The sequence below is a fragment of the Mycobacterium sp. SMC-17 genome (assembly GCF_045310915.1).
Lineage (GTDB): Bacteria > Actinomycetota > Actinomycetes > Mycobacteriales > Mycobacteriaceae > Mycobacterium.
Genome location: NZ_JBJIAK010000004.1, coordinates 56288 through 168985 on the forward strand (window position 1 = coordinate 56288; position 112698 = coordinate 168985).

General features: G+C 68.6%; 113 protein-coding genes and 1 riboswitch (2 of these 114 only partly in view). Of the genes, 57 read left to right on the forward strand and 56 right to left on the reverse strand.

What is annotated here, in order from left to right; genetic code table 11:
- On the forward strand, window positions 1–430 hold the 3' portion of the coding sequence (locus ACJH7A_RS04075) for an FKBP-type peptidyl-prolyl cis-trans isomerase (RefSeq protein ID WP_406774631.1). 212 nt of this gene lie to the left of the window's left edge; the window shows 430 of its 642 coding nt (coding positions 213–642); its start codon lies off the left edge, out of view; the stop codon is at window positions 428–430.
- A 196-nt stretch (window positions 431–626) separates the two neighbouring features.
- Window positions 627–1310 carry a sensor domain-containing protein gene (locus tag ACJH7A_RS04080; RefSeq protein WP_406774632.1) on the forward strand — a complete coding sequence of 228 codons (684 nt, stop codon included), beginning with the start codon at window positions 627–629 and terminating at the stop codon, window positions 1308–1310.
- A gap of 9 nt (window positions 1311–1319) precedes the next feature.
- Here ACJH7A_RS04080 and ACJH7A_RS04085 read toward each other — a convergent pair whose 3' ends face one another.
- The 5 genes from ACJH7A_RS04085 to ACJH7A_RS04105 form a co-directional block, all read right to left on the reverse strand.
- Complete coding sequence (locus ACJH7A_RS04085; protein ID WP_174557662.1) at window positions 1320–1595, reverse strand: hypothetical protein; 276 nt, start codon at window positions 1593–1595, stop codon at window positions 1320–1322.
- Window positions 1596–1657: 62 nt separating this feature from the next.
- Window positions 1658–2248, reverse strand: coding sequence for a hypothetical protein (locus ACJH7A_RS04090; protein WP_244872535.1), 591 nt, complete (start codon window positions 2246–2248; stop codon window positions 1658–1660).
- A 64-nt stretch (window positions 2249–2312) separates the two neighbouring features.
- Window positions 2313–2780, reverse strand: a complete 468-nt coding sequence (locus ACJH7A_RS04095; protein ID WP_212814804.1) for a hypothetical protein — start codon at window positions 2778–2780, stop codon at window positions 2313–2315.
- A gap of 42 nt (window positions 2781–2822) precedes the next feature.
- Window positions 2823–3980, reverse strand: coding sequence for an acyltransferase (locus tag ACJH7A_RS04100; RefSeq protein ID WP_212811368.1), 1158 nt, complete (start codon window positions 3978–3980; stop codon window positions 2823–2825).
- A gap of 26 nt (window positions 3981–4006) precedes the next feature.
- Window positions 4007–6544 carry a DEAD/DEAH box helicase gene (locus ACJH7A_RS04105; RefSeq protein WP_406774633.1) on the reverse strand — a complete coding sequence of 846 codons (2538 nt, stop codon included), beginning with the start codon at window positions 6542–6544 and terminating at the stop codon, window positions 4007–4009.
- A gap of 74 nt (window positions 6545–6618) precedes the next feature.
- Here ACJH7A_RS04105 and ACJH7A_RS04110 point away from each other — a divergent pair, with 74 nt between their 5' ends.
- The 3 genes from ACJH7A_RS04110 (at window position 6619) to aceA (ending at window position 10772) form a co-directional block, all read left to right on the forward strand.
- Window positions 6619–7998, forward strand: coding sequence for a glutaminyl-peptide cyclotransferase (locus ACJH7A_RS04110; RefSeq protein ID WP_406774634.1), 1380 nt, complete (start codon window positions 6619–6621; stop codon window positions 7996–7998).
- 27 nt (window positions 7999–8025) lie between these two features.
- A complete protein-coding gene (locus tag ACJH7A_RS04115; RefSeq protein WP_406774635.1) occupies window positions 8026–8421 on the forward strand; it encodes a tautomerase family protein in 396 nt (131 codons plus the stop codon).
- Window positions 8422–8495: 74 nt separating this feature from the next.
- Window positions 8496–10772, forward strand: a complete 2277-nt coding sequence (gene aceA / locus ACJH7A_RS04120; protein WP_406774636.1) for an isocitrate lyase ICL2 — start codon at window positions 8496–8498, stop codon at window positions 10770–10772.
- A 20-nt stretch (window positions 10773–10792) separates the two neighbouring features.
- Here the strand turns inward: aceA and ACJH7A_RS04125 are convergent, their stop codons facing one another.
- Window positions 10793–11659 carry a hypothetical protein gene (locus ACJH7A_RS04125; protein ID WP_212811363.1) on the reverse strand — a complete coding sequence of 289 codons (867 nt, stop codon included), beginning with the start codon at window positions 11657–11659 and terminating at the stop codon, window positions 10793–10795.
- A 195-nt stretch (window positions 11660–11854) separates the two neighbouring features.
- Between ACJH7A_RS04125 and ACJH7A_RS04130 the strand changes: the two genes are divergently transcribed.
- Both ACJH7A_RS04130 and ACJH7A_RS04135 read left to right on the forward strand, forming a co-directional pair.
- Window positions 11855–12145, forward strand: coding sequence for a hypothetical protein (locus ACJH7A_RS04130; protein WP_406801462.1), 291 nt, complete (start codon window positions 11855–11857; stop codon window positions 12143–12145).
- A gap of 173 nt (window positions 12146–12318) precedes the next feature.
- Window positions 12319–12561: a hypothetical protein gene (locus ACJH7A_RS04135; RefSeq protein ID WP_318984992.1), complete on the forward strand. Its 243-nt coding sequence runs from the start codon at window positions 12319–12321 to the stop codon at window positions 12559–12561.
- 1 nt (window position 12562) lies between these two features.
- Here the strand turns inward: ACJH7A_RS04135 and ACJH7A_RS04140 are convergent, their stop codons facing one another.
- Both ACJH7A_RS04140 and tpx read right to left on the reverse strand, forming a co-directional pair.
- Complete coding sequence (locus tag ACJH7A_RS04140; protein ID WP_318984991.1) at window positions 12563–13909, reverse strand: HAMP domain-containing sensor histidine kinase; 1347 nt, start codon at window positions 13907–13909, stop codon at window positions 12563–12565.
- A 78-nt stretch (window positions 13910–13987) separates the two neighbouring features.
- Window positions 13988–14482, reverse strand: coding sequence for a thiol peroxidase (gene tpx / locus ACJH7A_RS04145; RefSeq protein WP_212811359.1), 495 nt, complete (start codon window positions 14480–14482; stop codon window positions 13988–13990).
- Between the two features lie 83 nt (window positions 14483–14565).
- Between tpx and ACJH7A_RS04150 the strand changes: the two genes are divergently transcribed.
- Window positions 14566–15615, forward strand: a complete 1050-nt coding sequence (locus ACJH7A_RS04150; RefSeq protein ID WP_371824545.1) for a type IV toxin-antitoxin system AbiEi family antitoxin domain-containing protein — start codon at window positions 14566–14568, stop codon at window positions 15613–15615.
- A 78-nt stretch (window positions 15616–15693) separates the two neighbouring features.
- Here ACJH7A_RS04150 and ripD read toward each other — a convergent pair whose 3' ends face one another.
- Complete coding sequence (ripD, locus tag ACJH7A_RS04155) at window positions 15694–16374, reverse strand: NlpC/P60 family peptidoglycan-binding protein RipD (RefSeq protein WP_212811358.1); 681 nt, start codon at window positions 16372–16374, stop codon at window positions 15694–15696.
- A gap of 267 nt (window positions 16375–16641) precedes the next feature.
- Between ripD and ACJH7A_RS04160 the strand changes: the two genes are divergently transcribed.
- Window positions 16642–17304: an MOSC domain-containing protein gene (locus tag ACJH7A_RS04160; protein WP_212811357.1), complete on the forward strand. Its 663-nt coding sequence runs from the start codon at window positions 16642–16644 to the stop codon at window positions 17302–17304.
- On the opposite strand, the gene ACJH7A_RS04165 is transcribed toward ACJH7A_RS04160, so the two are convergent.
- The 4 genes from ACJH7A_RS04165 to ACJH7A_RS04180 all read right to left on the reverse strand — a co-directional run bounded on the left by ACJH7A_RS04165 (window position 17301) and on the right by ACJH7A_RS04180 (window position 22186).
- On the reverse strand, window positions 17301–18500 hold the full coding sequence (locus tag ACJH7A_RS04165; RefSeq protein WP_212811356.1) for an MFS transporter: 1200 nt from the start codon (window positions 18498–18500) through the stop codon (window positions 17301–17303). The genes ACJH7A_RS04160 and ACJH7A_RS04165 overlap by 4 nt on opposite strands.
- Before the next feature lie 56 nt (window positions 18501–18556).
- A complete protein-coding gene (locus tag ACJH7A_RS04170) occupies window positions 18557–19450 on the reverse strand; it encodes a LysR family transcriptional regulator (protein WP_212811355.1) in 894 nt (297 codons plus the stop codon).
- Between the two features lie 57 nt (window positions 19451–19507).
- Entirely contained in the window at window positions 19508–21634 is a 2127-nt protein-coding gene (gene katG / locus ACJH7A_RS04175; protein WP_244872533.1) for a catalase/peroxidase HPI, read from the reverse strand.
- A 102-nt stretch (window positions 21635–21736) separates the two neighbouring features.
- Complete coding sequence (locus tag ACJH7A_RS04180; protein WP_212811353.1) at window positions 21737–22186, reverse strand: Fur family transcriptional regulator; 450 nt, start codon at window positions 22184–22186, stop codon at window positions 21737–21739.
- Between the two features lie 351 nt (window positions 22187–22537).
- Between ACJH7A_RS04180 and ACJH7A_RS04185 the strand changes: the two genes are divergently transcribed.
- On the forward strand, window positions 22538–23617 hold the full coding sequence (locus ACJH7A_RS04185; protein WP_212811352.1) for a GGDEF domain-containing protein: 1080 nt from the start codon (window positions 22538–22540) through the stop codon (window positions 23615–23617).
- On the opposite strand, the gene ACJH7A_RS04190 is transcribed toward ACJH7A_RS04185, so the two are convergent.
- Both ACJH7A_RS04190 and ACJH7A_RS04195 read right to left on the reverse strand, forming a co-directional pair.
- Complete coding sequence (locus ACJH7A_RS04190; protein WP_212811351.1) at window positions 23607–24293, reverse strand: Rv0518 family GDSL lipase; 687 nt, start codon at window positions 24291–24293, stop codon at window positions 23607–23609. The two genes, ACJH7A_RS04185 and ACJH7A_RS04190, sit on opposite strands and share 11 nt — an antisense overlap.
- A gap of 39 nt (window positions 24294–24332) precedes the next feature.
- Window positions 24333–25550 carry an acyltransferase gene (locus ACJH7A_RS04195; RefSeq protein ID WP_212811350.1) on the reverse strand — a complete coding sequence of 406 codons (1218 nt, stop codon included), beginning with the start codon at window positions 25548–25550 and terminating at the stop codon, window positions 24333–24335.
- A 205-nt stretch (window positions 25551–25755) separates the two neighbouring features.
- Between ACJH7A_RS04195 and ACJH7A_RS04200 the strand changes: the two genes are divergently transcribed.
- Both ACJH7A_RS04200 and ACJH7A_RS04205 read left to right on the forward strand, forming a co-directional pair.
- Entirely contained in the window at window positions 25756–26052 is a 297-nt protein-coding gene (locus ACJH7A_RS04200; RefSeq protein WP_212811349.1) for a hypothetical protein, read from the forward strand.
- A gap of 139 nt (window positions 26053–26191) precedes the next feature.
- A complete protein-coding gene (locus tag ACJH7A_RS04205) occupies window positions 26192–27343 on the forward strand; it encodes an alkaline phosphatase family protein (protein WP_406801463.1) in 1152 nt (383 codons plus the stop codon).
- Window positions 27344–27349: 6 nt separating this feature from the next.
- On the opposite strand, the gene ACJH7A_RS04210 is transcribed toward ACJH7A_RS04205, so the two are convergent.
- On the reverse strand, window positions 27350–27571 hold the full coding sequence (locus ACJH7A_RS04210; RefSeq protein WP_244872532.1) for a hypothetical protein: 222 nt from the start codon (window positions 27569–27571) through the stop codon (window positions 27350–27352).
- Window positions 27572–27752: 181 nt separating this feature from the next.
- Here ACJH7A_RS04210 and yaaA point away from each other — a divergent pair, with 181 nt between their 5' ends.
- The 4 genes from yaaA (at window position 27753) to ACJH7A_RS04230 (ending at window position 32083) form a co-directional block, all read left to right on the forward strand.
- Window positions 27753–28499, forward strand: coding sequence for a peroxide stress protein YaaA (gene yaaA, locus ACJH7A_RS04215; RefSeq protein ID WP_406801464.1), 747 nt, complete (start codon window positions 27753–27755; stop codon window positions 28497–28499).
- A 165-nt stretch (window positions 28500–28664) separates the two neighbouring features.
- Window positions 28665–29642, forward strand: a complete 978-nt coding sequence (locus ACJH7A_RS04220) for a TerC family protein (protein WP_212811346.1) — start codon at window positions 28665–28667, stop codon at window positions 29640–29642.
- Between the two features lie 54 nt (window positions 29643–29696).
- Window positions 29697–31130 (forward strand): amidase, encoded by a 1434-nt coding sequence (locus ACJH7A_RS04225; RefSeq protein WP_406801465.1) that lies wholly within the window; start codon window positions 29697–29699, stop codon window positions 31128–31130.
- A gap of 32 nt (window positions 31131–31162) precedes the next feature.
- Complete coding sequence (locus ACJH7A_RS04230) at window positions 31163–32083, forward strand: alpha/beta fold hydrolase (RefSeq protein WP_406801466.1); 921 nt, start codon at window positions 31163–31165, stop codon at window positions 32081–32083.
- 6 nt (window positions 32084–32089) lie between these two features.
- On the opposite strand, the gene ACJH7A_RS04235 is transcribed toward ACJH7A_RS04230, so the two are convergent.
- The 4 genes from ACJH7A_RS04235 to ACJH7A_RS04250 all read right to left on the reverse strand — a co-directional run bounded on the left by ACJH7A_RS04235 (window position 32090) and on the right by ACJH7A_RS04250 (window position 37425).
- A complete protein-coding gene (locus ACJH7A_RS04235; RefSeq protein ID WP_212814801.1) occupies window positions 32090–33388 on the reverse strand; it encodes a competence/damage-inducible protein A in 1299 nt (432 codons plus the stop codon).
- A 24-nt stretch (window positions 33389–33412) separates the two neighbouring features.
- Window positions 33413–33631, reverse strand: a complete 219-nt coding sequence (locus ACJH7A_RS04240; RefSeq protein WP_036420352.1) for a hypothetical protein — start codon at window positions 33629–33631, stop codon at window positions 33413–33415.
- Window positions 33632–33665: 34 nt separating this feature from the next.
- On the reverse strand, window positions 33666–36533 hold the full coding sequence (locus ACJH7A_RS04245) for a glycosyl hydrolase 2 galactose-binding domain-containing protein (RefSeq protein ID WP_406801467.1): 2868 nt from the start codon (window positions 36531–36533) through the stop codon (window positions 33666–33668).
- A gap of 154 nt (window positions 36534–36687) precedes the next feature.
- The gene (locus tag ACJH7A_RS04250; RefSeq protein WP_212811343.1) at window positions 36688–37425 is read right to left on the reverse strand and encodes a glucose 1-dehydrogenase; all 738 of its coding nucleotides are present in this window, start codon (window positions 37423–37425) and stop codon (window positions 36688–36690) included.
- 59 nt (window positions 37426–37484) lie between these two features.
- On the opposite strand from ACJH7A_RS04250, the gene ACJH7A_RS04255 reads away from it, so the two are divergent.
- The 4 genes from ACJH7A_RS04255 to ACJH7A_RS04270 all read left to right on the forward strand — a co-directional run bounded on the left by ACJH7A_RS04255 (window position 37485) and on the right by ACJH7A_RS04270 (window position 42507).
- Window positions 37485–38264 (forward strand): HAD family hydrolase, encoded by a 780-nt coding sequence (locus ACJH7A_RS04255; RefSeq protein WP_406801468.1) that lies wholly within the window; start codon window positions 37485–37487, stop codon window positions 38262–38264.
- A gap of 136 nt (window positions 38265–38400) precedes the next feature.
- A complete protein-coding gene (locus tag ACJH7A_RS04260) occupies window positions 38401–39534 on the forward strand; it encodes a nitronate monooxygenase (protein WP_212811342.1) in 1134 nt (377 codons plus the stop codon).
- Window positions 39535–39700: 166 nt separating this feature from the next.
- Window positions 39701–40273, forward strand: a complete 573-nt coding sequence (locus ACJH7A_RS04265) for a TetR/AcrR family transcriptional regulator (protein WP_406801469.1) — start codon at window positions 39701–39703, stop codon at window positions 40271–40273.
- On the forward strand, window positions 40270–42507 hold the full coding sequence (locus tag ACJH7A_RS04270) for a molybdopterin-dependent oxidoreductase (RefSeq protein ID WP_212811340.1): 2238 nt from the start codon (window positions 40270–40272) through the stop codon (window positions 42505–42507). The genes ACJH7A_RS04265 and ACJH7A_RS04270 overlap by 4 nt, the downstream gene beginning before the upstream one ends.
- Here ACJH7A_RS04270 and ACJH7A_RS04275 read toward each other — a convergent pair whose 3' ends face one another.
- Window positions 42508–43182, reverse strand: a complete 675-nt coding sequence (locus tag ACJH7A_RS04275) for a PAS and ANTAR domain-containing protein (RefSeq protein WP_244872529.1) — start codon at window positions 43180–43182, stop codon at window positions 42508–42510.
- Window positions 43183–43344: 162 nt separating this feature from the next.
- Here ACJH7A_RS04275 and ACJH7A_RS04280 point away from each other — a divergent pair, with 162 nt between their 5' ends.
- Window positions 43345–44073 (forward strand): Crp/Fnr family transcriptional regulator, encoded by a 729-nt coding sequence (locus tag ACJH7A_RS04280; RefSeq protein ID WP_212811339.1) that lies wholly within the window; start codon window positions 43345–43347, stop codon window positions 44071–44073.
- Here the strand turns inward: ACJH7A_RS04280 and ACJH7A_RS04285 are convergent.
- Window positions 44070–44531 (reverse strand): hypothetical protein, encoded by a 462-nt coding sequence (locus tag ACJH7A_RS04285; protein WP_212811338.1) that lies wholly within the window; start codon window positions 44529–44531, stop codon window positions 44070–44072. The two genes, ACJH7A_RS04280 and ACJH7A_RS04285, sit on opposite strands and share 4 nt — an antisense overlap.
- A gap of 282 nt (window positions 44532–44813) precedes the next feature.
- Between ACJH7A_RS04285 and ACJH7A_RS04290 the strand changes: the two genes are divergently transcribed.
- A complete protein-coding gene (locus ACJH7A_RS04290; protein ID WP_061001221.1) occupies window positions 44814–46073 on the forward strand; it encodes a cytochrome P450 in 1260 nt (419 codons plus the stop codon).
- Here the strand turns inward: ACJH7A_RS04290 and ACJH7A_RS04295 are convergent.
- Complete coding sequence (locus tag ACJH7A_RS04295; protein ID WP_061001222.1) at window positions 46045–46386, reverse strand: hypothetical protein; 342 nt, start codon at window positions 46384–46386, stop codon at window positions 46045–46047. The genes ACJH7A_RS04290 and ACJH7A_RS04295 overlap by 29 nt on opposite strands.
- Window positions 46387–46525: 139 nt before the next feature.
- Here ACJH7A_RS04295 and ACJH7A_RS04300 point away from each other — a divergent pair, with 139 nt between their 5' ends.
- Window positions 46526–47263 carry a helix-turn-helix domain-containing protein gene (locus ACJH7A_RS04300; RefSeq protein ID WP_406801491.1) on the forward strand — a complete coding sequence of 246 codons (738 nt, stop codon included), beginning with the start codon at window positions 46526–46528 and terminating at the stop codon, window positions 47261–47263.
- On the opposite strand, the gene ACJH7A_RS04305 is transcribed toward ACJH7A_RS04300, so the two are convergent.
- Together ACJH7A_RS04305 and ACJH7A_RS04310 are read right to left on the reverse strand one after the other, a co-directional pair.
- Window positions 47253–48017 (reverse strand): L,D-transpeptidase family protein, encoded by a 765-nt coding sequence (locus ACJH7A_RS04305; RefSeq protein WP_061001223.1) that lies wholly within the window; start codon window positions 48015–48017, stop codon window positions 47253–47255. The two genes, ACJH7A_RS04300 and ACJH7A_RS04305, sit on opposite strands and share 11 nt — an antisense overlap.
- 103 nt (window positions 48018–48120) lie before the next feature.
- Window positions 48121–49422: a hypothetical protein gene (locus tag ACJH7A_RS04310; protein WP_061001224.1), complete on the reverse strand. Its 1302-nt coding sequence runs from the start codon at window positions 49420–49422 to the stop codon at window positions 48121–48123.
- Between the two features lie 381 nt (window positions 49423–49803).
- Between ACJH7A_RS04310 and ACJH7A_RS04315 the strand changes: the two genes are divergently transcribed.
- On the forward strand, window positions 49804–50010 hold the full coding sequence (locus tag ACJH7A_RS04315; RefSeq protein WP_061001225.1) for a hypothetical protein: 207 nt from the start codon (window positions 49804–49806) through the stop codon (window positions 50008–50010).
- A 3-nt stretch (window positions 50011–50013) separates the two neighbouring features.
- Here the strand turns inward: ACJH7A_RS04315 and ACJH7A_RS04320 are convergent, their stop codons facing one another.
- The 3 genes from ACJH7A_RS04320 to ACJH7A_RS04330 form a co-directional block, all read right to left on the reverse strand.
- The gene (locus ACJH7A_RS04320) at window positions 50014–50871 is read right to left on the reverse strand and encodes a cytochrome c biogenesis CcdA family protein (RefSeq protein ID WP_082762027.1); all 858 of its coding nucleotides are present in this window, start codon (window positions 50869–50871) and stop codon (window positions 50014–50016) included.
- Window positions 50868–51347 carry a redoxin domain-containing protein gene (locus tag ACJH7A_RS04325; protein ID WP_204158302.1) on the reverse strand — a complete coding sequence of 160 codons (480 nt, stop codon included), beginning with the start codon at window positions 51345–51347 and terminating at the stop codon, window positions 50868–50870. Before ACJH7A_RS04325 ends, ACJH7A_RS04320 begins: the two co-directional genes overlap by 4 nt.
- Before the next feature lie 169 nt (window positions 51348–51516).
- Window positions 51517–53445 carry a flavin-containing monooxygenase gene (locus tag ACJH7A_RS04330; RefSeq protein ID WP_406801470.1) on the reverse strand — a complete coding sequence of 643 codons (1929 nt, stop codon included), beginning with the start codon at window positions 53443–53445 and terminating at the stop codon, window positions 51517–51519.
- Between the two features lie 81 nt (window positions 53446–53526).
- Between ACJH7A_RS04330 and ACJH7A_RS04335 the strand changes: the two genes are divergently transcribed.
- Window positions 53527–54810 (forward strand): cytochrome P450, encoded by a 1284-nt coding sequence (locus ACJH7A_RS04335; protein ID WP_406801471.1) that lies wholly within the window; start codon window positions 53527–53529, stop codon window positions 54808–54810.
- A gap of 4 nt (window positions 54811–54814) precedes the next feature.
- Here the strand turns inward: ACJH7A_RS04335 and ACJH7A_RS04340 are convergent, their stop codons facing one another.
- Window positions 54815–55195 carry a cupredoxin domain-containing protein gene (locus ACJH7A_RS04340; RefSeq protein WP_061001227.1) on the reverse strand — a complete coding sequence of 127 codons (381 nt, stop codon included), beginning with the start codon at window positions 55193–55195 and terminating at the stop codon, window positions 54815–54817.
- Window positions 55192–56100, reverse strand: a complete 909-nt coding sequence (locus ACJH7A_RS04345) for a dienelactone hydrolase family protein (protein WP_406801472.1) — start codon at window positions 56098–56100, stop codon at window positions 55192–55194. Before ACJH7A_RS04345 ends, ACJH7A_RS04340 begins: the two co-directional genes overlap by 4 nt.
- Window positions 56101–56224: 124 nt before the next feature.
- Between ACJH7A_RS04345 and ACJH7A_RS04350 the strand changes: the two genes are divergently transcribed.
- Both ACJH7A_RS04350 and ACJH7A_RS04355 read left to right on the forward strand, forming a co-directional pair.
- A complete protein-coding gene (locus ACJH7A_RS04350; RefSeq protein WP_212811328.1) occupies window positions 56225–58024 on the forward strand; it encodes an amidohydrolase family protein in 1800 nt (599 codons plus the stop codon).
- Window positions 58014–58457 carry a nuclear transport factor 2 family protein gene (locus ACJH7A_RS04355; protein WP_020100212.1) on the forward strand — a complete coding sequence of 148 codons (444 nt, stop codon included), beginning with the start codon at window positions 58014–58016 and terminating at the stop codon, window positions 58455–58457. Before ACJH7A_RS04350 ends, ACJH7A_RS04355 begins: the two co-directional genes overlap by 11 nt.
- 7 nt (window positions 58458–58464) lie before the next feature.
- Here the strand turns inward: ACJH7A_RS04355 and ACJH7A_RS04360 are convergent, their stop codons facing one another.
- Window positions 58465–58947, reverse strand: coding sequence for a carboxymuconolactone decarboxylase family protein (locus ACJH7A_RS04360; RefSeq protein WP_212811327.1), 483 nt, complete (start codon window positions 58945–58947; stop codon window positions 58465–58467).
- 113 nt (window positions 58948–59060) lie between these two features.
- Window positions 59061–59540, reverse strand: coding sequence for a bacterioferritin (gene bfr, locus ACJH7A_RS04365; protein WP_212811326.1), 480 nt, complete (start codon window positions 59538–59540; stop codon window positions 59061–59063).
- Between the two features lie 273 nt (window positions 59541–59813).
- Here bfr and ACJH7A_RS04370 point away from each other — a divergent pair, with 273 nt between their 5' ends.
- Together ACJH7A_RS04370 and ACJH7A_RS04375 are read left to right on the forward strand one after the other, a co-directional pair.
- On the forward strand, window positions 59814–60449 hold the full coding sequence (locus ACJH7A_RS04370; protein ID WP_212811325.1) for a fatty-acid--CoA ligase: 636 nt from the start codon (window positions 59814–59816) through the stop codon (window positions 60447–60449).
- The gene (locus ACJH7A_RS04375) at window positions 60449–60637 is read left to right on the forward strand and encodes a bacterioferritin-associated ferredoxin (RefSeq protein WP_020100208.1); all 189 of its coding nucleotides are present in this window, start codon (window positions 60449–60451) and stop codon (window positions 60635–60637) included. The genes ACJH7A_RS04370 and ACJH7A_RS04375 overlap by 1 nt, the downstream gene beginning before the upstream one ends.
- Before the next feature lie 2 nt (window positions 60638–60639).
- Here the strand turns inward: ACJH7A_RS04375 and ACJH7A_RS04380 are convergent, their stop codons facing one another.
- From ACJH7A_RS04380 to ACJH7A_RS04390, 3 genes are read right to left on the reverse strand one after another with little or no spacing between them, the layout of a single operon-like run.
- Complete coding sequence (locus ACJH7A_RS04380) at window positions 60640–61410, reverse strand: enoyl-CoA hydratase/isomerase family protein (RefSeq protein ID WP_212811324.1); 771 nt, start codon at window positions 61408–61410, stop codon at window positions 60640–60642.
- Window positions 61407–62114 carry an EthD domain-containing protein gene (locus ACJH7A_RS04385; protein ID WP_212811323.1) on the reverse strand — a complete coding sequence of 236 codons (708 nt, stop codon included), beginning with the start codon at window positions 62112–62114 and terminating at the stop codon, window positions 61407–61409. The genes ACJH7A_RS04380 and ACJH7A_RS04385 overlap by 4 nt, the downstream gene beginning before the upstream one ends.
- Window positions 62115–62126: 12 nt before the next feature.
- Window positions 62127–62735, reverse strand: coding sequence for a PaaI family thioesterase (locus ACJH7A_RS04390; protein ID WP_371824572.1), 609 nt, complete (start codon window positions 62733–62735; stop codon window positions 62127–62129).
- Window positions 62736–63186: 451 nt separating this feature from the next.
- On the opposite strand from ACJH7A_RS04390, the gene ACJH7A_RS04395 reads away from it, so the two are divergent.
- The 4 genes from ACJH7A_RS04395 to lon all read left to right on the forward strand — a co-directional run bounded on the left by ACJH7A_RS04395 (window position 63187) and on the right by lon (window position 67583).
- Window positions 63187–63867, forward strand: a complete 681-nt coding sequence (locus ACJH7A_RS04395) for a LuxR C-terminal-related transcriptional regulator (RefSeq protein ID WP_212811321.1) — start codon at window positions 63187–63189, stop codon at window positions 63865–63867.
- Window positions 63868–63885: 18 nt separating this feature from the next.
- Window positions 63886–64365: a nucleoside deaminase gene (locus tag ACJH7A_RS04400; RefSeq protein ID WP_212811320.1), complete on the forward strand. Its 480-nt coding sequence runs from the start codon at window positions 63886–63888 to the stop codon at window positions 64363–64365.
- Window positions 64366–64539: 174 nt separating this feature from the next.
- Window positions 64540–65196: a VC0807 family protein gene (locus ACJH7A_RS04405; protein ID WP_244872527.1), complete on the forward strand. Its 657-nt coding sequence runs from the start codon at window positions 64540–64542 to the stop codon at window positions 65194–65196.
- Window positions 65197–65225: 29 nt separating this feature from the next.
- Window positions 65226–67583 carry an endopeptidase La gene (lon, locus tag ACJH7A_RS04410; RefSeq protein ID WP_406801473.1) on the forward strand — a complete coding sequence of 786 codons (2358 nt, stop codon included), beginning with the start codon at window positions 65226–65228 and terminating at the stop codon, window positions 67581–67583.
- An 87-nt stretch (window positions 67584–67670) separates the two neighbouring features.
- Here lon and ACJH7A_RS04415 read toward each other — a convergent pair whose 3' ends face one another.
- Both ACJH7A_RS04415 and ACJH7A_RS04420 read right to left on the reverse strand, forming a co-directional pair.
- Window positions 67671–68687: an ATP-binding cassette domain-containing protein gene (locus tag ACJH7A_RS04415; RefSeq protein WP_212811318.1), complete on the reverse strand. Its 1017-nt coding sequence runs from the start codon at window positions 68685–68687 to the stop codon at window positions 67671–67673.
- Window positions 68688–68690: 3 nt separating this feature from the next.
- Window positions 68691–69740: an ABC transporter permease gene (locus tag ACJH7A_RS04420; protein ID WP_212811317.1), complete on the reverse strand. Its 1050-nt coding sequence runs from the start codon at window positions 69738–69740 to the stop codon at window positions 68691–68693.
- A 79-nt stretch (window positions 69741–69819) separates the two neighbouring features.
- On the opposite strand from ACJH7A_RS04420, the gene ACJH7A_RS04425 reads away from it, so the two are divergent.
- The 10 genes from ACJH7A_RS04425 (at window position 69820) to ACJH7A_RS04470 (ending at window position 76797) form a co-directional block, all read left to right on the forward strand.
- Window positions 69820–70152, forward strand: coding sequence for a TfoX/Sxy family protein (locus ACJH7A_RS04425; RefSeq protein ID WP_212811316.1), 333 nt, complete (start codon window positions 69820–69822; stop codon window positions 70150–70152).
- A gap of 36 nt (window positions 70153–70188) precedes the next feature.
- A complete protein-coding gene (locus tag ACJH7A_RS04430; RefSeq protein WP_212811315.1) occupies window positions 70189–70824 on the forward strand; it encodes an endonuclease in 636 nt (211 codons plus the stop codon).
- Window positions 70825–70854: 30 nt separating this feature from the next.
- Window positions 70855–72087: an NAD(P)/FAD-dependent oxidoreductase gene (locus ACJH7A_RS04435; protein ID WP_212814435.1), complete on the forward strand. Its 1233-nt coding sequence runs from the start codon at window positions 70855–70857 to the stop codon at window positions 72085–72087.
- Window positions 72088–72129: 42 nt separating this feature from the next.
- The gene (locus ACJH7A_RS04440) at window positions 72130–73386 is read left to right on the forward strand and encodes an HNH endonuclease signature motif containing protein (protein ID WP_212814433.1); all 1257 of its coding nucleotides are present in this window, start codon (window positions 72130–72132) and stop codon (window positions 73384–73386) included.
- Between the two features lie 83 nt (window positions 73387–73469).
- Window positions 73470–73994 (forward strand): RNA polymerase sigma factor, encoded by a 525-nt coding sequence (locus tag ACJH7A_RS04445; RefSeq protein ID WP_212814794.1) that lies wholly within the window; start codon window positions 73470–73472, stop codon window positions 73992–73994.
- 31 nt (window positions 73995–74025) lie between these two features.
- Entirely contained in the window at window positions 74026–74601 is a 576-nt protein-coding gene (locus tag ACJH7A_RS04450; RefSeq protein ID WP_212814793.1) for a methylated-DNA--[protein]-cysteine S-methyltransferase, read from the forward strand.
- The gene (locus ACJH7A_RS04455) at window positions 74598–75308 is read left to right on the forward strand and encodes a 2OG-Fe(II) oxygenase (protein ID WP_212814431.1); all 711 of its coding nucleotides are present in this window, start codon (window positions 74598–74600) and stop codon (window positions 75306–75308) included. The genes ACJH7A_RS04450 and ACJH7A_RS04455 overlap by 4 nt, the downstream gene beginning before the upstream one ends.
- A gap of 2 nt (window positions 75309–75310) precedes the next feature.
- The gene (locus tag ACJH7A_RS04460) at window positions 75311–75559 is read left to right on the forward strand and encodes an Ada metal-binding domain-containing protein (RefSeq protein ID WP_406801474.1); all 249 of its coding nucleotides are present in this window, start codon (window positions 75311–75313) and stop codon (window positions 75557–75559) included.
- Window positions 75560–75646: 87 nt separating this feature from the next.
- Window positions 75647–76405 (forward strand): CPBP family intramembrane glutamic endopeptidase, encoded by a 759-nt coding sequence (locus ACJH7A_RS04465; protein WP_212814427.1) that lies wholly within the window; start codon window positions 75647–75649, stop codon window positions 76403–76405.
- A gap of 119 nt (window positions 76406–76524) precedes the next feature.
- Entirely contained in the window at window positions 76525–76797 is a 273-nt protein-coding gene (locus tag ACJH7A_RS04470) for a GlsB/YeaQ/YmgE family stress response membrane protein (RefSeq protein ID WP_020100188.1), read from the forward strand.
- A 63-nt stretch (window positions 76798–76860) separates the two neighbouring features.
- On the opposite strand, the gene ACJH7A_RS04475 is transcribed toward ACJH7A_RS04470, so the two are convergent.
- The 4 genes from ACJH7A_RS04475 to modA all read right to left on the reverse strand — a co-directional run bounded on the left by ACJH7A_RS04475 (window position 76861) and on the right by modA (window position 80700).
- On the reverse strand, window positions 76861–77883 hold the full coding sequence (locus ACJH7A_RS04475) for an APA family fibronectin-binding glycoprotein (RefSeq protein WP_213020320.1): 1023 nt from the start codon (window positions 77881–77883) through the stop codon (window positions 76861–76863).
- Window positions 77884–78050: 167 nt separating this feature from the next.
- Window positions 78051–79139 (reverse strand): sulfate/molybdate ABC transporter ATP-binding protein, encoded by a 1089-nt coding sequence (locus ACJH7A_RS04480; RefSeq protein ID WP_212814425.1) that lies wholly within the window; start codon window positions 79137–79139, stop codon window positions 78051–78053.
- Window positions 79136–79939 carry an ABC transporter permease gene (locus ACJH7A_RS04485; RefSeq protein ID WP_212814423.1) on the reverse strand — a complete coding sequence of 268 codons (804 nt, stop codon included), beginning with the start codon at window positions 79937–79939 and terminating at the stop codon, window positions 79136–79138. The genes ACJH7A_RS04480 and ACJH7A_RS04485 overlap by 4 nt, the downstream gene beginning before the upstream one ends.
- Window positions 79936–80700: a molybdate ABC transporter substrate-binding protein gene (modA, locus tag ACJH7A_RS04490; protein WP_212814792.1), complete on the reverse strand. Its 765-nt coding sequence runs from the start codon at window positions 80698–80700 to the stop codon at window positions 79936–79938. Before modA ends, ACJH7A_RS04485 begins: the two co-directional genes overlap by 4 nt.
- A gap of 119 nt (window positions 80701–80819) precedes the next feature.
- Here modA and ACJH7A_RS04495 point away from each other — a divergent pair, with 119 nt between their 5' ends.
- The 3 genes from ACJH7A_RS04495 to ACJH7A_RS04505 all read left to right on the forward strand — a co-directional run bounded on the left by ACJH7A_RS04495 (window position 80820) and on the right by ACJH7A_RS04505 (window position 84008).
- Window positions 80820–81491: an SDR family oxidoreductase gene (locus tag ACJH7A_RS04495; protein WP_212814791.1), complete on the forward strand. Its 672-nt coding sequence runs from the start codon at window positions 80820–80822 to the stop codon at window positions 81489–81491.
- An 84-nt stretch (window positions 81492–81575) separates the two neighbouring features.
- Window positions 81576–82505, forward strand: a complete 930-nt coding sequence (locus tag ACJH7A_RS04500) for an LLM class F420-dependent oxidoreductase (RefSeq protein ID WP_212814421.1) — start codon at window positions 81576–81578, stop codon at window positions 82503–82505.
- Between the two features lie 99 nt (window positions 82506–82604).
- A complete protein-coding gene (locus ACJH7A_RS04505; RefSeq protein WP_212814419.1) occupies window positions 82605–84008 on the forward strand; it encodes an NAD(P)/FAD-dependent oxidoreductase in 1404 nt (467 codons plus the stop codon).
- A gap of 1 nt (window position 84009) precedes the next feature.
- Here ACJH7A_RS04505 and ACJH7A_RS04510 read toward each other — a convergent pair whose 3' ends face one another.
- The 8 genes from ACJH7A_RS04510 to ACJH7A_RS04545 all read right to left on the reverse strand — a co-directional run bounded on the left by ACJH7A_RS04510 (window position 84010) and on the right by ACJH7A_RS04545 (window position 89886).
- Window positions 84010–84669, reverse strand: coding sequence for an urease accessory protein UreD (locus ACJH7A_RS04510; RefSeq protein WP_212814417.1), 660 nt, complete (start codon window positions 84667–84669; stop codon window positions 84010–84012).
- A gap of 3 nt (window positions 84670–84672) precedes the next feature.
- The gene (gene ureG / locus ACJH7A_RS04515) at window positions 84673–85359 is read right to left on the reverse strand and encodes an urease accessory protein UreG (protein ID WP_212814415.1); all 687 of its coding nucleotides are present in this window, start codon (window positions 85357–85359) and stop codon (window positions 84673–84675) included.
- Window positions 85360–85374: 15 nt separating this feature from the next.
- Window positions 85375–86010 carry an urease accessory protein UreF gene (locus ACJH7A_RS04520; RefSeq protein WP_212814413.1) on the reverse strand — a complete coding sequence of 212 codons (636 nt, stop codon included), beginning with the start codon at window positions 86008–86010 and terminating at the stop codon, window positions 85375–85377.
- Between the two features lie 18 nt (window positions 86011–86028).
- Entirely contained in the window at window positions 86029–87762 is a 1734-nt protein-coding gene (locus ACJH7A_RS04525; protein ID WP_406801475.1) for an urease subunit alpha, read from the reverse strand.
- 31 nt (window positions 87763–87793) lie between these two features.
- On the reverse strand, window positions 87794–88105 hold the full coding sequence (locus ACJH7A_RS04530) for an urease subunit beta (protein WP_212814790.1): 312 nt from the start codon (window positions 88103–88105) through the stop codon (window positions 87794–87796).
- Between the two features lie 42 nt (window positions 88106–88147).
- Entirely contained in the window at window positions 88148–88450 is a 303-nt protein-coding gene (locus ACJH7A_RS04535) for an urease subunit gamma (RefSeq protein WP_212814411.1), read from the reverse strand.
- A gap of 77 nt (window positions 88451–88527) precedes the next feature.
- Window positions 88528–88929: a PaaI family thioesterase gene (locus ACJH7A_RS04540; RefSeq protein ID WP_212814409.1), complete on the reverse strand. Its 402-nt coding sequence runs from the start codon at window positions 88927–88929 to the stop codon at window positions 88528–88530.
- A 186-nt stretch (window positions 88930–89115) separates the two neighbouring features.
- Window positions 89116–89886, reverse strand: coding sequence for an iron reductase (locus ACJH7A_RS04545; protein WP_212814407.1), 771 nt, complete (start codon window positions 89884–89886; stop codon window positions 89116–89118).
- Between the two features lie 211 nt (window positions 89887–90097).
- On the opposite strand from ACJH7A_RS04545, the gene ACJH7A_RS04550 reads away from it, so the two are divergent.
- The 11 genes from ACJH7A_RS04550 (at window position 90098) to ACJH7A_RS04600 (ending at window position 105423) form a co-directional block, all read left to right on the forward strand.
- The gene (locus ACJH7A_RS04550; protein ID WP_029104910.1) at window positions 90098–90514 is read left to right on the forward strand and encodes a BlaI/MecI/CopY family transcriptional regulator; all 417 of its coding nucleotides are present in this window, start codon (window positions 90098–90100) and stop codon (window positions 90512–90514) included.
- A gap of 14 nt (window positions 90515–90528) precedes the next feature.
- Window positions 90529–91485 (forward strand): M56 family metallopeptidase, encoded by a 957-nt coding sequence (locus tag ACJH7A_RS04555; protein WP_406801476.1) that lies wholly within the window; start codon window positions 90529–90531, stop codon window positions 91483–91485.
- 71 nt (window positions 91486–91556) lie between these two features.
- Entirely contained in the window at window positions 91557–93056 is a 1500-nt protein-coding gene (gene gndA, locus ACJH7A_RS04560; protein ID WP_371824547.1) for an NADP-dependent phosphogluconate dehydrogenase, read from the forward strand.
- A 92-nt stretch (window positions 93057–93148) separates the two neighbouring features.
- Window positions 93149–94597 (forward strand): GuaB1 family IMP dehydrogenase-related protein, encoded by a 1449-nt coding sequence (locus ACJH7A_RS04565; RefSeq protein WP_212814401.1) that lies wholly within the window; start codon window positions 93149–93151, stop codon window positions 94595–94597.
- Between the two features lie 256 nt (window positions 94598–94853).
- Entirely contained in the window at window positions 94854–96215 is a 1362-nt protein-coding gene (locus ACJH7A_RS04570) for a hemolysin family protein (RefSeq protein WP_212814399.1), read from the forward strand.
- A complete protein-coding gene (locus tag ACJH7A_RS04575; RefSeq protein ID WP_212814396.1) occupies window positions 96208–97257 on the forward strand; it encodes a hemolysin family protein in 1050 nt (349 codons plus the stop codon). The genes ACJH7A_RS04570 and ACJH7A_RS04575 overlap by 8 nt, the downstream gene beginning before the upstream one ends.
- Window positions 97250–98152: a 3-methyladenine DNA glycosylase gene (locus tag ACJH7A_RS04580; RefSeq protein WP_244872887.1), complete on the forward strand. Its 903-nt coding sequence runs from the start codon at window positions 97250–97252 to the stop codon at window positions 98150–98152. The genes ACJH7A_RS04575 and ACJH7A_RS04580 overlap by 8 nt, the downstream gene beginning before the upstream one ends.
- A complete protein-coding gene (locus tag ACJH7A_RS04585) occupies window positions 98149–99516 on the forward strand; it encodes a lipase family protein (RefSeq protein WP_133427530.1) in 1368 nt (455 codons plus the stop codon). Before ACJH7A_RS04580 ends, ACJH7A_RS04585 begins: the two co-directional genes overlap by 4 nt.
- On the forward strand, window positions 99513–100868 hold the full coding sequence (locus ACJH7A_RS04590; RefSeq protein ID WP_212814391.1) for an alpha/beta hydrolase family protein: 1356 nt from the start codon (window positions 99513–99515) through the stop codon (window positions 100866–100868). Before ACJH7A_RS04585 ends, ACJH7A_RS04590 begins: the two co-directional genes overlap by 4 nt.
- Window positions 100869–100969: 101 nt before the next feature.
- Entirely contained in the window at window positions 100970–103216 is a 2247-nt protein-coding gene (locus ACJH7A_RS04595; RefSeq protein ID WP_406801477.1) for a malate synthase G, read from the forward strand.
- A gap of 98 nt (window positions 103217–103314) precedes the next feature.
- On the forward strand, window positions 103315–105423 hold the full coding sequence (locus tag ACJH7A_RS04600) for a substrate-binding domain-containing protein (RefSeq protein WP_212814389.1): 2109 nt from the start codon (window positions 103315–103317) through the stop codon (window positions 105421–105423).
- Between the two features lie 111 nt (window positions 105424–105534).
- Here the strand turns inward: ACJH7A_RS04600 and gcvP are convergent, their stop codons facing one another.
- The 7 genes from gcvP to ACJH7A_RS04635 form a co-directional block, all read right to left on the reverse strand.
- The gene (gene gcvP / locus ACJH7A_RS04605; RefSeq protein ID WP_212814387.1) at window positions 105535–108405 is read right to left on the reverse strand and encodes an aminomethyl-transferring glycine dehydrogenase; all 2871 of its coding nucleotides are present in this window, start codon (window positions 108403–108405) and stop codon (window positions 105535–105537) included.
- Between the two features lie 161 nt (window positions 108406–108566).
- A riboswitch (glycine riboswitch) is annotated at window positions 108567–108664 on the reverse strand.
- A gap of 106 nt (window positions 108665–108770) precedes the next feature.
- Window positions 108771–109397, reverse strand: coding sequence for a MerR family transcriptional regulator (locus ACJH7A_RS04610; RefSeq protein WP_020100160.1), 627 nt, complete (start codon window positions 109395–109397; stop codon window positions 108771–108773).
- A gap of 243 nt (window positions 109398–109640) precedes the next feature.
- On the reverse strand, window positions 109641–110135 hold the full coding sequence (locus ACJH7A_RS04615; RefSeq protein WP_020100159.1) for a bifunctional nuclease family protein: 495 nt from the start codon (window positions 110133–110135) through the stop codon (window positions 109641–109643).
- 52 nt (window positions 110136–110187) lie between these two features.
- Window positions 110188–110922: a MerR family transcriptional regulator gene (locus ACJH7A_RS04620; RefSeq protein WP_212814385.1), complete on the reverse strand. Its 735-nt coding sequence runs from the start codon at window positions 110920–110922 to the stop codon at window positions 110188–110190.
- Window positions 110923–110937: 15 nt separating this feature from the next.
- Window positions 110938–111414, reverse strand: a complete 477-nt coding sequence (gene garA / locus ACJH7A_RS04625) for a glycogen accumulation regulator GarA (protein ID WP_020100157.1) — start codon at window positions 111412–111414, stop codon at window positions 110938–110940.
- A 201-nt stretch (window positions 111415–111615) separates the two neighbouring features.
- Window positions 111616–112011, reverse strand: coding sequence for a glycine cleavage system protein GcvH (gcvH, locus tag ACJH7A_RS04630; RefSeq protein ID WP_212814383.1), 396 nt, complete (start codon window positions 112009–112011; stop codon window positions 111616–111618).
- Between the two features lie 72 nt (window positions 112012–112083).
- A protein-coding gene (locus tag ACJH7A_RS04635; RefSeq protein WP_212814381.1) for a DUF881 domain-containing protein crosses the window boundary here: on the reverse strand, window positions 112084–112698 show its 3' portion. It continues 174 nt past the right edge of the window; only the last 615 of its 789 coding nucleotides appear in the window; the start codon falls outside the window, past its right edge — the gene reads right to left on this strand; the stop codon is at window positions 112084–112086.

The window sequence follows — 112698 nt, forward strand, 5'->3', positions numbered from 1 at the left end:
CGGCTCGCCCGAGTGGACGCTGAGCGGCGCCACCGGCAGCGTTGCCGTCACCGGATCCACGGACACCGCGGCTCCGGTCGTCAGCGTCAAGGGCCCGTTCAGCGTGAACCAGACCCAGGTGCAGACGCTCAAGGCCGGCACCGGACCCGTCGTCCCCGACACCGCGACGGTCTCGGTCTGCTACGCGGGCTTCAACGGGCGTGACGGATCGAAGTTCGACAGCGCCTATGACCGCGGCGCCCCGGCCACCTTCTCCCTCCTGCGCGTCGTGCCCGGTTTCCAGAAGGCCATCGCGGGACAGAAGGTCGGCTCCACCGTCGCCGTCGCGATGACGTCGGCCGACGGCTACCCCGACGGCCAGCCGAGCGCGGGCATCGAGAAGGGTGACTCGCTGGTCTTCGCGATCAAGATCCTCGACGTGTCGAACTGACCGTCATGCTGCGGCGGTGCGGCGAACCTGTTATCAAGAACTTGGTTCATCGTTACCGCGAAACACCGTCGAGCAAAGGTGGCCCCGACCTCAACTGACGCCACAATAGAAGTGTTGGAGTGCCGCGCTGGGGAGGACAGCGCAGCACGACAGCGCAGCATGTCAGTAGGTCGCCGCTGCCGCGACGGGAGGATATATGCGCAGCTCTGCCGGCACCGTCACCGTCGTCATGGTCGCGGTTCTGACCGCCGGATGTGGTAGCACCGCCGGTACCCCCGTGCCGGTGACCACGCCGCCGATGGTGGCCCGGCCCCTCGTCGAACGCGAACTGGACGGTCTGCTGCTCAACCCCGACCAGGTCAACGCGACCATGGGGTCGGCCGCCATGACGGTGCTCAGCGCTCAGTCCACGATGTCGGACAACAGCGCCACGATGGCACCGCCGGAGTGCCTCGTCATCGACGGCGCCGCGGAAGCCGCGGTGTACGCGGGCAGCGGCTTCTGGGCCGAGCGCGAGCAGAGCATGAACGACGGGGACAAGTTCACCCACTACCTCAAGCAGGCTGTCGTCCTGTTTCCGACGCAGGACAAGGCGCAGGAGTTCTTCAACACGCAAGCGCAGCTATGGCCGGCGTGCAAGCAGTACACGCACACGCAGAGTCAGTCGCAGTGGTCGGTCGGGCCGATCACCAACGCGCACGACACCCTCAGCGTCGTCGCGACAGAACAAGACGCGGCCGCACCCGGATGGGCATGCGGCCGCGCCTTGGCACACAAGAACAACGTCATCATCGACATCAACACGTGCAGTCCCAATCCGGCGGACACGGCGGTCCAGATCGCCACCCAGATCGGCACCAACGTCGCGGCACGATGGTGACCGCGGTGGTTACCCGCCGTTGGTGACCGGGTTCGACGTCAGCGGGATGAACCCGTCGTTGATCCAGACGCCCCACCGGCCGCCCCAGGCCGAGGTCCACACGACGGGCTGACCGTCCCACACCTCAGCCGGCTTCTTCGGGGCCCACGGCGGAACCTCCTCGCCCAGCCCGGGCGCCGGTGGCGGCGGCTGCGCAGCAGCCAGCGGCATACCGAAGCCGAGCGCGGCCGCGGCGAGCGAACCCGCGACGGCGGCGGCGGACAAGGTCTTCTTGATCGAGGTCATGCACACGCTCCCCTGCGTAGACTGCGATTACTTAGCGTATGTAATCACATTACGCCGTCGAGTCAGTGCGATGGGGTCGGCGCGAATCCGGCAGCCGGCGGCGGCGCGCCGGGACCACCCGGCGCCGGCGTGGCCGGCGCCGCACCCGGGGCGTCGTAGTACCCGGGCGGCGGTGGGCCGTTCAGCGGGTAGTAGCCCGGAGGCAGCGCCGGTCCACCGGTCTTGGGCCCGGTGTCGACGATCGGGTTCGACGACGCCGGATCGGTCAGTGAAATGAACCCTGGTGGCAGCTTGGGCGCCGGCCCCGCACCGGGCGGTGGTCCGGGTGCCTCCTCGGGCGGCATGGTGAGCGCCTCGATCGGGTTGCCGCTGTGGAACGTGTGCCAGATGTCCCGGAGATAGCCGAGCTGACCCGGCGTACTACCGGCGCCGTACTGCGGGTTCTCGATCTCGGGGACCGTCGGAGCGCCGATCGGAGGCGCGGCCACCGGGCCGCTGGGACCGCTCGCAGGCTCCACGACGGGCTGGCCGGGTGCGGGTGTCGTCGGTGTGGCCGGGTCCGCCGCAGCCGGACCGGCCGCCGCGAGCGCACCGGCCAGCAGCACACCGCCGACTATCACCGGCGCGTGGAAACGCTGTCGCTCGGTCTTCAAATGCTCGTCCGTCCTTTCAACCGGCGTCCGTAACGGGTCAGGCTATCGCGTGTACCGGCCTCCGTCATCTCGTTCGGGCCTGAAAAGCCCGGTACGCCGACCTGATTTCCGCGACCCGCGCCGCAGCGATCCCCCACGGTTTGTCGACCCCGACGCGTTCGTCGAGGTCCCACAGCACACAGTCCTCATCCGGTCCGGCGACTTTTTCCCACGCGATGACCGTCCGCCGGAGTTGCTCGTGCATCGGCTCCGACACGGCGCCGGCGGGCGCCCCGCCTTCGGGATGATGGTGCAGGAACCGGCCGTAGGCCGTGTCACAGAAGGCCGAATACCTTGCGGTACAGAGGATCAGCCCGTGCCAGGCCTCGTCGACGGCGTGCGACGGCATGCCGATCACCTGACCGTCGCGCATGGCCACCCCGCAACACCGCAACCACTGCCGCAGGCCCTCCGTCACGAGATCCCGTGGCTGCCAAGGGCACGTCTTGTACACCGCGTCCGGCAACTCGAGCTCTGCCACCGCGGCGTTCATCCGGTCCAGCGGCCCCTGACGCGTGAATCGCACCCTGCAACTCTATGTCGCGGTCGGCAAGTCGAGATCGGCCATCGCGGCCCGTCGCCGCGCTTCCCAGCGCCGCAGCGCCACCCGGCACGGCTCCTCCAGCAGCGCGTAACTCACCGCGGCCACCGCGAAGCCGAACGTCGTCGTCAGGACCATCACGACCGGCAGCGCACCGGGGAACGTCGTCTGCCCGATCATGGCGAGCACCATGTCGAGGGCGGCGAGGTGCCAGAGAAACAGACCGTACGACCAGCGGCCGAGCGTCACCATCGGGGCGCTGGCCAGCACCCGGTGCGGGCTGTCCGGGGTGTCCAGGACCAGCGGCGCCAGCAGCGCGCCGGCAATGACCGCCCCCAGTGCCGTCCGCACGATGAACTGGCCGAGGGTCGCGTGCTGGTGCCCGGCCGGCATCGCCAACGGTGAGGCCGCCACCACGAATGCGACGACCGCCACCGCCATCAGGGTCGAGCGTTGCCGGGCCAACCGGTGCGCCCAGCCGTACGGCCGGAACATCCACTCCGCCAACAACATCCCCACGGCGAACCACGAGGCGTAGGCCGGTAGCCAGTTGAGCGGATTGGCGCCGTGATACGCCGGGATCGGCAGATAACCCCAGCCGAAACTCAGCAGCGCCACTCCGGTGATGACCGGAATTCGCAGCCGCAGCGACAGTTTCGCGACCAGGAGCGCCAACAGGGGCACCACGAGATAGAAGGCCATCTCGACCGACAGGCTCCACATCTGCGTGAGCCCGGCGATCAGCGTCTTGGGGACGAAGACCTGCGTCAGGGTCAGATTCGCGATCCAGACCGCCCGGTCCGCGCCGTGCGCGTCGGGCAACAGGGTCAGCACCGCGACCACCGTCAGCAGATACGCCGGCATGATCCGGACCAGCCGGGAGCGGTAGTACGGCGCCACCTCGGGTTCGGCCCGCAGCCCGTGCGCCGCGGCGGCGTGCGGGCGCCACAGCAGGAAGCCCGACAACGCGAAGAACACGGCCACCGACAGGTCGAAGCGGGCCAGCAACCGGCCGACGACACCGTCGGTGTATCCCGTCTGCAATGCCACGTGCGTGAGCACGACCCCCAGTGCCGCGGCCGCCCGCAGGCCCTCGACCGCAGGCAGGAACCCGCGAGTGCCGCTGACGGGCTCGGGGGCCGGGGTGGTCATGCGCCCAGTGTGCCCGAGAAGTTCGCTCAGCTACCGAAAAGGCCCGCATCGACGACCCGGATGACCGGTGCGCCGTCCTCGTCGGAGGCGGCCAGGTCGACCTCCACGTCGATTCCCCAGTCATGGTCGTGCGCCGGATCGTCCAGGATCTGCCGGACACGCCACACGTCGGGCGCACGGTCGAAGATCAACATGGACGGCCCGCGGGCATCCGCCCCGGTGCCGATGTCGTCGTGCTCGGCAAAGTACTGCTCCCCCACGGCCTCCCACCGCGGTGCCGTCCACCCGGATGCGGCGTCGAGGGCTCCCAGCTCGTCCCAGCGCCGGCGCGCCCACAGCTCCACCCGCCGGAACAGGGCATTACGGACCATCGCGGTGAAGGCCCGCTCGTTGCCGGTCAGCGGCCGCACGGGCGCCATCACCGCCACCTCGTCGACCTGGTCGGCGCTGGTCAGTTGCTCCCATTCGTCGAGCAGGCTCGAATCGACTTGGCGCACAAGCTCGCCCAACCACTCCACGATGTCGGTGAGCTCATCGGTGCGAGCAGCCGCCGGCACCCCGGAGCGCAGCGCCTTGAAGGCGTCGGACAGATAGCGCAGCACCGCGCCCTCGGTGCGGGTCAGCCCGTAGGCACTGACGTACTCCTTGAACGTCAGGCCCTGCTCCCACATCTCGCGCACGACGGACTTCGGCGCAGGGTGCCCGTCGGCCGCCCACGGGTTGGTTCGGCAGTACACCTCGAAGCAGTGCGTCAGCAGCTCGTCGAGCGGCCGGGGGTAGGTGATGTCGTCGAGCAGTTCGATGCGCTCGTCATATTCGATGCCTTCGGCCTTCATCGCCGCGACGGCCTCACCCCGGGCCTTCTTCTGCTGCGCCGCGAGGATTTGGCGTGGGTCCTCGAGCGTCGCCTCGATCACCGAAACCACATCGCGCGCAAACGTTTCCGAGTCCGGGTCGAGCAGCTCGACGGCCGCGAGCGCGAACGTCGACAACGGCTGGTTCAGCGCGAAATCCGGCGGCAGGTCCACCGTGAGGCGGTACCGGCGCCCGTCCAGTTCCGGCTCGGCCAGGCGTTCCAGTACCCCGGCCTGCAGCAGCGAACGGGCGATGCCGACCGCCTCGCGGATGTGTCGCAGCTGCCTCTTGCGCGGCTCATGGTTCTCACTGAGCAACCGGCGCATGGCCAGGCAGGGATCACCGGGACGGTCGACGACGTCGAGGATCATCGCCGTGGACACCCGCATGTTGCTCGTGAGCGCCTCCGGCGCCGCCTCGACGAGGCGCGTCATGGTGTTCTCACCCCAGGGGACCATGCCCTCGGGTGCCTTGCGGCGCACCAGCTTTCGGCGCTTTTTCGGGTCGTCGGCGACCTTGGCGAACTGCTTGAGGTTCTCGACCTCGTGCTCGGGCGCCTGCACGACGACGGTGCCCGCGGTGTCGTAGCCGGCCCGCCCGGCACGGCCGGCGATCTGGTGGAACTCGCGGGCATTGAGCAGCCGAGTACGGGTGCCGTCGTACTTCGACAACGCCGAGAAGACGACGGTGCGGATCGGCACGTTGATGCCCACACCGAGCGTGTCGGTGCCGCAGATGACCTTCAGCAGCCCGGCCTGCGCGAGCTGTTCCACCAGCCGCCGGTACTTGGGCAGCATGCCGGCGTGGTGCACACCGATGCCGTGGCGCACCAGCCGCGACAGCGTCGAGCCGAACGCCGTCGTGAAACGGAAGCCGCCGATGTGGTCGGCGATGGCGGCCTTCTCCTCCTTGGTACTCACGTTGACGCTCATCAGCGCCTGCGCCCGCTCCAGCGCCGCCGCCTGCGTGAAATGGACGACGTAGATCGGTGACTGTTTGGTCTGCAACAGGTCGGCGATGGTCTCGTGCATCGCGGTCGTCGCATAGCTGTAGAACAGCGGCACCGGGCGTTCGGCGCCGGCCACCAGCGCGGTCGGGCGGCCGGTACGCCGGGTGAGGTCCTCGCGCAACACGGTCACGTCGCCGAGCGTCGCCGACATCAACAGGAACTGCGCCCTGGGCAATTCGAGCAGCGGCACCTGCCACGCCCAGCCGCGGTCGGGGTCGCCGTAGAAATGGAACTCGTCCATCACCACCAGACCGATGTCCGCGTCGGCGCCTTCCCGCAGCGCGATGTTCGCAAGGATCTCGGCCGTGCACGCGATGATCGGCGCACTGGCGTTGACCGCCGCGTCGCCGGTGAGCATGCCCACGTTCGCGGCGCCGAACACGTCGCACAGGGCGAAGAACTTCTCGCTGACCAAGGCCTTGATCGGCGCGGTGTAGTAGCTGCGCCGGTTCGCCGCGAGCGCGAAGTACACCCCGCCCGTGGCCACCAGCGACTTGCCGGAACCGGTCGGCGTCGCCAGGACGACGTTGGCGCCGCTGACCAACTCGATGAGCGCCTCCTCCTGCGCCGGGTACAGCGCCGTCCCCGCCGCCTCGGCCCACTCGGCGAACGCCGCGAGCAGTTCGTCGGGGTCAGCGCCCGTCGCGCGCAGCGCGGACAGGTCGGCGGGGTCGTCCAGGAGGGATATGCGGGGTGCCATCGTGGACACCAGCCTGCCCGATCACCGGACGCGCGTCAGCGGCGGGCAGGCTGCGCGCAGGCAAGATGGCTCGTGTGACGTGGTTGATCCCCGACGCGCTCATCGTGGCGCTGTCCCCCATGGCGGTCCTGCCGCCGGTGCTGCTCCTGCTGTACTCGGACCGGCCCCGCAGCACCGGCCTGACCTACCTGGGCGGGTGGCTCGCCGGGATGGCGGCCGTCATCAGCACGGTGGTGCTGGTATCGCCCGTCGGCCGGTCGCACGCCGCCGCGACCAGTTCGCGGTTGCAGCTCGGCATCGGCATCGCGCTGATCGTGCTCGGTGTCGTCACGTGGCTGCGGCGCACGCACTACGCGCAGGCGACCGGCTGGCTGACGCGGCTGCAGTCCGCCTCGCCGCTGGTCACCGGCGTCACCGGGCTGGTCTTCGCCGTCGCGAACCCGAAGTTCATCCTGGCGTGCGTCGCCGGCGGCGTGGCTATCGACGCGCTGCTGACCGCGCCTGTCGAAAAGGCCGGTGCCGTGGGCTTTTTCGTCGTACTGGCCGGCTCCACCACCGCCGCACCGATCCTGGCGCACCTGGTGGCCGCGCGGTACGCCGAGAAGGGCCTGGAGCGGATGCGCCACTGGGTGCAGGAACACACCGCCGCGATCACCGCCGTGACACTGACGGCCGTCGGCACGCTCCTGGTCGTGGTGGCCGGAATCCCCACCGCCGCAGCCGATCAGGTCGCCCGGCTCCGCCCCGTCGTGCTCGAACGGTTCGACCACGACCCCGTCGCGTTCACCGAGGGCATGTTCGTCGACGGACCGACGCTGTACGAGAGCACGGGCCTCGAAGGAAAGTCCGAGCTGCGCGAACTCGACGCCGACACCGGACAGCTGCGGCGCGCGGTCCCGCTGCCGCCGGCCTATTTCGGCGAGGGCATCGCCGATGCCGGCCCGCACCTGTGGCAGCTGACGTACGAGAACGGCGTCGCCATCGAATGGGACAAGGCCACGCTGACGATGCTGCGCGAGGTCCCGCTCGACGGTCAGGGCTGGGGCCTGTGCCGCACCGGTGACCGGCTGGTCCGCAGCGACGGATCCGCGGTCCTGCGCTTCCACCGTCTCGACGACATGCGGGAAACAGGCACCCTCGCCGTGACCTACAACGGAATTCAGGTCACCGGACTCAACAGCCTCGACTGCGCCGGAAACCGGATCTGGGCCAACGTGTTCCCGACCGACCAGATCATCGAGATCGACGCCAACACGGGCGTCGTCACCGCCGTCGTCTATGCCACCGGCCTGCGCGACGCCGCCTGGCAGGGCGACATCGGCGTCCTCAACGGCATCGCGCATCTCGGCGGCGCCGGCGGCAATGGGCAGTTCCTGGTCACGGGCAAGTACTGGCCGGCGGTCTACCGGGTGCGGTTCGAACCGGCGACACCGGCGGAAATTCAGGTGCGCTGACGACTGCCGGATGTGACGATCAGCGCCATGCCGAGTTCACTGATCGAGGTCCGACGTCAGTACAGCCAGCCCGAAGAGGTCGCCCTCATCGATGCCGTCCACGCGGCACTGGTCGCCGCGTTCCAGATCCCGGTCGGCGACAAGCACGTCCGGCTCCTGGTCCATGAGCCGCACCGGTTTTCGCACGCGCCGCATCTCGCGCATCCCGAGCGGTACACCCTGGTGACCATCGACTGTTTCGCCGGCCGGTCGGTGGACGCCAAGCGCGCGCTGTACCGCGAGATCACGGGCCGCCTCGGCGCCTTCGACATCCCCGCCGACCACATCACGATCCTGCTGCGCGAGAGTGCGCTCGAGAACTGGGGCGTCCGCGGCGGACAGGCCGCCTGCGACGTCAACCTCGGCTTCGATGTGAATGTCTGATCGCGTATTCACGGCAGCCCCGCGGCGATAGGCTCGGAGAGCTCATCGGAAACCAGCTCAGCAAGGAGCAGTCCATGACTCTCGAAGCAGTGGCGACGTCGTTCGAGCAGAACGTCGCCGACGTGCAGGAGTATTTCGACAGCCCGCGTTTCGACGGCATCACGCGGCTCTACACCGCGCGTCAGGTCGTCGAACAACGCGGCACCATCCCGTCCGACTATCCGGTGGCCCGGCAGGCCGCCGAAGCGTTCTATCCGCGGCTGCGCGAACTGTTCGCGCAGAAGAAGAGCATCACGACGTTCGGGCCGTACTCCCCCGGCCAGGCGGTGGTGATGAAGCGGATCGGCATCGAGGGCATCTACCTCGGTGGCTGGGCCACCTCGGCCAAGGGCTCCATCAGCGAGGACCCCGGGCCCGACCTGGCCAGCTACCCGCTGAGCCAGGTGCCCGACGAAGCCGCCGGGCTGGTGCGGGCGCTGCTGACCGCGGACCGCAACCAGCAGTACCTGCGCCTGCAGATGACCGAGGAACAGCGCGCAGCCACCCCCGCGATCGACTACCGGCCGTTCATCATCGCCGACGCCGACACCGGTCACGGTGGAGATGCTCACGTACGCAACCTGATTCGCCGTTTTGTCGAGTCGGGAGTGCCTGGCTACCACATCGAGGACCAGCGGCCCGGTACCAAGAAATGCGGCCACCAGGGTGGCAAGGTGCTGGTGCCGTCGGATGAACAACTCAAGCGCCTCAACACCGCGCGCTTCCAGCTGGACATGATGGGCGTGCCGGGAATCATCGTCGCGCGCACCGACGCCGAGGCCGCGAACCTCATCGACAGCGCCGCCGACGAGCGCGACCAGCCGTTCCTGCTGGGCGCCACCAACCTGAACATCCCGTCCTACAAATCCTGTTTCCTGGCGATGGTGCGCCGCTTCCACGACAAGGGCGTCACCGACCTGCGCGGGCACCTGCTGTACGCGTTGCCCGAGGGCCAGTACGCGGCCGCCGACGCCTGGCTGGACAGCCACGGCATCGCGGGCCTCATCGACGAGGCGGCCGCGGCCTGGGACCAGAATTCCGGGCAGTCGGTCGACGCGGTGTTCGACAAGGTCGAGTCGAAGTTCGTCGAGGCGTGGCAGGCGGATTCGGGCCTGAACACTTACTGCGAAGCCGTGGCCGAAGTGCTGCAGTTCCGGGCCAAGGAGGGTGAGGCCACCACGGTGAGCCCCGAGGAGTGGCGCAAGTTCGCGGCCCGCGCGTCGCTGTATGCGGCGCGGGAGAAGGCCCGTGAGCTGGGCGCCGACGTGGCGTGGGACTGTGAGCTCGCCAAGACCCCGGAGGGCTACTACCAGGTGCGCGGCGGCATCCCGTACGCGATCGCGAAATCCCTTGCGGCCGCGCCGTTCGCGGACATCCTGTGGATGGAGACGAAAACCGCGGACCTGGCCGACGCCCGGGAGTTCGCGGAGGCCATCCACGCCGAATTCCCGGACCAGATGCTGGCGTACAACCTGTCGCCGTCGTTCAACTGGGACACCACCGGCATGACCGATGACGAAATGCGGGCGTTCCCAGAGGAACTCGGCAAGATGGGGTTCGTCTTCAACTTCATCACCTACGGCGGCCACCAGGTGGACGGTGTGGCGTGCGAGGAGTTCGCGACATCCCTGCGGCAGGAGGGCATGCTGGCCCTGGCGCGCCTGCAACGCAAGATGCGGCTCGTCGAATCTCCCTACCGCACACCGCAAACGCTCGTCGGCGGTCCGCGCAGCGATGCCGCGCTGGCCGCGTCGTCGGGGCGGACCGCGACCACCAAGGCGATGGGCGCCGGCTCCACGCAACACCAGCACCTGGTCCAGACCGAGGTGCCCAAGAAGCTCCTCGAAGAGTGGCTGGCGATGTGGAGCGATCACTACCAGATCGGCGAGAAGCTGCACGTACAGCTGCGGCCCCGTCGCGCCGGTTCCGACGTCCTGGATCTCGGCATCTACGGCAGCGGTGACGAGCCGCTGGCCAACGTCGTCGTCGACCCGATCAAGGACCGCTACGGCCGCAACATCCTCACGGTGCGCGACCAGAACACCTTCGCCGAGAAGCTGCGGCAGAAGCGCCTGATGGATCTGATCCACGTGTGGCTGATCCACCGGTTCAAGTCGGAGATCGTCTACTACGTGACACCGACGGAGGACAACATCTACCAGACCGAGAAGATGAAGTCCCACGGGCTGTTCAGCAACGTCTATCAGGAGGTCGGCGAGATCATCGTCGCCGATGTCAACAAGGCGCGGATCGACGAACTGCTGGCGCCGGACCGCGAGGCCCTCGGCCGCTTGATCCGCAAGGAGGACTAGCCGGTCGGGTCGCCACGGTTTCACGCCTGAGCCGTGGCGACCGCCGGTTCCTCTTCTGCCGCACCGAAAATCGCGATCGCGACCGCCCCGGCGACCGCGGTGGCGAAAGCGACCCCGACCAGCCATCCGAGCCCCGGCTTCGCCACATCGCCCAGCAACAGGACGCCGACCACGCCGGGAATCACCGTCTCCCCCATGACGAGTGCGGCGGCCACGCCGTTCACCGAACCGATCTGCAGTGCGACGGTGAACAGGTAGAAGCCACCGCCGCCGGCGACCACCACCGCCCACGCCGCCGGGTCGGAGAGCAACGCATGCCATTCGAACGGGTCGAGCCCGTGGGTGATCCGGACCGCGACCGCCATGGCGCCGTACAGGATGCCGGCGATCAGCCCGGCCGGCACCGCGGCCTTCTTGCCGAGCACCCGAACGAGCACCACCCCGAAGACGAAGATGAGCGCCGATGCCGCCAGCACGCTCCAGTGCATGTGCCGGCCCGGCACCTCGGTGCCGAGTTCACCGGCGCTGAAGCCCAGAATGCACAGTGCCACAAGGACTGTCGCGATCGCGGCCCAGTCCCGCGGGCGCAGGCGCACCCCGAGGACCAGCACGCTCAGGACGGCGGTCACCGCGAGGTTGGCACTCATGATGGTCTGCGACAGGAACAGTGGGATCAGCCGCGCCGACACCAGGCTGCCGAGGAAGCCCAGCCCGTCCAGCAGCATGCCGGCGAGGAACAGCGGCGCCAGGATCGCCGTGACGGTCGACCGGAACGTCGGTGCGGTGTCGGCAGCTTCGCCGTCGCGACGAGCCGCGCGGGACTGCAGCACCGATGCCGTGCCATAGCTGAAGCAGGCAACGAGGGCGGCGAGGATGCCGATCAGCATGGTGCGGCTCCGGCTCCGGCGAACCGAGAATTGGCGGACATCGGCCAATTGTAGGAAGCGGGCCGGCGCGGTCGCCTTCCTGCGCCGGCCGCACGACGCCAAACCGGGACCTACCACTTACGTCAGGCACAGCTGATCCACAACCTGCTGCCGTTCCATGGTCGGACAGTCCGCCACGAACGGAGACGATCGATCATGAAACACACCAAGATGATTGCCGGCCTGGCGATCACCGGCAGCCTCGGCGCCGGCCTCGTGACGCTGGGCACCGGCGTTGCCAGCGCCGACTGGGGTCCGCCACCGCCCCCGCCCGGACCCGGCTGGGGACCCCCGCCGCCGGACCACCACTGGGGCCCGCCGCCACCGGCATGGGGACCACCGCCACCACCTGCTTGGGGACCGCCGCCGCCCGGAAACCCGCCGGGTACCTGGAACGGCGGCTGGGAACCGGATGGCGGGGTGTGTCTGTTCGGCGCCTGCATCTGAGCAGCGCACCCGGAAACCGAAAGCCACCGCCTAAGGCGGGCACAGGCCATACATAGCTTGACTAACGAGAATGACTACAGACCGAGAAACAGCGAGCGCCGCAACGTTGTTGTAGCAATCGATTGAGTCGAGGAATGGAGTAGATCATGAAATCGATAAAATTCATTGTTGGTTTGGCTGTTGCGAGCGGCGTTGTCGCCGGAGCCGTCGGGCTGGGTGCGGGTACCGCGAGTGCGGATACCGGCATGGCGCCGGTCCCGGCGCGGTGGGGTCACGGCCCGGGCTGGAACGGTCCGGGACCCGGACCCGGCTGGGGTCCGCCGCCCCCGCCGGCCTGGGGCTGGAACCCGCCGGGCACGTGGAACGGCGGCTGGGAGCCTGACGGCGGATTCTGCATCTTCGGCGCCTGCATCTAGCTCAGCCCGCTTGCGGACGCGGCGCGGGCAGCTCCAGCAGGAGCCTCGCGCCGCCGAGCGGACTCTGCGTCAAAGACGCTGTGCCACCATGCAGTTCGGCCTGCTGGGCAACCAGTGCCAGACCGAGACCCGAACCCGAATGTGACGCGGTGGACCCGCGCGCGAACCGGTGGAACACCGCGTCACGTTCGTGTTCCGGTACGCCGGTGCCATTGTCGTCGATGGCGATCTGCACGCCGTCGTGCGAGCTGACGGCCGACAGCTGCACCCGGGTCGCACCACCGTGTTTGACGGCGTTGGCGATCGCGTTGTCGACAACCAGCCGGAGCCCGACGGGCAGCCCCAGCATCAGCACCGTCGGGGACGGTACGAGGGCGACGTTGAGGTCGGGGTAGACGCGCACCGCGTCGTGGGCGGCCCGGTCGAGCAGCTCGGTGATGTCGACGGGCACGAGATCGTCGGCCGTGGTGAGCTCGCCCTGGGCGAGCCGTTCCAGCGCCGTCAGCGTCGCCTCGATCCGGCTCTGGGTGCGCATGACGTCGCCGATCACCTCGGCACGCTGCTCCGCCTCGAGATCGAGCGTGGACAGTACCTCGAGGTTCGTGCGCATCGCGGTCAGCGGGGTGCGCAGTTCGTGCGATGCCACCGAGGCGAAGTCGCGGGCCGACTCCAGCGCGGCCTTGGTGCGTGCCTGTTCCTCGCCGATGCGGGCCAACATGCCCTCGACCGCCTCGGCGATCTCCACGGCTTCCGAGACGCCCCGCACGTGGACCTCTTCGGGCTTGGACTGGGAGTTGATCTGCCGGGCCTGCTGAGCGAGCTTGCGGAACGGGTTGATCATCACGAACCACATCGAGCCGCCGACCACGAACGTGCCGAGAATGACGCCGCTACAGATGGCCAGGATGCGGATGTGCAGGTTGCGGATCTGACGCTGGGCCTCGGCCAGCGGTGCGCCGAGCGCGATCGACGCCGAACCCGTGGTGACGGTGCGGACGCGGTACTCGACGCCATTGATCGTGGTGTTGGCATACCCGGCCTCGAACTGCGGCAGCACGATCTCCGGCGGCATCGAGACCGTGGCGGCGCCGATGCGGACGGTCTGCACCAGTGAGCCCTCGGATTGCGGCGTGCCGGTGGGCGTCTGCCGGGCGATGCTCAGCAGGGTGTTGACGTCGGGCAGGCTGCTCAGCGAGTCCAGCCGCCGATCGAGCTGGCTGTACTGGTCGTTGGTGACGCCGATCCACACCCAGGTTCCGATGATCAGCACCGTCGCGACCACCGACAACGCCGCGACGACGACGATGGCTCGCAACGACAAAGCCGGTATCGGTAATCGCAGCTGCACCAAGTCATCATGCCCGATACGAAAAAGCGGACGGGGCGCGTGCCCCTGGCACACACCCCGTCCGTCGAAGAGCTGGTGTTACTTGGCGGCGGCCAGCGCCGCGTCGTAGTCCGGTTCCTGGGCGATCTCGGGCACCAGTTCGGTGTACACGACATTGCCGTCGGCGCCGATCACCACGATGGCGCGGGCGAGCAGGCCGGCCATCGGGCCGTCGGCGATGGTGACGCCGTAGTCCTCACCGAAGCTGTCCCGGAACGCCGACGCGGTGGTGACGTTCTCGATGCCCTCGGCACCGCAGAAACGCTTCTGGGCGAACGGCAGGTCCTTGGACACGTTCACGACGGTGGCGCCGTCGGCGGCGGCCCGCTCGTTGAAGGTCCGCACGCTGGTGGCACACACCGGGGTGTCGACCGACGGAAAAATGTTGAACACCACGGACTTACCGCTGAACTGGTCGTTGGTCACCGGAGCCAGGTCGGCTCCGGTCAGGGCGAACGCCGGGGCCGCGGACCCGACAGCGGGCAGCTCGCCGACGGTGTTGATGGGGTTTCCACGCAGGGTTATCTGTGCCATACCCGACAGTCTGTCAAGACTGCGTCACGCGCGCAGCGCTGGGGTGCTGCTGTGCCCGCTACGCCTCGGATCGCAGTCAATATGTGGCTGAGATCCGAGGCATTGACGGTTATCCACAGCCGGGCAACCTGGGGTCTGGTGCCGACCCGCGCACTGCCGCGAAGATCGACGACGTGGATGACACGGGCCGAGCCGCCGACGCGGAGATCACCGCGGTTCTCGGCCGTCAGGCAGGTGTCATTTCGCGGCGACAGGTGCTCGGCGCCGGCCGGCACGACGCCTACATCCGGCGCATGCTGCGGCGCAAGGAATGGGCTCGTATGCACGACGGCGTGTACGTCGACCACACCGGATCGCCGAGTTGGCAGCAACGCGCCTGGGCTGCAGTGCTTTACGCCGCGCCGGCGGCGCTGTGTCTGGAGTCGGCGATGCAGCACGAAGGCCCGGTCGTCCACGTCGCGGTTGAGCGGAACCGGACCGCGCTGGTCGAGCCCGACGGAGTTCGCATCCATCACGTTGCCCACTTGGACCAGCGGGTGCTGTGGCACCTGGGACCACCGCGGCTCCGCTACGAGGAGGCCGCACTGGATGTCGCCTGCCGGGCTGCAGAATTCGATACGATCGCCATCCTGGCAGACGCCTGCCAGTCCCGACGGACCACAGCACAGCGACTGCTGGCAGTACTCGAGAGCCGACGGCGCGTGCCTCGCCGACGCTGGCTGCGGGCGATTCTGCTCGACATCTCAGAAGGCACGTGTTCGGTCCTCGAACAGCGCTACCTCGATCGCGTGGAGCGGGCGCACGGGTTACCCCGAGGCAGTCGTCAGAACAGGTCTTCGTCGTCGTCCGGTATTCGATACCGCGACGTCGAGTACGGGAAACGGCTGGTGGTAGAGCTCGACGGCAGGCTGTTCCACGACTCGGCGACCGCCCGGAACAACGACATCGAACGCGATCTGGATGCCGCGGTCGACGGCCGGTGGACGGTCCGACTCAGTTATCAGCAGGTATTCGACCGGCCATGTCAGACCGCAACGAAGATCGCACAGGTGCTGCGTCGGCGTGGGATCCCCGTGCGTGGTCATCCGTGCGGACCCGGGTGCGGATATCCCGCCGCCGATATCGCCGCTTGATCCGAATCCGTGCGCTTACGCCTCGGATCACAGTCAGCAGGTGACTGCGATCCGAGGCGCTGTCGGTGGTCGCAGCCGCTACTGCCACTCGATGATGCGGCTCAGGTATGGGTCCATGCCGTTGGTGCGCACCGGTCCCACAGTGACGGAGGGCTCGGTGCCCTCGATCATCTGGCCGTTGCCCACGAACAGGGCGACGCTCTGCGAGCCGGCCGGGCCGTAGAACAGCAGGTCGCCCGGCAGGGCCTGGTCGGCGGTGATCTTCCGGCCGACCTTGTACTGCTCACCCGACGACCGCGGCAGCTTGATGCCGACGCCGGCGAACGCGTACTGAACGAGGCCGGACGCATCGAAGCCCGGCGTGGTCGGCGCCGGCGTGATGGCGCTCGCGGTCGGCGATTGGCCGAACAGACCCGACAGGCCCGGGATGAGCGTGTTGGTCTGCGGAGCCGCCGCCGGCTGCGCGACACCCATCGGCTGCAGGCCGACCTGCGGAGCCGGCTGAGCCACCGGCGCAGCCGCGGTCGTGACGCTGGCCGGAGGCAGGCTGGGGCCGTTGGCGTTGCCACCGCCGTAGACGAACGGCACCCCGCGCTGCGACAGCGCGCGCTGGATGACGAAGTCGATGGCCTGTCGGTGGGTACCACCGGTCCAGGTGGTGTCGGCCGACGCGAGGGGCGCCGACACCAGCGGAGCCGCCACCGCCATGGGCGCCGCCAGCAGTGCCGCGCTCGCCACCGTCACAATGATCCGCCGCATCTCGGCCACCTCTCGTCGTGCGCCACCGGCACACGACGCTGCGTGGTCTACGCAGGGGTCGTGGCCCCGGTGGTCCCTCTCGTCACAAATTTCACTAACGTCACTTTTACCCCACGCGCGCGCCTTATCCCACATAAATGCAGGTCAGCGCGCGATCTTTATCGAAAATGTGATCGAAAGGTGATCCACGGTGACCGATTTCAGCGCTGGCGGTGACCCGGGCCACTCCCGGTCGAAGGAGCCGGACGGCACCTCTAGGCTTGCGCCATGGCAGCGATCCTGACGGTGAATCTGGCGGTCCCCCGACCGAGCCCCGACAAGGATCAGCTGAGCACCGGAATCGACAAACGCCCGACGTCCGAGCCGGTGCCCGTGCGCGCCCCCGGGCCCATGCACGGCGGTCTCGGCAGCGGTCTGGTCGGCGACACCATCGGCGACCAGCAGTTCCACGGCGGTGACGACCAGGCGGTGTACGCCTACGCCCGTGAAGACCTCGACGACTGGCAGGTCCGCCTCGACCGCGAGCTGGCCAACGGCTCGTTCGGCGAGAACCTCACCACCGCGGGGCTCGAGGTGAACGACGCCGTCATCGGCGAGCGCTGGCAAATCGGCGACGGCGGCCCGCTCCTGGAAGTGAGCCGGCCCCGCATCCCGTGCCGCACCTTCGCCGAGTGGCTCGAAATCCGGGGCTGGGTCAAGACTTTCACCGCCCAGGCCCTGCCCGGCGCCTACCTGCGCGTCGTGACGCCCGGGGTGCTGCGGGCCGGGGCATCGATCACGGTGGTCTCGCGTCCGCCGCACGACGTCACTGTCGCGATGGTGTTCCGCGCCCTGACCCTCGAGCCGGAGCTACTGCCGCGGCTGCTTCCGGCCGACGCGTTGCCGGAGGCCATCAAGGACCGCGTCCACCAGCGGGCGAGCCAGCGCTAATCGCGCAGCACGACGGCCGCCGCGAGTCCGGCGACGACCTGCAGCCCCACGATGACGGCGGCCACCGCCGACCACCCGGCGGTATCGAAGGCGATCCCGCCGACCCAGCCGATGACGCTCGAACCCGCGTAGTACGCCAGGTTGTACAGCGAGCCGGCCTGCGCCTTGCCCACGGTGGCCAACTGGCCGGTCCAACCCGAGGCGGTGGCATGCGCGCCGAAGAACCCCGCGGTGGCGACCAGCAGGCCGGCGAGGACCGCGATCACGTTGTGGCTCAGGGTGATCACCACACCCAGCCCCATCACCGCGACGCTGCCCAGCAGCACCGGGCGCCGGCCGTACCGGCTGGCCGCGGCCCCGGCCCACGCCGACGCCCAGGTGCCCGCCAGATAGGCCACGAACACCAGGCTGACGACGGTCTGCGGAAGGCCGAACGGCGCCGCGCTCAACCGGAAGCCGAGGAAGTTGTACATCGCGACGAACCCGCCCATGAGCAGGAAGCCCTGCAGATACAGCACCAGTTGCCTGGGGTTGCGCAGGTTGGCCGCCAATCGGTGCGCCAGGGAGCCCTCGGTCTCCTCGTCGGCCGGGACGAATCCCCGAGGTTCGGGGGCCAGCCGCATGAAGCCGACAGCTGCTGCGCTGCAGAGCAATCCGACGACGAACATGGCCCACCGCCAGTCGGTGAATTCGGCCACCGGGGCGGCCACCAGCCGGCCGAGCAATCCGCCGATCGTGGTGCCGGCGACGTAGGTACCCGCGGCCCGCGCGGCATGGCCGGCTTCGATCTCCTCGGTCAGATAGGCCACCGCGATGGCCGGCACTCCCCCGAGTGCCAGGCCTTCGGCGAATCGTCCGGCCAGCAACAGCTGGAATGTCGGCGCGAACGGCACCAGCAGCGCCAAACCCGTTGCCACACAAACCGAGTAGGACATCGCGCGCACCCGGCCGATGCGGTCGGCCAGGGTCGACCAGCCGATAACCCCCATGGCCAGACCGATCGTCGACGCCGACACCATGAGCGCGGAGGCCGCGGCGCCGGTATTCAGGCTGCGGGCGATCAGCGGCAGCACCGCCTGCGGCGAATACAGCTGCGCGAACGTCGCCACGCCGGCGCAGAACAGCGCGCCGAGCAGCCTGCGGTAGTCCGTGGAACCGCGGACATGGCCGGTCCAGACGGGCGCTTCAACAGTCACGAACGCAGGCTAGGAACCGCCCCGTTCATGTGTCCAATACATTAGTTTGAGTTGTTTCATACGTTTTGTGCATCAGATGCGGTGGTGCTGACCAGGTCGGCGAATCGCGCTGCAGCAGGCGGCAATTCGCGACCCTTGACCCACGCCATGCCGATCTCGCGCTTGACCCTGGTGTCGGACAATGGGATGTAGATCACCGAGGGATCGCCCCGGCCGGGCCGCGGCACCGGCACCACGGCGACGCCGAATCCCGCCGCGACCAACCCTTCCATCGTCGGAATCTCCATGGCTTCGAACGCGATTTCCGGCGTTATGCCGCTCTCGGCCCACACCTGATCCGTCAGCTGGCGCAGCCCGAAATCCGCCCCGAGCGCGATGAAGGTCTCGTCGGCCACCTCGCTCAGGCGTACGCGGGCACGTCCCACCAGCCGGTGGTCGGCGGGCACCGCCAGGCACAACCGTTCGACATACAGGACCCGCCAGACGCACGGCACCTGCGTCGGCCGCGGGGACGTGATCGCGACGTCGGCCTGCCCGGTGCGCAGCCGCTCCGCGATGTCGTGCGCCGCGCCCTGGAACAGCTCGAAGCGCACCGCCGGAGCCAGTACCCGGAACTGCCGAAGCACCTCCGGCACAAACCAATTCGCGGTCGAATGCAGAAAAGCCAGCCGGACCAGGCCGCTGTCCGGATCCAGCAACGCCGCAATCCGGCTCTGCGCCGCATCCATCTCGGCAATGCCGCGGCGCGCATGTTCGAGCATGATCCGCCCGTACCCGTTCAGCCGCAGCCGCCGGCCGGTGCGGTCGAAAAGCGGTGTGCCCACTTCGTTTTCCAGCCGGGCCAGGGCCCGCGACAGCGTCGGCTGTGCGACACCCAATTCGGCGGCGGCGGCGGTGACGTGCTCGGTCTCGGCCAGGACGACGAACCAGCGGAGTTCATCGAGGAGCACGAAAAGCACAGTACCCCGTGAGCCCGAGGGCCCACGGGGTACTGAATCAGGTTCCGACTAGATGTCGAACCGGTCGGCGTTCATCACCTTGGTCCACGCCGCGACGAAGTCCTTGACGAACTTCTCCTTGTTGTCGTCCTCCGCGTAGACCTCGGCCAGTGCCCGCAGCTGCGAGTTCGAGCCGAACAGCAGGTCGACCCGGCTGGCGGTCCACTTCGGCGCGCCGCTGCTGCGGTCGGTGCCGACGTAGGTGCCGTCATCGGCCGGCGACGGGGCCCACTTGGTGGACATGTCGAGCAGGTTGACGAAGAAGTCGTTCGTCAGCTTGCCCTTGTCGGCCGTCAGCACACCGAGGTCCGAACCGCCGTGGTTGGCGCCCAGCGCGCGCAGACCACCGATGAGCACGGTCAGCTCCGGCGCCGTCAGCCCCAGCAGGTTGGCGCGGTCGATCAGCCGGTACTCGGACGGCAGGGTGTCGCCCTTGCCGACGAAGTTCCGGAAACCGTCGCCCTTCGGCTCCAGGTAGGCGAACGACTCGACGTCGGTCTGATCCTGGCTGGCGTCGCCGCGACCCGAGGTGAACGGCACCGCGACGTCGAAACCGGCGTCCTTGATGGCCTTTTCGAGGCCGACGACACCGCCGAGGACCACCAGGTCGGCGAACGACACACCGGTCGGCGACGCCTGCTGGATCTCCTCGAGCTTCCGGATCACCTGAGCCAGCTCATCGGGCTCGTTGACCTCCCAGCCGAGCTGCGGCTGCAGCCGGATGCGGCCACCGTTGGCGCCACCGCGCATGTCACTGGAGCGGAACGAGGCCGCCGCCTTCCACGCGGTGTTGACCAGCTGCTGCACCGACAGACCCGACTCGGCGATGGCGGTCTTGAGCGAGGCGACGTCGGCCTCGGACAGCGTCTTGCCGGCCGGGGTGATGTCCTGCCACAGCCACGTCTGCTTCGGCACCAGCGGGCCGAGGTAGCGCACCACCGGACCCATGTCGCGGTGCAGCAGCTTGAACCACGCCTTGGCGAACTCCTCGGCCAGCTCCTCCGGGTGGTCGAGCCAGCGGCGGGTGATCTCGCCGTAGATCGGATCGAAGCGCATCGACAGGTCGGTGGTCAGCATCGACGGGTGGGTCTTGCCGGTGCCCTGTGCCATCGGCACCGAGTTGGCCCAGCCGCCGTCCTTGGGCTTCCACTGGTTGGCACCCTGCGGGCTCTTGGTCAGCTCCCACTCGTTGCCGTAGAGGATCTCCAGGAACGAGTTGTCCCACTTGGTCGGGGTGTGGGTCCAGGTCACCTCGAGACCGCTGCTGACGGCCTCGTTGCCGACGCCGGGGTTGGCCCAGCCCAGACCCATCTGCTCCAGCGGGGCGGCCTCGGGCTCCACGCCGTTCTCGATGTCGGTGGCACCGTGGGTCTTGCCGAAGGTGTGGCCACCGACGATGAGGGCGGCGGTCTCGACGTCGTTCATCGCCATGCGGCCGAAGGTCTCACGGATGTCGATGGCAGCGGCCAGGTAATCCGGATTGCCTTCGGGGCCTTCGGGATTGACGTAGATCAGACCCATGTGGCTGGCGGCCAGCGGGTTCTCCAGCTTGGTGCGGTCGGTGCCGGCGTAGCGGTCCTGCGAACCGAGCCACTCGTGCTCGGAACCCCAGTAGATGTCCTCCTCGGGCTCCCAGTAATCCGGGCGACCGAAAGCGAAGCCGGCGGTCTTGAAGCCCATGTGCTCCATGGCGCGGTTGCCCGCGTAGACGATGAGGTCCGACCAGGAGATGTTCTTGCCGTACTTCTTCTTCAGCGGCCACAGCAGACGACGCGCCTTGTCCAGGCTGACGTTGTCGGGCCAGCTGTTGAGCGGGGCGAAGCGCTGCATGCCCCGGCCGCCGCCGCCGCGGCCGTCCTCGACGCGGTAGGTGCCGGCGGCGTGCCACGACATGCGGACGAACAGCGGACCGTAGTGGCCGAAGTCGGCGGGCCACCATTCCTGCGAGTTGGTCAGCAGCTCGTCGAAGTCGCGTTGGAAGGCCTCGAAGTCGAGGTTCTTGACGGCCTCGCGGTAGTCGTAATCCTCGTCCGTGGGATCGATGGCCGGCGGGTTCTTCTGCAAAATCTTGAGGTTGACGGCGTTGGGCCACCAGTCCCGGTTGCTACCACCCTCGACAGGCGGCTTGATGCGCATCGGGCAACCGCTTTCGGCAGGCTCGGTCTGTGCTTCTCCGATCGGAGGGTGAGTTTCCTCAGGCACTGCACTTCCTTTCGAGGGTGGTGAATTGTGTTGCGATCACGGATGTGATCGCGAAGTTGTGGCTGCCGCGCAGTCGGGGCACACACCCCAGTAGATGACCTCGGCCTCGTCGACGACGAAACCGTCGAGCACGCCGTGGGTGTCCGACGGGGTCAGACAGGGCGCTTCGCCGGTGGCGCAGTCGATGTCGGCGATGGCGCCGCATGACCGGCACACGACGTGGTGGTGGTTGTCGCCGACGCGGGTCTCGTACCGGGCCACCGAACCCGAAGGCTGGATGCGACGGATGAGCCCCGCGGTGGTGAGTGCGGCCAGCACGTCGTAGACCGCCTGACGGGAGACGTCGGGCAGGATCGCGCGGACCGCGTCGAAGACGCTTTCGGTGTCGGCATGCGGACGTCCCGCCACCACCTCCAGGACTGCGAGGCGGGGCCGTGTCACACGGAGATCTGCGGAACGCAGCTGCTCCGTGTAGTCGGTCGTCACGTGTTCACTTCTACGCGCTTTTTTGGACTGAGTCAAGACTTTGGCGTGATGTGTGTCACGCGAATTCGCTGAGGGAAACCGGCGACGATGCCATTCGCAGAGGTCAAAGCCGTTGTTTCGCAGACACTTTAGGCGACCCGTCGCGCGCCCGCAGGGAATTCACCCGAACCGGCGAATCGCCGCGTTCAGTTCGCGGGGCGATTCAGCATCCGAGGCTGAACGTATGCACAGAGTTTGCCGACGGCCGCCGAATCCGCGCGGCGCGATTGTTAATCTGCTGCATATGCGACGCAGCGTGACAGGCCACCCGGTTCGCCGGCCGGCTGACGCGGGAGACCACCGGGTACCCGCATGACCGCTGCCGGACAGAATCACTATTACTGGCTCACCTCGCTGCTCGCCGTCCGCGGCCTGCAGACCCGAACCTGCCGCGTGATCGCCGCGCTCAACGCGGTGCTCGGCATGGTTCCCGTGGTGCTGATGCTCAGCCCCGCGGGACCCCATGGCCCGGTACGCCAGGCGATCGCCATCGCGGTCGGCGCCTGTGCGCTCGGCGTCGGCGCCGTCTGGCTGCGCCATTCCTGGCCCTCGCAGCGGTTCTCGGCGATCTCGGTGACGCTCGGCGCGATCCCGATGAGCGCGGCCTGCCTGATCATGACGGACCCGATGCTCGGGCTGCTGGCCACCAGCGCGTTCATCTTCTCCAGCGGTTATGTGGCCTTCCTGCACCGCCCCAGCGTGCTGGCCGGTCCCTGGGTGCTCGGTGGGCTCACGCTGGGATACCTGGGCGTCCGCGTCGGGTCGGAAGACCCCGCGCTGGCGGCGTGCGCCGTCCTGATCATCGCGCTGCTCAACGTCTTCGTGTTCTTCACGTGCCGCGTCGCGATCGGGCTCAGCTCGACCGACATCCACCACAGCGAGATCGAACCGCTGACCGGGCTGCTCAACACCGACGGGCTGTACTCGCGCGCCGCGAACCTGCTCGCCGCCCGCAACCGGCAGGACGACCGTCACATGGTGCTCGCGGTCGTCAGCATCGACAGCTTTCCGCTGCTGTCCTCGATGTCCGGCCAACGGCGCGCCAACCGGGCCCGTATCGACGTCAGCCAGGCACTGCGGGAAACGGTGCGCCGCAACGCCATCGCCGCGCACATCTCCGACAGCGACTTCATCGTCGCGGACACCTTCACCAGTCCCGACGCCTCGCCGCTGATCGACCGCGTGCAGGGCGCCATGAAGTCGACGCCGTCCCGGGTCACCGCGAGCATCGGCGTGGTGTGCACCCCGCTGGCGCCGCTGACGGTGCACCCGCCCGAGATCGTCATCGACGCCCTGCTGGCCGCGGCCGCCGAGGCCATGGAACGCGCCCGCGAGGACGGCGGCAACGACGTCCGCTACGACGTGCGGGACGACCTGCCGATCAACGAGTAGGCAGCTCGGCGCGAATCCGCGGCGCGATGAGGCCCGCCAGGTAGTCGTGTCCGGCGTCGGTCGGGTGGACGCCGTCGGGCGCGATGAGGTCCGGACGGTCGACGAACCACCGCTCGGCGATCGGGTCGACGAATGTGGCACCGGCCATCCCGGCCTGCATGCCGAGCACGTCGCGGATCTGCAGCACCGCCGGCGGCACGTCGGCCGTCGGCCAGGGCGGCCCGATCACGAGCAGCTTGGCGCCGGGCGCCGTCGCCCGCGCCTGGGCGAAGGCGTCGTGCGCCATCCCCGACAGCTGCACGAGGTCGGCGCCCTGGTCATTGCGGGAACCGAAGAACACCACGAGGGCGTCGTCCGGACGCACGGCGCGCCTGGTCAGGTCCAGGAAGATACTGCCGTGGTCGCCGCGCACGACGTAACCGGCCCGGCCCTCGGCGGCGACGTCGGCCGTGATCGGGGCACCCCAGGCATCGAGGTTGCGACCCGCCTGCGCCGTCCAGCTCCGGGGGCCCTGGCCGCCGAAGTTGGTGCCGTTGGTGTACGAGTCGCTGATCACCGCGACGCGTTCGGGCATCCCCGGGCGCACGTTCCGGTACGCGTGTGCCGGACCGGGCGCGCTCACCACGGACACCGCACACAGCGCAGCGGTCAGCAACAAGGTGGTCAGATGGCGCACGGGTCTCCCATGATGAGTCGGTACTACGGCGTAGTGCGGTCAGCCTGCGCGTTCGGCGGGCTCTTCGTCGTCAGATATCGCCTGGAGTTTACGTTGTGTTACAACAGCTTTCGAGCCATCTGCCGGCCCGACCATGCGCCGCATCCAGTGCCGCGCCGGCTCTTCGACGTAGTGGAACAGCACCACGGCACCGGCGAACGAGCCGGCCAGCAGCGCCAGCACGATGAACTTGGTGCCCCAACTCGGCAACATCTCGATGCGGTACTGCGCCGCGGCCCAGTTCCAGCCCTGATGCACGAGTTCGTGGACCATGTACAGGCCGAACGACACCTTGCCGCCGTAGACCATGACGCGGGTCGACAACAATGCGGGCAGGGTGCCGGTGCCGACCGAAAGGGCCACCACCAACGGCAGGAAGAAGACGTCGACGAGGCCGAAGTCGTCACGGATGGTCGGGATCGGATGTGCGTCGAACCAGTACACGAGGCCCACGATGACGGCCAGCAGCACCACCGACAGCACCCCCGCGACCGTGCGGCCCCGGTCGGTCAGGTTCAGCTTGCGGACGGCGGCACACGCCAGGGCACCCGCGGTGAACTGCAGGACGATGCGCGGCAGCCAGCTCCACGGCGTGTAGAACTCGCCCGTGGCGGCCAGGAACAGCAGCGGCGGCAGCGTCACGGCGAACGCCAGCCACAGCAGGGTCCGCGCCCGGCTTACCCGGGCCACCCGGAACAGCACGATGACCAGCAACCCGAACAGCAGGTACGCCAGCCATTCCGCGCTGATCGACCAGGCCGGGCCGTCCCAGCTGGAGTTGTCGAAGTACGGCACCACCCACAGCTGGACCAGGAACAGCTGACGCAGGTAGTTGGGGCCGGTGAGGGTGGCCGCCTCCGGCGACGGGAAGTCGCCGACGTTGAGCGTGAAGATGATCCAGGCCACGGCGAGGTGCATGGTGACCAGGTAGACGGGCCAGACCCGGGCCAGGCGGAGCCACAGGAAATGCAGCGTCGCCCGTGTCGACCACGCCGGCCCCATGCGCTCGAGGTAGTTCCAGGTGAGGACGAATCCGCTGAGGATGAAGAACAGATCGACGCCCTGCGCGCCGCAGTCGAGAATCGGGGCGAGGGCGTCGCTCAGGGGCGGTGACGCCTGCTTCAACAGCGGACGGAAATGGAACAGCACCACCCACACGGCGGCGACGATGCGCAGGCCGGACAGTGCCTTGATTTCACCGCTCGGCACCACACTCATGACGGGAAAAGGGTAACAGCGGCGAAGACCCGGGTCCTGATGGGAAACCTGTGACTTTTCTTGGATGACACTCCCGAGCGCGTGATTCCGGGCCGAAATGCATTTCCCCACAGAATGGCGTGTCCGGCCGTAACTCTGCTCACAGAATCCAATCGAGGAGTGCGGGAGGCTGGAATATCCGGCCACTCAGGAGCATTCTGTAGACATGCTAATTAGGCGGAATTTCACGACATCGGCGGTCGCCGCGGTGGCCGCCACAGCAGCGATAGTTGCCGCTCCGGCCGCGGCGATGACCCTCTCGGGGAGCATCGGCACGGATCGGACCGTGGTTGCCGACAACGGCTACGGCGGACCCGATGGCCAGGGTGGCGGCGGTGGCTGCGGCGACGGCGCGAACTGGCGGGGCTGCGGTGGCTGGAACCCCGTCACCGGCGGCTTCGGACACGGCTGCTTCAACGGCATCTGTGGCGGCTGGGACGGCACCCGCGGCTGGGGCGGCTGACAACGCATTTGCTCGCGTCGCGAGATAATTGCGTTTTCCCTATTCACGGTGCTGAATAGGAATTTGCTCGCGGCGCCAATGGGGTCCGCGGCGCGGTAATTGCATTTACTTCACCCGGGAAATCCCTAAGCTCGCGGCCATGGATCTGCCGAGCCCGCGAGCCGACGCGCCGCATCTGGCCGACGTGGTACCGGCCGTGCTGGCCGCGATGGGTGTCCCCGGGGCCCAACTCGACGGTGTGCACCGGCCCATCGACCTGCCCGGCGGTGTTCGTGGCGCGTGCGTGCTGCTGATCGACGGCCTCGGTGCCCAGCTCCTCGACACCTACGCAGCCGACGCTCCGGTACTGGCCGGGCTTCGCGGCCGGAACCTGCGCGTCGGCTACCCCGCCACCACCGCTGCGGGGCTGGCGGCGGTGGGAACCGGACGGCGCTCCGGCGAACACGGCATGGTCGGCTACTCGTTCCGGATTCCCGACCACGGCGTCGTCAACGCGCTGCGCTGGACGCCGCATCCCTTCGGCGCGGACCTGCGCGACGCGCTGGTGCCCGAGGACGTGCAGCCGCTGCCGACCACGTTCGGCCAGGCGTCGGCCGCCGGTGTCGCGGTGAGCGTCATCTCGGGCGCCGAATTCACCGATTCGGGGCTGACCCGCGCGGTGCTCCGCGGCGGACGGTACGTCGGGGTACATCGACTCGGCGACCTCGCGGCCCGCGTGCAGCAGGCCGTCGCCGACGGCGGCTTCTGCTACGGCTACCACGCCGATCTGGACATGCTCGGCCATCTGTACGGCGCCGGCTCGACGGCCTGGCGGATGCAGCTGCGGCAGGTGGACCGGCTGGTCGAATCGATCGTCGAGGCCCTGCCGGCCGGCGGGCTGCTGGCCGTCGTCGCCGACCACGGCATGGTCAACCTCGACGACGCCGACGTCGTCGACATCGATGCGCGTCCCGAGCTGTTGGACGGCGTCGTCGCCGTCGCCGGTGAGGCCCGGGCGCGGCACGTCTATGTCGCCGAGGGCGCGGCGGACGCGGTCGCCGACGCGTGGCGAGAAACGTTGGGCACGAATGCCTGGGTGCGCACCAAGGAGCAGGCCATCGCCGAGGGGTGGTTCGGCGCGCGGGTCGGTGACGCGGCGCGCAGCCGCATCGGCGATGTCGTGGCAGCGGCCCGGGACAACGCCGGATTGGTACGTCGGACGGTCGAGCCTCTTGAATCTGCCCTCATCGGGCAGCACGGATCGTGGACAGATGCCGAGCAGCTGGTTCCGCTGCTCATCGCTTCCGGTTAGCCGGGACTATTCGGGCTTCAGATGTGCGTCGTCGGCGAAAACGAGGGTGCCACTGTCCAGCAGGACGGCCCAGCGGCGCGCCGCGTCGACAATATGGTCGTCGCCGACATCGACCGAATAGCCCGCATGATCGCCGTAGTCCTCCACGATCACACCACGCACGTCTTTGGCGTCGCCACGGTTGACGCGAACCCGCATGTCAACGGCGAACTTGGCGTTCCTACCCATAACCACCCCAGCATTCCCTGGTAACCACCGCAGGTACGGAACCTCGGCCCACCGACCTCTGCCCCGACGTCAGTAGGTACCGAACTTTAGGCCACCGTGACCACAGCGGCAAAGCAAACACCCCTGATTGACAGGTAGATGGTACGTGTCGTACCAACGGGCGTCGGCTACCGTCTTCGCCGTGATCGTGCTGCTGCCGCCCTCGGAGACCAAGCGCCCAGGTGGCGACGGACCGCCCCTGCAGCTCGGCACGCTCGGTGTGCCGGAACTCACGCCGCTGCGCGCAGCGCTGATCGACGAACTCGTCACCCTCGCTGCCGACCCCGAAGCCAGCCGCAAGGCCCTCGCCATCTCCGCCGCGCAGGACGCCGAAATCCAGCGCAACGCCGAACTGCGCAACGCCCCGACGATGCCGGCCATCGACCGCTACACCGGGGTCTTGTACGACGCTCTGGACATCAGCTCACTGCGCGGCGCCACCGCAACCCGGGCACGCGCCCGGCTGGCCGTCGGGTCGGCGCTCTTCGGCCTGCTGCGCGCCGACGACCCGATTCCGGCGTACCGACTGTCGGCATCATCGAAACTGCCCGCCGGCGGGACACTGGCCAGCCGGTGGAAGCCGGTCCTGGAACCTGTACTGGCCCAGCTGCAACAGCAGGAGCTCATCGTCGACCTGCGCTCCGGCTCATACGAGGCCCTCGGCAAGATCCCCGGCGCGGTGACCGTCGACGTCTACACCGAACACCCCGACGGGCGGCGCACCGTCGTCAGCCACTTCAACAAGGCCCACAAGGGCCGGTTGGCTCGAGCGCTGGCCGGCAGCCGCGCCGAACCGACCGACGCCGCCGCCGTTGCCGCGGTTGCGCGTCGTGCCGGGATGCGCGTCGAACGCGACGGGGCGCAGTTGACGGTGGTGGTCACGGCGTGACGCCGACGGTCTGCGATAATGGTTCGTGAGGGGAGTATTCCTTCGCCACGGTGTCGTCATCACGTTGTCCAATGTCGGGCAGCCGGTGCTGTGGGCCGGCCGCCTGAATCGGGGCGACGGTGGTAGAGACCTCGGTCGTTCACTGACGCCCGGAGGCACCCTCATATGAATGTTTCGACGCTGGAATGGTCCATCACCCTCGGGGTGACGATCGCCGTACTTCTCTTCGACGTGGTGGTGATCGGCCGCCGCCCGCATGAACCCACCACCCGGGAAACCGCCGGATACCTGGCGCTGTACATCGGCCTCGCCGTCGCCTTCGGCATCTGGGTATGGCAGTTCCACGGCGGTCAATACGGCATCGAGTACTTCGCGGGCTGGCTGACCGAGTACAGCCTCTCGATCGACAACCTGTTCATCTTCCTGATCATCATGGCCAGCTTCAAGGTGCCGCGGATCCTGCAGCAGGAGGTGCTGCTGATCGGCATCATCCTGGCGCTGATCTTCCGTGGCATCTTCATTGCCCTTGGCGCCGTTGCCATTTCGAAGTTCTCGTGGATCTTCTACCTGTTCGGCGCGTTCCTGGTGTACACCGCGATCAAGCTGGCCCGCGACACCGAGCACGACGACGACGCCGAGAACTCGATGGTGCGGTTCGCCCGCAAGTACCTCAAGGCCTCGGATCAGTGGGACGGCAGCAAGCTGCACACCGTGGTGAACGGCAAGCGGGTCCTGACCCCGATGATCCTGGTCATCATCGCTCTGGGGACCACCGACCTGCTGTTCGCGCTCGACTCGATCCCGGCGATCTACGGCTTGACCCAGGAGCCGTACCTGGTGTTCACCGCCAACGTGTTCGCGCTGATGGGTCTGCGTCAGCTGTACTTCCTGCTCGGCGACATGCTCAAGCGGCTGGTCTACCTGTCGCAGGGCCTGGCCTTCATCCTCGCGTTCATCGGTGTGAAGCTGGTGCTGCACGCGCTGCACGAGAACACGCTGCCGTTCATCAACGGCGGTGAGCCCGTGCACGTGCCGCAGATTCCCACGCTGCTGTCGCTGGCGGTCATCATCGTCACGCTCGTCGTGACGACGGTGGCGAGCCTGTGGAAGACCCGCGTCGACAGCAAGGCCGGCGCCGCCTGACCGCGGCAACCGGGCACGGTTGCCAGATCGCTTGCGCGCCAGCAGGATGCCCTGGTGACCGATCTCGTGGACGATGCCGTCGGGCAGGCGCAACTGGTGGCCAGCGGCGCGGTGAGCAGCGCAGAACTGCTGGAGGCCGCGATCACCCGGCTCGAATCGGCGCGCCGGCTCAACGCCGTGGTCACCGATCTGTTCGACCGCGGCCGCGAACAGGCCCGCCGGCTCGATGAGTCGGGCGTGCTACGCACCGGCACGGCCGGACCGCTGGCCGGGGTGCCGTTCCTGCTCAAGGACCTCGGGGCGTCGCTGGCCGGCGCCCCGGAGGCCATGGGGTCACGGGCGCTGCGCAGCCATGTCGCCGACCAGACCGCCTGGATCGTGCAGCGGTATCTGGACGCCGGGCTGGTGATCTTCGGCAAGACCAACACCCCGGAATGGGGCAACCACTGCACCACCGAGCCGTCCCTGTTCGGGCCGACGGTGAACCCGTGGTCACCGGAGGTCAGCCCAGGCGGCTCGAGCGGCGGGTCCGCCGCCGCCGTCGCGGCCGGCATCGTCCCCGCCGCCTCTGGTGGTGACGGCACCGGCTCGATCCGGGTGCCGGCGTCATGCTGCGGCGTCGTGGGCCTCAAGCCGCGCCGCGCCCGGACCTCGTTCGCGCCCGGCGCCGGGCACGGGCTGGAGGGGTTGGTCAACGAGCACGCCCTCACCCGCACCGTCCGCGACTGCGCGGCGCTGCTCGATGCCGTCACCGGCAGCGCACCGGGCGACCCGTACTCTGCTCCCCTACCCGCCCAGCCGTTCCTCGACGCCATCGCGCAGACCCCGGCGGCGCAGCGCATCGCGATCGCGGTGGATTCGCCGTTCCCGGGGCCGGGCACCGACCCGCAGGTCGCCGCCGCTGTCGAGGCCACCGGCGCGCTGCTGGCGGGCCTGGGCCACCATGTCGAGCCGTCGGCGCCGAGCATCGATCCAGACGCTGTCGCCGACGCCATCGCGGTGCTGCACCGGGTCAGCAACGTCCAACTGCATGAACTGGCCGCGGCGCACCTGGGCCGTCCCCCACGCGAGGACGAATTCGAACCGAGCACCTGGATGATGATCCGCGAGGGATTCGCCACCACCGGCCTGGCCTACGCCGAAGCCATCGCGGCCGTCCACGCCCAGACCCGGCGGTTCGCCGCCGGGATGGCCGGCCACGACGTCCTGCTGGTGCCGACGCTGCTGTCCGGACCGCCGCCGTACGGCCTGCTCGATCAGCCCCGCGCCGGCACCCGGGAATTCTTCGACGTCGAATTCGCCACCACCGGCTGGACGTCGCTGGCCAACGTGACGGGCTGGGCCGCCATTTCCCTGCCGCTGGGCCGCACCGCGGACGGACTGCCCATCGGCGTCCAGCTGATGGCGCCGGACGAGACCATCCTGCTGCAATTGGCCCGGCAGCTGGAGCAGGCCGCGCCCTGGGCGGACCGCTACCCGCGCCCCTGAGTCCGCCCACCGCGGCGTGCAACAATTCGGCCATGGTCATGTCGATCGATCGCCCGAAACTCGAAGGCAACATCGCCGTCGGAGAAGACCGCCAGATCGGTTTCGCCGAGTTCGGGAACCCGCAGGGACGGGCCGTGTTCTGGCTGCACGGGACGCCCGGCGCGCGCCGGCAGATCCCGACTGAGGCCCGTAGCTTCGCCTCCCGCAACAACATCCGGCTGATCGGCATCGACCGCCCCGGCATCGGTTCCTCGACGCCGCACCAGTACGAGAACGTGCTCGGGTTCACCGAGGATCTGCGGACCATCGCCGACACCCTGGGCATCAACCGGTTCGCGGTAATCGGGCTGTCCGGCGGCGGTCCCTACACGCTGGCCACCGCGGCCGCCATGCCCGACCGGGTGGTGATGGCCGCGGTGCTCGGCGGCGTCGCGCCGCTGATCGGCGAGGACGGCATCAGCAGCGGCCTGATGGAGCTGGCCAAGATCGTGCGGCCGATCATCGAGGTCGCCGACACCCCGATCCGCTGGGTGGCGGGGTCACTCATGAAGGTGATCGCGCCGTTCGGCTCCCCCGCGCTCGACCTGTACGCACGCATCTCCCCTCACGGCGACCGGAACCTGCTGAGCCGCCCCGAGTTCAAGGCGATGTTCCTCGACGACCTGCTCAACGGCAGCCGCAAGCAGCTGGCGGCGCCGTTCGCCGACATCGTCGTGTTCGCCCGCGACTGGGGCTTCCGGCTCGAGGACATCAAGGTGCCGGTGCGCTGGTGGCACGGCGACGCCGACCACATCGTGCCCTACGCTCACGGTCAGCACGCGGTGGCGCGCATCGCCGACGCGGAGATGTTCACGCTGCCGGGCGAGAGCCATCTCGCGGGTCTCGGTGTCCCCGAGGACATCCTGACCAAGATTCTCGAGGTCTGGGACGACGCCGACCTCGCGGACCAGTAAGGCCGCTCAGACCGTCACCGGCTGACCGCTGAGTACGCGGCGCAGCATGTGCATGGCGACGGTCGTCGACCGTTCCCGGATGTCGGCCCGGTTGCCGGGCAGGTGGATCGTGCGCGTGTGCGTCGCACCGTCGGCCAGCCCGACACTGAAACACACTGTGCCGACCGGCTTTTCGTCGCTGCCGCCACCGGGGCCGGCGATGCCGGTGATGCCGACGGCGACGTCGGCGCCGAACCGCTGCAGTGCACCCGCCGCCATGGCCTCGGCGACCGGTTCGGACACCGCACCGTGGGCCGCGATCAACGCGGGGTCGACGCCGAGCAGGTCCGCCTTGGCTTCGTTCGAGTACGACACCACGCCGCCGGCCAGGTAGGCCGAGGAACCGGGCCGGTCGGCCAGCCGGGCCGCCAGCAGGCCCGCCGTGCACGACTCGGCCGTCGCGATGGTGCGGCCCGAAAGCAGTTGCGCCACTTGGTCATCGACCAGCGCACCGTCCTCGGAGAAGACATCGTGCGGATGCCGCTCACGCAGCAGCGCGGCCAGTTGCCGGTAGCTGTCGGCGGCGTCGGGTTCGTAGCGGGTGACGATCTCCAACTCACCGCGACGCAGGCACGTCGTGATCTCCAGCCCCGCGAAACCGGGCACCAGGGTCTCGGCTTCCCGCAGCGTCTCGGCCAGCCCGGACTCGGGCAGGCCGAACATCCGGATGGTCTCCTGGCGGTAGACGGTGCGGCCGGCGATCGCACGTTGCGCCGTCGCCGTCTCGATGGCCCGGCTCCACATCGGCCGCAGCTCGCGGGGCGGTCCGGGGAGCACGATCACCGTCGGTGCGCCGCCGGCCCGGGTCACCACGACACCCGGTGCCGTGCCGACGGGGTCGAGGATCTCGACGCCGTCGCCCGCCGGCACCAGGGCCTGCTTGCGGTTGGCCGCGCGGACCGCCTCGAAATCGGCGCCCGGGAACCGGCCCATGAAGGACCGCAGGATCTCGGCGATGCGCTCCTCGAGCGCTTCGTCGAGCACCAGCTCGCGGCCACAGAACTTCGACACCACGGCGACGGTCATGTCGTCGGCCGTCGGCCCCAGGCCGCCGCTGGTGACGATCAGGTCGACACCTTGTGCGGCAAGGAAATTCAGTTGCGCTTCGATGTCCTCGGGCCGGTCACCGCAGATGGTGATGTGCGCCAGCTCGACGCCGAGTTCGAGCAGCCGGTCGGCCAGCCACGGCCCGTTGAGGTCCTGGACCCGGCCGGTGAGAACTTCGGTCCCGGTCACCACGATGCCCGCACGCACGCCCATGGCGATCAGGGTACGGCGCTGCGGGCTCGGTCAGACCGCCAGCCAGGCGCGCACGGTGTCGAGCTCGCGCGTGTACTGCTCCATGATGTCGTCCTGGAACCGCGTGCCGCCGCTGATCGCGTCGTCACCGCGCCAGATCACGCGGACCCGGGACGCGCCACGCAGGTAGACGTCGACGCGGTCGTCCGTGTGCCGCTGCCACCCGCTTGCGGCGGTGCGCTCGGCCAGTGCGGAGCGTTCGTCAGCCATGTGTTTCTCCTTCACGTCAACTCACCATCATGTCCTATGCGCCCGGTCTCGGGACCCGCGGTACCGCGTCGGGCGCCGCGGGCCGGACGTCCGGCTCGGCCAGACCAGGGTCGGTCACCGAGGCCCGCGCGGCCGCCTCCGCCGCGTCCTGAGGTGGCCGGCCACCGGTCACCGGGACCGTCACGGGCGCCGTGTTGTAGCCACCGACCCGAACCCAGCCCGCGTTCACACCGGGTTTGGGCACCAGGCCCCGCACGTGCGCGGTCTCCCCCGGATACACCGTGACGTAGTTGTCGCTGTACTCGATGGGCAGGATTTCGTCGGCATCCGGGGCGGCGGTCAGCTCGGCCCGCTCGAAGAACGCGACCTGCTTGGTCGGGTTGCGCAGCGTGATGTCGACGACCTGCTGGCCGTCACCGTTCACCGAACCGGCCGCGCTGACGTCCAGGCGGGCCTTCGTCATGTAGTTCAGCGGCGTCATGTCCGCCCACGCGGTCTGGTGCAGCTCGAAGGCGACGTCCTTGCGGGGATCTCCGATGTCGTCCTGCTGCGACTGCCAGTAGTCGTTGTCCGCGATGACTTCACCGACCGGGTTCAGCAGCTCGCACCGCACGAAGAACACGCGCGAGTCCGGCACTTCGCGCGGCAGCGTCATCGCCACGGCGGCGGCACCGGAGACGACGTCGTACGGGTCGCTGGTGCGGTCGTCACGCACGTTCCCGTTGATGTCGTAGACGCGGGTGCGCACCCGGAGGCCGACGGCGTTCTCCGGGCTCTGGTTGGTGATGCTGACCTTGGCGGTGCTGTGGTCGCCGGTCGCATACGAATCGAACGTCACCGACAGCGGCTGCAGGCCCTTCTTCGCGCCGTAGTACGCACCGCCGGGCCGCAGGTAGTAGTCGAAGATGTTGCCGAAGAACGACGGCCAGTGGTTGTTGAGCATCCAGTAGATCGTCATCTTGCGGTCCGCCCAGCCCAGGGCGGCGAACGACTCGAACTGGGCCCGCGTCGCCTCGTAGTGGGCCAGCTGCGCCTTGCGCGTGAATTCCTCGGCGCCACTGGAGGATCCATAGCGCTGCACGACGGCGTTGCGGATGCTCGCGAGGGCCTCGTTGCCGGGGTTGGAACCGGCGTGGAAGTACCACATGTCGTTGATGGGCCAGAGCTTGTCCGGTGGGATGAACTTGCGCAGGCTCGCGAACGGCGGGATGTGCTCGTTGTCGCCCTGCTCGGCCGACGCGCCGCGGGCGGCTGCGTACGCACCGTCGAACCAGTACGCGGGCGGCCGCCACGTGTACGGGCCGGCCATCTGGATGCCGTCCCACAGGCGGTTGCCCGACGAATCGGTCGTGTAGGACGACACGGTGTCGACAACGGCGTTCTGCCAGTGCAGCTTTCGCAGAATCTCGTGGTACTGCTCGAGGATGTCGGCGGGCGGGTGCCCGTCGCTGGCATTGGCCCAGACGAACGCCGACGCGTGCGATCGCAACATCGTGATCTGCGAGCGCAGGCTGTCCTGCGCGACCCGGTGGTCTTCCTGGCCCCACTGCGGCCACTTCTCCCACTGGTTACAGCACATCCAGCCCACCATGAGCGGGATGCCCAGTTCGTCGGCCCGCTCGATGAAACGGGCGCCGGGAATCTTCGATTCCATCCGGATCATGTTCAGACCCAGATCCTTGACGTAGCGCAGGATCGCATTGTCGCGGTCAGGATCGTCGCGGTACAGCAGATCGGGGGTGTAGGTGGCGCCGCGCGCCAGGAAGTCGCGGCCGTTGACCTTGAGGTAGAAGTTGCCGCCGGAGCCCAGTTGCGGGAACTCCTCGCTGCCGTCGCGGCCCTGCTCGATGGACCGGATGCCGAAGCGCTGCTTCAGCTCGTCGGTGGCCTGCCCGTACTGCAGGAACTGGATCCGCAGGTCGTACAGGTCGGGCCTGCCCATGGTGTACGGCCACCACAGGTCCGGATGGGAGACGCGCAGCGCCTCATAGTCGCCGGGGCTGAACGTGACGTCGCGGCTCTCCCCCGGCGCGAGCGACACCGGCCGTTCGATGTCGATGTCGGCCTTGCCGGCGCGGCTGATGGTTGCCCGGACGACGCCGTTGACGCGCTGGTCCGAGTAGTTGGTCAGGCCCGACCGGACACTCAGCTGGGCGCTGTCGGTGCGTGGCAACGGCAGCTGGCTGTTCACGGTCGCGTCGGTGATCGCCACGTCGCCGGACATCTTCAGGGTGACGGGCTTGAGGATGCCGGCGTTGCGGTCCGCCACGAACGAGTTGCCGTTGGCCGGGTTCTTGCCGGGCCCCTGATAGCCGAGGTAGTTCCAGTTGATCCAGTCGAACCAGCTGTCGGCCAGCTCCACGCCGTCGACGTCCTGCAGCGCGCGCTCCGGGGTCACCTTGACGGCGAGGGTGTTGGTGCGGCCGCGGTCGATCCACTTCGACACGTCGAGGGTGTGGTCGACGTACATGCCCGCGACCTGCTTGCTGTCGGCGATCTGATGCCCGTTGAGCCAGATCTCGGCCCGGTAGTTGATGCCGGGAAAGTTGAGCCGGTACGTCGAGTGCCCTGCCGGTGCGACGAATGTGGTGCGGTACCACCAGTCCTGCTTGTACAGGTCCTGCGGCACCTTGGTCAGCAGATTGTCGCCGTAGTAGAGGTCCGGGTAGGTGCCGTCGTCCTGCAGTGCCTCGAGCACCGTCGCGGGCATGTGCCGCACCTGGTGCCAGCCGGGCCCGGCGGCCGGGAATCCGTCGAGGCTGAGTTGCGCGCCGGTGGCCACCATGCCCTGCGCGGACGACAGCTGCCAGCCTTGCGCGAGCTCCACTTCGGCGGCTGCGCTCATGGGCCTCAGCAGGCGCGGCAGATCGCCGGTGCACGCGAACAGCAGCACCAGAGACATGACGGCACCCAGCACTGCACCGCGGCGCAACTCGGTTGAGATAGCCCTGCTCCCTCCGAAACGACAGCATCTGAACGCGCTTCTACAACCGAATGCGCGATGTGGGGGCACCTCATTGTGCCCCGTCAGACCGGCAGTTCCGGAATCGCTGAGGTCAGAACTTGTGTGGCACGTCGGTCGTCAGACCGCCGTCGACGACGAACTCGCTGCCGGTGGCAAACGACGATTCGTCACTGGCCAGGAACACCACGAAGGTCGCTACCTCGTCGGACTGTCCGGGCCGGCCCAGCGGCGCGGTCATCATGTCGTCGGGAAAATATTTGGTCATCGGCGTGCGGATGAAACCGGGCAGCACCGAGTTGACCCGGATCTTGTCCTTGCCCAGGTCGATGGCCGCCGATTTGGTCAGCCCGCGCACCGCCCACTTGGACGCGACGTACGGATGCAGCAGAGTCGCGCCGCGCATGCCCTCGATGGACGAGATGTTGATGATCGAGCCGCCACCGGCCTCCCGCATCGGCGCGACCACTGCCTGCATGCCCAGGAACGTGCCCGTGAGGTTGACGTCGATGCACTTCTGCCACTTGGCCATGTCGAACTCACCGATTTTGCCGAGGGCGGTGATGCCGGCGTTGTTGACCAGAACGTTGAGCACACCGAACTGTTCGGTGGCGGTGGCGACCGCGGCGGCCCACTGGTCGGCGTCGGTGACGTCGAGATGGACGTAGCGTGCGGCATCCCCGAGTTCGGCGGCCAGCGCCTCGCCGGGCTCATCGAGGATGTCGCCGATGACGACCTTGGCGCCCTCGGCGACGAGCATCCGGGCGTGCGCCGCGCCCATCCCCCGTGCGCCGCCAGTGATCAGTGCAACTTTTCCGTCCACGCGTCCCATGACGGGTCACGCTACCGCCCGCCCGGTGGGTGGCCGGGAGGCCCGGCATACTGGTCAGCATGGCTGCGCCGAACGCCGGACCGATCACGGGGCCGATCGCTGCGGCCGCCGCCGGTGACCTTGGCGCGAACAGCCCGAATGTGGGCGCGTTCTTCGACGTCGACGGCACGCTGGTGTCCGGTTTCATCGCGACGGTGCACGCGGCCCACCGGTTCCGGCAGCGGCAGGCGGCCTTCGGCGAGCTCACCGGAATCCTCGAAGCGACGGTGCGATACAAGTTGGGCCGCATGGAGTTCGAGCGGTTGCTGGTGCGCGCCGCCGGCTATCTGCGCGGCGAGTCACTCGCCGAACAGGAGTCGCTCGGCGAGCAGCTGTTCCACAGCCACGTACAGGCCAGGATTTTCCCGACGATGCGCGAGGTCGTGCGCGCCCACCAGCGCTCCGGCCACACGGTGGTGCTGAGTTCGTCGGCCCTGACCATGCACGTCATGCCGCTGGCCCGCTACCTCGGCGTCGAGCACGTCATCTGCAACCATTTCACCGTCGACGCCGACGGCACCCTCACCGGCGACATCGTGCGGCCCATCGTCTGGGGCCACCGCAAGGCCGCGGCGGTCGAGGCGTTCAGCCAGGCCAATCACGTTGACCTGCAACAGAGTTACTTCTACGCCGACGGCGACGAGGACCTGCCGCTGATGCACGTCGTGGGGCACCCGATTCCGGTGAACCCGCGGCCCGGGCTGGCAGCCGAAGCGGAGCGGCTCGGCTGGACCGTGGTCCGCGCGGCGGCCCCGTCCAGCGACCGGCCCGGCTGGCTACGACGACTCGTGCATCGCTGACGTTCTGGAACGGCCGTCGCCGGAAATCTGGGCCCAAATCTGCGCGTAGCCTTGCGCGCCGGACTGTCACGCGGTACTAAATTAGAACACGTTTCAGTTTGCCGCTCCTGCCTCGAACCAGCACAAGGAACCCCAAATGCGCACCGCTATCTGCGACCAACTCGGCATCGAATACCCGATCTTCGCCTTCACCCACTGCCGCGACGTGGTCGTGGCAGTCAGCAAAGCCGGTGGCTTCGGCGTCCTGGGTGCCGTCGGCTTCTCCCCCGAGCAGCTCGAGATCGAGCTGAAGTGGATCGACGAGAACATCGGCGACCATCCGTACGGCGTCGACATCGTGATCCCCAACAAGTACGAGGGCATGGACCAGGTCGACCTGGATCCGGAGGTGCTCAAGAAGCAGCTCAACGCCCTCGTGCCGCAGGAGCACCTGGATTTCGCGAAGAAGCTGCTCGCCGATCACGGGGTGCCGGTCGACCACAGTGACGACGATGCCCTGCAGCTGCTGGGCTGGACCGAGGCCACCGCCACCCCGCAGGTCGAGGTCGCGTTGCAGCACCCGAAGTGCACGCTGATCGCCAACGCGCTGGGCACCCCGCCGAAGGACATGATCGACCACATCCACGCCGAGGGCCGCAAGGTCGCCGCGCTGTGCGGCTCGCCGTCGCAGGCCCGTAAGCACGCCGACGCGGGCGTCGACATCATCATCGCCCAGGGCGGCGAGGCCGGCGGGCACAGCGGAGAGATCGGCTCGATCGTGCTGTGGCCGCAGGTCGTCAAGGAGGTCGCGCCCGTCCCGGTGCTGGCCGCCGGTGGCATCGGCAGCGGCCAGCAGATCGCCGCGGCGCTGGCGCTCGGCGCGCAGGGCGCGTGGACCGGTTCGCAGTGGGTGATGGTCGAGGAGAGCGAGCACTCCGAGCAGCAGCACGCCGCGTACGCCAAGGCCAGCAGCAAGGACACCGTGCGCAGCCGGTCGTTCACCGGCAAGCCGGCGCGGATGCTGCGCAACGACTGGACCGAGGCCTGGGAGAAGGAAGGCAACCCGAAGCCGCTCGGAATGCCCTTGCAGTACATGGTTTCCGGCATGGCGGTGGCGGCCACGCACAAGTACCCGAACGAGAGCGTCGACGTCGCGTTCAACCCGGTCGGCCAGGTGGTCGGCCAGTTCACCAAGGTCGAGAAGACCTCCGCGGTGATCGAACGCTGGGTGCGGGAGTACCTGGAGGCCACCGGCCGGCTCGAGGAGCTGAACGAAGCCGCGTCCGTGTGATCGAGGCCGCCGGTGTGCGCCGGCGGCCGGCATGACGTCATTTGCGCCTCGGATTGCAGTCACCATGCGGCTGCGATCCGAGGCGTAAGTGTGTCTGCCACGCGGGGATAGACCCATGCCGTCGGATTATGTATGGTTGCATACATAATCCGACGGAAGGGCGCGGATGGCTGGTCCTCGTGAACGCATGATCGTGTCTGCCGCGCTGCTCATCCGCGAGCGGGGCGCGCAGTCGACGGCCATCTCGGATGTACTCGCCCACAGCGGGGCACCGCGCGGTTCGGCGTACCACCACTTCCCCGGCGGCCGCACCCAACTACTCTGCGAGACAATCGATTTCGCGGGTGACTACATCGCCCGCCGGATCGCCAAGGCCGGCACCGCACTCGAGGCACTCGATGTGTTGGTCGACGGCTTCCGCTCCCAACTCACCGAGTCCGGATACCGGGCCGGCTGCCCGGTGGTGGCGGTCGCCGTCGAGGCCGACAACCCGCCCGTCATCGAACGCGCCGCCGCCGCCTTCACCCGCTGGCTCGACCAGCTCGAAGAGCAGCTACGGGCCGACGGCGTGTCCGCCGAACAAGCCGCCGAATTGGCCATGCTCGCCACCACCGCGATCGAAGGCGCCGTGCTGGTGGCCCGCACCACCGGCTCCACCACCCCATTGGACCTCGTGCATCGGCAGCTGCGCGCCCTCGTGACTGCCACGACCGACTCGGAACGAAAGGCGTCCTCATGACCCAGACCCAGGAGTGGCAGTCGACCGCCTGCATCCTGTGCGAGTGCAACTGCGGCATCGTCGTCCAACTCGACGGCCGCACCCTGTCGAAAATCCGTGGGGACAAGGCACATCCGGCCTCGCAGGGCTACACCTGCAACAAGGCCCTGCGGCTGGACCACTACCAGAACAACCGCGACCGCCTCACCTCGCCGATGCGCCGGCGCCCCGACGGCACCTACGAGGAAATCGACTGGGACACCGCCATTTCCGAGATCGCCGAGGGCTTCTCGCGGATCCGCGACGAGTACGGCGGCGACAAGATCTTCTACTACGGCGGCGGCGGTCAGGGTAACCACCTGGGTGGCGCCTACAGCGGCGCGTTCCTCAAGGCGCTCGGCAGCCGGTACCGGTCGAATGCGTTGGCACAGGAGAAGACCGGTGAGTTCTGGGTCGACGCCCAGCTCTACGGCGGACATACCCGCGGCGAGTTCGAGCACGCCGAGGTGTCGGTGTTCATCGGGAAGAACCCGTGGATGTCACAGAGCTTTCCGCGGGCCCGGACCGTGCTGCAGGACATCGCGAAAGACCCGCAGCGGTCGATGATCGTCATCGATCCGGTCCGCACCGACACCGCCAAGATGGCCGACTTCCACCTGCGGGTACGGCCCGGGACGGACGCGTGGTGCCTGTCGGCCCTGGCCGCGGTTTTGGTTCAGGAAAACCTGTGCGACGAGGCGTTTCTCGCCGAACACGTCACGGGCGTCGAGCCGGTGCGGGAGGCGCTGCGCGCCGTGGACGTCGACGAGTTCGCCCAGCGCTGCGGCGTCGACGCCGAGCTGTTGCGCGCCGCAGCGCGCCGGATTGCCGGTGCGACAAGCGTTTCGGTGTTCGAGGACCTCGGTGTCCAGCAGGCACCCAACAGCACCCTGTGCTCGTACCTGAACAAGATGTTGTGGATCCTCACCGGCAACTTCGCCAAACGCGGTGGCCAGCACCTGCATTCGTCGTTCGCTCCCCTGTTCGCCGCCGGTGGCGTCGGCCGTTCGCCGGTGACGGGCGCTCCCATCATCGCCGGGCTGCTGCCGTCCAACGTCGTGCCGCAGGAGATCCTGACCGACCATCCAGACCGCTTCCGCGCGATGATCGTCGAGAGCAGCAACCCCGCGCACTCCATCGCGGACTCGAACGCGGTGCGCGACGCGCTCGGCGCGCTGGAACTGCTGGTGGTCATCGATGTCGCGATGACCGAGACCGCCCGGTTGGCCCACTACGTGCTGCCCGCGGCGAGCCAGTTCGAGAAGCCCGAGGCGACCTTCTTCAATCTCGAGTTCCCGCACAACACCTTTCATCTGCGCCACCCCCTCCTGACACCGCTGCCCGGCACCCTGCCCGAGCCGGAGATCTGGGCGCGGCTGGTGCGCGCCCTCGGCGTCGTCGACGACGCGGAACTCGACCCGCTGCGCCGGGCCGCCCGCGAGGGCCTCGACGCGTATCTCGGGGCGTTCTTCGGCGCGGTGGGCGCCAACCCGGCACTGGGCCGCGTGCTGCCTTATGTGCTGTACGAGACGCTGGGTCCGACGCTGCCGGACGGACTGGCTGGAGCGGCCGCGTTGTGGGGGCTGGCGCAGAAGACCGCGATGACGTACCCCGATGCGGTCCGCCGGGCCGGCCATGCGGACGGCAACGCGCTGTTCACCGCGATCCTCGAAGGCCGGTCCAGGGTGACGTTCACGGTGCACGAGTACGAGGACGACTGGAGCCTGGTGACGCACACCGACCGCCGGTTCGCCCTCGAGATACCCGAGATGCTCGCCGAACTCGGTGCGCTCGCCACCGACCGGCCGCCGCTGACCTCCGACGAATACCCCATCGTGCTGTCGGCCGGTGAGCGCCGGGCGTTCACCGCCAACGACATCATCCGGGATCCGGGCTGGCGCAAGCGCGACGCCGACGGCGCACTGCGGGTCAGCGTGGAAGACGCCGCGGCACTCGGGTTGGTCGACGGCGGGCGGGCCCGGATCACGACGGCCGCCGGGACCGCGGAAGCTTCCGTGGAGGTCACCGACGTCATGCTGCCCGGCCACGCCTCGCTGCCCAACGGGTTCGGCGTGGACTTCACCGAAGCCGACGGCGAGAAGCGGGTGCCCGGCGTGGCGCCCAACGACCTCACGTCGGCGGACTGGCGCGATGCGTTCGCGGGTACCCCGTGGCACAAGCACGTGCCGGCCCGGATCGAGGCGCTGACGGCCTGATCAGCTGGCGACCGGGTCGCCCGGCAGGAGCAGCCGGTCGATGGTGCTGACGCTCTCGGGCGACAGTCCCTCTCGCATGACCGCCTCGAGAAACTGTCCCGCAACGGTCTTGACTTTGACGTGGGTCATCTGCGAGCGCCACGTGAGGATGTCGAACGCGCGGTCGGCGTCGATGCCGTAGGCCGCCATCAGGATGCCCTTGGCCTGCTCGATGGTGGCGCGGGACTTGACGACCTCTTTGATCTCGGACGTCAGGTCGGCCTGCATGGTTTCGGTGACATCGACGTAGTAGCCCTGCGTCCCGATCACTTCACCCGACTCGTCGGTCACGTGGTCACCGACCACCACCATCCAATGTGTCTTGCCGTTGACGTCGATGATCCGGTGCCGGCTGCTGAACAGCCCTCCCGACCGCACCCGGTCGAGAATTTCGGCCACCCGGGCCCGGTCGTCGGGGTGCTTGTGACTCAGCAGCAACTCGGTCGTGGGCTCCACCTGCCCCGGCGCGTAGCCGTGCATCCGCGCCACTTCGTCGGACCACACCCACCGTTGATCGGCGACGAAGAACGTGAATCCGCCGGCTTTCGGCGAGTCACCGCCGGCCAGGACCGCCGCGACTTCCCAGTGTTCAGACGCGTTGTCGGCATCGGCGTCATCGGCCACTGCATCAGGCATACGGAAAAACCAATCATTGATCTCTATGAGGGCTATGCCGGGCCGCGCTGACGGTCGGCCCGCAAATAGTAGCCGCTATGTCAGCTCTCTGACATAGCAAATCACCGACGCGCCGTTAACTGTTCGTATCGGGACGACGCACCCGTCGAGTAGCTTGCTTGAGTGGGCACGGAGGTTCAGCTGAGCGATCTGCACCGCAATGCCGTGCTCGCAACCTTCGACAGCGACCGACTCGACCGATTGCTGCCGCACATCCAGATCGACTTCAGCCCTATCGGCCACGTGGCCCAACGGGCCGGAAACCCGTTGAGTCACATCCATTTTCCGCTCGATTCGGTCTATTCGGTCCTGGCCGAGTCCGAGCACGGCGCCGGGATCGAAGTGGGCACCGTCGGCTCCGAGGGCCTGGTCGGCGTCGCCGGCCACCTGGGTGCGCGCAACAGCCGCCAGACCGTCGTCTGCTGGTGTGCCGGCGATACCGCACACGTTCCGGTCGCGGAGTTTCTGCAGCTGACCACCGAAGGCGGCCCGTGGCATGACGCGATCGACCGGTTCACCGACTATCTGCTGATCCAGACGGCGCAGAACGTGCTGTGCACGAGCGCGCACTCGGTGCGCGCACGGTTGGCGCGCTGGTTGCTGGCCGCGCATGACCGGTACGACTGCCAACAGTTCTCGAGCACGCAGGAAAGCCTCTCGCAGATGCTGGGCGTGCAGCGCCCGACCATCTCCGAGACGGCGGCACGGATGCAGCGCGATGGCTTGATCATCTACCGGCGCGGCAACATCGAGATTCTCGACCGCGTCGCGCTCCGGCAGATCGCGTGTGAGTGCTACCGGGTGGTCAGCCAGGCGCTGACGGCCGTGCGCGACGCGGGCCGGCCGACCTAACCGACCGGAGCGTCAGCAGCGGGCGGCGGAGCCGCAACCGGCGCCTGCGGACCGGCGGGCAGCCCCGCGGGCGGTGCCGCATCGGCGTCCATGGGGCGCTGCGCGAGCAGCACGAGGGCCTGCTTGGGGCTGATCTCGCGCTCCTGGACGGCGTGCCAGACGTCGCGCAGATACGACAGCTGGTCGGTGTCCTGCGACCCCTCCGCGGTGGTCGTGGTGTACGGCGGCAGATTCTCGGGACTGGACAGGTGCGGTACCGGCGCGGCGTTCGCCACCGGGACGGGCTTCCCGACCGGTGCCGGCTTGGGATCCGCGGGCGCCGCCGGCGGATCGATCGGCGCGGCCGACTGGTCGACCGCCGCGGTGTCGTCGGCCCAGGCGGCCGGGGCGACCGGCAGCAGCAACGCTGCGCAGGCCAGACCCACGGCGCGGAATTTGACGCTGTCCAGGATTCTCATGTGTTGCCCTCCCGTCCGTCTCCGGTAACCAATGGTGCTACAGGTGACTGCGGTATTGCTGGGAATTTGCCGGATCAATGTGGTGCGGCCGTACGAATCCGGGATCGGGTCCAGCGCCGCGACGAGCCCACCTCGGGCGCATCGGCTACGACGAATAGTGCTCCCCGGTTCGGGTCGCGTCGGCATTCCCCCAGAATCCGAGCCGAATTATCGGCATAACCTTGCGGCTCCGACCGGCACGCGGTACTAAATTGGAACACGTTGCAGAGTGAGGAGCGTCACATGGCGGCACCCGATATCCCAGCCGGATTCGACTTCACCGACCCCGATATCTATGCGCAGCGGCTGCCGGTCACGGAGCTGGCCGAACTGCGCCACGTCGCGCCGATCTGGTGGAACGAACAGCCCATGGGCAAGGGTGGCTTCGACGATGGTGGCTACTGGGTGGTGACGCGACACAAGGACGTCAAGGAAGTGTCCCGCCGCAGCGACGTGTTCTCCAGCCAGGTGAAGACAGCCATTCCCCGGTACCAGGACGGCACCGTCACCGAGCAGATCGAGCGCGGGAAATTCGTGCTGCTGAACATGGACGCGCCGCACCACACCCACCTGCGCAAGATCATCTCGCGCATGTTCACGCCGCGGGCCATCGAATTACTGCGCGACGAGCTGAGCCGGCGCGCACAACAGATCGTGCAGGAGGCGGCCACCCAGGGCTACGGCGATTTCGTCGAGCAGGTGTCGTGTGAGCTGCCGCTGCAGGCGATCGCGGGGTTGATGGGGGTACCGCAGGAAGACCGGAAGAAGCTGTTCCACTGGTCCAATCAGATGGTCGGCGACATGGACCCCGAATTCGCGGGCAATGACGCCATCACGGCGTCGGTCGAGCTGATCATGTACGGCATGGCCATGGCCGCCGACCGGGGCGCCAATCCGCGCGACGATCTGGTGACCCGGCTGGTGCAGGCCGACGTCGAGGGCCACAAGCTCTCGGACGACGAGTTCGGATTCTTCGTCATCCTGCTGGCGGTGGCGGGCAACGAGACGACCCGCAACACCATCACGCAGGGCATGATGGCCTTCGCCGAGCACCCGGACCAGTGGGAACTGTTCAAGCGCGAACGTCCGGCGACGGCAGCCGACGAGATCGTCCGCTGGGCGACGCCGGTCACCTCGTTCCAGCGCACCGCGACGCAGGACACCGAGCTCAGCGGAGTGCCGATCAAGAAGGGCCAGCGGGTGGTGATGTTCTACCGGTCGGCCAACTTCGACGAAGAAGTGTTCGACGACCCGTACACGTTCAACATCATGCGGGACCCGAATCCGCACGTCGGGTTCGGCGGGACCGGCGCTCACTACTGCATCGGGGCGAACCTGGCCCGCATGACGATCGACCTGATGTTCAACGCCATCGCCGACCATCTCCCGGACCTGCGTCCGCTCAGCGAGCCGGAGCGGCTGCGGTCCGGCTGGCTGAACGGCATCAAGCACTGGCAGGTCGACTACACCGGCGCTAACGCGAAATCAGCTGTCGCGCAGTGATCTTGGGCCCGTCCGGATAATCGAGCAGCGACTGCCAGTAATCGTCGGACAGCTCCGCGCCGGAGCGCAGCACCATCGCGAGACCGGTCGCCATCGCGACGCCGAGCAGACCGAGCCACAAGCCGGTGACGGCGATGACCACCCACAGCACATTCGTCAGCGCGGGCCATGGCGACACCAGCAGCAATACCGGCGCGAAGAAGAATCCGGTACCGACGTACCAGGCCGATCCGGTTCGGTCGGCGGCCATGACGGCCCGCAGCCAGACTGGCGGGGACTGGGTCGGCGGTTGGTTTGCGGGGTTCGTGCGCATGATTCGAGACTGTCCGCACCAGGTAATCGCCGCAATTACCTGACAGGTAGTCGCCACCGGGACGGCCAACCGCGACACTGGGATCGTGACCGTCGCCAGCGCCGCCCCGCCACATTCGCCGCAACCCTTCGGAGCGCTGATGCGGCAGTGGCGCCAGCGGCGGCGCATCAGCCAGCTCGACCTGGCGATCGAGGCGGACGTCTCGGCACGCCATCTCAGCTTCATCGAGACCGGCCGGTCGACGCCGAGCCGCGCCATGGTGCTCAAGCTCGGCAGCGTGCTCGATGTCCCTGCGCGCGAACAGAATCGGCTGCTCCTGGCCGCGGGTCATGCACCCGTGTTCGCCGAGCGGTCGCTCGACGACCCGGAGATGAGCGCGGTACGCACCGGGATCGATCGCGTCCTCGCCGCATACGAGCCGTTCCCCTGCCTGGCCGTCGACCACCTGTGGAACATCGTCGCCGCCAACGCCGGCATCGCGGTGCTGCTCCAGGACGCCGCTCCCCGGTTGCTCGAATCGCCCAACGCGCTTCGCATCTCACTGCACCCGGACGGGCTGGCGCCCCGGATCCGCAATCTCGGACAGTGGCGGCACCACGTGCTCGGACGGCTGCGCCGCGAAGTTTCCGCCAGCGCGTCGCAGGAGCTTCACGACCTGCTGACCGAGATCGAGGCCTACCCCGGTGGTGACGTCGACTCGTCCGATCTCGGCGGTGTCGCGGTGCCGTTGGTGATCGACGGCCCGGACGGTCAGGTGCTGACCTTCATCAGCACCGTCACCACGTTCGGCACGGCGCTGGACCTGACCGCCGTGGAGCTGAGCATCGAAGCGTTCCTGCCCGCCGACGAGGCGACGGCGCAGGCGCTCAGGAGTTGATGACGATCGGGTCGCCGATGTTGACCTGGTTGTAGTACCACTGCGCGTTGTCGGTGCTCAGGTTGATGCAGCCGTGACTCACGTTCGAACTGCCTTGCTGCGCAACGGACCACGGCGCCGCGTGCACGTAGACGCCGCCCGAGGTCACCCGCACGGCGTAGTAGACCGTCAGCTTGTAACCCTCGGGGTCGTTGAGCGGGATGCCGATGGTCCGCGAATCCATGATGACGGGATTCTCCTTGGACATCGCGGTGAACGACCCCACCGGTGTCGGATGCTTGGGCTTGCCCATGGACGCCGGCATGGTCTTCACAACCTGACCGTCGATGCTCACCGTGAAGGTGTGCCCGCTGATGCTCGCGACACCGAGGGTGGCCGTGGCGGTCTCGAACGACTGCTTGAACCCGCCGACCGACACCGTGATGGACGAGTGCGCGGGCCAGTACGTGCTCGGCGTGAACTGCATCTTGTTGTCCGCGAGCCAGGAGAACGTCCCGGCGGGCGCCGTTGTCATCTTCGGTGACGAGAACTCGATGGTCCGCTCGGCGCGTCCCCGGTCCGCGACCGGCCGGCTGAACGTCACCGTGACGGGCATCCCGACACCGACGGCGGGGCCGCCGCTCGGCGTGATCGTGGCGACCGGAAGGGCCTCGGGCAACGCCGCGACAGCAGCACCCACGGAGCCGCTCAGCATCATCACCGCAGATGCGGCGACGGCCAGCGCATAACGCACAGTTTTGGGCAAGGGGTCCATCCTCCGGTCCGAGATACGTTCACTACATATCGTAGTTCGGCTCCGGACGTTACTTCGGTCAGCGCGCGCTCCTGGCCCGGCGAATGTGGAACGACCTCAGGGTTTACTGCGGCGGCGCGGCGGGCTCCGCGGGCGGCGCGGCGTCGGCAGGCGCCGGAACGGCCGGAGCCGGGGCTTCCGCCGGCACCGCGACCGCGACCGCATTGGACGGCATCTCCACCGGCGGGATGTCCGTGGCGGCAGGTGGCACGTCGGCGGGCGGCAGGCCGTCGGGCTGCGCTGCCGGTTCGGGTTCGACGACGGGAGCCGCCTGCGGCTCGACGATCGGCGCATCGGACAGCGGGGCCTCGACCGGTGCCGACAGCTCGGCCGACGGCTCGGCGGCGGGCGCCACGTGCACCGTCGGAGGCTCGACAGGCGCGACAGCCTGCTCGGCGGCCGCGGGCCGTGGGCTCTTGGTGACGGACGTCGACGCGGCGCCGCGCGAGGGCAGGAACTGCAGCGTGACCGCCATCGACACCGATGCCACGAACGCCGTCGACCCGAGGGCCAGCATGGTCAGGGGCAGTGCGGGCGAGCTCGGCACCTTCTCCCACCGCGACGAACCGCCCGAGCGATGCCGGCCGGCGGGCGCGAACGCGGGACGCTCGAACTCGTCCTCGAACGCGTCGAACGTCGGGTCCCAACCGAAATCCTGGCCGGCCCATTCGTCGGGGCGCGGGACGTCGCCGAAGTAGTACGGCTCGGACAGGTCGGAGTCGCCTGACCGCACCGAAACCAGCGCCGCGCCGCGGGCGAGCGCCAAATCGGCTTCCTCCGGCGTGAACACCGGCACCGACAGCGCGTCCTGCAGCCCCGGCAGGATCGCCTCGAAGTTACCGGCAGATCCGATCACCACCAGGGCCTCCGGCTGCCAGTCCGCGCGGGCGAACACCGCGCTGAGCCAGCTGGTCAGCCCGGCCCGCGAGCCGATGGAGTGGTTCACGGCGGTATGTACGGCGCCGCTGGCCGCATGCACGATCATGGTGATCGCAAATTCCGGCTCGATGGTGCACACGGCGGTGGTGCCACAGCCCAGCGCATCGGCGATACCGCGGGCCACCGCCTCGTTCGCCTCTGGGAAGCGCACCGGCACCACATTGTCGAAACCGGACTCCGACAGCGACTGCATGAGCATCGAGGCCTCGGCGTCGGCGTCGTCGCTCCACGTGAGCCCGATCGACTTGAGCCGCAGCCCCCGCGTCGCCGCGAGCGCCTCGCTGCGCAGCACGGCCGCCGTGGCGTCGTCGGAGTTCATGATCTCCACGGCGTCGTGGTCCATGGTGAAACCGTCCACGTCATTGCCCTCGACCAGCACCAGGCCGATGGACGACGGAGTCATGGCCAACCCGAGCACCGCGTCCACGCAAACAACCCCTTCAAAAAACGCATAACGGCGGCGCACGACCGGCGATGACGCGCGCTTCGGCGTGCGGGAACTATCCGGAATCGCGGTGAGACAAGCCACCCTTTGACCGGTGACTTTACCCGTAACCTGCGCCACAATGCACCCGTCCACAAGCCACCGACCTGCGGTGATTTGCCAGTTGGCCACGGCGCTGTGTTCAAACCGTTATCAGTATTTGCCATCTTCGCCCAGGCTGCGCGGCGTGGCCCGATTGCACGCCGCACGTTTGAAGGCAGGCCGGTGGAGGTATGCAGTGGCCTAGTTGTGACCTGTCGCTACTGCTCCCCGTGATCGGGCGGCGGGAGAATCGTCGGCAAGACCAGCCAGGAGGTCAGCATCATGACGGCACCCCCACTCACCACACCGACCGCGGTGTCCCACGGCGAGGTGGGCGTCCACGTCCGCGGCCTCGGCTGCTCCTACGCAACCTGCACCTGCGGCTGGACCGCGCGCCACCGGCACCTGCGGGCCTCTGCCGAACAGGACGCCTGGGCACACGCCATCGAACGCGGCTGCGCGCCGGCCTTCCCGCTCGTCAACCGGTAGCGCTCAGCTGTCGCGACCGCGGGCGACGTGGCGTCGTCGCCGGTTCCGGACGCCCAGGATGACGGCCACGACGGCCGCGGTGATCGCCGCGGCGGCTAGGGGCCACGGCAGCCGGTACGCCCAGCCGGCGAGTTGCTGCTGGATCCGGCCGGCCACCGCGATCACCGGATCCGCCCCGATACTCCCCCGCAATCGCAGCTCGTAGCCGCCGTAGTACGCGACGTAGAGACCGGAAATCACCAGCAGCACACCGCCGATCATCGGCGCCCAGCGCGTCCAGCCCCGCAACCGGTCCGCAACCGCCGCCCCGGACACCGCAGCAGTCACCGCCAGCACCCCGACGAGGGCCGCGAAGCCGCCGACGTAGGCGCCCAGGTAGCCCGCCGACGCACCGATGTTCTTGTCCCGCAAGCCGATCCCGGTCACCGCCAAAAACGGGGCGATGGTGCAGGACACCGACACCAGCGCGTACGCGATGCCGTAACCGAACATCGACCCGAGCCGGCCGTCGGGTGCGCCGCCCGCGGCCGCCCCGGCCAACCGCAACGACACCAGGGGCCGGCCCAGCACCTGACCAACCCCGACGATCACCAGGACCACGCCGATGACCAGCGTCGCCCACGGCAGATAGCGCTGCACCAGATCGGCGGCCGACACGGCCAGCACCCCGAACGCGGCGAAAACCGTTGCGAAACCCAGCGCCATCACGACGGTGGCGGTGACCGCACGGATCAGCGCCGCCGCCGGTCCGGTGCGGCCGCTCTGCGCGACCAGCGCCAGATAGCCGGGCAGCATCGCGAAACCGCAGGGGTTCAGCGCCGCGACGACGCCTGCCACGAAGGCCAGTGACAGCCCGTTCACCTGGTCAATGCCGAAACCCGGTCGGCCAGTTCAGATTCCGGCATCGCCGACGTCGGATTGTTGACGAACGTCGAGGATCCGTCGGGGCGGTAGAAGACATAGGCCGGTTGCCAGGGCACCTGATAGCGCGCCCAGATGGAACCGTCGGCGTCGTTGATGATCGGGAAGTTCAGTCCGTACTTCCCGGCGAAGGCGCTCATCGCGCCCGGGTCGGCGTGCGCCGCGATCCCGACGAACGCGACGTTCGGGTTGGCCGCCGCCACCGCATGCACGCCGGGGGCCTCGGCGTTGCAGAACGGGCACCACGGCGTCCAGAACCACAGCACCGCCGGCCGGCCGGCCAGGCTCGCGCCGTTGAACGTACCGCCGCTGAGCAGAGTGCCGGTGAATTGCAGCCGGTCGTCGGCGCGGGCTTTCGGGACGCTCACGCCGGCCAGGACCAGCAACATGAGCGCCGCGACGATCGTGGCGGCCAGGCGCCAGACGGTGTGCGGCAGTCGGTATGTCGAAGGGGATGCGATGGTGACCATGGTCCGTACCTCCAGTTCCACGCGGCCGGCCGCCGGGCGTGGCGACTTGACCGGTATCAGGAACACGTACCCGCTACCGGCCGGGTTCAACGCGGCTTTTCGCCGCGCCGGCCGCTCACCCGAAGGCGTAGTCCTGCGGGTCGGCGCTGCGCGTCCACGTCCAGTAGTCGACCAGCCGCCACGGGCTGAGCGTGTAGATTTCGCCGTCGGCGTTCTTGTAGAACGAGTGCTTGATGGACGGCTGCGACCACACCATGGTGCGCATCTCGGCCTGGCTGCGCTCCACCCAGTCGGCGAGTTTCTCGGGCCGCGGTTCCATCCACCGCCCGTGGCCGGTCAGCAGCAGGTCCAGACATTCTGAGATGTAACGCATCTGGCATTCCGAATGGAAGATCAGGCTGCCGCCACTGGCCAGGTTGGTGCCGGGGCCGTACATACAGAAGAAATTCGGGAACCCGGGCACGGTGATGCCGAGGTACGCGGTGGGCCGTTCCCCCCACTGCTCGGCCAGCACCCGGCCGTCGCGGCCGACGATCGTCATGGGCCACAACACCTTTCCGGCATGAAAACCGGTGGCATACACGATCACATCGGCGGGATGTCGTGCGCCGTCGTCCGTCACGACGGCATCGCGTTCGATGCGGGCGATGGGTGTGCGGATCAGCTCGACATGGTCCTGCGTCAGGGTCTTGAGCCAACTGCCATTGTCCTGCAACGTCCGTTTACCGGTAGCCGGGTAGTCCGGGATGACCTTGGACAGCAGGTCCGGATTGTCACCGATCTGGCCTTTGATCCACTCGGTGAACATCATTCGGGTGACGTCGTTGATCTCGCTGACCGCACGCTGCTGGTCCGGGTAGTCCGGGTCGACACGGGCCGCGGCCAGGCCTTTGTCGCAGCCGGGCCAGAACAGCAGGAAGCGGTACCAGCGCCCGTAGAACGGCAGGTGCTTCAGTGCCCACCTGACGCCGTCGCCGACCAGGGCGTGGTAGTTGGGGTTGGGGAACATCCATTGCGCGGTGCGCTGAAAGATGTTGAGCGAAGCGACTTTCCCGGCGATCGACGGGGCGATCTGAAAGCCGCTGGCGCCGGCGCCGACCATCGCGACGTGCTTGCCGGTGAGGTCGATGTCGTGATCCCACTGCGCCGAGTGGAACGACGGGCCCGCGAAATCGTCGCGCCCCGAGATGGGCGGCAGATAGGGACGGTTGAGTTGCCCGACGGCGCTGATCACGGCGCGTGCCGACACCGTGTCCGACGTGCCGTCGGCGTTGCGGACAGTGACCTGCCACGTCTCGGTCGCGTCATCCCATCGCGCGCCGGTGACCTCGGTCTCGAACCGGACGTGCGGGCGGATGCCGTACTTGTCCAGGATGCGTTCGAAATAGGCCTGCAACTCCGGCTGTTCGGCGAAGAACTGCGTCCAGTGGTCGCTGGGTTCAAAGCTGTAGCAGTAGAAGTGGTTTCCGACATCGACGCGGGCACCGGGATAGCTGTTGTGCCACCAGGTGCCGCCGACACCGGGGGCACGTTCGATGATGGTGAACGGAATTCCCGCCTCTTTCAGGCGGATTCCCGCGAGCAGTCCCGATTCGCCGCAGCCGATGACGAGCACGGGGAAGTCCGCCGCCGCTTCGGCGTCACGCCCGGCCGCGCCGCCGCGGACATCTCTCCCGTCGAGCTCCATCTCCTCCAACACCATCGGGACGTACTCGTCGGGCACCGGCTCGCAGACGAGCCACTCCATCATCTCCTTGAGCAGCTCCGCACCGATGGGCTCGGGCTCGGGGCACCCGCGGTCGCGGTAGTCCGCGATCACCTTCAGCGCCAGGGTGCGCACGGCCGCCTTGTCGTCCTCGGACATGTAACCCTGGACCTCGTTGAGGAACAGCCCGGCGGGGCGCAGGGCGCCGCGGATCAGCTCCGGATCACCGGACATGTGCACCAGTGACAGCATCAGCGTGGGGATGCTGACGTCCATCAGCGCACTGGCGATGTCCTCGTCGGAGGTCGTAAACGGTTGTCCTGCATGTGGGTTGCGCACCACAAGGTGCTATCACGTTCGGCGGATTCTTCGCAGCCGATTCTGCCGCGGTACTGCCCGACGGGGCTTTACGCTCCGAAGATGGCCATCGCGTTACTCGACAACGGCGCACCGCCGGCCGACCTCGCACTGTCGGACATCGACCTCGGTTCGGTCCGGTTCTGGGGCCGGAACGACGGGATCCGCGACGGTGCATTCGCCACGCTGCGGCGCGAGGCACCCATCGCCTTCCACGCCGAACTGGCCCAGGAAGGGTTCGAATCAGGTCCCGGCCACTGGGCGTTGACGCGCTACGACGACGTGTTCTTCGCCAGCCGCCACCCACACATCTTCAGCTCCGCCGGCGGCATCACGATCGCCGAGCAGACGCCGGAGCTGGCCGAGTATTTCGGCTCGATGATCGTCATGGACGACCCGCGGCACACGCGGCTGCGCAACATCGTGCGCAGCGCGTTCACCCCGAAGGTCGTGGCACGCACAGAAGCGTCGGTGCGCAACCGGGCCCGCAGCCTGGTGAAATCCATGATCGAACGTCACCCGGACGGTCAGGGCGACATCGTGGCCGACCTTGCCGGTCCACTGCCCTTGCAGATCATCTGCGACATGATGGGCATCCCGGAGCCGGATCACGAACGGATCTTCCACTGGACCAACATCATTCTCGGGTTCGGCGATCCCGATCTGACCACCGATTACGAGGCGTTCTTCCGGTGCGCCATGGACATCGGCGGCTATGCCACCGCCTTGGCCGATGACCGGCGCGTCAACCCGCACGACGACCTGACCACTGCCCTGGTGCAGGCCGAGGTCGACGGCGAACGACTCACCTCGAGCGAGGTGGCGTCGTTCTTCATCCTGCTGGTGGTCGCGGGGAACGAGACCACACGCAATGCGATCAGCCACGGGGTGCTGACGCTCAGCCGGTTCCCCGAGCAGCGCGAACAGTGGTGGGCCGACTACGACGCGGTGGCACCCACCGCCGTCGAGGAGATCATCCGCTGGGCCTCCCCCGTCGTCTACATGCGCCGGACCCTGACGCAGGACTTCGAGCTGAGCGGCGTGAAAATGCAAGCCGGACAGAAGGTCACGCTGTGGTACGGCTCGGCCAACCGGGACGAGGCGAAATTCGACCGGCCCTGGCTTTTCGACGTGCACCGGAACCCCAATCCGCACTTGGGCTTCGGCGGCGGTGGCGCCCATTTCTGCCTGGGGGCGAATCTGGCCCGTCGCGAGATCGCGGTGGCGTTCGAGGAGATTCACCGCTGCGTGCCCGACCTGAAGGCCACCGACGAGCCCGACCGGCTGTGGTCGCAGTTCATCCACGGCATCAAGCGCCTGCCGGTCAGCTGGACACCGCCGCACTGAGGCGCTACTGCACGATCAGGACACCGACCATCCCCGGGTGGTACACGCAGTAATACGGGTACCGGCCCGGTGTCGTGGGTGCGTTGAAGGTCGTCTGCGCGTTGCCGCCGACCTTGACGTCGAACTGCCCCTTGACCTTCGACGTCACGGTATGCGCGACGTCGTCACTGTTGACGACGGTGACCTGCGCGCCGGGCGCCACCGTGAGCGGGTCGCCGAAGTTGAGCGCGGTGATGGTGATCGCCGGCCCCTGCACCGGCCCGGTCACCGGCACCGCGCTGGACGTCGGGGTGCTGTTCGGCGCCGGCGCCGGGGTCGCGCACCCGGCAACCGCGCCGGCCACCAGCGCCGCCGCCACCAGCACCACCGGCAGGCGCGTCGTCATGCCAGGTACCTCTGCATCCAGGACTGCGTCTGCGCCCAGGCATCGGCGGCCGCGGTGGGGTTGTACCGCTGGCCCGAGTCGTTGAAGAACGCATGATCGGCGTCGGGCTCCACGACGATCCGGTGAACCGTGCCGGCCTGCTCGAGTGCGGCGGCCGCCGCGTCCTTGCTCGCCGTCACCCGAGCATCCTTGGCGCCGTAAAAGGCCAGTACCGCAGCCTGTTTCGAGCCGGCGAAGTCGTGCGGGTCCGGCAGCGGCCCGTAGAACGGCAAGGCCGCCGAGAGCCTCGGCTCACCGGCGGCCAGGAGCTGCCACGTGAGCCCGCCGCCGAAGCAGAATCCGAGCACCGCGAGTTTCATGCCCGGCGCCCGCCGCTGCAGCTCATCGAGGCCTGAACGCAGGTCGGCGACGAACTGGTCGGGCGGGATCTTCCCCAGTGCCGCAGTGGCTTCCGCGGGATCTTTGAAGGTCGCGGTGCCGCCCTGCGCCGACAACAGGTCGATGCCCAGCGCCGAGTATCCGATGCCACCGAAGCGTCCGACCACCGACCGGACCCAGTCGTTCAGTCCCTTGTTCTCGTGGATCACCAGCACTGCGCCGCGGGGCTGAGCAGCCGGGGCCCACGCTCCCTGCAGTGTGCCGCCGGCCCAGGTGATGGGCGTGGGCTGCACGGCGTTCTCGATCCCCGGCGGTGGGCCCGGCTCGATGGACGGCTTGCCTGCCGCGGTCGACGTCGTGGCCGCCGTCGGTCCCCGGCTCTCGCCGCAGGCCGCCAGCAGTGCGGTCGCGGCGGCGGTGCCCACACCCAGCAGCGCGAGCCGGCGCAGCGCCTCGCGCCGGGACAGCAATCCGTCGACGTGGTCGGTGGCGATTTCCTCGGCGATGTACCGCTGCAAGGGGGTCACCCGAGCCAGTATCCGCCCTGATCCTGAGCGACGTCACAAGGTTTCCCCAGGACGAGTAGACATTTTCTAGAAAGTGTTCACTTTTTCATTGACATGGGCCTGACCGGCACGCTTCTATAGTTAGGTGACCTCTGCAACGACGTTCGACACGATCATCCGCAATGGCCGTTGGTTCGACGGAACCGGCGCGCCTTCCGCGGTCCGGGACATCGGAATCCGCGCTGGACACGTCGTGGCGATCGGCGTGGACCTCGACGACACCGGATGCCCGAACGTCGTCGATGCCACCGGCAAATGGGTGACGCCGGGCCTGCTGGACATCCACACGCACTACGACGTCGAGGTACTGGCCGGCCCCGGCCTGGCCGAGTCGCTGCGGCACGGCGTGACCACCGTGATGCTCGGCTCCTGCTCGCTGTCCACGGTGCATGTCGGCGGCGAAGACGCCGGTGACCTGTTCGGCCGGGTGGAGGCCATCCCGCGCGACCACGTCATCACCGCCGTCGACGAGAACAAGACCTGGGACACCGCAGAGGGTTACATCAACGCACTCGAGGACCGGCCGCTGGGACCGAACGTGGCCGCGTTCATCGGCCACTCCGACATGCGCACCGCCGTCATGGGCCTGGACCGCGCCACCCGCAAGGACGTCCGGCCCACCCGCGGCGAGCAGGCCGAGATGGAACAGATGCTCGCGGCCGCACTGCAGGCCGGGTTCGTCGGAATGTCCTCGCAGCAGCTGCTTTTCGACAAGATCGACGGTGACACCTGCCGGTCGCGCACCCTGCCGTCCACCTACGCCAAGGCCCGCGAGCTCCGCCGGCTCAAGACGCAGCTGCGCCGCTCGGGCCGCATCCTGCAGTCAGGCCCGGACCTGCAGAACCCGCTGAACCTGGTGTCGCAGTTGGCCCAGTCGCTCGGCCTGTTCCGCGAGAACCTCAAGACGAGCCTGCTGTCGGCCGCCGACATCAAGGCCAACCCGTACGCCATCACCATCATGGGACCGGTCGCCAGGCTGGTGAACAAGCTCGGCGGCAACTTCCGGTGGCAGCACCTGCCCGTACCGTTCGAGGTGTACGCCGACGGTATCGACCTCGTGGTGTTCGAGGAATTCGGTTCGGGCGCAGCGGCTCTGCACCTGCGCGACGAGGTCGAGCGCAACGACCTCATGCGCAATGACGAGTACCGCCGCGAGTTCCGCAAGGACTACGAGAACAAGTTCGGCGTACGGGTGTGGCACCGCGACTTCTTCGACGCCGAGATCGTCGGCTGCCCCGACGAGTCCCTCATCGGCAAGACCTTCGGTCAGGTCGGCGTCGACCGCGGGCTGCATCCGGTGGACGCCTTCCTCGACCTGGTACTCGAATACGGCCGCGATGTCCGTTGGCGCACGACGATTTCCAACCACCGCCCCGAGGTGCTCAAGAAACTGGCGCGCGACCCCGGCATCCAGCTCGGTTTCTCCGACGCCGGTGCGCACCTGCGGAACATGGCTTTCTACAACATGGGCCTGCGCCTGCTGCGGCACGTGCGCGACGCCGAGCGCGCCGGTACGCCCTTCCTGACCGTCGAGCAGGCCGTGCACCGGCTGACCGGCGAACTCGCCGACTGGTACCGCCTGGACGCCGGACATCTGCGCGTCGGTGACCGCGCCGACCTCGTCGTCATCGACCCGGAGCGGCTGGACGATGCGCTCGACGCCTACGCCGAGGAGCCCGTGGCGCAGTACGGCGGACTGTCCCGCATGGTCAACCGCAACGACGCCACCGTCGCCGCGGTGTTCGTCGGTGGCCAGCAGGTCGTCCGCAACGGGGTGCCGACCGATCTCGTCGGCACCACCCGCACCGGCCGCTTCCTACGGTTCGCCCGTCAGACCCCCGCCCTGCCCGTCGCCAAGGAAGGTGAGTTCGCCAGTGTCGGTTGAGGATACGGTCCACGGATTGTGGCAGGCGCTGTCGGCGCGGGACTGGGAGCGACTGAAGGATTTTGTGTCCGACGACTGCATCTACCTGGACATGCCGGTCGGCCCGGCCGCCGCCGCGCGCGGGCCCGAGGACATCGTCAAGCGGCTCAAGATCGGCCTGGAGCCGCTGGCATCGTATGAGAACTTCGACGGCCTGCTGCTGACCAACGGCGCCGATGCCATGTACGAGCATCACGAGGAATGGCATTGGGAGACCGGCGAATCCGCGATCCTCAAGTTCGTCACCGTGCACCGCGTCGAGAACGGCAAGGTGACGCTGTGGAAGGACTACTGGGACATGGGCGCGCTGTCGAACTTCGCGCCGCCGTCCTGGCTGGAGAATTTCGCGACCGCTGACATGTCGTGGATCTTCGACGCGACCGGACTGGTCTAGACCCCTCTCAGAGGGTGATCTTGCAGGCCTGACCGATGTCGAGGGTCCGCAGCATGCGGCCCATGCCGAGCCACATGGCGCACGAGAGCGCCAGGTCGGTCATCAGCTCGTCGCTGAAATGCTCTGCGGCACGGGCCCAGAAGTCTTCGTCGTCGCGCAGCCCAGTGTGGTCGGAAGCGAAACGGTAGGCGAACTCGGCGGCGATGCGCTCCTGTTCGGAGTAGCCGGGCCAGGTCTGCCACACGCCGGCGTGGTTGTAGAGGTCTTCGTCGACGCCCTCCGCCTCGGCTGCCGAATCGCGGGTGTTCTGGCACACCACGCACTCGTTGTCGAGGGCGATCACCACGCGGGCCAGTTCACGTACACGCAGCGGCAGGCGGCCCTTGGTGTAGACGGCGTTGGTGAAACCGGCCATGGCCGTGCCGATGTCGGGTGACTTGACCACCCAGGCGGTTACGTCTTCGTCGGTGAAATCTCCGATTCGGCTCACTTTTCGCACGCTACGCCAAAACTGAAACAAGTTCTAGTTTTTCGGCGGACAAATTCCCGGCGTACGACAACGGCCCCGCCCCGAAGGGCGAGGCCGTGTTCGACCGGGACCGCCTATGACGGCGGGCGCGACACGCACTGTGCCGCGTAGAGCTGCCCGCCGAGCTTGTCCATGAGCTCCAGCTGCGTCTCCAGATAGTCGATGTGACCTTCCTCGTCTGCGAGGATGGCCTCGAAGATGTTCGCGCTCGTGGCATCACCCTTCTCGCGGCACATGATGATGCCCGGCTTCAGGCGGGTGACCACCTCGTACTCGATGGCCAGGTCGGCCTCGAACTGCTCGCGCAAGGTCTGCCCGATCCGCAGCGAGAACAGCCGCTGGTAATTGGGGAGGCCGTCCAGCAACAGGATGCGATCGGTGAGGGTTTCCGCATGGCGCATTTCCTCGAACGATTCTTCACGCGTGTGCTTCGCCAATTCCGTGAAGCCCCAGTTGTCCTGCATCTTCGAATGCAAGAAGTATTGATTGATCGCAGTGAGTTCACTCGTCAATTGCTCGTTGAGCAGTTTGAGGATCTCGGGGTCGCCTTGCATTTCGGCTCCTTTAAAACACCATCGGGCTGGGTCAAGTGTCACTGGCGCGGAACAACAACGTGCCTGTTCCAAACCTAGTCGAGTGACCCTTTGTCGGCGACCGGTTCGGCGGGTGTTTCGCCCCCCCGATTCGATCCCGAATCCCCGGTATCCAGATCCACGACTCCACTGCTGGCCAGCAGCTATGGACTGGCTGCCCTAAGTAAGGTTAGACTGCACTAACCCCCGCGGCGCCCGTCCGCGGACCCGAGCGACCCGGAATGGCAGGAGCCGATGAGCGAGCAACCGTTGCACTCGCTCATTCTTGCCGCTGATTTTCGTGTCGACGATGTGGAATCCATGTGGGAGCGGGTGAAATCGCATCGGTCGATTCTCACCGAGCTTTCCGCACACCACGTCGTCGTATATTCATCACTGTGGGAACCGGGCCGGGTATTGGCCACCGTCGGAATTCGTAATGCAAATTCCGTCCGCGAAGTTCTGCGTTCGCCGGCGATATTCGAATTCTTCGATGCCTCGGGCGTGGACGACATCCCCGCGATCTTCGCCGGTGAAGTGGTCGAGAAGGTCGATATCGCCGAGCCCCCGCCGGGCCAGCATGCCGTCGCGTCCGTCGTCGTCGGCGTCGTGACCGCGGTCGAGGACGTCCCCGCCCTCATGGACAAGGTGCACGACGCCGCCGCCCGGTTCCGCGACGCCGGCGTGTGCAAGGTCTGGGTGTACCGGGCCTTCGACGACGGCCACGAGGTGCTGATCCTGCAGCAGATCGTGAACGAGACTGCCGCCCGGCGCTGGATCGATCACCCCGATGCCGCCGCCGAATGGATGTCGGCCGCCGGATTCGGCGTCTATCCAACGGTTTTCGTCGGGACCCTGGCGCACATCACGTCGATCGAGGCGGCCGGCTGATGTTCGTCTGCCTGTGTACCGGAGTGACGAGCCAGGTCGTCACCGAACTCGTCGAGGGTGGCGCGACCACGTCGAAGCAGATCGCCGAGAAATGCGGCGCCGGCCTGGACTGCGGCCGCTGCCGCCGTACCGTGCGGGCCATCATCGAAGCGGCCCGCACCGACTGTCCGGTGCACAAAGCGGGTTAGCGCTACCCCTTGCGCCCCACGAATGCGCTCAGCGCATCGGCATTGGCGGCCCCACCGAGCAACTCGGCGAACTGACCGGACTCGCGCTGCGTCGCCGCGACGATCGCGTCGCGCGTCGGCTCGACCATCGCGTGCTTGACGGCCATGAGACTCGAAAGCGGACGCGAGGCAATGATTTCCGCATGACGACGGGCCTCCGGCAGCAGATCGTCGGGCTCACACACCCGCCACACCAGGCCCATGCGCAGCGCTTCCTCGGCGCTCACCCATTCCGATGACAACAGCAGCCAGGCCGCGTTCTGCCGGCCCATCAACCGCGGCAGCAGATACGACGATGCCGCCTCCGACGCCACGCCCAGGCTGGTGAACGGGCATTTGAGCCGCGCCGTCGTCGACATGAACGCCAGATCGGCATAGCCGAGGATGGTGGTTCCGATACCCAGGCCGACGCCGTTCACCGCACAGATCAGCGGCTTCGGAAACGCCGTCAGCGCCTCGATCAGGCCCGGGAAGCCGTACTCCCCCATCTGATATTCGGGATTGTTGACCATCTCCTGCATCTCGACCAGATCGTTGCCGGCGCTGAAGGCCCGGCCGGCGCCGGTGAGCAGGACGACCGAGACCTCCGGATCGGCCGCGGCCTCCTTCAGCGCGATCGTCGTGGCGTCGTAGAGCGCTTCGCTGAACGCGTTGAGTGCGTCGGGCCGGTTGAGGGTCAGGGTCCGGACCCGGTTGGTGTCGTCGATCTGAACGAGCGCGGCGGGGTCGGTCACAGGTTGTCTCCAAACGGGTTGCGCATGATGTAGCGGCTGGTGGGCACGGTGTCGATGTTGACGTTGGCGCCGAAGGCCGACGTACTCGCGGCCATCTTTCCGGCGCGGTCGGCCAGATCGGCATCGTCGGCGGCGCCGAAGAAGGCGTGCAGACTCGTCGTCGCCTCGATGGGGAACAGCTCCTCGACGATCGCGCCGAGCTCCGGGGCGTCGGGCGTCAGCGAACGGACCACGGCGTTCTGCGTGTAGCCGAACGTGGACTGGGTGTCGATCGCGATCTGGGTGTGGTCGATGTGCCAGCGGCGGAACCACTCTCGCTCGTCGATGTCTTCGGGACGGCGCAGCAGCGCGATGTTCGCCAGGCCGGTGGTGCGCTCCCCGAGGACGATTGCCGGGCCGGCCAGCGGGACCGACTCGGTGACCAGATATGCGGCCAGTTCGGTGCATTCGGCCCGCAGTCGCTCCAGCGCGGCCGTCATCTGCGCGCCGTAGTACTGCTGCGTCCAGATGCTGATCACCGCGACCACCGGCGGGTCGAGCGTCGTCAGCAGCATCAGCGAGTCCCGGACGGCGCCGTCTTTGACGTTGACCGCCAATCCGGGCAACCCCAGCGCCAGCAATTCCCCGGCAACCTCGGTGCGCAGCCGCTCGCACCAGGCGTCGTCGGCGGTGTCACGCCGCAGCGTGACCATGACCTTCTCCATCGAATCTCCCCGTCAGTCCCGCGCCCAGCGCGGCGTGATGAACACGCCCTCGGCCTCCACCGTGATGCCCTCGGCATCGGCGATGTGCCCGACGGCGTAGGTCTTGATGCCCTCGGTCCGCACGATGCGGGCCTCGGCGTGCAGATCGCCGAGCCGCGTCATGCGCCGGTAGCGCATGGTGAGGGTGCCGGTGAGCCGCGGCTGTCCCGGCAGGCTCGCCCCCTCGCCGAGGACGTGGTCGAGGACCATCGCCGACACCCCGCCATGAACGTGGCCCGGCGGGCCCTCGTAGGCGGCGCCCAGATGGAAGTCGGCCGACACGCTGCCGTCGGCAGCCCGGATGAGGACGACGGGCGGCGCGATCGGGTTTCGAACCCCGATCACCGCATTGCCCCAGGGCATTTCACTGCCCTGCGCGCCGAACCTGATGCCGAACGAACCCTCGAGCTGCTGCGCGCGGAGCTGGGCGGTGGCGGCGTCGATCTCGGCCTGCACGGCGGCGATGGCCGCGGCTCCGACCTCTGTCCGGATGGTGGCATCGATGAGCTCGCGTACGGACTGCGTGAGCGGTTCGTAGACGGCTCGCATCCGCGCCACCTCGTCGGCGCTCAGCTTCTGCATGGTGTCCTCGAGCACCCTTGAACTAGAACACGTTCTAATCAGGCTGTCGAGGGTGGGGTCCCACTGCCTGCGCGCCAACAGTTTTCGCCGTGGCCACGGCGACTATCGGCAGGCGAACCACCGCCGCGGATCGCACTGGCCGTAGCAACCATGAAACATGGATACAGCAAATGCGATACAGGATGCCGGAAAGCCGATTTACCGAGACCGTCGTTCCGCGATCCCGCGCCCATCACGCGCCGTGGTAGCACATCGCCACGTCGATGTGCCGCGCAATTGCCAAACATTCGCACCTTTGTCCGGAATGCTGTACATCGTCACACCCGCGCACTAGAGTTCGGCACAGGTGCCGCCGGCGTGCACGCAGCAAACTTCGACGGACAACACGGCAATGCGATCCCGGATACTGCCGGCGAGCCGGCGGGATCCGGTTGTGAAGGAGTTCAGGCCGATGCGGATCGATCCGTTCGCTGGATGTCAGGTCTCACGCGTGACCGTCGTCGACTCGTACGAAGTCGTCCATGCCGGCATCGCGGCCTGGCTCCGTGACGACCACGCACTCTGCGCGACGGCCACGTCCTACTTCGCCGACACCGAGGAGTTCCTGCGGCGACGGCCCGTGCCCGAAGACGACGCCCAGGTGGTCGTCCTGGGACTCAAGGCGGACGAAGCCAACAGTCTCGCCGCCGTGCGTGATCTCGACAACCGCGGTTACCACGTCGTGGTGTATTCGCATCTCACCGACCGCGACGTCATCCGCACCGCGATCGATTCGGGCGCCCGGACCTACCTCATCCAGACCGAAGGCCGGGAGCACCTGCTCAAGGCCATCCGGGCAGCCGTGACCCCGTTCCCCTATGTCGGGCCGAACGTGGCCGCCGCTCTCGACGACCGGGATTTCTGTCTGCGCCCGGTCCTGGCGCCACGCGAGCAGGAGGTGCTCCTGGCGTGGTTCCGGACGGACAGCAAGGAACTCGTCGCGCAGCAACTGTTCCTGGCGCCCAGTACCGTGCGCACCCACCTGCAGCGCATCCGGGCCAAATACATCGCCGCCGGCCGCCCGGCCGGCACGAAAGCCGCGCTGGTGGCACGCGCCATCCAGGATCGGATCATCAGTATCGACGATCTGTGACTCCGTAAACTTCACGCCATGACCGTCACCGCCGATGATCTGCGCCACCTGAACCGCTGCGTCGAGCTGGCCCGTGAGGCGCTGGAGGACGGCGACCAACCTTTCGGCTCGCTGCTGGTGGATGCCGACGGCGTCGTCGTCTTCGAGGACCGCAACCGGGTTTCCGGCGGAGACCAGACCCAGCACCCCGAATTCGCCATCGCCCGTTGGGCGGCAACCAATCTCGATCCCGCGCAGCGCGCCGCCGCGGTTACCTACACCTCCGGTGAGCATTGCCCCATGTGTTCGGCCGCGCACGCCTGGGTGGGGCTGGGCCGCATCGTCTACGCCACGTCGTCGGCGCAACTCGGCGGCTGGCTCGGCGAATGGGGCGTGGCACCCTCCCCCGTTGCGGCGCTGCCCATTTCGGCCGTGGCGCCCGGCGTGCCCGTCGACGGCCCCGTCGATGAATTCGCCGACACCATGAAGGAGCTGTACGCGGCCTGCTTCCGGCCGTGAGCCCTGTTCCGAGTCCGAACCGTTAGCCAACTGCGACGTCACTCTTCGGCATCGAGACGAGGAACCGGACGTCCCGGGTGCTTCACTATTCAGTACGGGAGCCTGCCGTTACCCCCGAGACGGCAGGCTCCCGCTTTTGGCCACCACTCAGGATCACCGCATACTGTCGTCGCCGTGAGCCAGGCACAGTCCATGCGACCGATCATCCGCGGCGTCCTGCTCGACATCGCTCCGCCACTGATCGCGTACTACGGACTGCGGGCCGCCGGCGTGTCCGAATATGTGGCGCTGCTCACCGCCACGGTGCTGGCCGGCGGCAAGGTCGCCTACGACGCGATCAGCGCGCGCCGTCTGGACCCGTTCGCGGGTTACCTCATGCTCAATTTCGGCCTGAGCCTGGCCGTCGGGGTCAGCACGTCGGATCCGCGAATGCTGCTGGCGGGCAACACGTTGGTGGGCGGCCTCGGCGGCCTGGTCTTCCTCGGCAGCTGCGTGGTCGGCACCCCGCTCACCCAGATCGTGTCGGAGCGAGTTCAGACCGAAGAACACGACACCGGCCCGGCTGCGGCCGCTTACCGGCGGCGCGTGCACATTCTGCTCTCAGCGATGTGGGGCGTCGGCCTGCTCGTCGGCACCGCACTGCATCTGGCGGTCATCTTCTCCACCCCGGTGGACGTCGCCAACGCCCTGACCTCGGTGTTGTCGCTCGCCACCACCGGCTTGCTGATGACTGCGACGTTCGTGGTCGGCAAACGGGCCGCGAACCGCTGGGAAGAACGCCAACAGGGCGAGCCGACGACCCTGGAACAAATCGACACCCCCAAAGGTTGAGCGCAGGAGATTCAACTTTGGAGGTACGGATGTCTGACGCCACAACAGCGCCCATCGCTGTTCCCGTCCTGTTTGTCACCGAGCCGATCGTCCTGCCGGGCATGGTCGTGCCCATCGAACTCGATGAGGCCGCACGTGCCGCGGTCGACGCGGCCCAGGCCGCCGCAGCCGCCGGCGAGGCCGGGAAGCTGCTCATCGCGCCCCGCCTCGACGACCGCTACCCCACCCACGGCGTCCTGGCGTCGATCGTCCAGGTCGGCCGCGTGCCCAGTGGCGGAACCGCCGCCGTTGTCCGCGGTGAACGGCGCGCACACATCGGGTCCGGCACATCCGGCCCGGGCAGTGCGCTGTGGGTTCTGGTCGACGAGATCGCCGAGACCGAGGCGACCGAGGAAACCCGCACCCTGGCAGCCGAGTACAAGAAGCTGTTGCTGGCCATCCTGCAGCGCCGCGAGGCGTGGCAGATCGTCGATGCCGTCAATCAGATCAGCCAGCCGTCGGCACTGGCCGACACCGCGGGCTACGCGTCGTACCTGACGGACGTGCAGAAGCGCGAGCTGCTGGAGACCTCAGATGTGAGTCGTCGCCTCCACCTGCTGATCGAGTGGACCGGTGAGCACCTGGCCGAGGTCGAGGTGAACGACAAGATCGCCGAGGACGTCCGCGCCGGCATGGACAAGCGGCAGAAGGAATTCCTGCTGCGCCAGCAACTGGATGCCATCCGCAAGGAGCTGGGCGAGCTGGACGGTAGCGCCGGGGCCGAGGAGCCCGCGGACTACCGGACCCGCATCGAGGCGGCCGATCTGCCCGAGAAGGTGCGGGAGGCGGCGCTGCGCGAGGTCGGCAAGCTGGAACGGTCCAGCGAGCAGACCCCCGAGGGCGGCTGGATCCGGACCTGGCTGGACACCGTGCTCGAGCTCCCGTGGAACGAGCGCACCGAGGATTCGACGGATCTGAAGGCCGCCAGGGAGATCCTGGACGCCGACCACCACGGTTTGGACGACGTGAAAGATCGCATCGTCGAGTACCTGGCGGTGCGGGCCCGCCGCGCCCAGCGCGGCATGGCCGTCGTCGGCGGCCGCGGCTCGGGCGCCGTCATGGTGCTGGCCGGGCCTCCCGGCGTCGGCAAGACGTCGCTGGGCGAGTCGGTGGCACGCGCGCTGGGCCGCAAGTTCGTCCGCGTCGCCCTGGGCGGCGTGCGCGACGAGGCCGAGATCCGCGGGCACCGGCGCACCTACGTCGGTGCGCTGCCGGGCCGCATCGTGCGGGCCATCGGCGAGGCCGCTTCCATGAATCCCGTTGTGCTGCTGGACGAGATCGACAAGGTGGGCTCGGACTACCGCGGCGATCCCGCGGCGGCGCTGCTGGAGGTGCTGGACCCCGCGCAGAACCACACGTTCCGCGACCACTACCTGGACCTGGATCTGGACCTGTCCGATGTGGTGTTCCTGGCGACGGCCAACGTCATCGAGAACATCCCGTCGGCGCTCCTGGACCGCATGGAGTTGGTGCAGATCGACGGCTACACCGAGGACGACAAGGTCGCCATCGCCCGCGACTACCTGCTGCCCCGGCAGGCCGAACGGGCGGCGCTGACCACCGACGAGGTGACGGTGACGGACGCGGCGCTGCGCAAGATCGCCGCGGACTACACCCGTGAGCCGGGCGTGCGGCAGTTCGAGCGGCTGCTGGCCAAGGCGCTGCGGAAGGTGACCACGCGGCTGGCGTCGGGTGCCGACGCGGTCACGGTGAATGAACCGGATCTGGTCGAGTACCTGGGCCGTCCGCGCTTCATGCCGGAGTCGGCGGAGCGCACCGCGGTCCCGGGCGTGGCGACCGGCCTGGCCGTCACGGGCATGGGCGGCGATGTGCTCTACATCGAGGCCGGATCGAACGACGGCGACCCGGGTCTGCAGTTGACCGGTCAGCTGGGCGACGTGATGAAGGAGTCGGCGCAGATCGCGCTGTCCTACGTGCGGTCGCACGCCGCGGAGCTGGGTGTCGATCCGAAGGCTCTGGACCGTCGCATCCACGTGCACGTGCCCGCGGGTGCGGTGCCCAAGGACGGTCCGTCCGCCGGTGTGACGATGGTGACCGCGCTGGTCTCCATGGCCACCGGGCGGCAGGTGCGTTCCGACGTCGGGATGACGGGCGAGGTCACGCTGAACGGGCGGGTGCTGCCCATCGGCGGGGTCAAGCAGAAGCTGATGGCGGCCCAACGTGCCGGGCTGACAACGGTTTTCATCCCGTCGCGCAACGAACCGGATCTGGACGACGTCCCGGCCGAGGTCCTGGACGCACTCGACGTGCGGCCCATGACCGACGTCGCCGACATCATCGCCCAGGCATTGGAGCCGGCGGCGGAGGCCGTGACCAACGCCGCCTGACAACCGAATACCGCGAGCAGACGCAAAACTGTCATTTTCGACCGAGATTCGACAGTTTTGTGTCTGCTCGCGGATAGAACAGGACCCTCAGGCGATGTCGGCCGACGGCGGTTCGTCGGCCAGGTGGATCGCGCGGTGCTCGATGAGCTCGTGGATGCGGTCGGGCCCGAGCCGGGCCCGGAAATCCTTGACGGTGTAGCCGACGACGACCCCGTCGGTGAGGGCACGCACCGTCGCGGTGCGCGGAATCCCGAACAGCGGCCCGATCTCGCCGAAGTACTCGCCAGGGCCCGCGGTGAACAGCAGCATCGTCTCGCCGTCGGGCATCTCGCGGGTGATCTCGAACCGGCCCTCCCGCACGACGTAGATCAGGTCGCCGATGGTCGTCTGCTCGAACACCAGATCCCCGGCGTCGAGTTCGAAGACCTCGGGCTCCCGCTCGGTGCTGGAGACGGTGGGGACCAGCTCGATCACCCGGTCCGCCAGCGGCAGCATGCGGCTGTCATGAGTGGCGACCACCACCACGCGGTCGTCGGCGAGCTCCCGGATGAGCCGCAGCACCTCCTCGACCTGGATGAAGTCCAGGTGCGCCGTGGGCTCGTCGGCCAGGATCAACGGCGGGTCCAGCGCGATGGCCCGTGCCACCGCGACGCGCTGCTGCTGTCCACCCGACATGTCACCGGGGCGGTGTGTCATCCGGTGGGCCAGACCGACCCGGTCGAGCAGTTCCGCGGCACGCTGCCGGGCTGCGCCGCGGCTCATGCCCGCGGCCCGCATCGGCACCATGACGTTCTCGGCGGCCGTGAGGCTGGGCACCAGGTTGAACGCCTGGAACACGATGCCGACGGTATTGCGGCGGTAGTCGGTCAGCGCCTTGGGCCCGAGCGTGGTGACGTCGATACCGTCGAACAGGATCTGGCCCGACGTCGGCTTGAGGATTCCACCCATGCACGACAACAGCGTCGTCTTCCCACAACCGCTGGGACCCAACAGGATCGCGAGCGATCCCGCCGACAGCTCCAACTGGAAATTGTCGATGGGCCTGACCTTGTCGGCGCCCTTGCCGTATTCCACCACCAGGTCGCGAATCTGTAAGTCGCTCATGGTCTATGGCCCCCCGAATGCCATCGCTGGATCTATCGTCACCGCTCTACGCATGCCCGCCAGGCTCGCGATCAGCCCGATGGTGATGGCCACCACCGGCAGCAACAGGTACGCCCCGGCCGGGACATCCACCCGCATGGGGAACATCGGCCCGAGCACCATCGCCAGCAGCACGCCGATCGCCGCCGAGCACACGGCGATGAACACGGCCTGCAACGCCAGCCCACCCATCATCGATTTCGTCTTGACCCCAACGGCTTTGAACACCGCGAAGTCGCGGGTGCGCTCCATGGCGGACATGTAGATGAACATGCCGATGATCGTCGCGGCCACCACCCAGAGCAGGACGGCCATGATGCTGATGGCATCGACGGCGACTTTCAACGGCCGCATCATGTCGTCGATGGCACCGCGACGGTCCACCAGCCGGTAGCCGTCGAGCGCCCTGGTCGGGTCACCCCGGATACCGACCGACGCGATGACGGGCTGCCCGCCGTACACCAGGCGCTGCGCACCGACCGTCGTGAGGAACAGATTGGGCTGCTGCGCCAGCACGGTGGAGTTGTTGACGATCCCCACGACCTGCAGTGTGTGCGAGGCGATGTGCATCTGGTCGCCGATCTTGCGGCCCAGCGTCGACGACACCGCGATCTCGTCGGGCGTGGCAGGCGGCCGACCCTGTGACATCGCCGGCATGCCGGGGCCGGCGGTCGGGGCGCCGAACAGGTTCATGGTCCGCGGCGTCCCGTTGTCCAGTGCCGTCGTGCCCGCATAGACCACTGCGGCAGCGGCCTGCACGCCCGGAAGCCGTTGCGCGCGTTCGACTTCGGTCTGCGCGAACGGCGACGAACCCAGGAACGGTCCGGCCGCCCCGTTCTGGATCATGAAGTAGTCGATGCCCAGCGAATTGACGGTGTTACTGGCCTCCACCCGGAATCCGTTGGCCAGCCCGGTGAGCACCAGCGTCATGGCGAACACGAATGAAGTGCCGACGACCGCGATGAGAAATCGGCGGCGCCGCCACTGCAGGTCACGTAACGCCGCGATCAGCACGTGTGGAATCTAACGTGTTCGCTGACTGCACAGCGGCAAGATAGCCAAAGCCGACGGCTGATTGGGGCAGACTGACCACATGGCCTATGACGAGGATCTGGCCAACCGGATCCGTGAGCTGCTCGGCCCGGTCGGCGGCATCGAGGAAAAGCGAATGTTCGGCGGGCTGGCGTTCCTGCTGAATGGCCACATGTCCGTGGCCGCGAGTCACGACGGTGGCCTGTTGGTGCGGGTTGCGCCCGATGAGACCGAGAAGTTGCTGGGACGTGCGCACTGCGAACTGATGGTGATGGGCGGCCGCGAGATGCGGGGCTGGCTGCGGGTGGCGGCCGACGGCCTGAAAACCAAACGCCAACTGCAGACCTGGGTCGACCGGGGCGTCGGCTACGCGGGCACGCTGCCACCCAAGTAGCGTTTGCGCACCGCGCCATTGGGTATGCCGGGGGTTATGGCACGGGATCGACAGATCGTCGCGCGGCTGCTCGACGCAGCCGGTACGACGTATGCCGAGGAAGCCGGGATAACGCTCCGCGACAAGCCGATGCCACTGTTCAAACTGCTGTCGCTGTGCATGCTCGCGAGCAAGCCCATCGCCGCGGAAACCGCGGTCGCCGCGGCGCGAGAACTGTTCCGCGCCGGGTTGCGCACGCCCACCGCGGTACTCGATGCCGACCGCAGCCAGATGATCAGGGCGTTCGGACGCGCCGGCTACGCCAGATACGACGAGAGCTCGGCGACCCGCATGACCCACATCGCGACCCGGGTCAACGACGAGTACGGCGGCGATCTGCGCAACCTGCGAATCAGGGCGCACCACGACGTGAAAGCCGCAGCCAAGGCCCTGCAGGGGTTCGACGGTATCGGCCGCACGGGCGCCGACATCTTCCTGCGTGAGATCCAGGACGTCTGGACCTGGGTGCAACCGTATTTCGACGATCGGGCACTCGCCGCGGCGAAAGATCTGGGCCTGCCGACGGACGCCGGCAAGCTCAGCAGCCTGGCCCCGAACCGGAACGCGCGGCTGGCTGCCGCACTCGTGCGGGCGTCGCTCGACGACACCGTCCGCGAACGCATCGAAGCGTAGACCAACTCAGATCGATGAAGGGATTCTCGAATGGCCGGCTCACCCACTTTTGTGATCATCGGCGGCGGGCTGGCGGGCGCCAAAGCCGCGGAAGCCTTGCGCAGCAAGGATTTTGACGGGCAGGTGGTGCTGTTCGGCGCCGAGGACCGGCTGCCCTACGAGCGTCCCCCGCTGTCGAAGGAATTCATGGCCGGTAAGAAGACCATCGAAGAATTCACGGTGCAGCCCAAGAGCTGGTACGCCGAGCACGACGTCGACCTGAAACTCGGCACGGAGGTCACCACGCTCGATCGCACCGCGCACATGGTGGCGTTCAACGACGGCGATCACGAGCACTACGACAAGTTGTTGCTGGCCACGGGATCCCGCCCCCGCAAGCCGCCGATCCCTGGATCCGACGCCGACGGCGTGTACTACCTGCGCACCATCGACGACGCCACCGCACTGCTGGCCCAACTCACCGAAGGCCGGCGGCTCGCGATAGTCGGAGGCGGCTGGATCGGGCTCGAAGTGGCGGCCAGTGCCCGGGGGCTGGGCGCCGACGTCACGGTGGTCGAGACCGCCGCGCTGCCGCTGCAGGCCTCCCTGGGCAAGGAAGCCGGCGAGGTGTTCGTCGGGCTGCACCGGGACCACGGCGTGGATCTGCGGTTGGGCACCACGGTCGATGAGATCACCACCGCTGACCACAAGGCGACGGGGCTGCGACTCGGCGACGGATCCACCGTCGAGGCGGATGCGGTACTGGTCGCGGTCGGCGCCAAGCCGAACGTCGAGTTCGCGGAACGCTCCGGACTGGTCATCGCCGACGGCGGCGTCGCCGTCGACGAGTCCCTCAAGACCAGCGATGACGATATCTACGCAGTCGGCGACATCGCGGCCGCCGAGCATCCGCTGTTCGGCGTGCCGATCCGGACCGAGCACTGGGCCAACGCCCTCAAGCAGCCGGCCGTCGCCGTCGACGGAATGCTCGGCACGGCAACCACTTACGACGAACTGCCCTACTTCTTCACCGACCAGTTCGATCTCGGCATGGAGTACGTCGGATACGCGCCGCAGTACCAGATGGCCATCACGCGCGGTGATCTCGGCACGCGTGAGTTCACCATGTTCTGGCTCGACGGTGGACACCGCGTGCTGGCCGGCATGAACGTCAACATCTGGGAAGGCCTCGACGACATCAAGAAGCTCATCCGGTCGCGGCGGCCGGTGGATGTCGGGGCACTCGCCGATTCGTCGGTTTCGTTGTCGACGTTGGCCGGTTAGCACGTCGCCGTTTTTGTCGGACCCTTCTGCTTTGATGATGTTATGCCCAGCAGCGCAACGGCTTTCGATGTTGAGTCGTCGCCGTGCGAGCGCATGGATGCGTACTTCGCCGAGATCGGTGAGCTGACCGGTCAGCGCAACGCGATCGACGCCCGGCTGGTGCAGATTGCCGCCGAGATCGACCGGGACGGGCTCTGGGGTGCCACCGGCGCCCGGTCGATGGCGTCGTTGATGGCATGGAAAACCGGTGTGTCACCGCGCAATGCGGAAGTGATGATGGCGGTGGCGCACCGGCTCGAGGAGTTCCCGCGCTGCGCCGAAGCGATGCGGGCGGGCCGGTTGTCGCTGGATCAGGTCGGGATGGTCGCCGAACATGCCGGCGAGGGTTCTGATGAGCACTACGCCCAGTTCGCCGAGAGCGCCACGGTCACGCAGTTGCGGACGGCGGTGAAACTGGAGCCGCGCCCGGGGCCTGAGCCCAAGCCCGAGGTGCCGCGGTCGATCGCCAAGACCAGCCACGACGACGGCTCGGTCACGTACAAGATCCGGTTGCCGAAGTTGGAGGCGGCGAAGTTCGATGCGGCGATGGCGTCGCATCAGGATGCATTGGTCGCGGACTGGAAGCGCGACCACGAGGACACCGAAGGGCAAGTGTCGGAGCAGGCACCGCCGTTCCCGAATCAGGTGGATGCGTTCATGAGCGTGGTGGAGGCCGGCTGGGACGCCGACGTGGCACTGCGGCCGCATGGGCAGCGCACCACCGTCGTCGTGCATGCGGACCTCGAACAGCGCACGGCCGCCTTGCATCTGGGTTCGGTGCTCACCGATGAGGAACGCCAACTGCTGTTGTGCGATGCCACCTGCGAGGTGTGGCTCGACAAGCACGGCCAGCCGTTCGGTGCCGGGCGCAGCACCCGCACCATCAGTCGTCGGCTGCGCCGCGCGCTGGAGCACCGGGACCGCTGCTGCCGGGTTCCGGGGTGCGGGGCCACCCGCGGCTTGCACGCCCATCACATCATTCATTGGGAGAACGGCGGGGAGACCGAGCTGCACAACCTGGTGCTGGTGTGCCCGTACCACCACCGGTTGCATCACCAGCGGGTCATCACGATCACCGGGCCGGCCGATCGGCTGGTCGTCACCGATGCCGCGGGCCGACAACTCGACGGCGGATCACTTGCTCGGCCGCCCACCACGGCCCGCCCCGATGTGCCGCCGTGCCCCGGCCCGACCGGGGAACGCGCCCAATGGTGGTGGTACCAACCCTTCGAACCACCACCCGCACCGTCGTCGAACTAGACGCACCACCCGCGCCACCTAGCATCGGTAAATCGGTGAGGATCGAGACCTCACAAATACCGGCGACGGAGCGTCTACTGGGTGTGAAAGCCAAACCGCCATTCGAGGCCGTGGTGCGCAACCACGGTCCTACGGTCTTCCGGGTCTGTGCCGCCATCGTCGGCGTACACGACGCCGACGACGCCTGGTCAGAGACGTTCCTGGCGGCCCTCAAGGCCTATCCCGAGCTGCCGGCGGATGCGAATCTCGAGGCCTGGCTGGTGACCATCGCGCACCACAAGGCCATCGACATCACCAGAACCCGGACACGCCGGCCCATCCCCACTGACGTCGTACCCGAGCCGGCATCTCGGCGCGACGTCCGCGACAGCGCGGCCATCGAAGTCGATCTCGCGGTCGCCGTCGATGCACTCCCACCCAAACAGAAGCACGCCGTCGCGTACCACTACCTCGCGGGACTGCCCTACAACGAGATCGCCGAGATTCTCGGCGGCACCGCCGCGGCCGCACGCCGCGCCGCCAGCGACGGCATCGCCACGCTACGACGCACCTATCGCGCCGAACTCATCGGAGTGACGGCGCCCGGGAAAAGAGACACCCATGAATAACGGCGAAATCATCACCGGCGACCTGGCACGCATGACCGACATCGGCCCGGACCGGTTGGCCGAATTGCACGACCGGCTGGCCGCGGCCGCCCAGCGCGACGGCGTCCTCGACGTCGCCTACCGCATCGTCGACAGTCCCGTCGGTCCGCTGCTGCTGGCGGCGACCGAACAGGGCCTCATCCGTGTCGCCTACGCCATCGAAGACCATGACACCGTCCTGCAGCAGCTCGCCGACAAGGTGAGCCCGCGCATCCTGCGGGCACCGGCCCGGCTCGACGCGGTCGCCCGTGAACTCGACGAGTACTTCACCCGGACCCGCCGAACCTTCGACGTACCGCTGGATTGGCGGCTGGCCGCCGGATTCCGCGCCGCGGTGCTGCACCACCTGCCGGAGATCGGCTACGGGCAGACGGCCAGCTATGCCGCTGTCGCCGCGCTGGCCGGCAGCCCCAGGGCGGTCCGCGCCGTCGGCACCGCCTGCGCGAAAAACCCACTGCCCGTGGTTGTTCCGTGCCACCGCGTGGTCCGCAGCGACGGTGCGATGGGCGGCTACCTCGGCGGTCCGGAAGCCAAGCGCCTCCTACTGGACCTGGAGGCCGCGGCATGAGCGTCTGGCAGCAGCGTGTCGCCGCCACCGACTGGGGAGCCGTCCGCACCGAGCTCGAGACCGTCGGCGGCGCGCTGACCGGACCTCTCGTCACGCCGGCCGAGGCCGCCGAGCTGGCGGCGATCTACCCCGACGCGAGCCGATTCCGCTCGACCATCGACATGGCCCGCTACCGGTTCGGCGAAGGCCAGTACCGCTATTTTCACCGGCCCTACCCGGAGATCGTCACCGAGCTCAAGTACGCGCTGTACCCGCGGCTGCTGCCGATCGCCCGCGACTGGTGGACGCGGCTGCGCCGCGATCCGCCGTGGCCCGACAGTTTCGACGACTGGCTGGACACCTGCCACCGGGCCGGGCAGACGCGCACCACCGCACTGTTGCTCAAGTACGGCGCCGGCGGCTGGTGCGCCCTGCACCAGGATCTGTACGGGGACTTGGTCTTTCCGCTGCAGGTCGTCATCAATCTGACCCGGCCGGAGGTCGACTACACCGGCGGCGAATTCCTGCTGTACGAGCAGCGGCCCCGCGCGCAGTCGCGTGGCTCGGCGATCTCCATCCCGTTCGGACACGGACTGGTCATCACCACGCGCGAACGGCCGGTGGCATCGAAACGCGGGTGGGCCGTCGGCCCTGTGCGCCATGGTGTTTCGACGCTGCGCTCGGGAAACCGGATGACCCTCGGCCTGATCTTCCACGACGCCGCCTGAGCATGTACACGCTCATCGATGCGCAGGGCCGCACCTACGTCAGCGCGACGCCGGGGCGCCTGGGCGGCCATCGGCGCAACAAGCTCTACGGCAGGCTGGACTGCCCGTCGGCGCTGCGGGCCATTGCCAAGGGCGGCTACGTGACCCATCGGGTGTTCTTCGCCGATGAGACCGCTGCCGTCGCTGCCGGATACCGCCCCTGCGCGGTGTGCCTCCCCGAGACGTACCGGCGGTGGAAGGACCGTCATTGATCCTCGCGCGACACATCGATCCGGCAGTGGGTCGCCGCCAACCGATGTGACCTGGGTCCTTGGCGCCCGTCGGTACACTCGCCAAAGATGATCGACGCCTCGGCAGCCGCCGCTGCACCATGCCTACCGACCGGCTCACCAGCCGTGCGGCACCCGCGCGTCTACATCGACGTGGCCGTGGTGGTGGCCGTTCTGGTCGCGACCAACCTGCTGGCCCACTTCACGACCCCCTGGGCGAACATCGTCGTCGTGCCCCTCGCGGCGCTCGGGCTGGTGGCCCTGGTCCGTAAACGGGGCCTCGGGTGGACCGAGCTGGGACTCGGCCGCGCGCACTGGCGGACCGGCATGCGCTACGCGCTCGGCGCCATTCTGCTTGTCGGGTCGGTGATCGCCGTCGGCGTCCTGCTGCCCTGGACCCGCCCGATGTTCCTCAACAACCACTACGCGACGATCTCCGGCGCCCTGCTCGCGTCGATGATCGTCATTCCGCTGCAGACCGTCATCCCCGAGGAACTGGCCTTCCGCGGCGTACTGCACGGCACGCTCGACCGGGCCTGGGGATTCCGCGGCGTCGCCGCCGCCGGCTCACTGTTGTTCGGCCTCTGGCACATCGCCACCTCGTTGGGCCTGACCAGCAGCAACGTCGGATTCACCCGCGTGCTCGGCGGCGGGGTGGCCGGCATGATCGCCGGCGTCGCGATGGCCGTCGTCGCGACCGCGGCCGCGGGATTCGTCTTCACCTGGCTGCGGCGTCGGTCCGGAAGCCTGCTTGCGCCGATCGCGCTGCACTGGTCGCTCAACGGCATGGGCGCACTCGCCGCGGCCGCCGTCTGGCACTTCAGCTAGGCCTCCCGCCCCGCGACTGGCCCCCGAACCGTCACCAGATTGCTGCGTTTCAGACGTGTTTGTCGTGCTCCGAACCGGGCTAGCCTCGAGATGTATCAGTCAATCGAAAGGTCATGACAATGATGCACATCGTCTGGTTGATTCTTCTCGGCCTCGTCGTCGGAGCCATCGCCCGGTTCGTCGTACCCGGTAAGGACGACATGGGGTGGATCCTCACGTGCGTGCTGGGTATCGCAGGTGGTTATGTCGGCGGCACGCTGAGCAGTGTCGTCTACGCACCGCACAAGCTCGATTTCCGCCCGCCGATCGAGCACTCGTTCTGGGGTGCGCTGGTCGGCGCGGTGATCCTCGTCCTGCTCTACCGCTTCGTGAAGTCGAAGAGTTCTACGTAGAACTCGACACAAAGAATCGAGGACCGCGCCCGGTTGGGCACGGTCCTCGATTCTTTTGAGCGACTATCCGGCGGGGGCCATCTCCGGCGGCGCGTTCGTCACCGGCACCGGCACGCCGACCATCGGGTGGGCCGGATCGGCAGGCTTGGGCGGGGCGTTCGGGTCGACCGGAGGTGGCGGCGGCGGGTTCCACGGGCGGATCGACTGGGCCAGCGTCACCGCTGCGGCCTTGTCGACCGGGTGGTTGCCCGAACCCAGCCACACGACGAACCACCGCTGCGGGTTGCGCTGGCTGCGAATGGTGGCGTCCGGCGGCGGGTTGCCGACGACGCCCGCCCAGATCTGGCCGTTGGGCTTGCCCGTATCGGTGAACTTGACCTCGTAGAACGACGCCGCGCCCGGCAGCGTCCCGGCGGTGAGCGCCGTGGTCTCCTGGCCGACGCGGGTGCCCGGGAAGGGCATGAAGAACTCGCCCATGTCCGAGGCCAACCGGTTGGCGGCCTTGCCGTTGTCGGATTCGGCACCGGCGAACAGCTTGAGGTCCAGACGACCCAGCAGCACGCTGGTGTCACTCGGGGCCTGCTCCGAACCCGCGGCCGGGGCCTTGGTCAGCAGCGCCTGGCCGTAGGACAGCTGCGTGGCATCGGCGATCTTCCAGCCTTGCGGCACAACGTAACTGAAGCCACCGGCGTCGTTGTTGACGCGTCCGGGCTCGGGCGCGGGCGCCGGAGCTGCCGCAGGTGCGGCGGGCGCGGCTCCCGGTGCGGCCGGAGCTGCCGGCGCACCCGGCGCGGCCGATGGCGGCGGCGCGGCGTTGGGATCAGCCGGAGGTGCGGCCGGGTCCGGCGCGGGCGGCGGCGGGGCCCACGGCGGCGGTGCCGGCGCGTCGACCGGAGGCGCCGGTTCCCCAGCCGGGGCGGGTGCCGGAGCTGGAGCCGGGGCGGGCGCAGGAGCTGGCGGCACCGGGTCGGCATACGAGATCGCGCTCGGCAGCGCGATGGCCGCGGCCGCCGCGCCTGCCACAGCAGCAGTCAGGGATTTCGGAAGGCGTTTGCGGGCACTTGTCCGCGCATCCGGGTGTCGCATGGGGACGAAAATACAGTGTTACCGGCGTGACGCAAGTGCGAGTTGCGGCTAATTCTCCGGCGAGTCGGTTAGCTCGCTTCCGGCATCCGGACAGACCACGGCGATATCGGTCCGTTGCTGAGGCGTCGCGCCGCCCCGATGCGGCCCGGGACGGGCCGGGCGTGCCGTCAGGCGGGCCGAATCGCCACGTCCCGCGGATCGACGCCGAAGTACACCTGCTCCCCCGGAATCAGCCGGAGACCTGCCGCCGCCTCCGCGCTGATATCGGCCGCCAGACCTCCACCGCCGTCGTCCGTCGCCTCGGCGCGGACGCGGATGACGGGGCCGCGGTGATCCAGTTCCGCGACGCCAACCGCGACGACGTTGACGTCGGCCGCCGGCACCTCACGGGACACCGACACCGCCGCCGGAGCGAACACCGCGATCGCCGGATCGCCCGGCGTCACCTCTGGCCCCCATACACCGCGCCACGTCTGCCCCGCGGCCAGCAGGGAACCTCCGTCCGCGCCCGCGTGCCCGCTGACCAGATTCACGCCCGCGAACCGCGCCCCGAAGGTCGTCCGCGGTGCGGTCAGCACGTCGGCGACGGCGCCTGATTCGACGATGCGGCCGCCCTCGATGACCGCCACCCGGTCCGCCAACGTGACGACGTCCAGCACGTCGTGGCTGACCAGCACCGAGCTGCGTCCGTCCGTCGCCAGGACACCGCGCAGCAGCCGGCGCATCGCCGATGCCGCCGCGACGTCGAGGCCGGACAGCGGTTCGTCGAGCAGCAGCACGTCGGGTTCCGCGGCCAGCGCCCGGGCCAGCGCGACCCGTTGCGCCTGACCACCCGACAGTTGTCCCGGCCGGCGATCGGCCAGTTCGGTGGCACCCACCTCACCGAGCCAGCGTGCGGCCGTCCGCCGCGCCTCGGCATGTACGCCCCGGCGACGGTGCTGACGGGCCCGGGGCCCGAATGCCACGTTGCCCGCGACCGTCAGATGGGGAAACAGCGCCGGGTCCTGCAGCAGCAGGCCGACCCGCCGGTTGTGCACCGCGACATGCCGGCCGGCCGCCGTGTCCGTCAGTCGGCGCCCGCCCACTGTGACGGAGCCCGCGTCGGGCCGCAGCAGGCCCGCGATCACGTGCAGCACACTCGATTTCCCCGCGCCATTGGGCCCGACGACGGCCAGCACCTCGCCGGCCGCGACATCGAACTCCACGTCGATGCCCCGGTCTTCGACGACCGCGCGCACCGCGAGACCGCCCGTCACGGCCGGGCCTCCGCCTCGAACGGCCCGCGACCGAACCGCGCGCCGCCCGTCACGAGCACCACGATGGCCGCGACCACCACCAGCACCAGCGACAATGCCACGGCGGCATCGGCGTCGGCCTCGCGCTGCAGATAGATCTCCAGCGGCAGCGTCCGCGTCACGCCCTCGCGGGAACCGGCGAACGTCAGCGTGGCGCCGAACTCGCCCAGCGACCGCGCGAACGCCAGGACCGAGCCCGACACCAGACCCGGGGCCAGCATCGGCAGCGTGACCCGGCGCCACACCGTGGTCGGTCGGGCGCCCAGCGTGGCCGCGACCGCCTCGTACTGTGACCCGGCCGTACGGGCCGCGCCTTCCAGGGCGATCACCAGGAACGGCAGGGAGACGAACGTCTGCGCCAGCACGACCGCCGTCGTCGAGAAGGCGATGTGCACACCCGCCGCGTCCAGGTACCTGCCGATCAGCCCCAGCCGGCCGAAGGCGTACAACAGCGCGATACCGCCGACGACCGGCGGCAACACCAACGGCAGCAGGATCAGTGGGCGGGTCCAGCGCACCACCCGGGAGCCGCTGCGCGCCAGGACCAGCGCCATCGGCACACCCAGCACCACGCAGAGCACGGTGCTGGCCGCGGCGGTCTTGAGACTCAGGGCCAGCGCGGTCACCGACGAGTCGCTGCTGATGAGCTCCAGGAATCGCGACCAGTCGACCTTCGCCGCGACCGCGATCAGCGGGAGGACGACGAACACCGCACCCAGAGCCGCCGGGACGTAGATCCAGCGCGGCAGCCCGGGGTTCAAGGCTGTGCGAACCCGAACTGCGCCAGGGTCTGGCGGCCCGTGTCACTCGTGACCAGGTCGACGAACCGCTGGGCAGCCGAGGCGTCGGCCGCCGACTTCAGCACCCCGATCGGGTAGATGTTCACCGCCGACGCCGCCTGCGGGAACTCGACCGTGGCCACATTGTCGCCCGCCGACTTGGCGTCGGTCTGATAGACGAGCCCCGCGTCGGCCTGGCCGCTGGTGACCTTGTTCAGCACGTCGGTCACCGACGTCTCCTCACTGACCGGCTTGAGTTCGACGCCGACGATCTTCTCGGCCTTCCGCGTCGCCGTGCCGCACGGCACCTGACGGGCACACACCACGACGTTCAGTCCGGGCCGGGCCAGATCACCGAAGTTGCCCACATGCTTGGGGTTTCCCGGCGGGGTCACGATGACGAGCGTGTTGGCGGCGAAGTTCACCGGGGTGCCCGCGAGCAACCCGGCCTTGGCCGCCTTGGTCATGTTGTTGGCGTCGGCCGAGGCGAACACATCGGCCTTCGCGCCCTGCGTCAGCTGTTCGACCAACGACGACGAGCCCGCGAAGTTGAACTGCACGTCCGCGCCCGGGTTCTCCTTCTTGTAGCGGTCGGCGAGCGCGGTGAATGCCTGCTTCAGGGACGCCGCCGCGTACACGTTGACGACGGGGCCCGAGGTCTTGTGCTCCGAACCGCATCCGGACAACGCTCCGACTCCGCCGAGCAGGACCGATACCGCCACAGCGCGCATCAACTTGCGCATGAGCCACATGCGCAAAACCCTAGGGGTCATTCCTCCGCGTGGCGAGTTTCGTCAGCTAGCTACTGTCCAGTAACATGGCGGCAACCGCGTTCAGCGTTGCACACGAGGAGGCCCTGTTCATGGACGTTCTGGTCACCGGAGGCGATACCGATCTCGGCCGCGTCATCGCCGCGGGATTCCGCGACGCCGGGCACAACGTCACCATCGCCGGCGCCCGCCGCGACGAGCTCGAAGTGGCCGCCAAGGAACTCGAAGTCGAGTCGATCGTGCTGGACAACACCGACGGCGCCGCGCTGGAGCAGATGCGCGACAAGCTGCCGCAGCACCTCGACACCATCGTGAACGTCCCGGCTCCCGCCTGGTCCGCCGGCGACCCGCGCACCTACACCCTGGCCGAGCGCGCCGCCGTATGGCGCAACACGCTCGACTCCTCGCTGCTGTCGGCCGTCCTGACCGTCCAGATCCTCGGCGACCAGATGCGTTCGGGCGGTGCCATCGTGACCGTCGTGCCGGAGTGCCCCAAGGACGGCACCGCCGACGCCGCGATCAAGGCGGCCGTGTCGAACTGGACCGCCGGCCAGGCCGAGCACTTCGGCGTCCGCGGCATCACGATCAACGTGGTCGCCGCCGGCCGCGGCTCGGAAGCGGGCTACGACGGCGTCGAGACCGGCGGTGCGACCGTCGGGTCCGAGCTGACCAAGCTCGCGCTCTTCCTGACCACGCCCGCAGCCCGCCACATCACCGGCGAGACGCTGCACGTGAGCGCCGGTGCGCTCGCAACCTTCGCCTGATCCGGATTTATTCCCGTTTCGCCCGGGCTTCGCGCCCGGCGAAACGCAGGACGCGACAAGGTGGTTGGTGACTAGGGTCGAATCGTGACGATTCGATTCGCTCTCCAGATTCCCAACTTCTCCTACGGCACCGGCGTCAGCGAGCTGTACCCGACCGTCGTCGCCCAGGCGCGGGAGGCCGAGGCCGCCGGCTTCGACTCCGTCTTCGTGATGGACCACTTCTATCAGCTGCCGATGATCGGCACCCCCGATCAGCCGATGCTCGAGGCGTACACCGCGCTCGGTGGCCTCGCGGCCGCGACCCAGAAGGTGCAGCTGGGCACCATGGTCACCGGCAACACCTACCGCAATCCGACGCTGCTGGCCAAGGCCATCACCACGCTCGACGTCATGAGCCAGGGCCGCGCGATCCTCGGCATCGGCACCGGCTGGTTCGAGCTCGAGCACGAGCAGCTCGGATTCGACTTCGGCACCTTCACCGACCGGTTCAACCGCCTGAACGAGTCACTGCAGATCGTGCTGCCGATGCTCAAGGGCGAGCGCCCGACCTTCAGCGGCCAGTACTACCGCACCGTCGAAGCCATGGCCAACCCCCGCTACCGCGACCACATCCCCCTGCTGATCGGCGGCCGCGGCGAGAAGAAGACCATCCCGCTGGCGGCACGGCACTTCGACCACCTGAACATCATCGGCGGCTTCGAAGAGCTGCCCCACAAGCTGGGCGTCGTCCGCGACGCTTGCGAGAAGATCGACCGCGACCCGGCGACCCTCGAAACCAGCATGCTGCTCACCGCGCTCATCGACGACCGGGCGACTCCCGCCGCGATCCCCGAGGCCAACCGCCAGAACATGGTCGCCGGCAGCGCCGAAAGCGTCGCCGAACAATTGAAGGCCAAGGTGTTCGACGTCGGCGTCGACGGCGTCATCATCAACATCCCGACGCAGGTCACGGGCTACGTACCCGGCGTCATCGCCGCACTCGGAGCTGCCCTGCATTCGGTGATCGGCGCCTAGCCGGGCCCGGTGGGGCATCTCACTGCATTGATCGATTCAGCTGCGACTAGCCTGTGTATGTAAACAGTCTTGTAGTAGTACGTCGAGGAGCCCCTCAACATGGTCCACCCCGGAGCTACGGCAACGGATCGCCACAAGGTCGTCATCATCGGTTCGGGCTTCGGTGGCCTGTCCAGTGCCAAAGCCCTCAAGCACGCTGATGTCGACATCAAGCTGATCGCCCGTACCACGCACCACCTGTTCCAGCCGCTGCTGTACCAGGTGGCCACGGGCATCATCTCCGAAGGTGAGATCGCCCCGCCCACCCGGCTGATCCTGCGCAAGCAGAAGAACGCCCAGGTGCTGCTCGGCGACGTGACGCACATCGACCTGGAGAACCAGACCGTCGACTCGATCCTGCTGGGGCACACCTACAGCACGCCGTACGACAGCCTGATCATCGCCGCCGGTGCCGGTCAGTCCTACTTCGGCAACGACCACTTCGCCGAGTGGGCGCCGGGCATGAAGACCATCGACGACGCGCTCGAACTGCGCGGCCGCATCCTCGGTGCGTTCGAGCAGGCCGAGCGGTCCAGCGACCCCGAGCGCCGCAAGAAGCTGCTGACCTTCGTGGTCGTCGGCGCCGGCCCGACCGGTGTGGAGATGGCCGGGCAGATCCAGGAGCTGTCGGACCAGACCCTCAAGGGCAGTTTCCGGCACATCGACCCGACCGAGGCCAAGGTCATCCTGCTCGACGCCGCGCCGGCGGTGCTGCCGCCCATGGGCGAGAAGCTGGGTCTGAAGGCCAAGAACCGGCTCGAGAAGATGGGCGTCGAGATTCAGCTCAACGCGATGGTCACCGACGTCGACCGCAACGGCATCACCGTCAAGGACAAGGACGGCACCATCCGGCGCATCGAGTCGGCCTGCAAGGTGTGGTCCGCCGGTGTGCAGGCCAGCCCGCTCGGTCGCGACCTGGCCAACCAGTCGGACACCGAGATCGACCGGGCCGGCCGCGTCAAGGTGAATCCGGACCTGTCGATCCCGGGCCACCCGAACGTTTTCGTCGTCGGTGACATGGCCTTCGTCGAGGGCGTCCCGGGCATGGCGCAGGGCGCGATCCAGGGCGGCAAGCACGTCGCCGCGATCCTGAAGAACGAGGCCAAGGCCCGCGCGCACGGCACCAAGCCCAAGCCGCGCGAACCGTTCTCGTACTTCGACAAGGGCTCGATGGCCACGGTCTCCAAGTGGAACGCCGTCGCCCAGATTCCGCTCGGCGAGAAGGCCAAGCTGGAATTCGGCGGCTTCATCGCCTGGCTGGCGTGGCTGGGGCTGCACCTGATCTACCTCGTGGGCTTCAAGACCAAGATCGCCACGCTGCTGTCGTGGACGGTGACGTTCATGAGCCGCCAGCGCGGTCAGCTGACCATCACCGAGCAGCAGGCCTACGCCCGCACCCGCATCGGCGAACTCGAGGAGATCGCATCATCTGTTCAAGCCACACCCGACCCGGTGGCTTCCTGAACTAAAGCCTTGGTCCCTGCCACGCCGACAGGCAACCCCCGTCGGCCAGGGGCATGACCACCTGATCTCGGCGTGATTCGTACCCATCGGCGGTACGGATCACGCCGAGATCGCTTTCTGGGTAACAGAATTCGCTGACATACGCGCGCGGAGCGGCGATCTCGTCGTCACTGACGGCGCCGGCGCCGAGTTCGACGCGGTGCCGCACCACCGGCAGCGCCTCGTGGTCGACGTGCAGTGTGCCCTCCCAGAAGCCGTGCTGCTCGCCGGTCCGTCCGACCTGTACGCGTTCGCGCAGCCGCACCCGGCCCGTCTCGGCGATCTGCAGTCGCGTCGTGGCCCGGTGGCTGCTGCCGCCCGCGACGACGGTCGGCTCCGGATCCAGGTCGAGTTCCCCGGCCACTTCGAGATCCCAGGCCGAGCGTGACTGCGCCGTCATCGCACCGGGCAGCACCACCATGGCAGCCACGCTGCGCACCCGCAGCCGGGCACCGGCCTCGACGATGACGCGCACGTCGATGGTGTCACCGCCCAATGGTGTTGCGGCCGTGGACACCAGGTGGACGGCGTCGGGGGCGGTGCGGCGCGCGGCCACACCGCCGACGCATTCGATGCGCGGGCCCCGGCCGGGGGTCGCGACGATCAGAACCTGGGTGTGCATCACTCAGGCGTTCGTCACCCCGGCGCCGGCGAGCTGTTCGCGCACCCAGGCCTGCACCAGCGACGCGGCCGGATCCTCGGTGAGCGAGATCAGCACCGTCGGGCGGTCACCGCGCACCTGGCCGGCGTCGCGCCGCATGACGTCGAGGTCGGCGCCGACCATCGGCGCGAGATCGGTCTTGTTGACCACCAACAGGTCCGAGTACGTGACGCCGGGGCCGCCCTTGCGCGGCACCTTGTCACCACCGGCCACGTCGACGACGAAGATCTGGACGTCCACCAGACCCGAGGAGAACGTCGCGGTCAGGTTGTCTCCCCCGGACTCCACCAGGATGAGGTCGAGCTTGTCGTTGGTCTCGATGAGATCGTCGATGGCGTCCAGATTCGCGGTGATGTCGTCGCGGATCGCGGTGTGCGGGCAGCCGCCGGTCTGCACCGCGGCGATGCGCTCGTCGGGCAGCACGGCGTGCCGGCGCAGGAAGTCGGCGTCCTCGGTGGTGTAGATGTCGTTGGTCAGCACGGCCAGGGACAGCTCGTCGCGCAGCTGCCGGCACAGCGCCGCGACGAGCGCCGTCTTACCGGAGCCGACGGGGCCGCCGACGCCGATGCGCAGCGGCTCACCCGGCTGCCGCTCGCGCTTGGGCCGGCCGTGGTGATGGTGCGGCTGGCCGTCGATGAAATGTGGTGGCATGGTGGACCTTTCGGTTCAGGAGGCGAACAGGGGGCGGTCGCGGCCGGCGTGTCGTTGCGCCAGGACGTCGAGCAGTGGATCGGACAGGTCCGCGATGCCTTTCGCCGCTTCGGCCGCGGTGGCGTCGCACAGCCCCGACAGCTCGAAGGTCAGCGCGGCGACGTCGGCCGGATCGAGTGCCAGCAGGCGTTGCGCCGCCGTCGCCGAGCCGGTCATGGTGGTGTAAACGACTGTGGCGCACGTCTGTTCGGGGTCGAGCCCGCTGACACGACCCACCACACCCGAGGCCACCGCGAGATGTGGCCGGGTGCCCACGGTGCTCCAGTCGGTGTCCGGCCAGACCCGGCGCGCCAGCCGTACCAGCCCACGGCCCTGCGCCCGGGAGGCCTGCCGGGCCGCGGGAGCTGGTGTGCGCGCGTCGGTTTCGCGGTCGGCTGCCACCGGGTCGAGCCCGCTGTGGACCGCCGCGGCGATGGAGGCGGTGACGAGCCCCTGGGTCCGGATGCGCCGGCGCAGGTAGGCCTGCAGCGTCACCACGTTGGTCACCAGACCGCTGGTGACCGCCTCCTCGACACCGCCGGAGTGGACGTGCCCGCCGGTCGGCAGCCGCGAATCCGCCAGTGCCAGCAGGGTGGCCAGGCCACTATCCATCAGAACAGCCGCTGTCCATCAGAACAGGAAGTATCTCTGTGCCATCGGCAGCTCGGCGGCGGGTTGTTCCTGCCAGACCTCGCCGTCGATGCGGACCGTGAACGTGTCGGGATCGACCCGGATGTCGGGCATGGCGTCGTTGAGCGGCAGGTCGGCCTTGCCCCGGCCACGGACGTTCTTGACCGGAACGAGCCTGCGCCGCAAGCCGAGTCGCGCCGCGAGGTCGTCCTCGATGGCGGTGGGCGAGACAAAATGCACCGCCAGGCCGGCCGCCACCGTCGGGTGGGCGCCGAACATCGGCCGCGGCAGGACGGGTTGCGGCGTCGGGATCGAGGCATTGGCGTCGCCCATCGCCGCCCAGGCGATCGCGCCGCCTTTGAGCACCAGGTGCGGACGGACGCCGAATAACGCGGGCTCCCAGAGCACCAGATCGGCCAGCTTGCCGACCTCCACCGAGCCCAGCTCGTGATCGATACCGTGCGTCACCGCCGGGCAGATGGTGTACTTCGCCACGTAGCGGCGGACCCGGTTGTTGTCGTTGCCTCGCGCGCCGCCGGGGTCGCCTTCGAGCGGACCGCGGCGCTTCTTCATCACGTGCGCCGTCTGCCACGTCCGCATCACCACCTCGCCGATGCGGCCCATGGCCTGGCTGTCACTGCCGATCATCGAGATGGCGCCGATGTCGTGCAGCAGGTCCTCGGCGGCGATGGTGGACGGCCGAATCCGGCTCTCCGCGAACGCCAAATCCTCCGGCACGGCAGCGTTGAGGTGGTGGCACACCATCAGCATGTCGAGGTGTTCGTCGAGGGTGTTGACGGTGTGCGGGCGCGTCGGGTTGGTCGAACTGGGCATCACGTTCGGGTGACTGGCCACCGTGATGATGTCGGGCGCATGACCGCCGCCGGCGCCCTCGGTGTGGTACGCGTGGATGGCCCGGCCGGCGATGGCCGCCAGCGTGTCCTCGACGAACCCCATCTCGTTGAGCGTGTCGGAGTGCAGGGCCACCTGGACGTCGGCCTCCTCGGCCACCCGCAGACACGCGTCGATGGTGGCCGGGGTGGTGCCCCAGTCCTCGTGCAACTTGAAACCGGCGGCGCCGCCGCGCAACTGCTCCCACATCGAGTCGGGGTTGATGGTGTTGCCCTTGCCCAGCAACAGGATGTTCATCGGCCAGCCGTCGAGCGCCTGCAGCATGCGCCCGAGATGCCAGGCGCCGGGCGTGACAGTGGTGGCCTTGCTGCCCTCGGCCGGTCCGGTGCCGCCACCGATCATGGTGGTGATGCCGCCGCCGATCGCCTCCTCCAGCAGCTGGGGACAGATGAAGTGCACGTGACAGTCGATGCCGCCGGCGGTGAGGATGCGGCCGTTGCCGGCGATGATCTCGGTGGACGGGCCCACCACGAGATCGGGGTGCACCCCGGACATGATGTCGGGGTTGCCGGCCTTGCCGATGGCGACGATGCGGCCGTCCCGAATCCCGATGTCGGCCTTGATGATTCCCCAGTAGTCGATGATGATCGCGCCGGTGATCACGGTGTCCGGCGCGCCGTCGGCCCGGGTCGTACGCGCCTGCCCCATCGACTCACGCAGCACCTTGCCGCCGCCGAAGACCGCCTCGTCGCCCGACAGGCCCGGGCCGCCGCTGAGGTCCTCGGTGATCTCGATCAGCAGATCGGTGTCCGCCAGACGGATGCGGTCGCCCGTCGTCGGCCCGAAGAGCGCCGCATACCGTGAGCGGGAAAGGGAACTCATTCGTGCCGTCCGTTCTTCGCGCCAGCGCTCATCAGCCATCCAGCTTTCCGGGCGGATTCAGCGACAGCCCGTACACCTCGCGGGTTCCGCCCAACGGGACCAGGGCAACCCGCTGCGCGACCCCGGGTTCGAACCTGATCGCGGTGCCCGCCGGCACGTCGAGCCGGTACCCGTGTGCGGCGGCGCGGTCGAACTCCAACGCGGAATTGGCCTGCGGGAAATGCACGTGGCTGCCGACCTGCACCGGCCGGTCACCGGCGTTGACCACGTCGAGGGTCAGCCGCTCGGCACCGGCGTTGATGGCGATATCGCCGTCGCCGTAAAGGATTTCGCCCGGAATCAGCCCCGCCCCCTCGACGGTCGCGCGTTCGGTCATCGTCGGGCCTCAGGCGATCGGATAGTGGACGGTGACGAGTTTGGTGCCATCCGGGAAGGTGGCCTCGACCTGGACGTCGGACAGCATCTCCGGGACCCCCTCCATGACGTCGTCGCGGCTGAGCACCTCACGGCCGCTGACCATGAGCTCCGCGACGGTCCGCCCGTCACGGGCGCCTTCCATCAGGTGATCGGTGATCACCGCGACCGCCTCGGGATGATTGAGGCGCAGCCCTCGGGCCTGCCGTCGGCGCGCCAGTTCGGCGGCGTACGAAATCAGCAGGCGTTCTTGCTCATGCGGCGTCAAACGCATAAGGGGCGATATTGCCACGGCACGCCGGGAATGGCATGTCGGGCGGTGGTTTTCAGCCCCTCACCGCAGGCGGGCGCTCAGCCCTCGAGGTTCTGCAGCCGCACCTGGCCCCGCGCCACCGGACGATCGTCCTCGTCGGTAATGGTGACCAGCCACAGCTGCTGCCGCCGGCCCCGGTGGATCGGCGTCGAGGTGGCGGTGACGGTGCCGGCCTTGAGCGCGCGGAGGAAGTCGGTGTTGTTGTTGACGCCGACGACGGTGCCGCCGCCGTGCTCGGCGAGCCAGACGTGGCCGGACACGCTCGCCAGACCCTCGACGATGGCGCAGTAGACGCCACCGTGCACGATGCCCCACGGCTGCAGGATCTTGTCGGTGATGGTCAGCTGGGCGCGGCCGCCGTCCGGGGTGACCTCGAGATAGGTCAGTCCGATTTCGCTGTCGAAGCCCTTGCCGAGGCCCTCGGGCACAGATGTCGTCACGAATAGCTGTCTACACGAGCGCCGGTGGCGGCGAGTTCGGCACCCACGCGCCACCAAAGCGAGCAGGCCCCGCACCGATGGTGCGGGGCCTGCTCTTCGAATGGACCGGGAATCACTGCAGCCCTCAGGATTCCGGCGCGGTCCGTTGGTCTTTCGACTCCTGAATAGTAGGCAAGGCTTGCCTAATTAGCAAGCCCTTGCCAGTTGCATCCGGTCGCGGCCGCGCACCGGCGCACCGAACCCAACAAGGGTGTCCAGCACCGCCTGCGCACGGCGCATACCGTCAGCCTCGCCCACCCCGGCCAACAGCGGCACCTGGGTCGCCGTGCTGACCACGGACGCACCGACGATGTGCCACATCGCCGACACCGCGAGGATGCCGCCGCTGACGTCGAAGAGCTTCGCGAACAGCGGGTTCAGCGCACGGTGGCAACGATGGGCGAGCCAGGTCGCGAGCGCTTCCTCACCCGGGAACGCGACGACACCCTCCCCGATCCGGCGGGTCGCCGGCACTCCCAGCCCTCCGAACACCGGATCCCCGGGCAGCACCCGCAATGTCGGGTCGGCGACGCCGACCCAGTCGATGCCGCCCTCCGAGTCGACGTGGACCCACAGGTTCTCCAAGCCGGGATCCCAGGCACGGCCCTCGAGCACCAGCAGCGGCACGACCCGGCCGACCACGACGTGCGCCAGCATTGCGGCCACCTGCTGGGCGGCCACCGCCTCGCTGCCGGTGTCGCCGGTCGCCGTGTCGAACATCATCTGCATGCGGTCGCCCGTCACCGCTTCGGCGAGCGGCCACCATCGGCGTCGGGAGATGTCGTCCATCACCGCGACGCCGTAGACCCGGGGATCACTGGGACACAACTCGCGCAGACGACGACTCGACTCGTGCAGCGGCAGCATCCGGCGGATGTCCATCGTGGCGATCAGCGGGTCAGTCACAGCGGAGGGCATGAACACATCCTTAAGTTAGGTTAGCCTTACTATAGTGACGACCCGCGAGATGTAAACCGCTGTGACGGGACTCACAAGCAGCAGAAAAACAGCCCTGACCGGGAACCACGACGCGCCACCGGGGCGTTGGGGAGAACATCCGAAATGGATACGACGCACGGTAGTAAATGCGTAGTACCCTGAGAACACTGCCGAAAGAGTGAAATAGGACATGGCGAAATTGACGCGACTGGGCGAGCTGGAGCGCGAGGTGATGGACCACCTGTGGTCCTCCCGCGAGCCGCAAACCGTGCGTCAGGTGCATGAAGCACTCGCGACGCGCCGGGATCTGGCCTACACCACGATCATGACCGTGCTGCAGCGCCTGGCGAAGAAGAACCTGGTCGTCCAGCATCGTGACGACCGCGCGCACCGCTACGCACCGACCCACGGCCGCGACGAGCTGGTCGCGGGCCTGATGGTCGACGCCCTCGACCAGGCCGCGGACTCCGGCAGCCGCGTCGCGGCGCTGGTGCATTTCGTCGAACGCGTCGGCGTCGACGAGGCCGATGCGCTCCGGCGCGCCCTCGATGAGCTGGAAGCCAAGCACCGAATCCCACCGGCGACTGGCAATTCCGGCACCGACTGAGAGACACTAAGCGCGTGTCCGCCCTGGCCTTCACCATCGTCGCGCTACTGCTGGTCGGGCCGGTACCCGCCCTGCTGGCGCGCGCATCGTGGCCACAGCGGGCCCCCCGGGCCGCGATCGTGCTGTGGCAGTCCGTCGCCATCGCCGCCGTGCTCTCCGCCTTCAGCGCCGGTATCGCCGTCGCCAGCAGGCTTTTCGCGCCTGGCCCGGACGGTCGTCCCACAACCACCGCGACCAGCGAGATCAGCGTCATGGGCTGGCCGTTGTGGATCACCCATGTCGCGGTCTTCGCCCTGACCCTCGTCGTCAGCGCCCGGCTGGCCATCGCCTTCGTCCAGGTCGCCATCGCGACGCGGCGCCGACGTGCCCACCACCGGATGATCGTCGACCTGCTCGACTGTTCGCGGGACACCGCCCCCGCACCCCAGGCCCGTCACCTCATCGGGCACGGCCTGCGCATCCTCGATGTCCAGCAGCCCCTCGCCTACTGTCTGCCCGGCGTCCGCAGCCGCGTCGTCCTCAGCGAAGGTGCGCTCAAGCACCTCGACGACAGTGAGATCGCCGCCATCCTCAGCCACGAACACGCCCACCTGCGCGCCCGGCACGACCTCGTGCTCGAGATGTTCATCGCCGTGCACGCCGCCTTCCCCCGCTTCGTCCGGAGCGCCAGCGCCCTCGACGCGGTCCGGTTCCTGATCGAACTGCTCGCCGACGACGCCGCCGTCCGCGCCACCGGCCCCACGCCACTGGCCCGCGCCCTGGTGGCCTGCGCGTCGGGCCGGGCACCCAAGGACGCCCTCGCCGCGGGCGGGCCGACGACCGTCCTGCGGGTGCAGCGCCTGGCCGGCGAACCCAACAGCTCCTGGGTCGCCGCGGGCGCCTACCTGGCGGCCGCCTCCGTCCTGGTCGTACCGACCGTCGCGGTGGCTGTGCCCTGGCTCACTGAATTGCACCGGTTGTTCTTCTCGTAGACTTTGCGACTGGCAGCATCTCCCTTCCGTGGCGGATGACGCCGCACCGGCCCAGGCCGGTCCGAAATGCTATGCGCCACAACCAAACAACGAAAGGGCCAGCCGTGAGCTCGTCGGGAAACCCGGAATCAACCACCGCTACCGCCCAGATCGGGGTCACCGGCCTGGCGGTCATGGGCTCCAATCTCGCCCGTAACTTCGCCCGCCACGGCTACACCGTCGCGCTGCACAACCGCTCCGTCGCCAAGACCGACGCGCTGCTGGCCGAGCACGGCTCGGAGGGCAAGTTCGTCCGCAGCGAGACCATCGCCGAGTTCCTGGACGCGCTGGAGAAGCCGCGCCGCGTGATCATCATGGTCAAGGCCGGCGATCCGACGGACGCCGTGATCAACGAACTCGCCGACGCCATGGAGCCCGGCGACATCATCATCGACGGTGGCAACGCGCTGTACACCGACACCATCCGCCGCGAGAAGGCGATCCGCGAGCGCGGCTTGCACTTCGTCGGTGCCGGCATCTCCGGTGGCGAAGAGGGCGCGCTCAACGGCCCGTCGATCATGCCGGGCGGGCCCGCCGAGTCGTACGTCTCGCTCGGGCCGCTGCTCGAAGAGATCTCCGCGCACGTCGACGGCGTGCCGTGCTGCACGCACATCGGGCCCGACGGCGCCGGCCACTTCGTCAAGATGGTGCACAACGGCATCGAGTACTCCGACATGCAGCTCATCGGTGAGGCCTACCAGCTGCTGCGCGACGGCCTCGGCATGGCAGCCGGCGAGATCGCCGACGTGTTCGCCGAATGGAACAAGGGCGACCTGGACAGCTACCTCATCGAGATCACCGCCGAGGTGCTCAAGCAGGTCGACGCCAAGACCGGCAAGCCGCTGGTCGACGTCATCGTCGACGAGGCCGAGCAGAAGGGCACCGGCCGCTGGACCGTCAAGTCCGCGCTCGACCTCGGCATCCCGATCACCGGTATCGCCGAAGCCGTTTTCGCCCGCGCCCTGTCGGGCTCGGTGCCGCAGCGCCGCGCGACGGTCGGCCTGGCCTCGGGCCACCTCGGCGAAAAGCCCAGCGACGCCACGAAATTCATCGAGGACGTGCGGCAGGCGCTGTACGCCTCCAAGATCGTCGCGTACGCGCAGGGCTTCAACCAGATCGAGGCCGGCAGCGCCGAATACGGCTGGAACGTCAAGCCCGGCGACCTGGCCACCATCTGGCGCGGCGGCTGCATCATCCGCGCCAAGTTCCTGAACCGGATCAAGGAGGCGTTCGACGCCGAACCGGAACTCGCCACCCTGCTGGCCGCGCCGTACTTCCGCAGCGCGGTCGAGTCGGGCATCGACAGCTGGCGCCGCGTCGTCGTGACCGCCACCGAGCTGGGCATCCCGGTCCCGGGCTTCGCGTCGTCGCTGTCGTACTACGACGCGCTGCGCACCGAACGGCTGCCCGCCGCGCTGACGCAGGGCCTGCGCGACTTCTTCGGCGCCCACACCTACGGCCGCACCGACGCCCCGGAGGGCAAGAAGTTCCACACCCTGTGGAGCGGCGACCGCACCGAGGTCGAAGCCTAGGTTTCCCGTCACGCGAACTGCCCCTCTGCACCGGCAGCGGGGCAGTTCTGCGTCCACTCGGCATTGTCGGGCGAGCCAACTAGGCTGACGGTGTGCAGTTTCTCGAGTATGAATCGGCTGGCCACCGGCCCCCGTACGACCTGACCTACAACGACGTCTTCGTGGTACCGGGGCGCTCCGAACTGACGTCCCGCTTCGACGTCGACCTGGCCACCACCGACGGCACGGGCACCACCATCCCGATCGTCGTCGCCAACATGACCGCTGTCGCCGGCCGCCGCATGGCCGAGACCGTGGCCCGCCGCGGCGGCATCGTGGTGCTGCCGCAGGACCTGCCCATCGATGCCGTGCGGGGCACCGTCGACTTCGTCAAGAGCCGCGACCTGGTGGTCGACACCCCGGTCGTGCTCGCGCCCGACGACTCGGTCTCGGACGCGCTGGCCCTGATCCACAAGCGCGCGCACGGCGCCGCGGTCGTCGTCGACGACGGCCGCCCGCTGGGCCTGGTCACCGAGGCCGGCTGCGCCGGGGTGGACCGCTTCGCGCGCGTCCGCGACGTGGCCACCACCGACTTCGTGTCAGCGCCCGCGGGCACCGAGCCGCGCAAGGTGTTCGACCTGCTGGAGCACTCCCCGACCGGCGTGGCAGTCCTGACCAATGCCGACGGCTCGCTGGCCGGCGTGCTGACGCGCACCGGTGCCATCCGCGCCGGCATCTACACCCCCGCCGTCGACGCGCAGGGCCGGCTCCGCATCGCGGCCGCCGTCGGCATCAACGGTGACGTCGCCGCCAAGGCCCGGGCCCTGGCCGAGGCCGGTGTCGACGTCCTGGTGGTCGACACCGCGCACGGGCACCAGTCCAAGATGCTCGACGCGCTGTCCGCCGTGGCCGCGCTCGACCTCGGGCTGCCGCTGGCCGCCGGCAACGTGGTGTCGGGCGCCGGCACGCGCGACCTGATCAACGCGGGCGCGTCCATCGTCAAGGTGGGCGTCGGCCCGGGCGCCATGTGCACCACGCGGATGATGACCGGGGTGGGCCGCCCGCAGTTCTCCGCGGTCGTCGAATGTGCCGCGGCGGCAAAGGAACTCGGCGGCCACGTCTGGGCCGACGGCGGCGTCCGGCACCCGCGCGACGTGGCACTGGCCCTGGCGGCGGGCGCCTCGAACGTGATGATCGGGTCGTGGTTCGCCGGCACGTACGAGTCACCGGGCGACCTGCTGATGGACCGCGAGGGCCGCGTCTACAAGGAGAGCTTCGGCATGGCCTCCAAGCGCGCGGTCGCGGCCCGCACGGCCAGCGATGGCGCGTTCGACAGGGCCCGCAAGGCCCTGTTCGAGGAAGGCATCTCGTCGTCGAAGATGGCGCTGGACCCGGTGCGCGGCGGCGTCGAGGACCTGCTCGACCACATCACGTCCGGCGTCCGCAGCACCTGCACGTACGTCGGCGCGGCAAACCTCGCCGAGCTGCACGAGAAGGTGGTGCTCGGGGTGCAGTCGGCCGCCGGATTCGCCGAAGGACACCCGCTGCCGACGGGTTGGTGAGCAGGTCCGCAAGGGCCGACCAGCTACCATTGCCGTACGGCCGCCGCACGCAGCAGGCGTCGGACGGCTGTCGATATCGATTCAGCGAAAGGGAGCACGTGCCGCAGGCACCTGTTGGGGCGTCGACCGTCCCGAGCCAGGCGGGAGCGTGCCAGGCCGATCACGCGCTCCCCGAGTCGAGCGCCGAGTCCATCGACTCCGAACCTCCCAGTAGCCGGCCGGGCCGTCAGCCCGGCGCCCCGAGCGGTGGTGCACGGTGACCACCGCGCTGACCATCGCGAGCCTGGCCGCGTTCATCCTGCTCACCCTCGGGACGGCAGTCTTCGTGGCGGCCGAGTTCTCCCTGACGGCGCTGGAACGCAGCACCGTCGAGGCCAACGCCCGTGACGGGGGCCGCCGCGACCGCATCATCCGCACCGCGCACCGCAACCTGTCCTTCCAGCTGTCGGGCGCCCAGATCGGCATCTCGATCACCACGCTGATCACCGGTTACCTCGCCGAGCCCGTCGTGGCGCGGCTGCTGCACGGCCCGCTGCACGCCGTCGGCCTGCCCGAGCGGTTCACCGACCCGGTGGCCCTGACGCTGGCGCTGCTGATCGCCACGTCGGTGTCGATGGTGTTCGGCGAGCTGGTGCCCAAGAACCTCGCCGTCGCCCGGCCGGTGCCCACCGCGCGCGCCACCGTGCCGTGGCAGTGGTTCTTCTCCCTGTTGTTCTCCCCCGCCATCAAGCTGACCAACGGCACCGCCAACTGGGTGCTGCGCCGGCTCGGGGTCGAGCCCGCCGACGAGCTCCGCTCGGCGCGGTCCGCGCAGGAGCTGCTGGCGCTGGTGCGCAACTCCGCCGAGAGCGGCTCGCTGGACCCGCAGACGGCCGAATTGATCGACCGCTCACTGCAATTCGGCGGCCGCACCGCCGAGGAACTGATGACGCCGCGGTCCATGATCGAGTCGCTGGAGGTCACCGACACCGTCGCCGACCTCATCGAGACGGCCATCCGCACCGGGTTCTCGCGCTTCCCCATCGTCGCCGGCGACCTCGACGAGACCGTCGGCATCGTGCACGTCAAACAGGTCTTCGCGATACCCGTCGAGCTGCGCGCCGGCACCCGGCTGGCGCAGCTGGCGCGGCCCGTCCCGACGGTGCCGTCGACCCTCGACGGTGACGCGGTGATGACCCAGATCCGGGCCAACGGCGTCCAGACCGCCCTCGTGGTCGACGAATACGGCGGCACCGCCGGCATGGTCACCGTCGAGGACCTCATCGAGGAGATCGTCGGCGACGTCCGCGACGAACACGACGACGCCACCCCCGACGTCGTCGAGGTGCGCGACGGCTGGCTGGTGTCGGGTCTGATGCGCATCGACGAGGTGGACACCGAGACCCCGTTCCGCGCGCCCGAAGGCGATTACGAGACCATCGGTGGCCTGGTGCTCAAGGAGCTCGGCCACATCCCGGACGTCGGCGACACCGTCGTCCTGACCGAATTCGACCCGGACAATCCCGAACTGGACCCCGTGCGCTGGAAGGCCACGGTGATCCGGATGGACGGCCGGCGCATCGACCAGCTGGAGCTCACCCAGCTGGACCCGACCGAGTCGGGAGCCGACCATGAATGACGTCCTCGGCATCCTGCTGACCATGGTGCTGCTGGGCGCCAACGCGTTCTTCGTCGGGTCTGAGTTCGCGCTCATCTCGGCGCGGCGCGACCGGCTGCAGGCACTGGCCGAACAGGGCAAGCGCAGCGCCGTCACCGTGCTGCGGGCCGGTGAGCGGCTGTCGATGATGCTCGCCGGTGCCCAGCTCGGCATCACGATCTGCTCGATCCTGCTGGGCCGCGTCGGCGAACCGGCCGTCGCGCACCTGCTCGAGGAGCCCTTCGACGCGGTCGGCGTGCCCGATACGGTGCTGCACACCGTGTCCTTCGGCGTCTCCCTGGCGATCGTGGTGACGGTGCACGTGCTGCTGGGCGAGATGGTGCCCAAGAACATCGCCATCGCCGGGCCAGAGAAGGCCGCGATGCTGCTGATCCCGCCGTACCTGGTCTACATGAGCGTCGCCCGGCCGTTCGTCATCTTCTACAACTGGTGCGCCAACAGCACGCTGCGGCTGCTCGGCGTCGAGCCCAAGGACGAGCTGGACGTCACGGTCTCGTCGGTCGAACTGTCCGAGATGCTGACCGAATCACTGTCGGAGGGGCTGCTCGACGCCGAGGAACACGTCCGCCTCAAGCGCGCGCTGGACATCCGGACCCGGACGGTCAAGGACGTCGCGATACCGCTGCAGGACATCCGCGCGGTGCCGATCGCCGCGCCCGGGACCGGTCCCACGGTGGGCGCGGTGGCCCAGGCGCTGCGCGAGACGGGCTACTCCCGGTTCCCGGTCACCGACGGGCACAGCGCCTACCTCGGCTACCTGCACATCAAGGACGTGCTGCCGTGCATGGACGACAACGACGCGGTCCTGGACCGGTCCATGGTGCGCCCGCTGCCCATGGTCGCCTCGACGCTGCCGGTCGCCGACGCGCTGTCGTGGCTGCGCCGCAACAACAGTCACCTGTCCCTGGTGACCACCGACGGCTACGTCACCGCGATGGTGGCGCTGGAAGACCTGGTCGAGGACCTCGTCGGCGTGGTGCGTGACGGTACCCACCGTGTCTGAGACGGTGTGCGCGCCGCCGCGGGTCCTGGCCGAGGACGACTGGGCGGCGCGGGAACAGCGCTACCTGGACCGCGTCGACGCCTTCCTGGCGCCGCATGAACGGCGGATGCGGGCGGGCGAGCCGCACCCGGTGTGGGACTTCCTGTTCACGTACTACAGCCTCAAGCCCCGCCAGCTACGGCGCTGGCATCCGGGATACGGCCGGGCGCTGAGTGGTCCCGGCGCGCTGCGGTTCACCGACCGGGCCGGGTACGGCCGGTGCGGTGACGCCGTGACGGTGACGCCCGAGTACCTCGCCGGCCGCCGCGAGACCGTCGCCTTCGTCGCCGACCTGTTGGCTGCGACGGCGGCCCGCCCGGCGCGGCTGAACTGTTTCGGCCTGCACGAATGGGCCATGGTGTACCGCGCGCCCGAGGTGCGGCACGCCCAGGTGCCGCTGCGGCTGAGCGCGTCGGACACCGATGCCGTGGTCGAGTCGATGCCGCTGCGGTGCACGCATTTCGACGCCTTCCGGTTCTTCACCGAGGCGGCCGTACCGCGTAACGGCGAAGCCCTCACCCGACACGCCCAAGCGGCCACCGAGCAGCCGGGGTGCGTGCACGCAAATATGGACTTGTACAAATGGAGTTACAAGCTCGGACCTTTGCTGGAGTCGAATCTGTTGATGGATTGCCTTGACCTCGCGGCGGACGCACGCGTCCTCGACATGCAGGCCAGCCCGTACGACCTGAGCGACTACGGCATCGAGCCGATCGCCATCGAGGACCCGTCGGGCCGCGCCGAGTATGTGCGCCGCCAGCAGGACATCGCCAATCTCGCTGTGCCGCTGCGGGACTCGCTGCTGTCCGAGTGCCGGGCCTTGCTCGCGTACGACACCGACGGCGGCATGCTGTGACGGCCCGGACGGCGCTGCGCATCGCGGCGGCTGCCCTCGCCGCCGTGCTGACCGTCGCCGGCTGCTCCGACGATGCGCCGGGCCGCAGCCCGCAGCGCAGTGGTCAGGTGTTGCCGGGCGACTACAGCGGCGCCGGCCCCGGCACGCTCGTCGCCGCGCAGCCGCTGACGACCGTCGACCCCGAACTGGCCGGGCTGACCGCGATCTCCGCGCGCATCACCTACGTCTCGACTTCGGGCATCAACGACAGCCATCCCAAGGTGACGGGCTCGGTGTTCCTGCCGAAGGGCAACCCGCCCGAGGGCGGCTGGCGCATCATCGCCCTGGCCAACCCGGGCAGCGGCATCAAGTCCGACTGCGCGCCGTCGTCGTCGCCGAGCCTGCTGGGTCTGCTCCCGACCGTGCGACTCATGGTCGGCGCCGGCTATCTCGTGGCGATCACCGACTATCAGGGCATCGGGCTCGACGAGACCTATCACCCGTACCTGGACTCCACGACCGAGGGCTTCAACCTGATCGACCTGGCGCGGGCGACGCGCAAGCTGGTCTCCGCCGCCTCCACCAATTGGGTCGCCGTGGGCACCGGGCAGGGCGGTCAGGCCGCGTGGGCGGCCGCCGAGCTGGCCACCGACTACGGCGGCGGGCTCCGTCCACAGGGCGCCGTCGCGCTGGCCCCGACCGCGGCGCTCGAGTGGCTGGCCGACGCCTCGGCCGAGGGGAACCTGAACCGCGACCAGCAGCTGATGCTGCAGCAGTACCTCGCGGTCATGCCGCAGGCCTACCCCGGATTCCCCATCGAGGACTACCGCCGCGGCGCCGCCCGCGACCACTGGGACACGTTGTCGGCGTGCCGCGGCCCGGCGGTCGCCGACCGCACCGGCGTGCTGGATTCGCTGGGTCCGCACGACCTCGGCCCGACCACACCGGCAGCCGCCGACGCGTTGCGCGGTTACCTGCGCAAGGCGACGCTGCCGCAGGCGCCGGCCGCCGCGCCGATGCTGATCACCCCCGGGCCGCCCGACGGCCTGGTGCCGCCCGAGCAGACCGCCGCCGCCGTCGAACGGGCCTGCGCCATGGGCGACGTCATCGACTACGTCCAACCCGACGAGGCCGACGCCCTCGGCTGGATCACCGACCGGTTCAACGGGGTGCCCGCACCCAACACGTGCCCCGGCGCCACCCCGACCTCCACCACACCGACGTCGACGGCCAGTTCGCACTCGGACGACTCCGACAGCGACCAGTCGGACTCGGGTGGCGACGAGGTGACCCCGACCGCCGAACAGACCGCGGCCGAGACCGAGGCGCCGCACCACCAGCAGCCCGCGGCCCCGCCGCCGGCGGACCCCGGGGATGCCGAATGAACATCGGCCTGCTCGACGGCTGGCTCCCGACCCTGATCCAAGTGGTGACGGTGCTGGCACTGGTCGTCGCCGTCGGGCGACGGTCGCCGCGCTGGCTGCGGCTGTGGCTGCCGGTGGCCATCGGGACCGGCGTCGTCCTGGCCCTGGCGTGCAGCTGGTTCATCTCCGATCAGGGCCTGGCGGGCGGGCCGGCCCCGACGTCCCTGTGGGTGTGGATCGTGCTGACCGGGGTGGCGCTCGTCGTGGCCATCGCGGGCTGGCCCGGCCTGCACTGGTGGCGGCGGGCGGTGGCCGTCGCCGTGGTGCCGCTGTGCGCGGTCTGCGCGGGTCTGGCGGTCAACACCTGGACCGGCTACCTGCCGACCGTCGAGGCCCTGTGGCAGCGCGCCACCGGCGCCGAGCTGCGCGGCGAGATCGATCTCGAGACCGCGCTGACCATGCGCCGCTCCGGCGAGCGCCCGGACCGCGGCGTCCTCGTCTCGGTGCAGATTCCGACGACGGCGTCGGGCTTCCGCGCCCGTCCGGAGCTCGTCTACCTGCCGCCCGCGTGGTTCGCGCACGACGCCCCACAGCTACCGGCGGTCGTGATGGTGGGCGGCGAGTTCGGCTGGCCCGCCGACTGGCCGACGGCCGGCGGCGCGCAGCGCACCGCCGACGATTTCGCGGCCGCCCACGGCGGCAACGCCCCCATCCTGGTGTTCGTCGACACCAGCGGGCAGTTCTCCAACGACACCGAATGCGTCAACGGGCCGCGCGGTATGGCCGCCGATCACCTCACCAAAGATGTTGTGCCATTTGTCACGTCGACGTTCTCGGCGAGTGCCGACCCGTCGCGGTGGGGCATCGTCGGCTGGTCGGCCGGCGGCACGTGCGCGGTGATGACGACCGTCATGCACCCCGAGCTGTTCCAGACGTTCGTCGACATGGACGGCCAGGTCGGCCCCAACGCCGGTTCCGAACCCCAGACCATCGCGCGGCTCTTCGGCGGTGACGCGGCGGCGTTCGCCCATTTCGATCCCGCGACCGTGGTGCGGAAGCACGGCCCGTACACCGGCGTCGCCGGCTGGTTCGCGGTGTCGGAGAACGGGCCGGTGGTGTACCAGCCGGCACAGGCCGGCACGCCGACGAACGTGCAACCGCCGGACAATCCGGAGAGCCACACCGCCGTCGCGACCTACATGTGTGCGTTAGTCAGCGCCGCCGGCATCGAGTGCTCGGTCGTCCCGCACGGCGGTGACCACACGTTCCCCAGCGCCGCAGAGGTGTTCACCGCGGCCCTGCCGTGGCTGGCCGGACGCCTGCACACGCCCGGCGTCCCGGCCATCGGTTTGCCCGGCTCGACACCGCAATAACGGTGTGACCCGGTTCTCATTGGCCGACGCACCGGTGAGCTGCGGTTACCCACGGGTAAAGTGGATGGTCGCCGTGTGGGCTGCTTAGGAGGAAGAAGAAAATGACTGATCGTGTGACGGTGGGAAATCTGCGGGTGGCCCGCGTACTGCACGACTTCATCACCAACGAGGCTCTGCCCGGCACCGGGGTCGATCCGGACAGCTTCTGGGCGGGGGTCGACAAGGTTGTCACCGACCTGACCCCGCAGAACCAGGACCTGCTGGCCCGCCGTGACGACCTCCAGGCGCAGATCGACAAGTGGCACCGCGCCCGCGTCATCGACCCCGTCGACACCGACGAGTTCAAGACCTCCTACCAGGAGTTCCTGTCCGAGATCGGCTACCTGCAGCCGGAACCGGCCGACTTCAGCATCACGACCTCGGGCGTCGACCCGGAGATCACCAGCACCGCGGGACCGCAGCTGGTGGTGCCGATCCTGAACGCCCGGTTCGCGCTCAACGCCGCCAACGCCCGCTGGGGTTCGCTGTACGACGCGCTGTATGGCACCGACGTCATCTCCGACGAGGGCGGCGCCGAGGCCGGCAAGGGTGGCTACAACAAGGTGCGCGGCGACAAGGTGATCGCCTACGCCCGCAACTTCCTGGACCAGGCCGTCCCGCTGGCGGCCGGCTCGTGGGCCGACGTCACCGGTCTGAAGATCGACGACGAGCACCAGCTGCAGGCCGAATTTGAAGACGACCTGGCTCAGGCAGCTGACTCCTCGCGCGAGCGCTCGTCGGTCGGCCTGGCGAACCCCGAAGAGTTCGTCGGCTACACCGGCCAGCTCGGGGATGCCTCGTGGTCGGTGCTGCTCAAGCACCACGGACTGCACATCGAGATCCTGGTCGACCCCACCTCGCCGGTCGGCTCGACCGACAAGGCCGGCATCAAGGACGTCGTGCTGGAGTCCGCGGTCACCACGATCATGGACTTCGAGGACTCGGTCGCGGCCGTCGACGCCGACGACAAGGTGCTCGGTTACCGCAACTGGCTGGGCCTGAACAAGGGCGACCTGTCCGAAGAGGTCAGCAAGGGCGGCAAGACCTTCACCCGCGTGCTCAACCCCGACCGCGTGTTCACCACGCCGGACGGCGAGGGTGAACTGACCCTGCCGGGCCGCAGCCTGCTGTTCGTCCGCAACGTCGGCCACCTGATGACCAACGACGCCATCATCGACGCCGAGGGCAACGAGATTCCCGAGGGCATCCAGGATGCGCTGTTCACCGGCCTGATCGCCATGCACGGCCTGAAGTCCACCGAGGAGAACGGCGAGCTGACCAACAGCCGCACCGGCTCGGTCTACATCGTGAAGCCCAAGATGCACGGGCCCGACGAGGTCGGCTTCACCTGCGAGCTGTTCAGCCGCGTCGAGGACGTCCTCGGCCTGCCCGAGGCCACCCTCAAGGTCGGCATCATGGACGAGGAGCGCCGGACGACGGTCAACCTCAAGGCCTGTATCAAGGCTGCCGCCGACCGCGTGGTGTTCATCAACACCGGCTTCCTGGACCGCACCGGCGACGAGATCCACACCTCGATGGAGGCCGGTCCGATGGTGCGCAAGGGCGCCATGAAGACCCAGACCTGGATCAAGGCCTACGAGGACGCCAACGTCGACACCGGCCTGGCGTGCGGCCTGGCCGGCCGCGCCCAGATCGGCAAGGGCATGTGGGCCATGACCGACCTGATGGCCGACATGGTCGAGCAGAAGATCGGTCAGCCCAAGGCCGGCGCCACCACCGCGTGGGTGCCCTCGCCCACCGGCGCGACGCTGCACGCCATGCACTACCACCAGGTCGACGTGTCCGAGGTCCAGAAGGAGCTGGCCGGCAAGAAGCGCACCACCCGCGCCGAACTGCTGACCATCCCGCTGGCCAAGGAACTGGCCTGGGCGCCCGAGGAGATCCACGAAGAGGTCGACAACAACTGCCAGTCGATCCTCGGCTACGTGGTGCGCTGGATCGACCAGGGCGTCGGCTGCTCGAAGGTGCCGGACATCCACAACATCGCCCTCATGGAGGACCGCGCCACGCTGCGCATCTCCAGCCAGCTGCTGGCCAACTGGCTGCGGCACGGCGTCATCACCGAGGACGACGTGAAGGCGAGCCTGCGCCGGATGGCCGCGGTGGTCGACGAGCAGAACGCCGGTGATCCCGCGTACCTGCCGATGGCCCCGGATCCGGAGGGCAGCATCGCCTTCCAGGCCGCGCAGGAGCTGATCCTCGAGGGTTGCAGCCAGCCCAACGGTTACACCGAGCCGATCCTGCATCGGCGCCGGCGGGAGTTCAAGGCCGCACACGCCGGTTCGTGAACGGTCAACTCCCCCATCATCGTTGATTAAAATTCGGCGGGCCCGCGTCACTCGACACGGGTCCGCCGATTGCACGCCGACACCAGGAGCAGACACCAATGGGTAGGCACAGAGCTCCCGACGACGACGAATCGAACGCCGACGAATCACGCGACGACGCGGTCTCCGACTACGACGCGCTGTCGCCCGACATCCCGGAAGCCGACGACACCGCGACCGGCGTGCTGGGATTCCGGGTGCCCGACGACTGGGCCGAGATGCACGGGATGCCTGCTGCCGAGAACCCGCGTGCTGCCACCCCACCCCCCGCCGCGCCGCCGTCCGACAACGGCGACCGGTACGAGACCGACGAACCCGACTACGGCGAGCCCGACTATTCGGACCAGCCCGACCTCACCGGCGCCGACAGCGTCACCCAGGCGTTCCCGTCCGTCCCGCGCCGGGCCTCGGTCCGGTCGCACGGCGGCGACTGGGAGGGCGGCGAATGGACCGGCAGCCACCGGGCCATTCAGACCAAGCGCCGCGGCGTCAGCGTCGGGGTCATCGCCGCGCTCGTGACCGTCGTGGTCGTCGTCGCCGCGGTGATCCTGTGGCGGTTCTTCGGCAGCGTGCTGTCCGACCGCAGCCGCGAGGCCTCGGCGCGGTGCGTGTCCGGCTCGGTCAGCGTGCCCGTGCTGGCCGACCCGTCGATCTCCGATGCGCTCAACTCGCTGGCCGGCAAGTACAGCCAGACCGCCGCGCCCATCGGCGACAAGTGCGTCAAGGTCGAGGTCAAGGCGACCGACCCGACCACCGTCGTCGACGGGGTGGTGAACAAGTGGCCGTCGAACCTGGGTCCGCGGCCCGCACTGTGGGTGCCGGCGAGCTCGGTGTCGGCGGCCCGGCTGGTGGCCGGCGCCGGCGAGCAGGCTGTCAGCGGTGAAGCCAAGTCGCTGGCGACCTCGCCCGTGCTGCTGGCTGTCAGGCCACAGCTCAAAGACGCTCTGGCCCAACAGAATTGGGGCACCTTGCCGGCACTGCAGACGAACCCGACGGCGCTGGACGGCTTGAGCCTGCCGGGCTGGGGTTCGCTGCGGCTGGCCGTGCCGACCGTCGACAACAGTGACGCGGCATATCTGGCGGCCGAAGCCGTCGCCTCGGCCGCGGCCAACGGCGGCCCGGTCAACGCCGGCGCCGGTGCCGTGCACCGGTTGACGGCCGCACAGCCGAAACTCGCGGACCCCAAGGCCTCGACGGCGCTGGATGCCCTCATCTCCGCGAGCGACCCGGCCACGGCGCCGGTGCACGCCGTCGTCACCACCGAACAGCAGCTCTACCAGCGGTCGCAACACACCGACAACGCCAAGGGCAAGCTGGCGGCCTGGCTGCCGCCCGGCGCACCGGCGGTCGCCGACTACCCCGCCGTGCTGCTCGGCGGCGAGGGCCTGTCGCACGAGGAGGTCACCGCGGCCAGCGAGTTCGAGCGCTTCCTGCGCAAGCCCGAACAGCTCGCCGAGCTGTCCAAGGCCGGCTTCCGCGTCAGCGGCGGCAATCCCCCGAAGAACGACGTGGTGAACCTCGGCTCCCTGCCCGACGCCCTCGCCGTCGGCGACACGGGCACGCGCGCCACGCTGGCGAACGCCGTCGGCGGCACCTCGAAGAGCGGCGCCGTGACGATCATGCTGGACCAATCGATGCCGACCAGCGATGGCGCCAAGACCCGCCTGGGCAACGTGACCACCGCGCTGATGGACCGGCTCAAGGCGATGTCGCCGAACAGCTCGGTGGGTCTGTGGACGTTCGACGGCGTCTCGGGGCGCAGCGAGATTCCGGTGGCGCCGCTGAGCGAGCAGGCGCATTCGACGCAGCTGATCTCGAACCTGAACAGCCAGAGCTCGTCGGGTGGCGGGCACGTCTCGTTCACGACGCTGCGCATGCTCTACGGCGATGCGATGTCGAAATATGTCGACGGCCAGGCGAATTCGATCCTGCTGATCACCTCGGGCCCGCACACCGACCAGTCGCTGGACGGCCAGGGCCTGCAGGACTACATCAAGTCGGCGTTCGATCCGGCCCGGCCGCTGGCGGTCAACGTCATCGACATCGGGTCCGACTCGGACGGTTCGACGTGGCAGGCCGTCGCGCAGCTCACCGGCGGCACGTTCACCAGCATGCCGACCTCGGCGGCGCCGGAGCTGGTCAACGCCGTCGCCGCGGCCCTGCCCTAACCCGGGTTTTTCTCACCACCCGCGAGCGGCCGTGTCTGCGCGCGACACGCCGCGACCTACATACAAAAACGTCCCGCTCAGCAGCGCTGAGCGGGACGTTTTTGCACGGACCTAGGCGAACGCCTCGATCGGCGGGCAAGAGCAGACCAGGTTGCGGTCGCCGAACGCGCCGTCGATACGGCGGACGGGCGGCCACACCTTCGGCCGGAAACCCTTGCCCAGCGGGTAGGCGGCATGCTCGCGGGTGTACGGGTGCTTCCACTCGTCGACCAGCAGGCACTCGGCGGTGTGCGGCGCGTTGTGCAGCGGGTTGTCGTCGGCCGGCCACTCACCGGAGCCGACCTGGTCGATCTCGGCCTTGATCGCGATCATCGCGGCGATGAAGGCGTCGACCTCGGTCAGGCTCTCGCTCTCGGTGGGCTCGACCATCAGCGTGCCGGCAACCGGGAAGCTCATGGTCGGCGCGTGGAAACCGTAGTCCGCCAAGCGCTTTGCCACGTCGTCGACGGTGACGCCGGTGGCCTTGGTGATGGCCCGCAGGTCCAGGATGCACTCGTGGGCGACCATGCCGTTCTCGCCGGTGTAGAGCACCGGGTAGTGCTCGTCGAGGCGCCGCGCGATGTAGTTGGCCGACGCGATCGCGGTCAGCGTCGCCGCGCGCAGCCCGGCCGCGCCCATCATCCGGATGTACGCCCAGGTGATCGGCAGGATCGACGCCGAGCCGTACGGCGCCGCCGACACGGTGTGGTCGTCGGCGAGCTCGGCGGCCAGCGGGTGCCCAGGCAGGTACGGCGCGAGGTGCGACCGGACCGCCACCGGGCCGACGCCCGGACCGCCACCACCGTGCGGGATGCAGAAGGTCTTGTGCAGGTTCAGGTGGCTGACGTCGCCACCGAACTTGCCCGGACGAGCGAGGCCCACGATGGCGTTGAGGTTGGCGCCGTCGACGTAGACCTGACCGCCGGCGTCGTGCACGGCGGCGCAGATGTCGGCGACGTCCTGCTCGTACACCCCGTGCGTCGACGGGTAGGTGATCATCAGCGCGGCCAGATCACTGGCGTGCTCGGCGACCTTGGCGCGCAGGTCGTCCAGGTCGACGTCACCGTTCTCGCGGCACGCCACGACGACGACCTTCATGCCGACCATGGCGGCCGACGCGGCGTTGGTGCCGTGCGCGCTGGACGGGATCAGGCAGATGTTGCGGCCGGCCTCGCCACGGGCCTCGTGGTAGGCGCGGATGGCGAGCAGACCGGCGTACTCGCCCTGCGACCCGGCGTTGGGCTGCAGCGACACCGAGTCATAGCCGGTGATGCTGACGAGCCACGCCTGGACGTCGGCGATCAGCTTGCGCAGACCCGGGGTGTCCGACGCCGGGGCGAACGGATGCTGCTGCGCGAACTCGGTCCAGGTGATGGGTTCCATCTCGGCGGCCGCGTTGAGCTTCATGGTGCACGAGCCCAGCGGGATCATGCTGCGGTCCAGCGCGATGTCCTTGTCGGCGAGCGAGCGCAGGTAGCGCATCATCTCGGTCTCGGTGCGGTACCGCGAGAACGCCGGGTGGGTGAGGAATTCCGAAGTGCGGGTGTGGATTTCGGGGCCGTCCCAGTGATGGCCGCCGCGCGTCGCACCGAAGGCGGCGAGCACCGCGTCGACGTGCTCGGCGGTCGTGGCCTCGTCGCAGGACACCGAGATGTGGTCGGCGTCGACGAGCCAGACGTTGATGCCGCGCTCCTTGGCGGCCGCCTGCACCTGCGCGGCCATGCCGGGAACCCGAGCCAGGACGGTGTCGAAGAATCCGGAGTGGACGACCTCGACGCCGGCCTCCTTCAGGCCCATGGCCACCGCGAGGGCGTGGCCGTGCACGCGGTGCGCGATCGCGGTCAGCCCGCGCGGCCCGTGGTAGCTGGCGTACATCGCGGCGATCACCGCGAGCAGCACCTGCGCGGTACAGATGTTGCTGGTGGCCCGGTCGCGGCGGATGTGCTGTTCGCGGGTCTGCAGGCTCAGCCGGTAGGCCTTGGCGCCGTCGGCGTCGACCGAGACGCCGACCAGACGCCCGGGCAGCTGCCGGGCGTGCTTGCCGTGCACGGCCAGGTAGCCGGCATGCGGGCCGCCGAAGCCCATCGGCACGCCGAAACGCTGCGTGGTGCCGAAGGCGACGTCGGCGCCGATCTCGCCGGGCGGGGTGACGAGCGTCAGCGCCAGCAGGTCCGCACCGATGGCGACCAGCGCACCGCGCTCGTGAGCCTGCGCGATCAGCGCGGACCAGTCGTTGACCGCGCCGCTGGCCCCCGGCACCTGGGCGATGACGCCGAAGAAGTCGCCTTCGGGCAGGCCGTCGCGCAGGTCGGCGGTGACGATCTCGATGTTCAGCGGTTCGGCGCGAGTGGCCAGCACGGCCGCGGTCTGCGGGTAGATGTCGGCGTCGACGGCCAGGCGGCGGCAGTCGCCCTTGACGGCGCGGTGCATCAGCGTCATGGCCTCGGCGGCGGCGGTGGCCTCGTCGAGCATCGAGGCGTTGGCGATCTCCATGCCGGTCAGGTCGGTGACCATGGTCTGGAAGTTGAGCAGGGCCTCCAGCCGGCCCTGGCTGATCTCCGGCTGGTACGGCGTGTAGGCCGTGTACCAGGCCGGGTTCTCGAGGATGTTGCGGCGCAGCACGGCCGGGGTCAGGGTGTCGAAGTAGCCCTGGCCGATCATCGACACCGCGACGGTGTTGGTCTCGGCGAGCGCCCGCAGCTCGGCCAGCGACTGCTCTTCGGAGGCCGGGGCCGGCAGTTCGTCGAGGCCGGGGGCCAGGCCGGCGCTGGACAGGGCATCGAGGATGCCCGCGGGCAGGGCCTTGGCGGCGAGCTCTTCGAGCGAGTCGACGCCGATGATCTCGAGCATGGTGGCCACCGCGCCGGCATCCGGACCGATGTGCCGGTCGACGAAGCGAAGCTGGTGGTGCTCGGCAGAGGAACGGGACGTGCTGTCGGTCATGACGGCCTCTCCAGACGTTCAGGCTCGGGGCAGGCTTGCCACGGAACCGCTAGGGGTTCCTCCCCCTCTGTCGTCGGTGCCTGAGAGATTCGGCCCGACGGCGTGGTCGGCCTTTCCCCATGGGCGGGCGAGTCGCAGCTCGCCGCTTTCCAGAGGCATCGGGCTCCGGCGCGGTCCGGGGGCCTGAGAGGTTGATGGAGAGGTATTGCTCCTTCGGCGTCCATGGCTGGCGGCCACAGAACTCTCCCGCGTCGGGACGATGCGCGCGCCAGTCTACCGGTCGGTCACCGATGGTCACGAATGGACAGCAAACGGCCCCTCTCCGTGGGGAGAGGGGCCGTTGCTCGTGCTTGGGTTGGCGGGACTCAGCCGATCTTGCGGTCGCGCTGCTTGCGACGCGAGGCGAGTTCGTCCTCGGGCGCGGCGATGGACTCGCCGCCGTCGGCACGCTCACCCGGGAAGTCGGCGATGGCGCCGGTCAGCTCACGCATGGCGCCCGAAACCGCGATGCCGAACACGCCCTGACCGCCCTGCAGCAGGTCGACGACCTCTTCGGCCGACGTGCACTCGTACACCGTGGTGCCGTCCGAGAACAGCGTGATGTTCGCCAGGTCATGTACGCCGCGCTGGCGCAGGTGGTCGACCGCGACGCGGATGTTGTGCAGCGAGATGCCGGTGTCCAGCAGCCGCTTGACGATCTTGAGGACCAGGATGTCCTTGAACGAGTACAGGCGCTGGCTGCCGGAGCCGGCGGCGCCGCGGATCGACGGCACGACCAGCGAGGTGCGGGCCCAGTAGTCCAGCTGACGGTAGGTGATGCCGGCGATCTGGCAGGCGCTCGGCCCGCGGTAGCCGACCAGTTCGTCGGGAACAGACTCGTCAGGGAACAGGCCTGCCTGCACCGGCACGGGAGCCGGTGTCGGGGCGGCCTGCTCAGGCGCGCCGTTGGTCGTCAGGTCCAACTGCTCTTGACGTGGCGTCTCGTCGCCCACTGCCTGATCCTCTCGCCGATCGAACTAACCTGCCTGGCGGCCACTGCTGCTCGGCGGGCATGTCCGCTGCTCGAATGTGTCGAGCATACGCTTCCCGCCGGGCCACTTCAGCCCGTCACCAGAACGAGGAAAGTATGTGGCGCGGATTCGGCGAATCCGCAAACGGCGCACCGAGTGTCGACACGCGCTGACCTAACTGAGATGCATCCGTAACAAGGGCCCTCCGGGACAGCGCACTCCGACCTAAGTCGCCTTGAAATCGTCCGGCGAAATGCTGTCGAGGAACTCCTTGAACTTCTCGACCTCGTCCTCGCGCACGGGGCCGGACGACTCCTCGTCACCCTCGTCCGGGATGAGCAGACCCGCCTCTGCGAGTACCGCTTCCTCGACGTAGATCGGTACGCCCACCCGCAGCGCGATGGCCACCGAGTCCGACGGCCGCGCCGACACCGTGATGTCGCGGTCGAACACCAGGTCGGCGTAGAAGGTGCCTTCCTGCAGGTCCACGATGCGCACCTCGCGCAGCGAATGACCAAGCGCGGCAATCAGATCCTTGATCAGGTCGTGCGTCAGGGGCCGAGCCGGCGAGACGCCCTGCTGCTCGAGCGCGATCGCGGCCGCTTCGGACTGCCCGATCCAGATCGGCAGGTAGCGGTCACCGTCGGATTCGCGCAGCAAGAGCACGGGTTGGTTCTGCGGCTGTTCCACCCGAATGCCGACCACACGAACCTCGCCCATCTGCGTCTGCCCTCCGCAATCCGTGTGCCATCAACGAATTCGAGTCTAGTCCTCAGCGATCGAGAACGTCGCGCACGGCAGACTTGATCAGAGACGTGTGCAGCGTGATGGCGAGCGCCGCGACCTCGCGGGCCAGTTCGTCGGCCCGGTCCCGGGCCCCGGCGTTGCCGGCTTTTCCGATGGGGCCGGCGATCTGGGCGATCAGGTCCGACTGCCGGTCGGCGGCGGACCGGAAGGCCCGCAGGTGCCGCGGTTCGACACCGTATTCGCCCAGCGCATGGGCGCATTGTGCGATGACCACGGCATGTTCGTCGAAGAACCCCGCCGGGCCGGGGATGATCACGCCGCTCTTGACCAGCGCGGCCAACAGCTCCGGCTTGATCCCGGAGCGCTGCAGCAGGTCCTCGCGGCTGAGCCGGACCTGGGCGGGTGCGACGTCAGCCGGGCCGCCGGCCTGGTCGCTGTCGGGATCCGGAACCAATTTCGGTACGCCGTAAGCGGATCCGTTCGACGGCAGCGCGCCGTCGGGCTGGGCGTCCAGCTGGGCCTTGATGACCTTGAGCGGCAGGTACTGGTCCCGCTGCGCGGACAGGATGAACCGCAGCCGCGCGCAGTCATAGGCCGTAAAACGACGGTAGCCCGACCCAGTGCGTTCGGGCGTGACCAGACCCTGTTCCTCCAGGAACCGGATCTTGGAGATGGTCACATCCGGGAAGTCTGGCCGGAGCAGGTCGAACACCGCTCCGATCGACATCCCGGCCACTGCACTGCGGTCGGGCTGCGTCATCGACTGACCGCCGGTCTAACCAGCCGAGCTGTCGTCGGTCTTGGGGCCGGTCAGGAACACCAGGCGGAACTTGCCGATCTGGACCTCGTCCCCGTTGGCCAGCACCGCCGAGTCGACGGGCTCGCGGTTGACGTAGGTGCCGTTGAGGCTGCCGACGTCGACCACCTGGAACTCACCGGACTCGAGCCGGAACTCGGCGTGGCGACGGCTCACCGTCACGTCGTCGAGGAAGATGTCGCTGTCGGGATGACGGCCTGCCGAGGTGCTCGGCTGATCCAGCAGGAATCGCGAGCCGGCATTCGGCCCGCGCTTGACCACCAGCAGGGCCGAGCCCACCGGCAGTCCTTCAACTCCGGAGACGGCACTGGTGCCGCTCGTCGAAGCCGGGGCGTCGAGCTCATTGAGGAAGTCCGCCCGGAAGACCGAAGTGGTCTCCACCGTTGCCTCCTCGGAGCCGAAATCGGTCCCCGAACCGCTGTCGTTATCCGTCACGCGCTGCTCCTCTACTGGCTGCTGTGGCGCTCTTTTGCACGACCAGCCGGCAGGTGCTGCCAGCAGTCATCGAATGTCGCATACGTCTCACTATTGACCGTACCGCGCGGCGCGGGCCAGTGTGCCCGCCACCACCGGATCCGCCGCGCCGACTTTGGTGTCGCCACGGCCGAACCGGACCGCAGCACCCTAACAAAAGGGTTACTCGTCCAGGGTCGCCCGGTAGCCGTCCGCGTCGAGCAGACCGGCGAGCTGGCCATCCAGTTCGGCCGCGTCGGCCTGCAGTTCGATGAGCCAGCCGCCGTCGTACGGATCGGAGTTGACCAGGTCGGGCGAGCCTTCCAGATCACCGTTGACCGCAACGATTTTCGCGGCGATCGGGGCGTACAGCTCCGACGTCGTCTTGGGCGATTCGACCTCACCGAACACGTCGCCGGCGGCCACGGTGGTACCGACCTCGGGCAGATCGACGTAGACGACGTCACCCAGCGCACCCTGCGCGAAATCGGTGATTCCGACCCGCACGGTGCCCTCGCCGGTGCGGCGCACCCATTCGTGCTCGGTGGTGTACAGCAGATCGGCTGGCGTTTCGCTCACGACGCTCCTTGCGAGTTCAGGTCAGTGTGTTTTCGGTCAGTAAGGATACGGCTCGACGATCAGGCCCGGCGTCTACTTGACGGGCTGAGCGTATTGGCGCGGTTTCGGTTGCCGCAGGGCACTCACGTCGATCGTGTCGGCCTGTTGCACGGACATTGTGCCGCCAACGCGTTTCACACTGTCCATCGCCCCGCCCGGGATGTTCATCGCGGCCGCGAGCGTCGGCGGATCCCCAATGGCGAGAATGGAATAGGGCGGGTTCATGGTCACGTTGTCGACCACCAGCGCGCCCGCGGTGCCGGTCACCCAGGTGTCGACGCCGACCCGCACCGCGGTCTGCTGGTCGCCGCGTCCCGACCGGATCTCCATGGCCTCGGCGCCGGCGGCGCGCAACTCGTTGATGACGTCGAGCAAGGTCTCGGGTGACACGCCGGGCGCGATGTCCTCGATGGTGATGGTGACGCCCGGGCCGGTCGCCGCGACCGTGCCGATCAGGATCGACAGGGCACGCAGCCGCGCCTGCGCGTTCTCGATGGCGGCCTGGTCGCTGTTGCCCGACGCCTGCAACGACGACAGCGTCTTCTGCAGGTCCGCCACCTCGGTGTTGAGGGACGCCTCGCGCTGTTGCAGTGAGTCGAGCAGCACCAGCAGGTCGGCAGGCCGCGCGGTGTCGAGCGCGTCACCCGA

Excerpts from the sequence above, each read along its gene's own strand:
- ACJH7A_RS04590 (WP_212814391.1), top strand. The coding sequence starts at position 99,513 with ATGAACATCGGCCTGCTCGACGGCTGGCTCCCGACCCTGATCCAAGTG.
- ACJH7A_RS04535 (WP_212814411.1), bottom strand. The coding sequence starts at position 88,450 with ATGCGTTTGACGCCGCATGAGCAAGAACGCCTGCTGATTTCGTACGCC.
- ACJH7A_RS04240 (WP_036420352.1), bottom strand. The coding sequence starts at position 33,631 with ATGGCTGACGAACGCTCCGCACTGGCCGAGCGCACCGCCGCAAGCGGG.
- ACJH7A_RS04620 (WP_212814385.1), bottom strand. The coding sequence starts at position 110,922 with ATGACGCAGCCCGACCGCAGTGCAGTGGCCGGGATGTCGATCGGAGCG.
- ACJH7A_RS04125 (WP_212811363.1), bottom strand. The coding sequence starts at position 11,659 with ATGCTGATCGGCATCCTCGCCGCCCTCGTTGCCTGCTTCAGCTATGGC.
- ACJH7A_RS04290 (WP_061001221.1), top strand. The coding sequence starts at position 44,814 with ATGGCGGCACCCGATATCCCAGCCGGATTCGACTTCACCGACCCCGAT.
- tpx (WP_212811359.1), bottom strand. The coding sequence starts at position 14,482 with ATGGCACAGATAACCCTGCGTGGAAACCCCATCAACACCGTCGGCGAG.
- ACJH7A_RS04230 (WP_406801466.1), top strand. The coding sequence starts at position 31,163 with ATGGTCATGTCGATCGATCGCCCGAAACTCGAAGGCAACATCGCCGTC.
- ACJH7A_RS04340 (WP_061001227.1), bottom strand. The coding sequence starts at position 55,195 with ATGACGACGCGCCTGCCGGTGGTGCTGGTGGCGGCGGCGCTGGTGGCC.
- ACJH7A_RS04260 (WP_212811342.1), top strand. The coding sequence starts at position 38,401 with ATGCGCACCGCTATCTGCGACCAACTCGGCATCGAATACCCGATCTTC.
- katG (WP_244872533.1), bottom strand. The coding sequence starts at position 21,634 with ATGCGCATCAAGCCGCCTGTCGAGGGTGGTAGCAACCGGGACTGGTGG.
- ACJH7A_RS04295 (WP_061001222.1), bottom strand. The coding sequence starts at position 46,386 with ATGCGCACGAACCCCGCAAACCAACCGCCGACCCAGTCCCCGCCAGTC.
- ACJH7A_RS04395 (WP_212811321.1), top strand. The coding sequence starts at position 63,187 with ATGCGGATCGATCCGTTCGCTGGATGTCAGGTCTCACGCGTGACCGTC.
- gndA (WP_371824547.1), top strand. The coding sequence starts at position 91,557 with ATGCGCCACAACCAAACAACGAAAGGGCCAGCCGTGAGCTCGTCGGGA.
- ACJH7A_RS04525 (WP_406801475.1), bottom strand. The coding sequence starts at position 87,762 with ATGAGTTCCCTTTCCCGCTCACGGTATGCGGCGCTCTTCGGGCCGACG.
- ACJH7A_RS04300 (WP_406801491.1), top strand. The coding sequence starts at position 46,526 with ATGCGGCAGTGGCGCCAGCGGCGGCGCATCAGCCAGCTCGACCTGGCG.
- ACJH7A_RS04185 (WP_212811352.1), top strand. The coding sequence starts at position 22,538 with ATGACCGCTGCCGGACAGAATCACTATTACTGGCTCACCTCGCTGCTC.
- ACJH7A_RS04100 (WP_212811368.1), bottom strand. The coding sequence starts at position 3,980 with ATGACCACCCCGGCCCCCGAGCCCGTCAGCGGCACTCGCGGGTTCCTG.
- ACJH7A_RS04510 (WP_212814417.1), bottom strand. The coding sequence starts at position 84,669 with ATGCACACCCAGGTTCTGATCGTCGCGACCCCCGGCCGGGGCCCGCGC.
- ACJH7A_RS04250 (WP_212811343.1), bottom strand. The coding sequence starts at position 37,425 with ATGGGACGCGTGGACGGAAAAGTTGCACTGATCACTGGCGGCGCACGG.
- ACJH7A_RS04390 (WP_371824572.1), bottom strand. The coding sequence starts at position 62,735 with ATGCAGAAGCTGAGCGCCGACGAGGTGGCGCGGATGCGAGCCGTCTAC.
- ACJH7A_RS04475 (WP_213020320.1), bottom strand. The coding sequence starts at position 77,883 with ATGCGACACCCGGATGCGCGGACAAGTGCCCGCAAACGCCTTCCGAAA.
- modA (WP_212814792.1), bottom strand. The coding sequence starts at position 80,700 with ATGCGCAAGTTGATGCGCGCTGTGGCGGTATCGGTCCTGCTCGGCGGA.
- ACJH7A_RS04450 (WP_212814793.1), top strand. The coding sequence starts at position 74,026 with ATGACCGACATCGGCCCGGACCGGTTGGCCGAATTGCACGACCGGCTG.
- ACJH7A_RS04465 (WP_212814427.1), top strand. The coding sequence starts at position 75,647 with ATGATCGACGCCTCGGCAGCCGCCGCTGCACCATGCCTACCGACCGGC.
- ACJH7A_RS04430 (WP_212811315.1), top strand. The coding sequence starts at position 70,189 with ATGGCACGGGATCGACAGATCGTCGCGCGGCTGCTCGACGCAGCCGGT.
- ACJH7A_RS04455 (WP_212814431.1), top strand. The coding sequence starts at position 74,598 with ATGAGCGTCTGGCAGCAGCGTGTCGCCGCCACCGACTGGGGAGCCGTC.
- ACJH7A_RS04335 (WP_406801471.1), top strand. The coding sequence starts at position 53,527 with ATGGCCATCGCGTTACTCGACAACGGCGCACCGCCGGCCGACCTCGCA.
- ACJH7A_RS04255 (WP_406801468.1), top strand. The coding sequence starts at position 37,485 with ATGGCTGCGCCGAACGCCGGACCGATCACGGGGCCGATCGCTGCGGCC.
- ACJH7A_RS04265 (WP_406801469.1), top strand. The coding sequence starts at position 39,701 with ATGGCTGGTCCTCGTGAACGCATGATCGTGTCTGCCGCGCTGCTCATC.
- ACJH7A_RS04210 (WP_244872532.1), bottom strand. The coding sequence starts at position 27,571 with ATGGGTAGGAACGCCAAGTTCGCCGTTGACATGCGGGTTCGCGTCAAC.
- ACJH7A_RS04095 (WP_212814804.1), bottom strand. The coding sequence starts at position 2,780 with ATGAACGCCGCGGTGGCAGAGCTCGAGTTGCCGGACGCGGTGTACAAG.
- ACJH7A_RS04615 (WP_020100159.1), bottom strand. The coding sequence starts at position 110,135 with ATGGGCGAGGTTCGTGTGGTCGGCATTCGGGTGGAACAGCCGCAGAAC.
- ACJH7A_RS04470 (WP_020100188.1), top strand. The coding sequence starts at position 76,525 with ATGATGCACATCGTCTGGTTGATTCTTCTCGGCCTCGTCGTCGGAGCC.
- ACJH7A_RS04460 (WP_406801474.1), top strand. The coding sequence starts at position 75,311 with ATGTACACGCTCATCGATGCGCAGGGCCGCACCTACGTCAGCGCGACG.
- ACJH7A_RS04575 (WP_212814396.1), top strand. The coding sequence starts at position 96,208 with ATGAATGACGTCCTCGGCATCCTGCTGACCATGGTGCTGCTGGGCGCC.
- ACJH7A_RS04315 (WP_061001225.1), top strand. The coding sequence starts at position 49,804 with ATGACGGCACCCCCACTCACCACACCGACCGCGGTGTCCCACGGCGAG.
- ACJH7A_RS04275 (WP_244872529.1), bottom strand. The coding sequence starts at position 43,182 with ATGCCTGATGCAGTGGCCGATGACGCCGATGCCGACAACGCGTCTGAA.
- ACJH7A_RS04080 (WP_406774632.1), top strand. The coding sequence starts at position 627 with ATGCGCAGCTCTGCCGGCACCGTCACCGTCGTCATGGTCGCGGTTCTG.
- ACJH7A_RS04495 (WP_212814791.1), top strand. The coding sequence starts at position 80,820 with ATGGACGTTCTGGTCACCGGAGGCGATACCGATCTCGGCCGCGTCATC.
- ACJH7A_RS04285 (WP_212811338.1), bottom strand. The coding sequence starts at position 44,531 with ATGAGAATCCTGGACAGCGTCAAATTCCGCGCCGTGGGTCTGGCCTGC.
- ACJH7A_RS04385 (WP_212811323.1), bottom strand. The coding sequence starts at position 62,114 with ATGGAGAAGGTCATGGTCACGCTGCGGCGTGACACCGCCGACGACGCC.
- ACJH7A_RS04160 (WP_212811357.1), top strand. The coding sequence starts at position 16,642 with ATGGCAGCGATCCTGACGGTGAATCTGGCGGTCCCCCGACCGAGCCCC.
- ACJH7A_RS04520 (WP_212814413.1), bottom strand. The coding sequence starts at position 86,010 with ATGGATAGTGGCCTGGCCACCCTGCTGGCACTGGCGGATTCGCGGCTG.
- ACJH7A_RS04600 (WP_212814389.1), top strand. The coding sequence starts at position 103,315 with ATGGGTAGGCACAGAGCTCCCGACGACGACGAATCGAACGCCGACGAA.
- ACJH7A_RS04505 (WP_212814419.1), top strand. The coding sequence starts at position 82,605 with ATGGTCCACCCCGGAGCTACGGCAACGGATCGCCACAAGGTCGTCATC.
- ureG (WP_212814415.1), bottom strand. The coding sequence starts at position 85,359 with ATGCCACCACATTTCATCGACGGCCAGCCGCACCATCACCACGGCCGG.
- ACJH7A_RS04400 (WP_212811320.1), top strand. The coding sequence starts at position 63,886 with ATGACCGTCACCGCCGATGATCTGCGCCACCTGAACCGCTGCGTCGAG.
- ACJH7A_RS04440 (WP_212814433.1), top strand. The coding sequence starts at position 72,130 with ATGCCCAGCAGCGCAACGGCTTTCGATGTTGAGTCGTCGCCGTGCGAG.
- ACJH7A_RS04305 (WP_061001223.1), bottom strand. The coding sequence starts at position 48,017 with ATGGACCCCTTGCCCAAAACTGTGCGTTATGCGCTGGCCGTCGCCGCA.
- ACJH7A_RS04375 (WP_020100208.1), top strand. The coding sequence starts at position 60,449 with ATGTTCGTCTGCCTGTGTACCGGAGTGACGAGCCAGGTCGTCACCGAA.
- ACJH7A_RS04220 (WP_212811346.1), top strand. The coding sequence starts at position 28,665 with ATGAATGTTTCGACGCTGGAATGGTCCATCACCCTCGGGGTGACGATC.
- ACJH7A_RS04115 (WP_406774635.1), top strand. The coding sequence starts at position 8,026 with ATGCCGAGTTCACTGATCGAGGTCCGACGTCAGTACAGCCAGCCCGAA.
- ACJH7A_RS04550 (WP_029104910.1), top strand. The coding sequence starts at position 90,098 with ATGGCGAAATTGACGCGACTGGGCGAGCTGGAGCGCGAGGTGATGGAC.
- ACJH7A_RS04195 (WP_212811350.1), bottom strand. The coding sequence starts at position 25,550 with ATGAGTGTGGTGCCGAGCGGTGAAATCAAGGCACTGTCCGGCCTGCGC.
- ACJH7A_RS04595 (WP_406801477.1), top strand. The coding sequence starts at position 100,970 with ATGACTGATCGTGTGACGGTGGGAAATCTGCGGGTGGCCCGCGTACTG.
- ripD (WP_212811358.1), bottom strand. The coding sequence starts at position 16,374 with ATGCGGCGGATCATTGTGACGGTGGCGAGCGCGGCACTGCTGGCGGCG.
- lon (WP_406801473.1), top strand. The coding sequence starts at position 65,226 with ATGTCTGACGCCACAACAGCGCCCATCGCTGTTCCCGTCCTGTTTGTC.
- ACJH7A_RS04370 (WP_212811325.1), top strand. The coding sequence starts at position 59,814 with ATGAGCGAGCAACCGTTGCACTCGCTCATTCTTGCCGCTGATTTTCGT.
- ACJH7A_RS04130 (WP_406801462.1), top strand. The coding sequence starts at position 11,855 with ATGAAACACACCAAGATGATTGCCGGCCTGGCGATCACCGGCAGCCTC.
- ACJH7A_RS04245 (WP_406801467.1), bottom strand. The coding sequence starts at position 36,533 with ATGTCTCTGGTGCTGCTGTTCGCGTGCACCGGCGATCTGCCGCGCCTG.
- ACJH7A_RS04205 (WP_406801463.1), top strand. The coding sequence starts at position 26,192 with ATGGATCTGCCGAGCCCGCGAGCCGACGCGCCGCATCTGGCCGACGTG.
- ACJH7A_RS04545 (WP_212814407.1), bottom strand. The coding sequence starts at position 89,886 with ATGCCCTCCGCTGTGACTGACCCGCTGATCGCCACGATGGACATCCGC.
- bfr (WP_212811326.1), bottom strand. The coding sequence starts at position 59,540 with ATGCAAGGCGACCCCGAGATCCTCAAACTGCTCAACGAGCAATTGACG.
- ACJH7A_RS04435 (WP_212814435.1), top strand. The coding sequence starts at position 70,855 with ATGGCCGGCTCACCCACTTTTGTGATCATCGGCGGCGGGCTGGCGGGC.
- ACJH7A_RS04270 (WP_212811340.1), top strand. The coding sequence starts at position 40,270 with ATGACCCAGACCCAGGAGTGGCAGTCGACCGCCTGCATCCTGTGCGAG.
- ACJH7A_RS04415 (WP_212811318.1), bottom strand. The coding sequence starts at position 68,687 with ATGAGCGACTTACAGATTCGCGACCTGGTGGTGGAATACGGCAAGGGC.
- ACJH7A_RS04105 (WP_406774633.1), bottom strand. The coding sequence starts at position 6,544 with ATGGCACCCCGCATATCCCTCCTGGACGACCCCGCCGACCTGTCCGCG.
- ACJH7A_RS04425 (WP_212811316.1), top strand. The coding sequence starts at position 69,820 with ATGGCCTATGACGAGGATCTGGCCAACCGGATCCGTGAGCTGCTCGGC.
- aceA (WP_406774636.1), top strand. The coding sequence starts at position 8,496 with ATGACTCTCGAAGCAGTGGCGACGTCGTTCGAGCAGAACGTCGCCGAC.
- ACJH7A_RS04085 (WP_174557662.1), bottom strand. The coding sequence starts at position 1,595 with ATGACCTCGATCAAGAAGACCTTGTCCGCCGCCGCCGTCGCGGGTTCG.
- ACJH7A_RS04200 (WP_212811349.1), top strand. The coding sequence starts at position 25,756 with ATGCTAATTAGGCGGAATTTCACGACATCGGCGGTCGCCGCGGTGGCC.
- gcvP (WP_212814387.1), bottom strand. The coding sequence starts at position 108,405 with ATGACCGACAGCACGTCCCGTTCCTCTGCCGAGCACCACCAGCTTCGC.